At 43.3% G+C, this 115343-nt stretch carries 90 protein-coding genes, 1 tRNA gene and 1 other RNA gene (1 of these 92 running past the window's edge); 33 read left to right on the top strand and 59 right to left on the bottom strand.

Annotation, left to right across the window (positions count from 1 at the left end; all coding sequences use genetic code 11):
- From topA to Q3W13_RS13775, 3 genes are all read left to right on the top strand, one after another.
- Positions 1 to 343, top strand: partial view of a type I DNA topoisomerase gene (topA, locus tag Q3W13_RS13785; protein WP_302864717.1) — the 3' end only. Its footprint begins 2057 nt before the window's first position; only the last 343 of its 2400 coding nucleotides appear in the window; its start codon lies beyond the left edge, outside the window; the stop codon is at positions 341 to 343.
- 97 nt (positions 344 to 440) lie between these two features.
- The gene (locus tag Q3W13_RS13780; protein ID WP_302864715.1) at positions 441 to 845 is read left to right on the top strand and encodes a hypothetical protein; all 405 of its coding nucleotides are present in this window, start codon (positions 441 to 443) and stop codon (positions 843 to 845) included.
- A gap of 121 nt (positions 846 to 966) precedes the next feature.
- Positions 967 to 6570 (top strand): alpha-2-macroglobulin, encoded by a 5604-nt coding sequence (locus Q3W13_RS13775; RefSeq protein ID WP_302864713.1) that lies wholly within the window; start codon positions 967 to 969, stop codon positions 6568 to 6570.
- A 52-nt stretch (positions 6571 to 6622) separates the two neighbouring features.
- Here the strand turns inward: Q3W13_RS13775 and Q3W13_RS13770 are convergent, their stop codons facing one another.
- The 8 genes from Q3W13_RS13770 to Q3W13_RS13735 form a co-directional block, all read right to left on the bottom strand.
- Positions 6623 to 7240, bottom strand: coding sequence for a hypothetical protein (locus Q3W13_RS13770; protein ID WP_302864711.1), 618 nt, complete (start codon positions 7238 to 7240; stop codon positions 6623 to 6625).
- A gap of 45 nt (positions 7241 to 7285) precedes the next feature.
- The gene (locus Q3W13_RS13765; RefSeq protein ID WP_302864709.1) at positions 7286 to 9319 is read right to left on the bottom strand and encodes an HRDC domain-containing protein; all 2034 of its coding nucleotides are present in this window, start codon (positions 9317 to 9319) and stop codon (positions 7286 to 7288) included.
- 89 nt (positions 9320 to 9408) lie between these two features.
- Positions 9409 to 9774: a glyoxalase gene (locus Q3W13_RS13760; protein ID WP_302864707.1), complete on the bottom strand. Its 366-nt coding sequence runs from the start codon at positions 9772 to 9774 to the stop codon at positions 9409 to 9411.
- A 200-nt stretch (positions 9775 to 9974) separates the two neighbouring features.
- Positions 9975 to 11066 carry an alginate lyase family protein gene (locus Q3W13_RS13755; protein ID WP_302864705.1) on the bottom strand — a complete coding sequence of 364 codons (1092 nt, stop codon included), beginning with the start codon at positions 11064 to 11066 and terminating at the stop codon, positions 9975 to 9977.
- Positions 11063 to 12250: a mannonate dehydratase gene (uxuA, locus tag Q3W13_RS13750; protein ID WP_302864704.1), complete on the bottom strand. Its 1188-nt coding sequence runs from the start codon at positions 12248 to 12250 to the stop codon at positions 11063 to 11065. The genes Q3W13_RS13755 and uxuA overlap by 4 nt, the downstream gene beginning before the upstream one ends.
- A gap of 350 nt (positions 12251 to 12600) precedes the next feature.
- Positions 12601 to 12954 carry a cupin domain-containing protein gene (locus Q3W13_RS13745; protein WP_302864702.1) on the bottom strand — a complete coding sequence of 118 codons (354 nt, stop codon included), beginning with the start codon at positions 12952 to 12954 and terminating at the stop codon, positions 12601 to 12603.
- Between the two features lie 6 nt (positions 12955 to 12960).
- Complete coding sequence (locus tag Q3W13_RS13740; protein ID WP_302864700.1) at positions 12961 to 14190, bottom strand: glycoside hydrolase family 88 protein; 1230 nt, start codon at positions 14188 to 14190, stop codon at positions 12961 to 12963.
- A gap of 6 nt (positions 14191 to 14196) precedes the next feature.
- Complete coding sequence (locus Q3W13_RS13735) at positions 14197 to 14826, bottom strand: YhcH/YjgK/YiaL family protein (protein WP_302864697.1); 630 nt, start codon at positions 14824 to 14826, stop codon at positions 14197 to 14199.
- 258 nt (positions 14827 to 15084) lie between these two features.
- Between Q3W13_RS13735 and kduI the strand changes: the two genes are divergently transcribed.
- The 9 genes from kduI (at position 15085) to Q3W13_RS13690 (ending at position 28270) form a co-directional block, all read left to right on the top strand.
- Positions 15085 to 15915, top strand: coding sequence for a 5-dehydro-4-deoxy-D-glucuronate isomerase (kduI, locus tag Q3W13_RS13730; protein WP_302864695.1), 831 nt, complete (start codon positions 15085 to 15087; stop codon positions 15913 to 15915).
- A 63-nt stretch (positions 15916 to 15978) separates the two neighbouring features.
- Complete coding sequence (locus Q3W13_RS13725; RefSeq protein WP_302864692.1) at positions 15979 to 16794, top strand: SDR family oxidoreductase; 816 nt, start codon at positions 15979 to 15981, stop codon at positions 16792 to 16794.
- Between the two features lie 27 nt (positions 16795 to 16821).
- A complete protein-coding gene (locus Q3W13_RS13720) occupies positions 16822 to 18123 on the top strand; it encodes an MFS transporter (protein ID WP_302864690.1) in 1302 nt (433 codons plus the stop codon).
- 82 nt (positions 18124 to 18205) lie between these two features.
- Positions 18206 to 19249 (top strand): LacI family DNA-binding transcriptional regulator, encoded by a 1044-nt coding sequence (locus tag Q3W13_RS13715; protein ID WP_302864688.1) that lies wholly within the window; start codon positions 18206 to 18208, stop codon positions 19247 to 19249.
- Positions 19250 to 19461: 212 nt separating this feature from the next.
- Positions 19462 to 20253, top strand: a complete 792-nt coding sequence (locus tag Q3W13_RS13710) for a DUF4350 domain-containing protein (protein ID WP_302864687.1) — start codon at positions 19462 to 19464, stop codon at positions 20251 to 20253.
- 183 nt (positions 20254 to 20436) lie between these two features.
- Positions 20437 to 23670, top strand: coding sequence for a SusC/RagA family TonB-linked outer membrane protein (locus Q3W13_RS13705; RefSeq protein ID WP_302864685.1), 3234 nt, complete (start codon positions 20437 to 20439; stop codon positions 23668 to 23670).
- Between the two features lie 19 nt (positions 23671 to 23689).
- A complete protein-coding gene (locus Q3W13_RS13700) occupies positions 23690 to 25558 on the top strand; it encodes a RagB/SusD family nutrient uptake outer membrane protein (RefSeq protein WP_302864682.1) in 1869 nt (622 codons plus the stop codon).
- A 132-nt stretch (positions 25559 to 25690) separates the two neighbouring features.
- Positions 25691 to 26866 carry an alginate lyase family protein gene (locus tag Q3W13_RS13695; protein WP_302864680.1) on the top strand — a complete coding sequence of 392 codons (1176 nt, stop codon included), beginning with the start codon at positions 25691 to 25693 and terminating at the stop codon, positions 26864 to 26866.
- Positions 26867 to 27250: 384 nt separating this feature from the next.
- The gene (locus Q3W13_RS13690) at positions 27251 to 28270 is read left to right on the top strand and encodes an alginate lyase family protein (protein WP_302864676.1); all 1020 of its coding nucleotides are present in this window, start codon (positions 27251 to 27253) and stop codon (positions 28268 to 28270) included.
- 76 nt (positions 28271 to 28346) lie between these two features.
- Here Q3W13_RS13690 and Q3W13_RS13685 read toward each other — a convergent pair.
- The 26 genes from Q3W13_RS13685 to Q3W13_RS13560 form a co-directional block, all read right to left on the bottom strand.
- Positions 28347 to 28433, bottom strand: a tRNA-Ser gene (locus tag Q3W13_RS13685).
- 67 nt (positions 28434 to 28500) lie between these two features.
- Positions 28501 to 29655 carry an XrtY-associated glycosyltransferase XYAG1 gene (locus Q3W13_RS13680; RefSeq protein ID WP_302864674.1) on the bottom strand — a complete coding sequence of 385 codons (1155 nt, stop codon included), beginning with the start codon at positions 29653 to 29655 and terminating at the stop codon, positions 28501 to 28503.
- Positions 29652 to 31055 (bottom strand): exosortase Y-associated Wzy-like protein, encoded by a 1404-nt coding sequence (locus tag Q3W13_RS13675; RefSeq protein WP_302864672.1) that lies wholly within the window; start codon positions 31053 to 31055, stop codon positions 29652 to 29654. Before Q3W13_RS13675 ends, Q3W13_RS13680 begins: the two co-directional genes overlap by 4 nt.
- 3 nt (positions 31056 to 31058) lie before the next feature.
- On the bottom strand, positions 31059 to 31904 hold the full coding sequence (locus Q3W13_RS13670; protein ID WP_302864671.1) for an FkbM family methyltransferase: 846 nt from the start codon (positions 31902 to 31904) through the stop codon (positions 31059 to 31061).
- Complete coding sequence (locus tag Q3W13_RS13665) at positions 31891 to 33048, bottom strand: glycosyltransferase family 4 protein (protein WP_302864668.1); 1158 nt, start codon at positions 33046 to 33048, stop codon at positions 31891 to 31893. Before Q3W13_RS13665 ends, Q3W13_RS13670 begins: the two co-directional genes overlap by 14 nt.
- Entirely contained in the window at positions 33045 to 34397 is a 1353-nt protein-coding gene (locus tag Q3W13_RS13660; RefSeq protein ID WP_302864667.1) for a glycosyltransferase, read from the bottom strand. Before Q3W13_RS13660 ends, Q3W13_RS13665 begins: the two co-directional genes overlap by 4 nt.
- The gene (locus tag Q3W13_RS13655; protein ID WP_302864666.1) at positions 34348 to 35577 is read right to left on the bottom strand and encodes a hypothetical protein; all 1230 of its coding nucleotides are present in this window, start codon (positions 35575 to 35577) and stop codon (positions 34348 to 34350) included. The genes Q3W13_RS13660 and Q3W13_RS13655 overlap by 50 nt, the downstream gene beginning before the upstream one ends.
- Before the next feature lie 74 nt (positions 35578 to 35651).
- On the bottom strand, positions 35652 to 36668 hold the full coding sequence (locus tag Q3W13_RS13650) for a glycosyltransferase (RefSeq protein ID WP_302864664.1): 1017 nt from the start codon (positions 36666 to 36668) through the stop codon (positions 35652 to 35654).
- Positions 36665 to 37660: a hypothetical protein gene (locus Q3W13_RS13645; protein ID WP_302864663.1), complete on the bottom strand. Its 996-nt coding sequence runs from the start codon at positions 37658 to 37660 to the stop codon at positions 36665 to 36667. The genes Q3W13_RS13650 and Q3W13_RS13645 overlap by 4 nt, the downstream gene beginning before the upstream one ends.
- On the bottom strand, positions 37657 to 38592 hold the full coding sequence (locus Q3W13_RS13640) for a glycosyltransferase family 2 protein (RefSeq protein ID WP_302864662.1): 936 nt from the start codon (positions 38590 to 38592) through the stop codon (positions 37657 to 37659). Before Q3W13_RS13640 ends, Q3W13_RS13645 begins: the two co-directional genes overlap by 4 nt.
- 674 nt (positions 38593 to 39266) lie before the next feature.
- Complete coding sequence (locus tag Q3W13_RS13635) at positions 39267 to 40238, bottom strand: hypothetical protein (protein ID WP_302864661.1); 972 nt, start codon at positions 40236 to 40238, stop codon at positions 39267 to 39269.
- 285 nt (positions 40239 to 40523) lie between these two features.
- Positions 40524 to 41501: a glycosyltransferase family A protein gene (locus Q3W13_RS13630; RefSeq protein ID WP_302864660.1), complete on the bottom strand. Its 978-nt coding sequence runs from the start codon at positions 41499 to 41501 to the stop codon at positions 40524 to 40526.
- Positions 41501 to 42511, bottom strand: a complete 1011-nt coding sequence (locus Q3W13_RS13625) for a glycosyltransferase family 10 (RefSeq protein WP_302864659.1) — start codon at positions 42509 to 42511, stop codon at positions 41501 to 41503. Before Q3W13_RS13625 ends, Q3W13_RS13630 begins: the two co-directional genes overlap by 1 nt.
- The gene (locus Q3W13_RS13620) at positions 42501 to 43409 is read right to left on the bottom strand and encodes a hypothetical protein (protein ID WP_302864658.1); all 909 of its coding nucleotides are present in this window, start codon (positions 43407 to 43409) and stop codon (positions 42501 to 42503) included. Before Q3W13_RS13620 ends, Q3W13_RS13625 begins: the two co-directional genes overlap by 11 nt.
- 21 nt (positions 43410 to 43430) lie before the next feature.
- The gene (locus Q3W13_RS13615; protein WP_302864657.1) at positions 43431 to 44180 is read right to left on the bottom strand and encodes a glycosyltransferase family 2 protein; all 750 of its coding nucleotides are present in this window, start codon (positions 44178 to 44180) and stop codon (positions 43431 to 43433) included.
- Between the two features lie 64 nt (positions 44181 to 44244).
- On the bottom strand, positions 44245 to 45117 hold the full coding sequence (locus Q3W13_RS13610; RefSeq protein WP_302864655.1) for a glycosyltransferase: 873 nt from the start codon (positions 45115 to 45117) through the stop codon (positions 44245 to 44247).
- Positions 45114 to 45938: a glycosyltransferase family 2 protein gene (locus Q3W13_RS13605; protein ID WP_302864654.1), complete on the bottom strand. Its 825-nt coding sequence runs from the start codon at positions 45936 to 45938 to the stop codon at positions 45114 to 45116. Before Q3W13_RS13605 ends, Q3W13_RS13610 begins: the two co-directional genes overlap by 4 nt.
- 3 nt (positions 45939 to 45941) lie before the next feature.
- Positions 45942 to 47093, bottom strand: a complete 1152-nt coding sequence (locus Q3W13_RS13600; RefSeq protein ID WP_302864652.1) for a glycosyltransferase family 9 protein — start codon at positions 47091 to 47093, stop codon at positions 45942 to 45944.
- Positions 47094 to 47216: 123 nt separating this feature from the next.
- Positions 47217 to 48056, bottom strand: coding sequence for a DUF5672 family protein (locus Q3W13_RS13595; protein ID WP_302864651.1), 840 nt, complete (start codon positions 48054 to 48056; stop codon positions 47217 to 47219).
- On the bottom strand, positions 48049 to 49302 hold the full coding sequence (locus Q3W13_RS13590) for an ABC transporter ATP-binding protein (RefSeq protein WP_302864649.1): 1254 nt from the start codon (positions 49300 to 49302) through the stop codon (positions 48049 to 48051). Before Q3W13_RS13590 ends, Q3W13_RS13595 begins: the two co-directional genes overlap by 8 nt.
- A 2-nt stretch (positions 49303 to 49304) precedes the next feature.
- Entirely contained in the window at positions 49305 to 50168 is an 864-nt protein-coding gene (locus tag Q3W13_RS13585) for an ABC transporter permease (protein WP_302864647.1), read from the bottom strand.
- Positions 50161 to 51282 (bottom strand): glycosyltransferase family 4 protein, encoded by a 1122-nt coding sequence (locus Q3W13_RS13580; protein WP_302864645.1) that lies wholly within the window; start codon positions 51280 to 51282, stop codon positions 50161 to 50163. Before Q3W13_RS13580 ends, Q3W13_RS13585 begins: the two co-directional genes overlap by 8 nt.
- Positions 51275 to 53065 carry an asparagine synthase (glutamine-hydrolyzing) gene (asnB, locus tag Q3W13_RS13575; protein ID WP_302864643.1) on the bottom strand — a complete coding sequence of 597 codons (1791 nt, stop codon included), beginning with the start codon at positions 53063 to 53065 and terminating at the stop codon, positions 51275 to 51277. Before asnB ends, Q3W13_RS13580 begins: the two co-directional genes overlap by 8 nt.
- Positions 53066 to 53188: 123 nt before the next feature.
- Positions 53189 to 53704, bottom strand: a complete 516-nt coding sequence (locus tag Q3W13_RS13570; RefSeq protein ID WP_302864641.1) for a UpxY family transcription antiterminator — start codon at positions 53702 to 53704, stop codon at positions 53189 to 53191.
- A gap of 10 nt (positions 53705 to 53714) precedes the next feature.
- Complete coding sequence (locus Q3W13_RS13565; protein ID WP_302864639.1) at positions 53715 to 56150, bottom strand: tyrosine-protein kinase family protein; 2436 nt, start codon at positions 56148 to 56150, stop codon at positions 53715 to 53717.
- Positions 56151 to 56152: 2 nt separating this feature from the next.
- Positions 56153 to 56968, bottom strand: a complete 816-nt coding sequence (locus Q3W13_RS13560) for a polysaccharide biosynthesis/export family protein (protein WP_302864637.1) — start codon at positions 56966 to 56968, stop codon at positions 56153 to 56155.
- 292 nt (positions 56969 to 57260) lie between these two features.
- Here Q3W13_RS13560 and Q3W13_RS13555 point away from each other — a divergent pair, with 292 nt between their 5' ends.
- A complete protein-coding gene (locus Q3W13_RS13555; protein WP_302864636.1) occupies positions 57261 to 58007 on the top strand; it encodes a glycosyltransferase family 2 protein in 747 nt (248 codons plus the stop codon).
- A gap of 131 nt (positions 58008 to 58138) precedes the next feature.
- Complete coding sequence (locus Q3W13_RS13550) at positions 58139 to 60355, top strand: alpha-galactosidase (RefSeq protein ID WP_302864635.1); 2217 nt, start codon at positions 58139 to 58141, stop codon at positions 60353 to 60355.
- 253 nt (positions 60356 to 60608) lie between these two features.
- Here the strand turns inward: Q3W13_RS13550 and Q3W13_RS13545 are convergent, their stop codons facing one another.
- The 6 genes from Q3W13_RS13545 to Q3W13_RS13520 form a co-directional block, all read right to left on the bottom strand.
- Entirely contained in the window at positions 60609 to 61226 is a 618-nt protein-coding gene (locus tag Q3W13_RS13545; protein ID WP_302864633.1) for a TetR/AcrR family transcriptional regulator, read from the bottom strand.
- A gap of 197 nt (positions 61227 to 61423) precedes the next feature.
- The gene (locus tag Q3W13_RS13540) at positions 61424 to 61882 is read right to left on the bottom strand and encodes a hypothetical protein (RefSeq protein WP_302864632.1); all 459 of its coding nucleotides are present in this window, start codon (positions 61880 to 61882) and stop codon (positions 61424 to 61426) included.
- A 470-nt stretch (positions 61883 to 62352) separates the two neighbouring features.
- Positions 62353 to 65769, bottom strand: a complete 3417-nt coding sequence (locus Q3W13_RS13535) for an efflux RND transporter permease subunit (protein WP_302864631.1) — start codon at positions 65767 to 65769, stop codon at positions 62353 to 62355.
- A 27-nt stretch (positions 65770 to 65796) separates the two neighbouring features.
- Positions 65797 to 66903 carry an efflux RND transporter periplasmic adaptor subunit gene (locus Q3W13_RS13530; RefSeq protein ID WP_302864629.1) on the bottom strand — a complete coding sequence of 369 codons (1107 nt, stop codon included), beginning with the start codon at positions 66901 to 66903 and terminating at the stop codon, positions 65797 to 65799.
- Between the two features lie 26 nt (positions 66904 to 66929).
- Positions 66930 to 68279, bottom strand: a complete 1350-nt coding sequence (locus Q3W13_RS13525; protein WP_302864628.1) for a TolC family protein — start codon at positions 68277 to 68279, stop codon at positions 66930 to 66932.
- An 89-nt stretch (positions 68280 to 68368) separates the two neighbouring features.
- Positions 68369 to 68980 (bottom strand): TetR/AcrR family transcriptional regulator, encoded by a 612-nt coding sequence (locus Q3W13_RS13520; RefSeq protein ID WP_302864627.1) that lies wholly within the window; start codon positions 68978 to 68980, stop codon positions 68369 to 68371.
- A gap of 236 nt (positions 68981 to 69216) precedes the next feature.
- Between Q3W13_RS13520 and purB the strand changes: the two genes are divergently transcribed.
- Together purB and Q3W13_RS13510 are read left to right on the top strand one after the other, a co-directional pair.
- Complete coding sequence (gene purB / locus Q3W13_RS13515) at positions 69217 to 70560, top strand: adenylosuccinate lyase (protein WP_302864625.1); 1344 nt, start codon at positions 69217 to 69219, stop codon at positions 70558 to 70560.
- A gap of 171 nt (positions 70561 to 70731) precedes the next feature.
- Positions 70732 to 71283, top strand: a complete 552-nt coding sequence (locus tag Q3W13_RS13510; RefSeq protein WP_302864623.1) for a NifU family protein — start codon at positions 70732 to 70734, stop codon at positions 71281 to 71283.
- Between the two features lie 78 nt (positions 71284 to 71361).
- Here Q3W13_RS13510 and Q3W13_RS13505 read toward each other — a convergent pair whose 3' ends face one another.
- The 7 genes from Q3W13_RS13505 to ppk1 all read right to left on the bottom strand — a co-directional run bounded on the left by Q3W13_RS13505 (position 71362) and on the right by ppk1 (position 79054).
- Positions 71362 to 72171 carry an inositol monophosphatase family protein gene (locus Q3W13_RS13505; RefSeq protein WP_302864622.1) on the bottom strand — a complete coding sequence of 270 codons (810 nt, stop codon included), beginning with the start codon at positions 72169 to 72171 and terminating at the stop codon, positions 71362 to 71364.
- A gap of 65 nt (positions 72172 to 72236) precedes the next feature.
- A complete protein-coding gene (locus Q3W13_RS13500) occupies positions 72237 to 72695 on the bottom strand; it encodes a GtrA family protein (protein ID WP_302864620.1) in 459 nt (152 codons plus the stop codon).
- A complete protein-coding gene (locus Q3W13_RS13495) occupies positions 72688 to 73857 on the bottom strand; it encodes a prolipoprotein diacylglyceryl transferase (RefSeq protein ID WP_302864618.1) in 1170 nt (389 codons plus the stop codon). Before Q3W13_RS13495 ends, Q3W13_RS13500 begins: the two co-directional genes overlap by 8 nt.
- Positions 73858 to 73885: 28 nt before the next feature.
- Positions 73886 to 75205 (bottom strand): tRNA (N(6)-L-threonylcarbamoyladenosine(37)-C(2))-methylthiotransferase MtaB, encoded by a 1320-nt coding sequence (gene mtaB / locus Q3W13_RS13490; protein WP_302864616.1) that lies wholly within the window; start codon positions 75203 to 75205, stop codon positions 73886 to 73888.
- Positions 75206 to 75396: 191 nt separating this feature from the next.
- On the bottom strand, positions 75397 to 75963 hold the full coding sequence (locus Q3W13_RS13485) for a UbiX family flavin prenyltransferase (RefSeq protein ID WP_302864614.1): 567 nt from the start codon (positions 75961 to 75963) through the stop codon (positions 75397 to 75399).
- Between the two features lie 150 nt (positions 75964 to 76113).
- Entirely contained in the window at positions 76114 to 77001 is an 888-nt protein-coding gene (locus Q3W13_RS13480) for an ethanolamine ammonia-lyase reactivating factor EutA (RefSeq protein ID WP_302864613.1), read from the bottom strand.
- A gap of 4 nt (positions 77002 to 77005) precedes the next feature.
- Complete coding sequence (gene ppk1 / locus Q3W13_RS13475) at positions 77006 to 79054, bottom strand: polyphosphate kinase 1 (RefSeq protein WP_302864612.1); 2049 nt, start codon at positions 79052 to 79054, stop codon at positions 77006 to 77008.
- Between the two features lie 234 nt (positions 79055 to 79288).
- On the opposite strand from ppk1, the gene Q3W13_RS13470 reads away from it, so the two are divergent.
- Complete coding sequence (locus Q3W13_RS13470) at positions 79289 to 79783, top strand: YajQ family cyclic di-GMP-binding protein (protein WP_302864611.1); 495 nt, start codon at positions 79289 to 79291, stop codon at positions 79781 to 79783.
- Between the two features lie 238 nt (positions 79784 to 80021).
- Here Q3W13_RS13470 and Q3W13_RS13465 read toward each other — a convergent pair whose 3' ends face one another.
- Positions 80022 to 80462, bottom strand: coding sequence for an Hsp20/alpha crystallin family protein (locus Q3W13_RS13465; protein ID WP_302864609.1), 441 nt, complete (start codon positions 80460 to 80462; stop codon positions 80022 to 80024).
- Between the two features lie 133 nt (positions 80463 to 80595).
- Here Q3W13_RS13465 and Q3W13_RS13460 point away from each other — a divergent pair, with 133 nt between their 5' ends.
- Positions 80596 to 81042 carry a thioesterase family protein gene (locus Q3W13_RS13460; RefSeq protein ID WP_302864607.1) on the top strand — a complete coding sequence of 149 codons (447 nt, stop codon included), beginning with the start codon at positions 80596 to 80598 and terminating at the stop codon, positions 81040 to 81042.
- 58 nt (positions 81043 to 81100) lie between these two features.
- Here the strand turns inward: Q3W13_RS13460 and Q3W13_RS13455 are convergent, their stop codons facing one another.
- Genes Q3W13_RS13455 through folB form a run of 3 tightly spaced genes read right to left on the bottom strand, consistent with a single transcriptional unit; the run spans position 81101 to position 83501 of the window.
- Positions 81101 to 81733, bottom strand: a complete 633-nt coding sequence (locus Q3W13_RS13455; RefSeq protein ID WP_302864604.1) for an MgtC/SapB family protein — start codon at positions 81731 to 81733, stop codon at positions 81101 to 81103.
- A 23-nt stretch (positions 81734 to 81756) separates the two neighbouring features.
- Complete coding sequence (locus tag Q3W13_RS13450; protein ID WP_302864602.1) at positions 81757 to 83154, bottom strand: FAD-binding oxidoreductase; 1398 nt, start codon at positions 83152 to 83154, stop codon at positions 81757 to 81759.
- The gene (folB, locus tag Q3W13_RS13445; protein ID WP_302864600.1) at positions 83151 to 83501 is read right to left on the bottom strand and encodes a dihydroneopterin aldolase; all 351 of its coding nucleotides are present in this window, start codon (positions 83499 to 83501) and stop codon (positions 83151 to 83153) included. The genes Q3W13_RS13450 and folB overlap by 4 nt, the downstream gene beginning before the upstream one ends.
- 190 nt (positions 83502 to 83691) lie before the next feature.
- On the opposite strand from folB, the gene Q3W13_RS13440 reads away from it, so the two are divergent.
- From Q3W13_RS13440 to Q3W13_RS13430, 3 genes are all read left to right on the top strand, one after another.
- Positions 83692 to 84873: an acyl-CoA dehydrogenase family protein gene (locus tag Q3W13_RS13440; protein WP_302864804.1), complete on the top strand. Its 1182-nt coding sequence runs from the start codon at positions 83692 to 83694 to the stop codon at positions 84871 to 84873.
- Positions 84874 to 84968: 95 nt separating this feature from the next.
- Positions 84969 to 87107, top strand: a complete 2139-nt coding sequence (locus Q3W13_RS13435; protein WP_302864598.1) for a HAMP domain-containing sensor histidine kinase — start codon at positions 84969 to 84971, stop codon at positions 87105 to 87107.
- Positions 87108 to 87178: 71 nt separating this feature from the next.
- Complete coding sequence (locus Q3W13_RS13430) at positions 87179 to 89260, top strand: HAMP domain-containing sensor histidine kinase (RefSeq protein ID WP_302864597.1); 2082 nt, start codon at positions 87179 to 87181, stop codon at positions 89258 to 89260.
- Here the strand turns inward: Q3W13_RS13430 and Q3W13_RS13425 are convergent.
- Positions 89257 to 90615 carry a GH1 family beta-glucosidase gene (locus Q3W13_RS13425; RefSeq protein WP_302864596.1) on the bottom strand — a complete coding sequence of 453 codons (1359 nt, stop codon included), beginning with the start codon at positions 90613 to 90615 and terminating at the stop codon, positions 89257 to 89259. The genes Q3W13_RS13430 and Q3W13_RS13425 overlap by 4 nt on opposite strands.
- Positions 90616 to 90911: 296 nt before the next feature.
- Between Q3W13_RS13425 and Q3W13_RS13420 the strand changes: the two genes are divergently transcribed.
- The 7 genes from Q3W13_RS13420 (at position 90912) to Q3W13_RS13390 (ending at position 96235) form a co-directional block, all read left to right on the top strand.
- Positions 90912 to 91379 (top strand): DinB family protein, encoded by a 468-nt coding sequence (locus Q3W13_RS13420; protein ID WP_302864594.1) that lies wholly within the window; start codon positions 90912 to 90914, stop codon positions 91377 to 91379.
- 44 nt (positions 91380 to 91423) lie between these two features.
- A complete protein-coding gene (locus tag Q3W13_RS13415; RefSeq protein WP_302864592.1) occupies positions 91424 to 91825 on the top strand; it encodes a hypothetical protein in 402 nt (133 codons plus the stop codon).
- Positions 91826 to 92458: an SCO family protein gene (locus tag Q3W13_RS13410; RefSeq protein WP_302864591.1), complete on the top strand. Its 633-nt coding sequence runs from the start codon at positions 91826 to 91828 to the stop codon at positions 92456 to 92458.
- Positions 92455 to 92880 carry a cytochrome c gene (locus tag Q3W13_RS13405; RefSeq protein WP_302864590.1) on the top strand — a complete coding sequence of 142 codons (426 nt, stop codon included), beginning with the start codon at positions 92455 to 92457 and terminating at the stop codon, positions 92878 to 92880. The genes Q3W13_RS13410 and Q3W13_RS13405 overlap by 4 nt, the downstream gene beginning before the upstream one ends.
- 42 nt (positions 92881 to 92922) lie before the next feature.
- Positions 92923 to 93319, top strand: an RNA gene (gene rnpB / locus Q3W13_RS13400) — RNase P RNA component class A.
- A gap of 220 nt (positions 93320 to 93539) precedes the next feature.
- Positions 93540 to 94916, top strand: coding sequence for a sigma-54 dependent transcriptional regulator (locus Q3W13_RS13395; protein ID WP_302864589.1), 1377 nt, complete (start codon positions 93540 to 93542; stop codon positions 94914 to 94916).
- 149 nt (positions 94917 to 95065) lie between these two features.
- Entirely contained in the window at positions 95066 to 96235 is a 1170-nt protein-coding gene (locus tag Q3W13_RS13390; protein ID WP_302864588.1) for an acyltransferase family protein, read from the top strand.
- A gap of 59 nt (positions 96236 to 96294) precedes the next feature.
- Here the strand turns inward: Q3W13_RS13390 and Q3W13_RS13385 are convergent, their stop codons facing one another.
- Entirely contained in the window at positions 96295 to 96771 is a 477-nt protein-coding gene (locus Q3W13_RS13385; protein ID WP_302864587.1) for a nucleoside triphosphate pyrophosphohydrolase family protein, read from the bottom strand.
- A gap of 207 nt (positions 96772 to 96978) precedes the next feature.
- On the opposite strand from Q3W13_RS13385, the gene Q3W13_RS13380 reads away from it, so the two are divergent.
- The gene (locus tag Q3W13_RS13380; protein ID WP_302864586.1) at positions 96979 to 98106 is read left to right on the top strand and encodes a DUF6515 family protein; all 1128 of its coding nucleotides are present in this window, start codon (positions 96979 to 96981) and stop codon (positions 98104 to 98106) included.
- A 180-nt stretch (positions 98107 to 98286) separates the two neighbouring features.
- Positions 98287 to 99633 carry a zinc dependent phospholipase C family protein gene (locus Q3W13_RS13375; RefSeq protein ID WP_302864585.1) on the top strand — a complete coding sequence of 449 codons (1347 nt, stop codon included), beginning with the start codon at positions 98287 to 98289 and terminating at the stop codon, positions 99631 to 99633.
- 27 nt (positions 99634 to 99660) lie between these two features.
- On the opposite strand, the gene Q3W13_RS13370 is transcribed toward Q3W13_RS13375, so the two are convergent.
- From Q3W13_RS13370 to Q3W13_RS13360, 3 genes are all read right to left on the bottom strand, one after another.
- The gene (locus Q3W13_RS13370) at positions 99661 to 101640 is read right to left on the bottom strand and encodes a S9 family peptidase (RefSeq protein WP_302864584.1); all 1980 of its coding nucleotides are present in this window, start codon (positions 101638 to 101640) and stop codon (positions 99661 to 99663) included.
- Positions 101641 to 101730: 90 nt separating this feature from the next.
- Complete coding sequence (locus tag Q3W13_RS13365) at positions 101731 to 103131, bottom strand: RagB/SusD family nutrient uptake outer membrane protein (protein ID WP_302864583.1); 1401 nt, start codon at positions 103129 to 103131, stop codon at positions 101731 to 101733.
- A 13-nt stretch (positions 103132 to 103144) separates the two neighbouring features.
- Positions 103145 to 106234 carry a TonB-dependent receptor gene (locus Q3W13_RS13360; protein ID WP_302864582.1) on the bottom strand — a complete coding sequence of 1030 codons (3090 nt, stop codon included), beginning with the start codon at positions 106232 to 106234 and terminating at the stop codon, positions 103145 to 103147.
- Between the two features lie 477 nt (positions 106235 to 106711).
- Between Q3W13_RS13360 and Q3W13_RS13355 the strand changes: the two genes are divergently transcribed.
- Entirely contained in the window at positions 106712 to 107443 is a 732-nt protein-coding gene (locus Q3W13_RS13355; protein ID WP_302864581.1) for a sulfite exporter TauE/SafE family protein, read from the top strand.
- Positions 107444 to 107465: 22 nt separating this feature from the next.
- On the opposite strand, the gene Q3W13_RS13350 is transcribed toward Q3W13_RS13355, so the two are convergent.
- The 3 genes from Q3W13_RS13350 to Q3W13_RS13340 form a co-directional block, all read right to left on the bottom strand.
- Positions 107466 to 110852 (bottom strand): DEAD/DEAH box helicase, encoded by a 3387-nt coding sequence (locus Q3W13_RS13350; protein ID WP_302864580.1) that lies wholly within the window; start codon positions 110850 to 110852, stop codon positions 107466 to 107468.
- 75 nt (positions 110853 to 110927) lie between these two features.
- The gene (locus Q3W13_RS13345) at positions 110928 to 111236 is read right to left on the bottom strand and encodes an RNA-binding protein (protein WP_302864579.1); all 309 of its coding nucleotides are present in this window, start codon (positions 111234 to 111236) and stop codon (positions 110928 to 110930) included.
- A gap of 121 nt (positions 111237 to 111357) precedes the next feature.
- Positions 111358 to 112812, bottom strand: coding sequence for a hypothetical protein (locus tag Q3W13_RS13340; protein WP_302864578.1), 1455 nt, complete (start codon positions 112810 to 112812; stop codon positions 111358 to 111360).
- A gap of 339 nt (positions 112813 to 113151) precedes the next feature.
- On the opposite strand from Q3W13_RS13340, the gene Q3W13_RS13335 reads away from it, so the two are divergent.
- Together Q3W13_RS13335 and murA are read left to right on the top strand one after the other, a co-directional pair.
- A complete protein-coding gene (locus Q3W13_RS13335) occupies positions 113152 to 113847 on the top strand; it encodes a DUF4290 domain-containing protein (protein WP_302864577.1) in 696 nt (231 codons plus the stop codon).
- Between the two features lie 89 nt (positions 113848 to 113936).
- A complete protein-coding gene (gene murA, locus Q3W13_RS13330; RefSeq protein WP_302864576.1) occupies positions 113937 to 115244 on the top strand; it encodes a UDP-N-acetylglucosamine 1-carboxyvinyltransferase in 1308 nt (435 codons plus the stop codon).
- Positions 115245 to 115343: the final 99 nt, after the last annotated feature.

The raw sequence follows: 115343 nt of genomic DNA, 5'->3' as shown, positions 1-115343 counted from the left end.
AGAAATAGAGCCGCTTGATGTTACTGAAGAACAGGCTATAGAGTTGATATTGGCCAAACGCAAAAAAGATGCGGAGCGACTGATAAAAACATTTGACGAAGACCCGGAAGTAAAAGTATTGAATGGTCGCTGGGGCCCTTATATTGAATTTGGCAAACTAAACGTTAAGATACCAAAAGATAAAGACCCGAACACATTAACCTACGAAGAATGCAAAGCGTTGGCAGATGCAACGCCGCAGGATGGCAAAAAAGGGCGATTCGGCAAAGCAGCAAAGCCGGCAGCTAAGCCCGCAGCGAAAAAAACGCCGGCTAAGAAGAAAACTGCACCGAAGAAAAAGTAGTATTAGTTGACGAGGTTGATTAAATGAGTGTTTGATTAAGTTATCATTTTAGACTCAGTCAGCCTGATCAACCCGATCCAACTTAATCAATCAGCAAATGATAAAAGACCTGCCCGATAATACTGTTAAAGATATAGCTATTGCAGTGGCGCTGGAAAAAGAAAGTGTTGAAAGTAAGATATGGTACGTTTATTTAATTAATTTGAAGAACGAGGCTATTGAAAATGTACTGATAACTTCGAAAGGCTATGGCGACAAAGACGGTGTACAGGTTAAAACCTCCACCCTTCGGCATATGATACCGCTTGTTGAGCCAAACTCGTATAAGCTTATTGAACCCATCGACGAACAAACTTTCGGCCTCAACAACGAATACTGGCTGAGCTATTACATAGGCAAAGATATCTATGATAAAAAATTCATCTTCCTGCCTGAAAGCATAGTTGAAATGAATTTTATGAGACTGCCAGTAGTGAATAAGGTTGGGGTAATGATCCGGTAAACGCTGCGAGGGGTTAACTTTCGCGCCCGTTGAACCGGAAGTCAAAGCTCTGAAATTCGAAATAAAAAATATTTATCTGCAATATATTTTATAATTTACATGGAATAAAACGGCCTATTCCATGGATAAACTTCAAAGCCTTTTCCGTACCAGGAAAGGATTAACCGGCGCTGGTATTTTTCTGATACTGTTGCTTTCAACCATTTTTATTATTGCCCGCAGCCACAAAAAAACTGCCATTGACCCGGGGTTCAGTAAATATATTGAGTCTTACACCACGGGCATTATCTCTAAAGGCAGCACCATAAAAATAAGGCTGGCGAGCGAAGTGCAGGTGAGCCATGAGCAAAATACGGAATTGAGCGATAAAGTTTTCAGTTTCTCGCCATCTATAAAAGGGAAAGCTTATTGGACAGACGCCCGTACTATTGAGTTTAGGCCGGAGGGCAAGCTTGACCCGGACAAAAGCTATAATGCAGAATTTAAGCTCGGAAGAATAATCAGTGTAGACAGCAAATTTGAGGATTTTAAATTCAGCTTTCAGACCATCAAACCTGACTATACTATATCTTTCACCGGGTTGCAAACTGCCACCGCCACATCTCTCGATAAAATGAAGCTGGGCGGCATCATACAAACCGCTGACAACGAAGAATCGGACCAGGTGGAAAAATTGTTAACTGCAAGCTTTGTAAATCCCATAACGATTGCCTGGGAACATAATCCCTTGGCTAAAACGCACAAATTTGCTGTAACCCAGCTGACCCGTGGAAATGGCGTCATCAATAAGCTAACGCTCAATTGGGACGGTAGCAGCCTCAATATCGATAAAAAAGGAACACAAAATTTTGACATTCCTGCCGTAGGAGATTTCCGGGTGCTTGACGTGCGGGCCGTACAGGACAACGACCAATACGTGCTGGTACAGTTTTCGGATAATATTATGATCGGTCAGGATCTGAATGGCCTCATCAGTGTTAGCAACGTAAGTGCGCCGGCTTACACTATTGAAGGAAGCCAGGTTAAGGTTTATGCTCCTGAGCAACTGGAAGGAAGCTATAGTGTCGCTATAAACGAAGGCGTTGAAAATATCTCGCATAAAAAGATCACGAAATCATACTCTGCCAATGTGTTTTTTGAGAATCGCCTGCCAAGCGTAAGTATTCCGGGCAAGGGGGTAATTCTGCCTGATTCCGGCAAATTGATGATGCCATTTGAGGCTACTAACCTTAATGCCGTAGATGTGAGCATTATTAAAATATACGAAAACAATGTTCCCCAGTATTTTCAGAATAACGGTTTTGACGGTGACGAGGAAATACGTCATGTGGGTAAACCGGTGGTGCGGAAGACTATCCGGCTCGATGAGGATAAAAGCCTTAACCTGAATAAAAAAAATCGCTTTATGCTGGATATCGACCAACTCTTACGTACAGAGCCTGGTGCTATTTATCGCGTGATCATCGGTTATCGTAAGGATTACTCGATATTCAACTGCAAAGCTGGCTCGCCGCCAAAAAAGCAAAACGAGGACGACTATTATGGTGAGGGCAATGGGAGTGCTTTCGGGGCAAATACCGGCAGCATCAGCGATGAGGATGACGATTTCTGGGCGAGATATGACAGCTATTATCCCGAAAATTTTAACTGGCAGGAACGCAATGACCCATGTACGGAGTCTTACTTTACACGCGACAGGTGGGCGGTACGTAATATTATTGCATCGAACATCGGCCTTATTGCCAAACGCGGCAATGATAATACCATGACGGTGGCAGTAACCAACATTCTTACCGCACAGCCTATGAAAGGAGTTGAACTTGAGTTTTTAGACTATCAAAAGCAAACCTTATTCAAAACAATATCAGACGGCGATGGTATGGCTAAGTTCGATCTTAAGCGCAAACCGTATTTACTGGTAGCTAAAAATGGCAAAGAGCGCGGCTACCTGAAGCTCGATGACGGAAGTTCCCTCCCACTTTCACGCTTTAATGTTGGCGGCGAGCAAATACAAAGCGGATTGAAAGGCTTTATTTATGGCGAACGCGGGGTTTGGAGACCGGGAGATTCTATATTTATGTCGTTTATACTGGAAGACAAATTGCACACCCTTCCTGCTGATCTTCCGGTTCAGTTTGAATTGTACGATGTACATGGCAAGTTGTACCGCCGCATTACGCAGAACAAATCTACCGATGGCTTTTACAGTTTTCACACTGCGACAGAGACCTCTTCGCCGACAGGTAACTGGTCGGCAAAAGTTAAAGTGGGTGGCGCCATTTTCGAGAAAAATGTAAAGATTGAGACGATCATGCCTAACAGGCTGAAAATCAATCTTGATTTTAACGGGGCCAGAGAGCTTACCAAAGGCAGCAATATTACAGGTGATCTTACCGCCCAATGGTTATTTGGAGGAACCGCGCAGCATCTTAAGGCTAAGGTCGACGCATTTGTTTCGCCAAAAACAACCACTTTTAAAGGATTTGAGGACTATGTTTTTGACGATCCTACGCTCGCCTTTACTACCCAGACCCAAACCATATTTGACGGGCGACTTGATGAAAACGGCAGGGCGAAAGTAAACACCGACATCAACCTTGAAAAGCAGGCGCCGGGACAGCTTACTGCAAATTTTCTGTTGAAAGTATTTGAGCCGGGCGGCAATTTTAGCATTCAGACGCAGAGCATGCCTTACAACGTTTATCCAGGATATGTGGGCATTAAGACAGAGAAAGGGAGCGATCTCTCCGGCATGCTTGTAACTGATAAAAATCATTCCATCGAAATTGCTGATGTAGATGTTAATGGGCGGCTATTTAGCGGAACGCGTGAGGTAGAGTTAGAACTATATAAAATACAATGGCGCTGGTGGTGGGACGAGACCGGCAACGAAATGAGCAACTTTACCCAGGATAAATATAACAAGCTAATTAAGACCGCATCAGTAAGGCTTGTGAATGGCAGGGGCAACTGGAACATGAATATTAAGCAAGCCGACTGGGGCCGCTACCTCATCCGTGTAAAAGATGCTGAAACGGGTCATTCAACCGGGAGGATCATTTATGTAGATTGGCCAAACTGGTCTGAAAGGTTACAGCAAACCAACCCTACCGAAGCAGCAATGCTGTCGTTTACCTCAGACAAAAACAGCTATAAAGTCGGCGAAGAGGCTACACTCACTATACCCACTATGAGTGATGGCCACGCACTGATCAGCCTTGAAAATGGCAGCAAAGTTTTAAAAACTACGTGGATCGATACAAAAAAAGGTCAAACGCGATATAGTTTCCGGATTGAGCCTCAAATGGCGCCGAACATCTTCGTGAACATTACACTGCTGCAGCGGCACTCGCAAACGATTAATGACCTGCCTATCCGCATGTATGGAGCCATACCATTGTCAGTTGATGACCCGGAAACGATTCTTAAGCCGGTAATCAGTATGCCCGATAAAATACGCCCGGAGACAAAGTCAGCCGTAACAGTTTCGGAGGCATCCGGCAAGGAAATGACTTACACTGTGGCCATTGTGGATGAAGGATTATTGGATATTACCAATTACAAAACGCCTGACCCGCATGAAACATTTTATGCACGCGAGGCATTGGGCGTTAAAACGTGGGATTTATTTGACTACGTGATCGGCGCTTTTGGCGGTGGGTTGGAACGGATCCTGAGCATTGGCGGCGACGGCACAAATGGAACCAACCGAAATGTGTCTGTCAACAGGTTTAAGCCGGTTGTCAAGTTCATGGGGCCATTTCACCTCGGCGCCGGCGACAAGCAGACGCATACATTTACACTACCGCAATATATAGGGTCGGTTAAAGTGATGGTAATAGCCGGTCATAGCGGCGCCTATGGCCACGCCGAAAAAGCTGTTGCGGTTAAAAAGCCATTGATGATACTGGCCACTTTACCGCGTGTGCTCGGGCCGTCAGAGAAGATACAATTACCGGTTACCGTGTTTGCAATGGAGAATAACATCAAAACGGTGAGCGTGCAAGTGCAGTCAAACGCCTTCAGTAACCTTTCCGGCAATAATCAGAAAACTATCACATTTACAAAAACCGGTGATCAACTGGTGACTTTCGACTTAAGTGTTAAGGACTTTGTTGGCGTGGGTAAGGTAAAAATTATTGCCCGCAGCGGCAGCGAAACAGCGGCTTACGATGTTGAATTGAATGTGAGAAACCCCAATCCGCCTGTAACCAGGATACAGGAGAAAGAACTTCGGCCGGGTGAAAGCTGGGCCGCGGCCTATTTGGCAATTGGAATTAATGGCACCAATAAGGCTACGCTCGAAGTTGCCTCTATGCCGCCACTTAATCTCGCTAAGCGTTTAAATTACTTAATTGAATATCCATACGGCTGCGTGGAGCAAACCACCTCGTCGGCATTTCCGCAGCTATATCTTAACCAGGTAATGGACCTGAGCGATCGCCAGCAAGCAGAAATCGAAAGGAACATTAAAGCTACAATACACCGGCTGAATGGTTTTCAACTAACAGATGGCGGTCTTAGCTATTGGCCGGGTGTGGGCCAGGCTGATGAATGGGGCACCAATTATGCCGGACATTTTATGCTGGCAGCGCAGGCCAAAGGCTATAGTTTGCCACTGGGCTTTCTTGACCAATGGAAAAAATTCCAAAAAATGAAAGCAGTGACGTGGTCGCCCGATCCGCGCAGCTTCTATGGCGCTGACCTGGTTCAAGCTTACCGGCTGTATCTGCTGGCGCTGGCACGTTCACCTGAACTCGGCGCAATGAACCGCCTGCGGGAGTTCAAATATCTCACCATTGAAGCTAAATGGCGCTTGGCGGCCGCATACAAATTATCCGGGCAACCCGAAATTGCTTTGGGTCTAATCCGTGGCCTTCCGGTATTTATTAAACCCTATCGCTCACTATTTGGCACCTACGGTTCGGATATCCGCGATGAAGCCATGATATTGGAAACCCTTACCCTGCTCGGACAAACACAGAAAGCCTCTTCGCTACTGCGTACAGTTGCCAGCCACCTTGCTACTGATGAATGGTACAGCACACAAACTACAGCTTATGCCTTATTAGCTATAGCTGAATATTGCGGCGAGAACAAATCAGGCGGCAAATTGAATTTCAGTTACCAGGCCGCAGCTGCCAAAGGAAATATCGATTCTAAGTCATACCTGTCGCAATTGCCTGTGGATGCACGCGGAGGTAAGTTGGCGATAAGAAATAATGGCAGCAATAAACTATATATCAGATTGATACAACAAGGGCAGCCGTCTTCCGGGCAGGATGTACAGACCCGAATAGACCCGGACGTTTTAGGATTGCGCGTAGGCTACTTCACGCTCGGGGGCAAACCAATCGATCCTTCCAGCCTGAAGCAGGGAACAGATTTTATGGCGATTGTGAATGTTAAAAATCCGGGCAAGCGCGGCTATTATGCCAACCTCGCGCTGACCCAGATATTTCCTTCAGGCTGGGAAATATTAAACACCCGCCTGATGAACGATGCTGAAGCAACTGTGTCCTCACCTTCAGACTACAGGGATGTCCGGGACGACCGGGTAAATACTTATTTCAGTTTGCAGGAAGGTAAGGATGCTAACTACGTCGTAATGCTTAACGCAGCGTATGCCGGTAAATATTACCTGCCGGCAACCTATTGTCAGGCCATGTATGATAACTCCATAACTGCGTTGGTAAAGGGACAGTGGGTTGAAGTGGTGAAGTGATGGGTGTCAGTTAGATTGATTAAGCTGCAAATGGTCCGTTCTTTGATCCAGCTTAATTTTCTATGCTTATTTGCACCTTATACCCTGCCCTGAAGGCATTGACAATCGATCGCGGTGTGAGAACAATGATCTCGTTTAATGCATCAACAGATTTTGAATTATCATAGCCAAAAGGTGTCCAATGGTGTATTTGGTTTTTATAGGCGAGCCATGGCTCATTAGTTAATTGAATAAAAGTACCGTCGGGTAGGTGATTGACATCATCTGTATATGTCACCTTCCGCCCTTGGCTAATGCGTTCGGTTTGGAGGATTTCATCTATTCGGTTGATAGGGGTCTTATCATCAAAGCCATACTCCGGGTTGCCCTTTAGCCATGCCTCTTTAAAACGGCGATGGTCTGCATAGCGGCATTGGAAGCATGGCCGGTGACCTGCAGAAAAAGCGGTCGCTTCATCAAGAAAAAATAATTCCGTCCATCTGTCCGGCGTCATTACGTTGCGATGGCGGCCGCGAAATTCCAGCATGCAGATGATCCAGGCCTTTATTTTAAATGGGCGAACAATTTGCTTTTGTTCATTGTGTATAACACCGCGATTACCAAGCCATGTGCCGCGCGCGGTTGTGCTGATAATGTTTCCCGCCGGATCTACCCTGTTTTGTAATGCCATTGTGAATGTCCGTTAATAATAAAAATGTTGGCCCGGCTTTTTATATTACCAGAACAAATCATTTTCTCCTAAATAATTGCGAACCAATTTTAATATCTGCTCACCAAAATCAGTCGCCTTGCCTTCACCAAAGCTTTTTAACTGCGCAAGTTGATCTAACGAGCGCGGCAGCTTTGCGGCGATGTCTCTTAGTGCATTCTCTGTCATCAAAAGATATTCGGGTGTGCTGCGGTCTTCACTGATTTGCTTTCTCAAGCCTAGGAGTTGCTGATATAATGCAGGATTGACTATTTCCTTTTCTTTCGGCAAAGCTTTCGCATTCCAATTTTTAAATATAGGTTGAAATGTAAGCGCGGCTTCCTGCGCAGATGACGTTATATCCTTTGATGACGTTGCGAATGCCATGCGTGAGAAACTAGCCATTTTTGCCTTTAAATGAACAAGTAAATGATTTAAGTTTTCATAAAAGTCATCCGGAACGTCAGCAGTCGCTCTAGCTGCATAAAAGGCATTAAGATTATTGGAAAACATATTGAGCTTTGGCGTAAACCAGCTAACCGCTTTTTTTAGCCGGCCCAAAAAGTCGCTGTTCTTCCAGGCAGGCACATCACCATCCAGCGTCAAAATTTCTTTCTTTATAAATCGGTCGCCTATTGTTTTGAGCTCCGCCGCGCTGTTATCCGCAGGATTGAGCTTTATCCATGCCGAAGCCACTATCGAAAAATCAAAAACATCGCTAAGCACTTCGATATCGTAGTCATGAACAGATTTGTTGAGCAGCTCAATATTGGGGGCATGCACCCCTGCATATTGCATAAACGAAATAATCTGCGGGTCGGTACGTATGTTTTCTGCCCGTACAGGCTCTTTCAGTACCATCCCCTCCAGCGACCGGCACCGGCTTAGGGCAACATAAGTTTGCCCAAACGCAAAAGCGGCATCAACATCAATAATCGCCTTTTCAAACGTTAAGCCCTGGCTTTTATGGATGGTAATTGCCCAGGCTAGCTTTAAAGGATATTGGCTGAAAGAGCCGTTATTTGATTCGTTTATCTTTTGTTCGCTTTCCGAGAGCGAATATTTGACATTCTGCCAGGTTTCCTGCAAAACTTCAAAAGACGTGCCGTCGTCCAAAAATTCCAACGTAATATTTGTAGGCGACAAGGCCGTTATCCGGCCGGTTCGGCCATTATAATATTGCTTTTTACCGGAGCTGTCGTTCTTAATAAACATAACCTGCGCCCCAACTTTAAGCACTAGTTCTTCTTCTGCCGGATATGCCTCTTTCGGAAACTCCCCCTGCACAGCGGCTTTAAATGTCAGGGGTTCTCCTTCCAGTTCATGCAATCGTAGTTGATTTATATTGTTAACCAGCTGGTTGTGTGTGCTTAGCGTTACGTAATCTCTACGCCAGTTTTCATTAAGCCCGGGATCGTAACGTTGGTTCAGCTTCTCCAGTAATCCAGTATTGGCAACGCCGTCCCTTATGCTGTTTAAGATATCGATAAAAACAGGATCACGTTGCCGGTAAACTTTTGTGAGCTCAAATGTCAGCAAAAGAGACCTTTTAAATACCAGGCTATTGAAAAAATATGGCCCCTCATAAAAATTCCGCAATACGTGCCAGTCTTTTTCGTAAACCGGCGGCAACTGAAAAAGGTCGCCTATCATTAAAAGCTGGACACCACCGAAAGGCCTCACTGATCCTTTTATCTGCCGAAGTAGCGAATCAATATAATCCAGCGTATCAGCCCTTACCATACTGATCTCGTCGATGATAAGCAGGTCCAGGCATTTCAGCAATTTTGATTTTTCGAAGCTTACCGGCTTTAGTTCCGAATCATTTCCCGGAACCAAAGGCCCGAACGGCACCTGGAAAAATGAATGAATAGTAACTCCGCCCGCATTAATAGCGGCAACTGCCGTAGGTGCAACTATTGCCAGGTTTTTGTTGATGGTAGATTTAACAGAACGGAGAAACGTGGTTTTGCCGGTACCTGCCTTGCCGGTAAGAAAAACTGGTCGGTTAGTCTCAGTAAGAAAGCTGGTAATAAGTTCCTGCAAGTTATCCCCCGCCATCTATTAAGTCGTGTTGAATACGAAACAAATATGACGATTATTTAGGCAAAATGCTAATAAATTTAGTTAAAGTTATTTAACAGGTACTCTTATTTATTGAACTGCCCAAAATGCCACAATATGCCGGATGGGTCGTGCAAAAAACACTCCCGGCCCCAATCATAAACACGAATCCCGGTTAGCCTGACACCTTCGTATTTGGTCTGAAGGTTCAATGCGGATAGCTCTTTCCAATAACGCTCCACATCGTCCACCTCCATAAACACCATGGTATTGTCTATCCAGTCTTTCACATAACCATTTTGAAGATAAAAAGCAAGATTCCCTGTTTTAAATACAGACATTTGCGGACCCAGTTCAGTTTCTTCAAAGCCGAGGTCACGATAAAATTGCCGCGAAATATCAAAGTCTTTTGACCCGATAAATGGCCTTAACGATATGCCCTTGTGTTCCATAAGTGTTTGAATATAATGAGTGGCAGTAAATATCAGTAAAAAACATTTTACCCGCTCAGATTGCAGCGATTAAATGTATTTTATTGATTAGGATCAAGATTACGTGCCGGTAAGCCTATAAACTCCGCAGGCTTCAATTGTCGCTGGGCAGATATGGAGCTGCGGCGGCAAAGGATCATAGCTTGATAAGTATCGGCTTTTTATTGTGCGCTTCGCGTAAAATCATTAAGCGCCATGCGCCAGTTAAAATAATCTGCATTTAGCATCGCTTGTTTGATTATCTTATTATACCCACTATCAAAGTAAGCGGCAAGCGCCAGCGTATTTATCCCATTTTTAGGCTCGAATAATGTTCCAGCGGCATATCCCTTTTCATTATTTTGAGCACGTTTCAGATCGAATGGTACCGTACTTTTCACAAATTCGGCATGTGTTTTCTCGCCTGTCATGAACGGCACCATATAATCCACGCAGTTTTTAATGGATGAACCGTTGGCGGTTTTCCAGGTAAAATAGTTCTTTCCCGCAGCGCGATAAATAGCTATGCATGCTGATATTAAAGGTTCAAGATCGTAGGTTTGGTAATGAAAAGCATCGCGCTCTATAAAATCATGTGTAGTACCATCGGGGTTCAGGTTAATGTTGAGTTGTTTTTCAAGCTCACGGAAGATAGCGTTATTATAGCTGGTATCATGCAGCGTGTAAGCTATCAGGGTTACCATTTTAATGCGGTGTGAGTTCCAGTTATTGATGGCAGTGCCTTTGCTGCCCTTTGCATATTTGCTTTCAAGTTGCGCATCGGCTTTACCGTGCATCCAGGTATCGATAACTACCCTGTCTGCTGATCTGATGTTGTTCCTTATCAGGTCATAAGCAGTAACCATATCTTCAATTTTGGTTTCATTGATGGGATCGTCGGTAGCCCTATTGACTTTAGCCCATGCCAAAAGAAATTCAGTTGCTTTGTCCAGGAATTTGCGATCATCCAAAACTTTGTAAGTTAAGGCTAGCGCATATGTTTTATCCGCATCTTCAACGGCTTTTAAACTGGCAGTTTTCCTCGGATCCCCGGCCAGCAGGCCCTGCGAAAGTATTTCAGTTATGGGTTTTGGTGTTTCGTCAAGCGCCTCGTATGCTAATTTTTTATAGGTCTCGAAGGCCTTCTGATAACGTTTTTCACTTTTGATCGCCTTACGCATTGTGGCGATCTCTTTCGAATTAAGGCTGGCAATCTGCGCACTGGCAGTAACTGCAAAGGCAACTAAAAGCAGACAGCAAATAAGTTTTTTCATTTGTCAAGAGATCTTTCAATACCCAACTGCAGCCCCCGCAACTCGGCCAGGCCCCTTAAGCGTCCGATAGCTGAGTAGCCCGGGTTAGTTTTTTTATGGAGATCATCCAGCATCTTATGCCCATGATCAGGCCGGAAGGGCATGTTTATATCTTGACGGCCGGCGGCGATACGTTTTTGCTGCTCTTCGAGTAAAACTTTCATTACGGCATACATATCCACATCGCCGGCAAGGTGGTCCGCTTCGTGAAAATTGCCCTCGTCATCGCGTTTGGTGCTTCGTAAATGTATAAAATGAATGCGATCGCCTAACCGTTTTATGATACCGGTCAAGTCATTATCTGCCCTTACACCTAAGGAACCTGTGCAAAACGTCAACCCGTTGTTCGGGCTATTAACCGAGTTATAGATGTCTGCTATATCCTGCTCCGTACTTACTACCCTCGGCAAGCCAAGAATAGGGAATGGCGGGTCATCTGGGTGGATGCAAAGCAGCACTCCGGCCTGCTCGGCCGCACCGGTGATCTGTTTGAGAAAATAAAAAAGATTCGATTTAAGTGTTGCAGCGTCGATATGGTTGTATGACGCCAGCACCTTTAAAAACTCATCGGTAGTATAACCTTCTTCAGCACCAGGCAAGCCGGCAATAATTTTTTGTGTAAGCTGTTGACGTTCGTCGGCGCTAATTCCCTCAAAATAAGCTTTTGCTTTTGACAATATATTCGGCGGATAGCTATCTGCTGCACCCGGTCTTTTTAAAATAAAGACCTCGAATGCGGCAAAGGCAGCCACGTCAAATCTTAAGGCTGTAGAACCATCGGGTAGCGGATAATCCAGATCGGTACGCGTCCAGTCAAGCACCGGCATAAAGTTGTAGCAGACGATATTGATACCACACTTGCCGGCATTTAAGAGGCTCTCACGATAGTTAGCGATATATCTCTCATAATCGCCAGTTCGCTTTTTTATGTCCTCATGTACAGGTATGCTTTCAATTACCGACCATTTTAGCCCGGCATTTTCAATCATCTGCTTTCTTTGCATTATTTCGTTAACCGGCCACACTTCACCATTAGCAATATGATGAAGAGCGGTTACAATTCCTGTAGCTCCCGCCTGCTTTACGTCAGACAGGCTAACCGGATCACCCGGCCCAAACCATCGCCATGTTTGTTCTAAACCCATTTAAAATAAAGAATATAAATTTTGATTTTCTATATTTAACTAATCACGCAACAATTCATTTGAGTGTTCCGTTTTTTTTTGCGGAACACCTTGAGAAACCATGAAACATTCTAATATTCAGTTACTTACATTTCATACTAATTTCTAAACACTGATAATCAGATACTTAATGAGGGGTTTACACCTGTTACCCCCGGCGAAACGTTCTATCAGCAGCCCGCCCACATAGATTCAAAATAACCAAATTCACTAAAGAGTTACAATCAAAAGTCTGATAAGTCAAACCGGCTCATCGCTTAAGAGACATTAATCAGCAGCGTTTAGTAAACTTTACTATGGCTTCATAAGCATCATCCGTTATCATTATCTTTTAAGAATTCTGTCCTTGCAGGGCTAAACGCGTCCACTAACATACCATCTTCCAGGCAAACACAGCCATGCACCGCATACGGCGGTATATAATAACCGTCGCCTTTACGGAGTATCTTTACATCAATGCCAATCGTCATTTCAAATATACCGCTTTCTACGAAGCTTGCCTGCACGTGCCGGTGACTATGCAGCACGCCCCTGGCGCCCTTTGCAAACTTCACCTTTACCAGCATCAAATTATCGCCAAAACCCAATACCTGCCTGCTCATCCCCTCGCCTGCCGGTTCCCACATGTTTTCATCTCCGGATTGAAATAAACTACTTTGTGACATAGCGCTCTAGTTTTTTAACAGCCCTCCGGTATTAATCACAGGTTCTCTGTTGGCAATGCGTCTTTGCCGGAGCAATGCTTCCAGGTAGTAATAATCGGCATAAATTATAGGCACATCAATCTCGCTATGAGCAGGCTTATGGCCGGTGCTGTGCAGCAACAAAAACCCGCGTGCACTGTCGGCCTGAGCCTGGTAATTATTATAGAGACTTGTCAGAATTTTATCAGCTTCCTTCCTGTAGCTTTTGGCATTCTTGCTATAGGTACTAAGCTCGTAAAGCGCCGAAGCTGCAATTGCTGCCGCTGAAGCATCACGCGGCTGACCCGACAACTTAGCAGCATCATAATCCCAGTACGGCACTAGATCCGCAGGCATTTGTGGATTACTGAAAATATATTTCGCTATCTTTTCTGCTTGCTGAAGGTAAATCTTATTATGTGTTTCGCGGTAGCACATGGTATAGCCATATAACCCCCATGCCTGCCCCCGTGCCCATGCCGAACTGTCGGCAAAGCCCTGGTGGGTTTGTTTGTGCAGCACCTTTCCCGTTTCCGGATCATAATCAATCACATGATAAGAACTATTGTCGGGGCGAAAATGATTTTTCAGGGTGGTGTTAGCGTGGGTAACTGCTACTTTGTAAAAACTTGAATCTCCGCTTAGGCGGGTAGCTTCAAAAAGCAGTTCCAGGTTCATCATATTATCGATAATAACCGGGAACTTCCATTCTTTTCGGCTATCCCATGATTTAATGCAACCTACCACCGGGTTAAAGCGGGTTATCAGCGTTTTAGCGGCCTGGACAATGTCATCCTTATATTTTAGCTGATGTGTAAGGCGATAAGCATTACCCACGCTGTTGTATAACTTAAACCCCATATCGTGGGTGCCGCCATCGGTTTTCTCGCCTTCCATACCGGCAACAAAGGGCTCCGATTGCTCCAGCCAGAATTTATCGCCGGTGTATTCGTATAAAAACAATAGGTTTCCTGCAAAAAAGCCGCTGCACCAATCTTTTGACGACACCAGCACCAGCTTACCGTTTTTGTCCAGTGTGCGTGGCGATAGCAACTTTGGTTTGTTTAATTCCTTTTTTGCAGCTGCAGTTTCGGTCAGCAATAGCTTGGTTTGATGTTCTGCAAACTGAAATGCCCTGGAATTTATATCCTGGGACTGAACACTTGTGGTAAGGCAGCCGGCAAGCAGAAACGGTAATAGTTGTTGTTTAATACGCATGGTTTATTATTCGGCGAATCTTATTTTTATCACTAATTTTTTAACGGTATCGTAACCAGGCACTTTAATGTTAGGGCGGTGTGCGTCTTGTGGGAAAAACAAAAAGAATACACCCGGTTCCGCGGTATATGAAGTTCCTGTTGACGTATAGTTCGCAACATCCTTCGCAGCGTCATAGGGTTTTATTACCGTCGCCGTACCGGCATTAGCAACATCTATACGTTCCTTACCCTTAATCACGTATTGCAGATCAATATATTTCTTATGCGATTCCCAGCTTGCTTTATCAAGTCCTTTTGAAGGAGCTTCAGTAACGCTGGCATAGGCATTATCGCCATCCACAGGGTGTTTACCCGCACGCAGGGTATCCAGGTTTGTTGTTTTTAGGAACAAGAACACCTTATCCCAGATTTTCTTATTGCTATGGTATTGCCTGTAAAATTCATCAGGGTTAATAGAAACATGCGGATGTAGCTTCAGCCAATTTCTCCAGTTCCCGCTTTCAACCCATTTTATTGCGGCGGCATGGTTGCCATTTTCTGTTGCCCGCTGCTGGGCGATTGCCATGTTCCCCATCGTAATAAAACTAAAAGCGGAGATGGCGAACCGGTAAATAAGCTTGTTTTTTGTTTTCATTATAACTGGTTTAAAATAGGTAACACTCCGGACAGGACGGCTTGTGATTATTACAAGCCAATATTACGAGGTAAATGTTTATTTCCTGAGCAATCAGGGCACTATTTCTACGCAAACGTTATAGTGTATGCATGTTATAATCATAGTCCTGTTTTCGATAACGTTTGCGTAGAAATATTAGTCCGGTTATTTTAAATTAAAGTACCATAATTGTACACTTGCCAACAATTACAATCTAAAACTCCAAATTTTTCTGTTTTGAAAGTACTACACAGCGTTCATTTTGATGATTTCAAGAATTATCAAACGGATCAGATTCGCGACCGTTTTTTGGTTGCCGACCTTCTAAAAATTAATCAGTTCAACTGTGCATATACTCATTACGACCGTATGATTGCAGGCGTTGCAAATCCGGTTACTGAAAGCATTACCCTTGGTAATTATGATAATCTTAAATCTGATTTCTTTTTGGAGCGACGTGAGGCAGGTATCATCAATGTAGCAGGCCCGGGGGAGATTATCGCTGATGACAAAACCTATACGCTGCAAAAGCTGGATTGCCTTTACTTAGGCAAAGGCATACAAAATATAGTTTTCAAAGCGAAAGACGCCGGTAATCCCCCGGTCTTTTACCTATTATCTGCACCGGCTCACAAAACCTATCCAGCCGTCTTAATGCCGATGGACGATGCCGAGAAGGTGTACGCCGGTGATGCCGCATTGTCAAACAAGCGGATAATAAATAAGTATATTCATACAAAAGGAATAAAAAGTTGCCAGTTAGTAATGGGATTAACGATATTGCATACGGGCAGCGTATGGAATACTATGCCTCCGCATGTGCATGACCGGCGTATGGAAGCTTATTTTTATTTTGACATTCCGGAGGGCCAGCGTGTTTTTCATCTCATGGGTGAACAGTCGGAATCAAGGCATATAGTGGTTGACAATTATGGTGTGGTAATATCGCCGCCATGGAGCATACATTCCGGCGCCGGCACCAGCAATTACAGCTTTATCTGGGGTATGGGGGGCGAGAACCTGGACTACACGGATATGGACATGATTTCGATCGGGGATTTACGATGAAGACTGAAAAGTCAGTTAAGTCGGAAGAAGCTGCGGAAAAATTGGTTCACTAATTCATTAAATATGTCAGATAAATTCTCTTTAAGCGGAAAAGTAATAGTGGTAACCGGTGGTACCGGCATTTTGGGCAATTCGTTTGTAAACGGTATTGTGGAAGCCGGCGGCACAGTGGGTATTCTTGGGCGCAATGAAGCTGTTGCCGAAGAGCGTGCAGCTGCCATTAATTCGAATCGAGGCAAAGCCATTGCCCTGGTTGCCGATGTAATGAACGTTGATGAATTGGTTGCCGCCAAAAACAAAATACTGGATGCATTTGGCAGGATTGACGGGCTGGTAAATGGCGCGGGAGGTAATATGCCGCAGGGTGTTTTGCAGCCGGAAGACGATATCTTCAGTATGAATTTGCAGGGAATGAAAGAGGTGATGGATCTTAACCTTTGGGGTACGCTATATCCTACACAGGTTTTCGGGGAGGCGATCGCAAAAACCGGCAGGGGAAGCATCGTTAATATATCATCCATGAACTCCAAGCGGGCAATAACTAAAGTACTGGGCTACAACATGGGTAAAGCTGCTGTAGATTGCTATAACCAATGGTTCGCCGTAGAGCTGGCTAATCGCTATGGTGATGCGATCCGTATGAACGCCCTTGCCCCGGGTTTCTTCCTGACCGAACAGAACCGCAACCTGTTAACCACTCCTGATGGCGGTTATACCGACCGCGGCGGTAAGGTGATCCGCAATACACCATTTAAGCGCTTCGGGCACCCGGATGAATTGATCGGCGCAATCGTATGGCTATTGAGCGATGCCTCTGCTTTCGTTACCGGATCGATGATTTGCGTCGATGGCGGCTTTTCCATATTCGGGGGGGTCTGATGTGAGTTTATACGAATCTATTAAAAAATGAACCCAGCTAACAAAACCAATAAAACCAACTACCGGTGGGTGGTGGTTACCCTGCTGTTTTTTGCTACTACTATTAATTATCTCGACCGCCAGGTTATCGGTCTTTTAAAACCCACGCTGGAAAAGCAGTTTGCCTGGACCGAGGAGGATTACGGCTATATCGTTATGGCATTCCAGGCGGCTTATGCTATTGGTTTACTGGCGTTTGGGGGATTTATTGATAAGCTGGGTACACGCATAGGATATACCCTGTCTTTAGTAGTTTGGAGCCTGGCAGCTATGCTGCATGCTATCGTCAAATCCACGTTTGGATTTGGATTGGTAAGGGCAGCTTTAGGTCTTGGCGAATCAGGGAATTTTCCGGCTGCCATTAAAGTGGTGGCAGAGTGGTTTCCGAAAAAGGAACGGGCGTTAGCCACCGGTTTGTTTAATTGTGGCGCGAATATTGGCGCCGTTGCGGCCCCGATAATGGTACCATGGATATTAGGCGTTTACGGTTGGCAAATGGCCTTTATAATTACGGGCGCTTTGGGCTTTGTGTGGCTGGTATTTTGGTGGATTTTTTATGAAGTACCGGGTCGTCATAAAAAAATAAATGAAGCTGAATACAAACACATACACAGCGATATTGGCGAGGCGGAGGTTGAGAACGAAACTCAGCAAAAAGTAAAATGGGCAAGACTTTTCAGCATCAGGCAAACCTGGGTATTTGTAGTCGGCAAGTTCTTTACCGATCCAATATGGTATTTCTTCCTGTTTTGGCTGCCCTCCTATTTTTCGAGCACATTTCACCTTGATCTTTCAAAACCAAGCTTACCGCTCGCATTGGTGTATACCGCTACTACCATCGGCAGCATTGGCGGCGGGCAACTGTCTTCATGGCTGATAAGAAAAGGTATGCCTGTATTTCGCGCCCGGAAAATGACCATGCTGATCTGTGCGTTATGTGTTGTTCCGATATTTGCCGCCCGCTACGCCACTAATATATGGGAGGCTGTCGCGTTAATAAGCTTAGCAGCCGCTGCACACCAGGCCTGGAGCGCCAACATTTTTACGACCACATCTGACATGTTCCCCAAAATTGCAGTAAGCTCGGTTGTTGGCATCGGGGGGATGGCGGGCTCTGTCGGAGGTATTATCTTTCCCTCATTCATCGGCTGGATATTGGCCACATATAAGCAGGCAGGTAATATTACAGCGGGTTATAACATCATTTTTACAGCATGCGCCTGTGCCTATCTATTTGCCTGGTTAATAATGCATTTACTTGCTCCGCGGATGAAAATTGTCAAATTATAATTTAATTAATTAGCAATAAGATAGTATTTTAGTTACATTGGCTTGAACGTTAGGGCAGCCCCGGCCGTTAGTTTAAGCTGATATGAACTTTAGTACCATCACAATAAAAGATATTGCAACAGCGCTTAATCTATCTGTATCAACAGTATCAAAAGCGCTGAGAGATAGCTATGAAATAAGCGAAGCGACCAAAAAGCTGATAAACGACTATGCCCGCGAACATAACTATCGCCCTAATCCCATCGCTCAAAGCCTAAAGCAAGGGCAAAGCAAATCCATTGGCATTGTAGTGCCAAGCGTGGCCAATCAGTTTTTTTCGCAGGTTATTAATGGTATCGAGTCGGTGGCTTATGAGGCGGGGTTTAACGTAATTATCACGCAGACACATGAGTCGCTTGAGCGTGAGATTGCCAACGTGGGGCACCTCACCCATCGTTCTATCGATGGCCTGCTCATATCGTTATCTACCGAAACGGAAGACATCGGTCATCTGAAAAGACTTCACCAGCAGGGCTTGCCCATTGTGTTTTTCGACCGCGTATCAGAAGAAATTGAAACACATAAAGTAATAGCAGATAACTTCAAAGGGGCTTATGATGCCACCCGGCACCTGATAGAATCAGGCTACACCCGTATTGCCCATATCACCAGTCCGCCGAGCATCTCCATCACTGTAGAACGGTTGGCTGGCTACACGCAAGCGCTGGCTGAAGCAGGCATAGAGCCCCCGAATGAATACGTTAAGTACTGCGCACATGGCGGACGAGATATTAATGAAATAGAACATGCCGTTAACGACTTGCTTTCGCTTAAAGCTAAGCCCGATGCCATCCTGACAACTTCAGACAGGATTACAACTACCACACTTCACCTGCTTAACAAACTTGGTGTAGCTATTCCGGAAGAAATAGCACTTGTCGGCTACACTAATACCACGCTTGCTGATGCTCTGAATCCATCCCTCAGTTCAGTTTATCAGCCCGGTTTCGAGATGGGGCAAAAAGCTACGGAATTGCTGCTGAGTCTTATTTTAAGCAAAAGACCAGTTTACGAATTTGAGAAATTGGTTTTACCTACCCAACTTGTGATACGCAAGTCGACATCTCCAAAAAACGACGGGCAATAAGCTACACCTATACTTAGTGTTTCCAACTACTTACCGGCTTAATTGATAAATCAGGCAGCGTTTGGATATCAGCTACCCTTTAGCGAAAACGATGTCGTAAATAAATATGCTCTAAAACTGCGAAACCAAAGGCAATCAAGATACTTTTGGTTTATGTAGTTGCAGAAACACCAATTATAAGCCCTGCACGCCATTTAATTTTTTTTTAAATAATGAAACGCACGCTGTTCATCTGTGTACTCTTCGTGTATCCATTTGCCATTTCCAGGGCGAACGCCCAAACCGTTGCTCTTGATTATTATTTTAATCATGAAACGCATACCGACAAAAATGGAGAGACGCAACGTTATCATTACACGTGGGAAGATACGGCCAATTCGGGTTTTTCTGTTTGGGGGAGTATTTTCAAATCACAGGGTGCATCACTTATTAATATCCCGGGTGCGCCTACCCGCGAAAGCTTAAAGGGAGTCTCGGTTTACATCATTGTGGACCCCGACACGAAGAAGGAGAACCCCAATCCGAACTACATACAACAAGCCGATGCCGACAACATTGCGCAGTGGGTTAAAGCCGGTGGCGTACTCGTTATCATGGCGAATGACAGTGCCAATGTTGAACTGGAACATTTTAACATCCTTGCAGGCGAATTCGGCCTTCATTTTAACAGTGATATGCAAAATCACGTTATTGACGATGCCCATTTTGAAGACGGTGCGGTCATTATTAATAATAACCCCATATTTAAGACTGCGCACCATGCATTTATGAAAGATGTTTGCGGCATAACCATTTCAGGCAAAGGAAAACAGGTGCTTCAATCGCAAAGTGGCGCTGCTATTGCCGCAGTTGTCAACTATGGTAAAGGTATAGTGTTCGCTGTTTCGGATCCATGGTTTTATAACGAATACGTAAATGGGCGGCTGCCCGCCGGGTTTGACAATGACAAAGCTGCCGCCGACCTAACCAGGTATCTTATTTCAAAAGCTCATTCAATCAATTAACCAATCTATAATCAACCAAACTGAACTGACATGAAAAATAAAACCGACTTATAGCGATGTAATTTCCGCTAATGCCAACTTCTGGCAGTAATAAAATCTGATTCTTTATTTAAAAACAAAAAAAAGACGGAGAAAGGCCGTCAGGGAATCTTATTGTCAAAAAATTAATTCTTAAACGAGAATATGAAGAATAGACCTTTACAAAAATCCATTAAAACATGTGCTATTTTATCTGCCGCATCGATTTTTGCTGCGATGGGTAATACATATGCACATACAACCGACGTGCGTACTCCATTGGTAACGCATAAGGTTACCACTGCATTCAATACACCACTTGTTAAATTCGCTAAAATTACGGGTGTGATTACCGATGAAACTAATCTGCCGCTGCCGGGTGCCACTGTAACAATTAAAGGCACCACCACAACAGCGATAACCGATGTGAACGGACGTTATAATATTGAGGCGGATGCTAATGCGACACTGATATTCTCATATATCGGCCGCGAACCGCAGGAGATCGCGCTAAATGGCCGGACAACTTTAAATGTCAAGCTTTTACCGTCAGCCAAGGACCTTAACGAGGTAGTGGTCATCGGTTATGGTACCCGCCAGGTAAAAGACGTTACAGGCGCTATTACCAGTGTCAAGGCGGATAAATTTCAAAATGACCATCCGCAAAGCGTTACTGACGTATTAAGGGGCTCCGTACCAGGTATTTCAGTAGGTTTAAATACTTCTCCAAAAGGCGGCGGCGTAGGCGACCTGCAGATAAGAGGCCGCAATTCATTGTCAGGGAGTACAAATCCACTGCTGGTTTTGGACGGTGTAATTTATCCCGGCGACCTGGCAGACATCAACCCGGACGATATCGACAGAATCGACGTACTGCGCGATCCAAGCGCGCTGGCTGTTTATGGCGCACAATCTGCAGGTGGCGTTGTAGCCATTACAACAAAAAAAGGCAGAAAAGGCAAGCCGGTAATCACGTTAAATGGCAACGTTGGCATCGCCCAATTACTCGAAAATCAGGAATATTACCAGGGAGAGGACTTCCTTAAATGGCGTGCCGATGTACAGCGCAGCGCTAATACATCCAACCCATACTATTACTACAGCGACCCGCGTGCACTGCCCAGCGGTGTCACAATCGATCAATTTTTAAATGGCTCCACAGGTGACCCTGTTACCGTTTACCTGCAGCGTTTAGGGTTGGTTCAAAATGAGATCGACAATTATAAAAATGGAAAAGTTACTGACTGGTCGAAACTCATCTTCAGAAACGGCGTGCGCCAGGATTATACTGCAAGTTTATCAGGCCGAAACGATAATATCAGCTACTACCTGTCGGGGAACTTCACGAAAAACCAAAATCTGATTCAGGGTGGCCAATATAACAATAACCGCTTTCGTGTTAACCTGGAAGGCCGGGCGACTAAGTTCCTGACTGTCGGCGTTAACGCGCAATTTGCAAACCGTAATGAAGGAGCCTCCGCAGGTTCATTAAGCGGCCAGAGCATTGACCGTACAGAAGCCGACTGGACCCAGATCATTAACTCTTCACCTTATGGCGATATGTATAACCCTGACGGTTCGTTACGCCGTATTGACACTGACGATAGCGGTCTGAACCAGCGAAATCCTTTCTTAGGTAACAAATACAACTCTAACGTTGCCGTGCAGAATGTTTTGTTTTCTACCTTATTTGCAAAAGTAGATTTGCCATTCGGCATCAAATACACCCTTAACTTTTCGCCGCAGATAGAGTCATACAGAAATTTTTTCTTCCGTCCGGTGGCTAACCCAAATGAACTTTCAGGCGGTACCGGTATCCGTACTATGGAAGACAGGTACAGGTATAACCTGGATAATATCCTGAGCTGGAATAAAACTATCGGCATCCATAGTTTTGATGCAACTTTTCTTTTGAATAAGGAGAAATACCAAACCTGGTACACCCGCGCATCAAATACGCAATTCAGTCCGAGCGATGTACTGGGGTATCACAATATAGGTGCAGGCACGCTGCCGGTTGAAAGCAGCGATGACCGTGTATACAATGCCGATGCGCTGATGGGTCGTATTAATTACGCATTACTGGGCAGGTACAACGTTACGCTTACCGTACGGCGCGACGGCTTTTCGCCTTTCGGTTTAAAACAGCCAAGGCAAAGTTATGCCAATGGCGCTGTGGCGTGGACCTTCAGTGATGAGAAGTTTTTCCAAACGGATTTCTTTAAATGGCTCGATTACGGTAAACTGCGCGCCGGTTATGGATCCAACGGTAACCGCCTGCAAAGTGGCACTGCGGATCCGAGCCTCGCACTTGCTGTAATTTCTACCGGTAAATATCCTGTGGTTAGCCCGTCGGGTGTAGTAACTAATAACAATACCGTTTATGTAAGCACACTTCAGAACGATGCGTTAACCTGGGAGCGAACCACAGGCCCCAATCTTGGTTTGGACTTCGCCATATTGCATAACCGCTTGAGCGGCTCTATTGATGTTTATAACCGGAAAACAACCAACCTGATTGTCGACCGATCATTATTAATGGTTGAAGGCCTTGCTAATCCTAATGTGCTTACGAATATCGGCGAGGTTAATAACCGCGGTATCGAGGTACTGTTACAGGGCAAAATTATGAGCAGCAGGAATTTTAGCTGGAACGCTACCGGAACATTTTATCTGAACCGCAACAAGATAGTGCATCTGTACGGCGAATACCAAACGAAAGATGCAAACGGCAACACCATCACCAGGGAAAATAACGATATAGGCAATGGCTGGTTTATAGGCCACGATGTAAATGCGGTATGGGATTATAACATCCTCGGGGTATGGCAAATTAATGAGGCTGACGAAGCTAAAAAATACAAAGCAGTTCCCGGTGATTTTAAACTGGAAGACAGGAACGGCGACTTTAAATTCACCAATGATGATAAGGTATTCCTGGGATCAACAAATCCAAACTTTACCTGGTCGCTGCGCAACGACTTCAACTTTTTGAAGAACTTCGATTTTTCTTTCATGGTAGTATCCAATATCGGACAGCTAAGGCAGTTTAACCAGGCCATAAACAACCCAGGCGGCGTAGGTATAAACCGAACAAATTCATACGTACTGCCTTACTGGACACCCGACAAGGCGATCAACGATTATGCACGTTTGAATTCAGGCTCCTCAGGTACTACAATAAACGTATGGCGCAAGGCTTCATTCCTGCGGTTCCAGACCGCATCATTGGGCTATACCTTCGCTCCTGCCCTTATCAAACGTTTAGGTATGTCGAGTGCGAAGGTATTTATTAATGCCACTGATGCTGCAGTAGTTACAGGCTGGGCCTTATGGGATCCGCAAAACGGCGGGCCTACGCCAAGGTACCTGTCAGCAGGTTTCAATGTTACTTTTTAATGGATAAACTGATTAAGACATGAAAAATTTAAAAAACAATATAATCGCCGGTCTTGCAATTACTGCGGTGTTTGCCGCCGCCGGATGTACAAAGCGAAGCGACCTGTTCCCCGAGGCGCCTTCGAAATTTACACCTGATAATACGCTCAACACACCGGCAGCTTTCAGGAATGCATTACTTAACCTTAATTTAGGAATAAGGTCTGAATATTTTGGTGACTCAGCGCCGTTATTAACAGAATCTATCTTCACCGATGCCGCCGTTGAGGGCACAACAGACAAAACTACTCCTGCCCAGGATCTGAACGTGAGGATAACCCCCACTGCGAACCTTAATAGCAACGACTATAACAAAATTGGGTGGTATTGGCAAAACTGGTACCAGGGCATACATGACGCAAACGTTATCATCTCAAGGATAGACAACACAAAATGGCCAAGCCAAACCGACCGCGACCAGGCCTTAGCGACCGCATACTTCCACCGCGCATATCGCTACTACCGCCTGGTACACGAGTTTGGGGACGTTCCTTTAGTTTTAAAGGAAGAAACCAAGGTGAATACCGGCTATTTCACTACAAAGCGCATGGTGATTTTAAAACAAATGAAAACCGACCTTGAGTTTGCCATCACAAAATTGGTTGATAACGGCAATAAAGGAGAGCCTTCAAAAGGCGCCGCAGCTCATTTGTTAACTAAAATCAACCTGGCGATGGGTTTATTTGATGATGCCATTGCGTCTGCCAATGTAGCTATCAATGGTCCCTACGCTTTAATGACCGGTCGTTTCGGCATTGTTGCAAATGATGCCACCAAGAACGTTGTATGGGATTTACATCGCCCAGAAAACAAATCCATTCCGACAAATACAGAAGCATTATATGTAGTTATTGACCGCGAAGACCTTGACGGCGCTACGCAGTTCGGCTCGCAGGTTATGCGTAATTGCGTACCAATGTGGCACAACGGCACTATTTTAACACCCGGCGCCCTGAAACCTGGTATATCTGACAAAGTAACCGAAGATATTCCGCTCACCTTATTATATGGGCGTGGAATCGGCCGTTTACGCGGCACCCCGTATGCAACCAAATATATATGGACAGATACCACAGATCTTCGCCATAAAAAAGGAATGTGGATAGACATGACAGATCTGGTTTATAACAACCCGGCTATTAAAAAAACTGATCCCACCTGGTACGGCAAGCACCTGGAACAGTACACAGCAGAGAATGTTAACCAGCGTTTCTTAAACGGCGCAAAGGATACCATTCGCGCCTGGTTCGGCTGGCCACATTACAAGGTATTTATCGGTTCCGGACTGTATGCAACCGATAAATGGTGGAGCCCGCCACGCGGCACCAACACCGATTGGTATGTATTCCGCCTGGCAGAAACTTACTTACTACGAGCTGAAGCTTATTACTGGAAAGGCCAAAATGCACTTGCAATGGATGACATCAACCGTGTAAGGACACGTGCGCAGGCCAAATTGTTAACTGATCCAAGCGCAATAAACATCGGAACGATACTCGACGAGCGGCAGAGGGAGCTGTATTGGGAAGAACCGCGCAAAACTGAACTTACCAGGATTGCCTATATTTTTGCAGAAACCGGCAAAGCGGCCTACAATGGCAAAACTTACAACCTGGCAAATTTCTCGACAGATAATTTCTTTTACGACAGGATAATGGAGAAAAATGATTTCTATAAAAACCCGGCAGTAATAACAAATTCCGGCAACCATTTCACTATTTCACCTTATCATGTATTGTGGCCAATACCACAAAGCGAGATAGATTTAAACATTAACGGACATATCAATCAAAACAAAGGCTATTCAGGTTCCGAGACCAATATACCACCGTTAGATAAAATTCCTTAATGCCACCTGCCTGTGCATAACAAGCTTAATTTAAATTTGAGTAAGTTGTTGGTTAATTTAAGATCGCCAGGCCCGTAAAAGGGCCTGGTTTGTTATTTAGCCAACTATTTTGATATCAAAACAGCCCTAAATATGATCAAGTTAAACTACCTGAAAATTTTAGCCTGCTTATTATTGACGGCATGGCACGCGCCTGCGGCGAAATCCGATTTTAAAAGGCAGGTTGAGAGCACCCTTCGCCCTTATATTCTGCACGAAGCCGCATGGGCGCTGACTCAACAGCCCTTAACCATTACTTCCGAAAAATGCGCACGAAGCATGGGCAGTAAAAACGATTTTTATTCAGAAGGGGATTATTGGTGGCCTGATCCGGCTAATCCGGACGGACCTTATCTACAAAAAGACGGGCTGACCAATCCGGCTAACTTTACCGCGCACAGGCTGTTAATGATCCGTTTTAGTCGCATTGTAGGAGCGCTGGCATCTGCCTATAAACTGACACATGATGTTAAATATATAAAGCAAGCCGAAAAGCATATTAAAGCTTGGTTTGCAGACAGTGACACCCGCATGAATCCTAACCTTTTGTATGCTCAGGCGATAAAAGGCGTGGCAACTGGCCGTGGTATAGGGATAATAGATACCATACAATTAATGGAAGTAGCGCAGGGAATGTTAGTAATGGGAGAGTCACCAGGTTTTGATAAGGATATTTTAGCAGGGGCAAAAGCGTGGTTTAAACAATACCTGGATTGGCTGACCACACATAAATACGGTAAAGATGAAATGAACGCCAAAAATAATCACGGTACATGCTGGGTAATGCAGGTGGCTTGTTTTGCGCGCTTTGTCGGCGATAAAAAATTATTGAAATTTTGCAGTAACCGGTACAAAAATGTGTTGCTGCCTGCGCAAATGGCAGCAGACGGGAGCTTCCCGTTGGAGTTAAAGCGGACTAAACCCTATGGCTATAGCATTTTTAACCTGGACGCAATGGCAACTATTTGCAATGTACTAAGTGGAAAGCAGGACAATTTGTGGCTTTATGAAACACCGGACGGGCGGTCGATAAAAGAAGGCATCAAGTTCCTCTATCCTTTTTTGACCGACAAAAACAAATGGCCCTACCCTAAGGATGTGATGTATTGGGACAACTGGCCTGTTGCCGGCCCGGCATTGTTGTTTGGGGCAATGAGCTATCACAACCCGCTTTGGCTAAAAACCTGGCTGTCTCTTAACCACGATCCGCGGGAACCGGAGATCATCAGAAATATGCCGGTGAGACATCCGCTAATCTGGCTAAACTAAAAGTAATTTTGGTTTCCCATTATTTAAACAATCTACTTCATAGCGAAAACGATTTCGTAGAAATTATAGTCAACACATTAGGAAATCGAACATAACATACTGTATATTAGTATATAAGCCAATTACAACCGCATTAATAATGCAGAATGCAAAAAAAATTCGTCAGCGGCCGTAGACAACGATTTTGCAGGTAACTAAATTTTAATCATTAATCTTTAACGCTATGAAAATTAAAAATCATACTGGGCTTCCTATTGCCCTTGTTTTAATGCTTGCCTTGTTCTTTTACAGCTGTAAAAAGACGATTCACCGGTTAAAAGCAAACCTGATTTGCCAAAAACGTTTGCAAGTGTCCCCACTTCAGGATTTGTACACCCAGGTATAGTGAATACAAAAGAAACCCTGGATTATATAGCGCAGCAGGCAAACTCCGGCGATGCGAACCGCCTGGCAGCTTACCAGTACGTACTCAACTATTGTAACAACCATAGCCCGAGCGGTCAATACAAAGCTACCGTAAATGTCGCCGGTGGCGTAAGCACTCCTGACGAAGCTGCATTTAAGGGCGATGCTTTATTGAGTTACGCGCTTGCACTGCGCTGGGCTAAAACCGGGACCGGCTCTTATGCTACAACGGTAAAACAAATATTGGATGGCTGGGCAAACGCCTTCCGCGGCTTTAGTGTTTCCGGAAGCAACCCATACCAGGCTTACCTGGAAGCGTCGTGGGCGGCGCCGACATTTGTAGCCGCTGCCGAAATCATTAAATATTATGTACCCGCCAACGGCCAGGGGGCCGGATGGACAAGTGCCGAAAATACTCAGTTTTGCACTTTTTTAAACAGGATGAAAGACAATTACATCAATCACGCCACAGACCCCGAGTACAACAATAACTGGAATGTGTCAGAGGGCTGGGCAAAAATTGCCATAGGCATTTTTGAGGATAGCCAGACCGTGTACCAAAACGGAATTACGGTGATTAAAAATGTTTTGCCTATAGTAATTGCCTCAGATGGCTCCATGGACGGCGAGATTTGCGGGTATCATAACGACTATGTGCATTTCCAATACACGCTTACCGGCTTGAGCTACGCGGCTAACACGTGTGGCATACAAGGTGATTTATCCATCTATTCGGCCAGCAACAGCCGGCTGCTTACCGGTTATAACTATCACTATAAGCTGATGCATGGCACGGTATCGCCTCCCTGCTCGCCAAGAGGGAACCCTTCGAACCCGATATGGCCAGGCATTAATGTAGCAGACAGGCATTATAATACTGCTGAAACCAATTACATAGCCAATCATTATGTACCCGATACCAATGGATTACCCGGCGGAGATGTGGGCTTTTTATGCTGGACAAATTATACACACCATAATGTTCCAACTAATTTTTAGGACCATCACAAAATAAAGAAAATAAGCAAAAAACAAAAGGCTCCTCTTCGAGTCGGGGAGCCTTTTGTTTTTGAAGCGGAGAGGGAGGGATTCAAACCCCCGGTACCGGTAAAGGTACACCTGATTTCGAATCAGGCACATTCGATCACTCTGACACCTCTCCGGGTTGGGGCGCAAATATAGCTATTTCAGATTCTTTATGATGGATTTATAAAACAAATTTTATTGACCTATAACGATTCCTGGTGACCGCCGGTAGTTATAATCGAGCTGTACATGCTGATATATCTGCTTACCAGTTGCTGTCCATCAAAGTCGGAGCGGATTGCAACCGGAGCGGTGTCTCTAATTCGCATAAGCTCATCCTGCTGACTATAAATAAAATTGATCCTGTCGGCTATGTTAGTAGCATCCAGCGAACATTCCCATCCAAAATTATGTTCGGCAACATATCGCTGCAAACCCACAAAGGGACTCAGCAAAACCGCTGTTCCCTGGCTGAGGCTTTCTATCACTACGTTACCGAAATTTTCATCATACGAAGGCAATACCAATAAATCATGGTTGTACAATAAATTAAATTTATCCTCACCCATAAATCCCGTCCAGGTTATATGCTCTGCAACATTGTGCTTATTCGCTATACTTTTTAATGAGTTTATGTAGTCTGTTTCGCCGTCGCCGGCTATAGTTAAATGGTATGGTATCGTCAATTGCGGCAATGCTTCCATAAGCAAATCAAGTCCTTTCTTCTTTTCTATTCTCGATAAAAAAATCAATCTTAATAACGAGCCTGATTTGCGGCCGGTAAATTCTTTAAAAGGTAGCTTTACGAAGTTTGGTATAGTGGTAAAACTATAGGGATTGATGATATTTACTAAGCCCTCCTCTTCCCTATTTGAGGTAACGTGTATATAACAGCGGTTTAGCAAAGGCCTTCCGATTAATCTATGTATAAGCCCCTTTATACCGCTGTTTTTGTTTTGAAACGAGTAAGAACTTAACGTACCCCTTGACGATACGAAGACGGGAACCCCCCGTATCAAAGCGATTAAACACGATAGCACCGATACCGTGTTCCACCAGGCATTTATATGAACAACATCAAACTGACGGCAACTCTTCCACAACTTGGCCAGTAATCCGGGCGAGAAATGAGTATGATCTTTGGTAAACCGCCTGAAATAAGTCACTGACACGCCATCTATATTTTGCGGCTTGCCGGGGGCTACTTGTAACTCTTCTTTTCCGTTGGCTGTGGTTGCATATACTTCGGTATAAATACTTGCTTTTACTAATTGCTCGGCAAGCATCGATATCGACATGGTTGGCCCTCCGTAAATATACGCCGGCTTATAGGCGGCGCAAATTTGTAAGATCCTCAAACTTCCTTCAAGATATTTTTAGAACGCATCAATTTAAAAATTACCCACATGGTAACATACGACCAAAAAACAGAGTTGACGATGAATTCGAAGCTTAGTCCCCGCCAAAAAATTTGAAACAGACCACTGAAGATTAACGCCGTACCTAAAATATAACCGCCAAATAGCTCTTCGGCCTTACATGCAATTGACTGTGCTACTGCGCCATATAAAAACAGGAAAATGAAAATACCTGCCGCCCCGAACGACAAATAAGCATCTACTATAAATGCAGGCTTTGCCGATACGTTGGAGTTTCTGTTAACTACCCCTGCATCGTAAACGCGCTCCATAATTAAATCTTCAGTAACTGGCTTCGATGGCCAAAACACTCTGGGCACTACGGCCATTGCCGACTGCTTCAGCAATTGGAAATGATAAAAGTCTATCCTTTCCGGGGTGGATCTCACATACCTCGTAAACATCTCGATCTCGCTGAGCCTGTATACCAGGAAACCCCAGTTAGTTTCGTCCCGGTTATCATTATTTAAGGCTGCGTTAAGGGCGGTTTGGCTCGCATCATCCGCATTCTCTTCGCCACTCCATGCAGTTTGCCTGAAACTGCCCACATACGCTGGTAAAAATATAAAAAGTGCGATTATAGCCGGAACGAACACTATCGTTACCGTTTTTTTATAATTTGGATATAAAAATATTCCAAGCACTAATACACTAATGATAATAGGCTCTTTAAAGCCGGATGTTAATGCATTATAAAAGTTGAAAATATACAGAGCAATACATATTAATGTATTAGGCACTTTTTGTAGTGGTAAAGCAAACGCCAGGGCCAGGGTGCCTGATATAAAACTAAGAGAGCTCAATTGAAAATAAAACTGGGCTAGTCCTGGGATACGCAAAAAAACCAAAGACACCGGGAATGAAATTAATGCCATAAGCAACAACAGGTTTGCGAGTTTTTCCTTTTCTACATGATATCTTTTTCGGACGGGATATTTCATAAACATTAATAACCCCGATGCAAATGCTGCATGCCCGAGGCAATAATAACGCTGACATTGTGCAGCCAAAGCCAATGCGTCCTGATCGATGGCCAAGACAGAATTAGTTTTGCTCAGATATTCGTATCCCAAAAGGCTTAGGAAATAAAATATAGATGTACAGCACATATAACCGGCAAAAATGATCTGGACGATAAAAATGGGCCGCATAAGCTGTGCGGATAAGTCGCGGTCTTGGGGCAAGGGCTTTACTTTGCCGGTAAGTGTTACAAAGAATATGAAGAAAGATCCAAGCCAGGCAATAAAATAAGAGGTGACGGGCGAGGGCTGAAAGAGCATCGCAAGTCCCCAGGGCAAATAAAGTATCAAATATTTTTCGATGCCATTGTTTTTTTTCATCGGTTATGACGGGATGCAGAACAGGTTGCCGCCTTCTATTTGCTGTACAGACGTAATTAATTCGCAACCAACTGATGTTACCTGGTAGAATGTATAACCAAGCGATTGCAGGAATTGATAGCAATCACCTATGTTTTGACCATTATTTATCCAATAGTTTTCGTCGTATTCAAAAATAACATGGGGCTTATGCCGCTCTATCGTATGCTTTAAACCGAGAAGTACTTTATATTCAAAGCCCTCAACGTCGATCTTAATCAAAGCGATTGATTTGAAACTCCGTATCTCAGAAATATTATCACCAGCTTTAATAATCACGTGCTGTTTTTCAGTACCGGTAGCGGCGCTACCCAAGCTGAACGTGCCCTGGTTCCAGTTGTTGGTGCTGATAGGAAACTCATCTTCGCTATCAATATCTGATAAGGCAAATGGCAGTAAAGTAACATTATTCGCTCTATTAAGTATAATATTTCGCCTGAATTTTTCCTGCAGATAATATAATGGCTCGAAAGCGATTACATTACCTGATTGGCCAACGCATTGTGACATCCGGAGACTTTGTAACCCGATATTAGCCCCTATATCCAATGCGTTATCGCCATCTTTAAGGGAAATCCTGATCAGCTTATTTATCTCTTCCTCGTATGTGCCTAAGCTTAAAATAGTCCATTCGATATAGCTATCGGCGTTGGCATAAATAGCTATGTTCTCCCCTGTTAGCCATGCAATACCGTTCTTTATACCCGATTTAAGTTTATCCGACGGCCTCAATAGGTTGGATAAACGCTCCTTACCCGGCAGTTTCCAGTTGCGCGTAAAATCCAGTTTGATTCGGTCAATTCGTTTCATTTTGTAATTTATGTTCGATTGCCTCTGCAATGTGTAAAAAACTGTATCGCTTGATAATGTGCTGCGATTGCTTCCCCATTTGAGTCAGGGAATATTTATCTATAGTCAGCGCCTGTAACTTTTCAACTAAGTCCTGAACGTCACCACTCCTGAAAATGCTGCCATTAATGCCTTCTTTTACCAGGTCAGCGGCGCAGCCTACTTTGTCAGAAACCAATACGGCTTTCCCGCAAGCCATAGCTTCATTTACGGCAAGTCCCCAGGTTTCTCCCGGGCCTGCAGAGGGTAAGCAAAATAAATCACATGACTGATAAACAACCGGCATAGCCGATTGATTTTGAAACTCGATGAAGCTGACCTGAGTATTTCCGCCGGCAGCTGCCTTTAACGTATTCGCCAGTGCGCCATCTCCCACAAATAACAACCGGGTAAGAGGAATATTAGCCGTCATGAAAGCATTCAATAATAATCCCGGCGATTTTTTGTTCTCAAATTTACCTGCAAAAAGTATTGTAATATCGGTGTCGCAGATGCCAAGCTCTTGTTTAAATTTTCGTACTTCGTCGTCTCTGGAAAGGCTGAACCTGTCGTTGTCAACAGCATGAGGCGCAAAACTCAATTTATTTTCTGATAAGCCATATCTTTTGAAATAAAGTTTATTGTTTGCACCAACGTAAAAGGCGTGATCGATATGGTTGTAAAGCCATTTTAAAAAGAAAATTTTCGCTAAGCGTCTAGCCCCTTTCACATCATCCAATAATGTTGAATCGCCGCGGAAATATACCGGCATTTTGTTTTTAAAGTAACGAATAACCTTAAGATGACTCTTATATGCCCATCCGAATACTAAAATAGCATCTGGTCCCCATGTTTCAACATCTCTAATTAAGGCAGGGTTTATAATCCCTTTAAAATGATGCGTACCGGGTTGTCCCGAAATATTTTCTGTCCATTGGTAAGGGTAACCTTCCAATGTTGGTATGTCCCAGCTGACATCCTTACCAAAACCTGGGTCATATTTGATATCAGCATCACCCAGGGTATAAAATACTTTTAAATCGATATTTCCGCGCTGGTAAAGCAACTTGAAAACCGGGGCGTAATATTGTATTGGATGAGTGGTTATAATGGCCAATTTTTTCACTTCTTACTACCGAAACTAAAGCTCTCCTTACGTTGCAACACCGCGTTAAACACATTCACCTGTTCTCGTGTTAAGTTTCGTGCGCTATATTTTTCAAAGGCCGGTGTAATGGTAACCGGTGTCAACTGCCCATTGGCCCAATTTCGTAACACCATGTATATTTCATGTACCGGTGGCCCTTCATTGTTACTGAATGTTACGACATGCGCATCTTCGGCACACTCTTTCAGCACGGAAACTGCACTACTGTTTTTGTTAAAAACAGCTAGCAATGGCTTTGGATTAAGTAAGTATGGGTAAATTTTTGAGGCCGTATATTTCTCATCGTCCGAACCGGGTATTAGAATAGCATCAGCTTGTTTAAGCGTGAGCAGGGTATGGTAATAGCTAATTCTTTTAGGCATTTCTATTACATTTTTATCTACGCCTATTTTTTGCGCGAGCGGCAAAATTGTACACCCGCCAGACCTTGCGTAACTCGTACCGATAAAGTTCAACCTCAGTTTTCTAAAACATTCCGGCTCATTATCTAACCCATTTTTTAACGCAACAAAAACAGAGGTTAAAGCCTTATGCATGTCCATCCCACCCCGGCCGATATATACGATATTAATAAATCCACCGGCGAGCAGTGTTTCAAATTGAGTTTCATGCCTTAATGATGTTTCCAAATCCGGCGGAAATGCCCCGAAAGTAATCGTAGACGCAGGCACATCTTTCAAATTTTCGTAACGTTTTTTCAAATCAGCGATATAACCGCCCGACACGCTAATCAATCCGTCAGCCTGCCGCATAGCTTTTGGCTCCAGGTATTTGTGCATGCGGTGTGACAACCAGTATTTAGGCGGGCGCTGATCTTTAGGCTTATCGCGGTAATAGTCAGAATGCCATGGGTCCTGCATGTCAATTATATATGGTATGCCAAATTTCCTTTTCCAATAGGCGCCCAATATGCATACAGGAAACTGAGTAGTTGAAAAATAAATCAACTGGTATGTGCCGGCAGTTAGCAATTTATTTACGGCCTTCAAATAATACGGTAATGAACGTAACGCAAGGCTTCCTAATCCCAGTTTCGATGTCCATTTGCTATTGAGGGCTCTGACGGTAACTACAGTTATATTTTCAGGGATATTTTCAAGAAGAAGATCATCTTTTGCCATTTCAGAATATGCAGGATCAACCGTCACAACGGTGACCTCCCATCCGAATTCTGTAAAATATGGCAGGCTCATCCGTACCCGATGCATATCCGCAGCATTCGATGGCGGGAAATAGGGAGATATAATAAGTAGTTTGTTATTTACCCTTTCCAAGCTGATCTTTAATAACGGCGAGAAACTTTTCACTTTCTGTGTTCCAGTTTAACTCTGTTTGCCCCAAAATAAAAGCGCTCTTTCTGGCCTGCAAAAGCTCGTGTCTGTTTTCATGGAAAAAAATTAGTTGAGCAGCCAGTTCATCCGCATTGTTGTATAAATTACCGGTCTGCGGATATTTCTTTAAAAACTCTGCCTGCGCTGGTGTATTGCTGGCAAGCAGTGCCAAACCACTTAAAATATAAGTAAAAATCTTATTGCTCAGCGCATATCTATTGTTTAAGCTGAAGCCTGTTTCAGATGCAACCCCTATGTCAAATTGAGCAGCCAGGGAAAATATTTCATCCGGGGGCACCGGTTCATATATATATACGCGGCCGGAATCTGTGTTCCTGCTCTCCGTATCCTTTATGAGTTGCTTTTTATATCCGGCTGCCATACTGCCTAAGATGTGAAATTCAATATTAAGCCCGGTTATTTTAATTGCTTCTATTACCGTTTCAAGACCACGATTCGGGCCTATGGTTTGTGAAAACCAGAATAATTTAATGTTACCGGTCCCAATTTTCGCCGGCTCCATAACACCTTTATGCACAGGAAAAACATTGAGTATGGTCACAGGCGATAAAAAAGGATAAGTCTTTTTATAAGCAGCTGCAATTAACGGACTGGAAGTCGTTAGGTAGTTTATTTGAGACAGGTACTTATCCTCCACTGCTTTTTTTGATTTGAAATCGAAGTTATTTTCGTCGTCGCTTGCTTCGCAGCGATGAAAGTCCTCGGCATCGAAGCCGCAGAGTTTGTTGAAACGTTTAGCTGCCTTTACGGCGGCAGGCAATGCTCCCAAATTATGGGCTATGTATAAATCGGCTTTATACTGCTTAGCTGCACGCGTTAAAAAGTACCCGGCGCGAGCACTGACATAATCAATTAATAAACTGCTATCGATTTTTATCGAAAAACGATGCACCAGGCGACTTATAAAATACAATGCCGGCTTATCGTCCGGGTCTCCCCCAACCCTCACAGCTTTCCATTTTTTCAAGGAAAGTAACTTAGCATCATTCTTCGTGCCCCAATCGTTCCAATAGGCATACAGCACCGTCACTTCATATCCGGAGTCGGCAAGGGCATCTGCTTCCTTTACCAGCCGGGGGTTCAATGAAGGCTGTCCGGAGCTTATTAAGACTATCTTTGCGTGTTTTAAATGCATTTTGGGTGCCTCTTCAACTTCAATATTGAAGTTACCATTCTTGAAAACCGTAACAAATAACCTTTAGCAGGGCTTTACCTTGACTTTATAAGATTCAAATATTCGCAGGCAATTGTACTTGCATCGAAACGAGCCTGCGCAATTTCCCTGCATTTTTTACGATTGATGCCATTTATCTGCTCTACAGCAACCAGCATTTCTTCGTAGGTGTTTATTCTTATCCCGGTTTCATTTGTGACCACTTCAGGCACCGCCCCCCGCTTAAAACCTATAACCGGCGTGCCGCAAGCCATCGCCTCGATCATTACTATTCCAAAAGGCTCATCCCATTCGATAGGAAACAGCAGCGCCTTCGATTGCCGTAAAAAAACATTTTTTTCAGCATCATTCACAGCACCAACATATTTGATCTGAATATTATCCACAAAAGGTTTGATTTCGGTTTCAAAATAGTCATGCGCGTCCGGTGGTATGTTTCCGGCAATAATGAGCTTGTTGCCCGTTTTTATGGCGACCTTAACGGCGGTATGAGCCCCTTTAATCCGTTCAATCCGCCCCAAAAAAATCAGCGGGGCATTGTTATCTACATGCTCATTAAGTTGATATTTCAAAAAGTCGATAGCATTGTAAACGGTTTTCCACGTTCCCGCCACGTTCCCTGTGGATACGCAATAATTACTACAGGCTGTAAATATTAAATTCCGCGCTGAGAGGGCCGATATTATTTTTATTCCCTCTGCTGATATATCCCGCTGATATGACATCACTTTACACACGCGGCTTTTAACGACTGGAAGGAGATAAATTAAGCGGCCAAAGTTATGTATCACGTCGAACGCCTGATGGTTGCGGTAAAGATATTTCCATACAAATAATATTTCCTTATTTCTCGCTGCTTTCGACCTGTTAAGATCGTTTACACCAAAGATTATTGTTTGCCCGCTGCAATCTGAATCCGGCCCTGCCAGTAATGTAACGTCATGACCAAGCTTTATATATTCCTCCGCTAACAGGTAAACCACCCGTTCAATCCCTCCATACAGCGTAGGCGGAACTGGTATCCCCGGATCCATTATCAACAATATCTTCATGTCAATTCCTTTTCAACTTGTTGATGTATATCGATGTATTTCCGCGCACAAATCTCAAGGGTAAGATTCTCTAATATATAGTCTCTGGGTCTGAACGAACCAAGCTTTTCCAAAAAGGATTGCAAGTTTTCCTCAAAATCATCTATGGATTTAAATTTCGCACCGCAACGTTCGTCCCAATACGGGACTGAAGACACAGGCCCAAACTGAACTTTATGCGGATAATAATAAGGGTCTTGCCAATAACCTCCACGATCCCAGGCCAGAATAGGGGTATTGGTAGATAAAATTTGCTGATAAGCCAGGCCTTGTGTTTCGTGCTCGCACAGGAAAATTGCTGCGCGGGATTGACTAAGTTTATCCATCAGTTCGTTGTGTGTATAACTGCCATACCTAATCATCTGATGAGATAAATTATGTTGTTTCAGCACGCTTTCTATCGGACCGATCAAAGCCTTTTGGTAATTTTCATGCTCCCATCGAACTTTGTCGTATATTAGAAAATCATACCTTTTGTTCCCCCGATCAAAGGGTTGCCAGTACCCGGTATCCACTCCCGTGGGCCATGCAACTACTTTATCGCCGTAATAGGCCTCAAACATGGTTTGCATCCATCGGCCGGGAACTAATATTTTTTTTATTAAAGGATGCTTGATCAACAAATCAGGTGCTTCAATGGGATGAGAAAATACTCCGGCGCCAAAAATTATCGGATTTCGCCATTTTTGTTCAGTAAGCAAATGCGGCTTTCCGATCACGCAGGCAATTTCATCGGTGTGTTTTCTTATGTATGTATAATCGTTAAAGCGATACGGCACACCTATCTTTTTTAGCCCCTCTATTAAATTAAGAGCCACCATCATAACGCCGCCAGGTTTTGGTTTTCCCCTCACAATACGACGAATTAAATGGCGGGGGTAACGATCAAATTTCACCCAACGGTCGGGATCTGGTTCCTGGTAAAATAAATTAAGGGGCTTCATGTATTTCATCGCAAAAGTAAAGCCCGCCTTAACCGTAATAATTTTTCAGTCGATTTAAAGCCTATGCGCCTGTATAAAAAGCCCAACGCGCCTTTTTGCGGAATTTCAAAGTCCGGATCAAGTTCAGCTATCCAGTCTACAACCTCATTTGCCGCCTTAATATCATTAATCGCAATCCAGTGGGCCAGAGGCCACAATACGGTGCAGGCTGCTTTTTTATAAGCGGTGGTCAAGCATTCTCGTTGCCGCAGTTTATCCAATATTTTCCGGTATATCTGCAGGTGCTGCCAGTTTACGGCTTGCAGTTTTAATCCTGAATAATTCCCTTGCATTTGTTGTTTGTGCTGCACCCAATAACCGGCATTACCTTCCACTATAGCCATTTTCGGTTTCAATAAGGCAACTTCCAGTAGAAACATTCTGTCTTCTCTGAAAGCAAAATCAGGCCGACGGGGAACCTGTTCAACTAAATCTCTCTGAAAAAGCATACCTAGGAAATGGCTGCCGTAACCATTCCCTAATTGTACTTCCATAAAATCCGCCCAATCGTTAATATCAGGGTTAACTGTTATAGCCCCCGACTCATAGTCAAAAATATCGACGCGAGAGCAAATAAGGTCCGCTCCCGTTGCCACAGCTTTTTCAAATTGCTTGTCTATAATCCCCTCGCTCAAAAAATCGTCGCTATCAAGAAAACGGATATATCTCCCGCATGCTGTTGCAAAGCCCTTATTAACTGCATATGTCTGTCCCTGGTTCTCCTGCCTGATACTGATTATATCCGGTTGTTGTTGCAACCATTCCCAGGTTCCGTCGTCACTACCGTCATCAACAACTATAATTTCGGTTGCACACTTCGTATTCCGGCAGCTTTCCACGGCTTTTGGTATACACCATAAGCGATTAAAAGTTGGAATAATAACTGAAACGCTGATATCCATCGTCACATCAAATTAAGCCGACCGGCTCCGTAATGATTTTTCTGGTTGTTGTGTATTCAAAATGTTTCTTCAGCTTTAAAAAGCCGGACTCAATAATCTTGTAGGACAGTACGGAGATTATGAATAGCAACAAAACGTGTATTAAGTACGCAGTTGGCGGTACTGTTATAATCTTTAGTACGCTCGGCCCTATTTGTATTTTTTTTTTGTAAAAATCCTACAAATTGATAATAATAATGGGGCAATTTAAGGTGATATAAATAGATTCCGTAGCTGATCTTTCCAACGTTAACCAGTATCCTATTATTGAAAATTCTATAAGTAAACAGATTATAGTTTTGGATGGTCACATACATGATAGTCGCCACAGAAATTAAGGAATTGACTACCCTGATCCAGCTCAAATTAAAAACAATTTGATGTATTAACAACAATAGTATACATATCGGCAATAGTACTTTGACGTTAATTATTATCAGTTTGTGATATCGTTGATAACTTTCTGTATAAGCATATAAAGCACCAATGCCAAATGCCGTAACGCAAGGCATTAACAGGTAATAAGAGTATTTGCCGTAATAAAGTTGTAAAATAAACGTACTGGCAATTCCCGGCAGAATTGCCAAGGCCCGTAATACATCCAGCCCTTTAATATACCTCATTTTACAACACAATCAGACACGTTCAGACTGGTGAACTTTCCGGACTCCAAAAACACTTCTAAAAATTGGTCGCAAGGCATTTTTTAAGAATACTTTAATTCGTTCCGGATATTCAATAAACAGGCGGCCCTGCAAATTGGTCAACCAGTTTAACTGATGGTTTAAAGCTTTTTTTAAACGATAGACTTCCCTTCGGTAAGGGTAGTGCTGGGTATAATAACCCAGAAAGTGAACAATTACCGGGCTCACCTTTTCAAATGGGTACCAGGACTGGTGCAACAGGCTTGGCGCAGGCGGATTGATCAGCAACCTTTTGCCTTTAATAATATCCAATCGATAACGACCGGGACAAGCCTGAGGATCGCTCATAAAAGTGCTATCGTCAATAACGGGCGTCATGCCTTCAATCTGCATAGCTAAAGCCATTAAAACCTCGTCATTGGGCCGGTTGCGTAACCGCACAAAACCTATCTCGTCATACTCACCTTCCAGCGTTCGAGCCAGCTCATAAACTTTTTTAGCTTCAGGGCCGTTTTCCAAATAATAAATACCTCCGTTGAATTTGGGGATATGCGGCAAGTTAAACCGCCGGCATATTTTATCAATATCGCCAAACCATTCACCGCCGGCTATATAGTTACCTGATACGGAAACCTTATGTCCATTGAATGCTTCGAATATCTTGTCGAGTTTGCTGAATATAAGACAATCACTGTCTACAAACAAAGTTTGACCCTCCGGAGCCAGCTTGTCTAAATAAAGTTTAGGTGTAAAACCAACGCCTAATTCGCCGGGTCTAATAGTCACTACGTCAATTTTACCTGCAATATCTGCAGGTACTTTGCGTGGCATATCAGTCACTAGTCTAAACTTGATATCTGTTTCCGGATGCCACCATATAAACGAGCGCGCCAGGTTTGCGGCCAGCTCCATATACATCTGTTTTCCTGTGGCAATGGTTAAAATCCAACGCCTGTTACTCATCTCTCGTCATTGTTTTTACTGACGAAATTATCCGAAAACAGAACTCGTAAGCCAGAAAAGAAAGGCGTTTTAATATGCACCGTCGCGGTCAATATGCTGTGAACGTATCCTTTCCAAAGTATCAAATCAGGATTAATATAACTGAATGAAGCCTTGTTAAATACCCCGTCAACGGCCGGAATAACCTGGCTAAATTGATAATTGCAGGCTTTAAAGAAGGATATGACAGTATTTTGCAATAGCAATTCGCGCCTTTCACAAGTAAACATTACGAACGTGATTCCGTTATTTTCCATGCCTGTAATAGTCTAAACGGCGCATCAGCCGCCAGCCGAATATTTTTGACAAAAAAGTACTCAGCGGCCCTGCCTGGTATTGCGACGGCACTTTGCCAAGTTTGTCGGACATTTTACCTGCATAAGCTGATAATTCTTTAAATTGCGGATAGGTATCTATTTCAGCGCATTTATACAGGCGGGCAAAAACCCGGTTCAAAACCACCATATTGGCATCCGAATTTCTCAGATGATCAAATTTTAAATCGATAGCTTTAACCTTGGATCGATATGCCCTTTCATTACGCCAAGACGACAAACTTTTTGAATCAGCGTATTTACGATAATAGCAAATACCACGGTCGGCATGTATAATTCCTTTCGACGCCAATATAACACGGCAAAAATACTCACCATCATCATCCACGCTTACCTTTTCGTTCCATTTTCCAGCCCTGTCTAAAACAATACGCGGGCACAACCATGAATGAATCGGGACCATACCACCATATTGCGGCCCGATTAAGGCGCCTCCGTATAGTTTAATAAGGAAATCGACCGGATCTTCCGAGCCTTCAGCGATCCAATGTGGTGAGGGCTGCAGTTCTGAAAAATCTTCGTTATCGATAAAATAGACGGTGGAGCAAGTGCATACGTAACCAGGTTTTTGTTGCAGCAGCTTTAGTTGCAGCTCGATTTTTTCTGGCCCTATAAGGTCGTCCGCATCCAAAAACTGGATGTATTCGCCCCTGGCTTCATCAAGTCCCTTATTTCTGGCAACTGAAGCACCACAATTTGGCTGATGAAATACTTTTACATTTTCTGCCGCCAAACTTTGAGCTATAACTGGTGAATCATCCGTAGAACCATCGTCAACTAATATAAGCTCAATGTTTTTATAGGTTTGCTGCAGAACTGACTCAACGGCAGACCTCAGGTATTTTTCAGAATTATAAACAGGAATAATAACCGAAACGAGAGGATCCATTAACTATTAAAGATTTGCCTCCATCGTTCCGCAGTCGATCCGTTAACTGGCTGTTGATTATTTTTAAACCAAGGCTCGCGCAGATATTGTAAATACAATTGGGGATCTGAATCCACTTCAATAATATGCTCTGTCAACTTACTGAAATCGAGCTCATTGAACTGCAACCAGGTTTTTGCGCCGCGCAAATATGCTTTTAGTTTCCGCTTCACACGTTGCCGCGGGTTTTTCAGGAATGCCGGGCGCATATCCTCAAAATCCATCTGTCCCTTTTTGGTTAACCATGTAATCATCCCTGCATATTGCTCAGGCAGGTACTCCCACGCATTAATAAAACTTTTAGTATTGAATATCTCACCTATGAAAGGATCCCCGCAGTAAATGGGGATGCTGTTAGCCTGCATTGCATCATAAAGCTTTTCGGTTTGGTAGCCCGGAAAAATATCATTCTCAAATGCAATAGTGAATTTATAGGGTGATAAAAACTGCTTTTTTATTTCCCATTTATTTCCCTGGTATTGGCTGTCAATACCGGGCATGTTATTCATAGACTTTCCGGGTGCATCAACTTTTTTATAACCGGATAACTGTTGGAAAAATGCTTCGCGGTAGGGCACCCGGTTGGAATACAAAAAATTACAAAACCTTATTTTCGAAGACATTATGGCTTTTGGATCGTAATCTTTAGGTTTTATCAGCACACGTGCATCAAGCCCGTGCCACTGGATACGTTTATACCGTCTATGGCCTATATGCTCTTCGCGCGGCACACCAAACGCCCAATCGCAAATAGTCATATCAGGCACAATGTTTTCGCAGTAGTAGCCAACGCGAGTATATTTTCCTTTAGCGGGAATGTCATTGCCATAAGGCCCAAAAACAATAAAGTCGGGGTTGTCGCTGTTTACGAATTCGAAGTCATCAAGAAGTTCGGCAAGTATTTCCGGAACCGCACTTTCAAACAGCAACCCGTTCTGAAATTTAATTTTTATCCTTTTTCTATCGGGCACGTTTACGAAGCAAGCGTCTGGTTAACATATAGGTCGGCCATATTATAGCCGAAACAAAAAAATCGCTCAGCCAAACCGGCGATTTATATTGATAATGCAACTTCAATCTTAGCGCATCGAACAGCCACGGGTTTCTGTTATAATTTCCGCTACCAACGTGCAATATAAGAGGACTGTAAGAGCCGTCAGGTAACCACGGTTTATGTTTTTCTTTACCGGAAACGTTACAAAATACAGGCGGACGTTTAAAAACATTCAACCGTTCATGATAAGGGAACTGGACCAGGTCGCTCCATATATTCCCGTCGTCAGCCAAGGGCTCAGTCTTATATTTCGATAATGCTACTGACAATAGCGGCTCTTCATTAATTGTCTGGCCAAGCGCCTGGAACTTTCGTGGCAAATTGAACAGATCCAATGCATAATTAAATATGGCCCTGCCTTTATCGTTTTTTACGATGTAATATAATGCTCCGCAGTAACGTATCAAATATGGAACGGCATATTCTCTGCAAACCGAAGCTATGTCTTCATCAACCCATTCTCCGTCATTTAATTTAAGACCTACAACGGATGGCCCAGTTTTATCGAAGGTTTCAAACAGCGATTCGATATTTCCATAGATCAGAGAATCGGCGTCAATGAAAATACTGTAGGTTGTCGGGGCAATATCTATTAAGTGAAGCTTAAATTCCAAACCTTTACCTGTAAACCAGCTTGCCGGAATAATTTTTTTAACCCAGGGTAAATCTGAAGGAAGATGGAAATCACTGGGCGATGCAATGGCGAATGGGATCTTCTCTCCATTATGAAATTTATAGGAGCGAGCCAGAGCAAATGCCAGCTTTAGGTATTTCGCGCCTGCGGCGTATGTAAAAAAGCAATTTTCCTCAATCATCCTAACTCTTCGTCCTTACCATTAGCTCCTACGGATTTTATCGATGACTCTACTCCAGATTGGAACACTATCGTTGCCCCATTTTTCTTCATACACCGCCTTTTGGTCTTCTGTGAAGGCGGTAAACTTTCCCGGTTCAATAGCATTATGGGACTGATTACCTAAATGGTCAACCCGCGATGTTGTTACCAGTCCGTGCTTAATTTTATGTTTTAGCAAAGTCCTGCCGAAGTCGCGGTCGGCATACCAAAAGCTGAACCGCTCATCGAGCGGGCCTATCTTTTCTATCAGCGCGCGCTTAATAAAAATACACCAGCCCGTTAAAATGCCATTGAATATATTGGCCTTTGTGGCGGTTACCACTGCTTGTTTAGGCGGTATTTTTAGACGAGGATGAAAAAACTTACAATAAGGATTTGCGGATAATAATTGCGGATTTTCATGCATTGCTTTCAATATTTCGGTAGCCCAACGCTTATGAAAAATCAGGTCGTTATTGCATAGGCATACATAAGGCGATTTGGTTAAACCGATACCGATGTTAAGGTATTTATTAAACCCGAATTCCTCCTTCGGGTAAACCGTTTGCGTATGCTCAAACTGGTAAGTGCTTAAACTCTTGTTCGATTCTATAACAACTATTTTAAAAGCAATCTCCTCTTGGTCTTCGGATGCTAAGAGCGAACTAACGGCCTGCTGCGTTAAAGCTTTTAGAGCTTCATTTTTCGCGTAGCTTAGTATTACGATGTCGATGTTAACCTTTTGGTGCACGCTGTTTTCAAAAACCGATTAAGTAACTCAAACATACCCAATGTATTTATCCTTGGTCATCATTTCAAGGATATTTAACTAACCACTTATACAGGTATTTGGCTAAGTATAAAGGAGATTTATAGTGAAAAATCTTTTTGAAACCCAATAACTTTGAAATTGCAAGACGATAAACTGCCCTATGAGGGTAATTGTTATAGATCAGATTATATGCAAACTCTTTAAGTGTCTTCAATTCTGCATTACGTTGTTCGTTACGGTTTAATTGTATAACCGAAGCAGGTAATACATTTTTCCATTTATTGTTGAAAACCAATGCGTTTTCACACCAGCTTTTGTCCATTCGACCTATTGTAAAATGCCTTAGAAGAATATCAAAAACACTATACAGCTTATAATTAAGCTGGTTTATCTGCATACAGGTATCAACATCATAAAAATGAAAGCCTGCATAGTTGACCGTATCAAAACTTATCTTTTCAAACAAGGACCGCCTGATGCACATCCATACACCATCGAGCAACAACACTTCATTTTTGTTGTTGACAAGCTCACTTACCTGGATTACACCAGGCTGGTCACTATCACTGGGCAATATGAACTGGTTAACAAGCCCGGTTCCCCACCATGAACCAGGCATGTATGCTGCATAAGGCGTACCAGCAATGCCAATAGCCCCGGTTTGTTCATCGGCAAAATGCGTTGTCACATTGTGGCCCCAGTTGAGTGTATGGTATTCAATATCATCATGCATAAAACATAAAAGCGGGTATTTACTTTGTTCCACTCCGATATTATACGCCTCTGAAATGCTGTATTTATTTCCTGAATTATCAATGGTGATAATCTCATAAGTCGTACCTATGGTAGTAGAAATGTTAGCCTTTAGACTATCGGAAATTTCGGGCGTACGTGAACAAATGATGATCGATATCATGCAAAAAGAGATTGCATCTTTAGCTTGCCATACACCAGCAAAAGGTATAACCTTTTTCCCCAATTAATATGCACCTGTCCTGATAAAGCGGCCTGTTTTACATAAAGCCTCAAATCCACAAATGCGTTGGTATGCATCTTATCAAAAAAGTAAATAACGATATTATCCAGCTTTTCTTTTTCAAATAATACGTCTTTTTGCTGTGTACTTGCACCGCCCAATGCAAAATTTGCGACAATGGTGTCAATGTAATGGAACTGATAAACGGCAGCACAACGCAGGTTAAAATCATAATCAGCAAACACCGGATATTTTAGGTTAAAATTGCCGATCTGCTTAAATACGCTTTTATGGTAAAAAATAGACTGGTGACAAATGTTATCACTAAATAATCTGCGCAGGTCAAACTCCCCTGCATGAAACAGGCCTTCATCATCGCTTTCACCCGCTTTGCGCATGATCACATTCCCGTATAGAACTTTGGCATCTGTTTTTAAGATTTCCCCCGCAACAGCGTTAAGTACATTTTTGTTATACAGCGTATCATCGCTGCCCAGAAAGTATAAATAATCGCCTTCAGCTATCGCGATACCCTTGTTCATGGCATCGTAAATACCTTTATCCGGTTCCGAGAATATTTTTATCCTCAGCCTGTCTTTATAATTTTTGGCAAGGTTTGCCGTATCATCAGCAGAAGTGCCATCCATGATCAGCACCTCAAAATTTTTAAATTCCTGCGCAGCTATGCTATCTAAACAACCGGTAATATTTTCAGCTGAGTTGTAAGTTGGGATAACAACTGAAAATAAAATATTGTCCATTAGCTATGCTGGCACTTTTAGCAGTGGCGCTACAGCCTGCCAAACCTTATCTACCTTTACCACAGCTATGCATGGGTACGTTCCCAACTCATCTACCTGGTAAATACAACTCCAATTGCAGTAATAACAGTCCAACTTTTCATATACGCAAACCAGCTTATCTGTCATTCCATCCGGATAAGGTGCAAAGCGGTCAAAATGCCCGCCGCCAACAATGCAAACTGCATTAGTATCAGTGGCCACTGCAATATGCACGGCGCTGGTTTCATTGGTAATTACTAACCGGGCAGCACCTATCTTTCCAATCAAACCAGAAAGTGATAATTTATTGGTAAGATTAACCACGCGTGCAGGATCAGTATTTACGACCAGATAATCAGCAATTTCCTTTTCGGCACCTGCCCCCATCAAGTAAACTGTTTCCTTAGTATTTTGAAGGATCAGGTTAATCAGTGATAAAAACTTTTCACCTTCCCAACGACGCCTGAATACCCCGGCTCCGGGAAAGATAAGGATACCCTCTCTTTTTGCTTTATTTACTGGCAGTAATGGCCGGTCTCTTAGTATCCGTTTATTTAATACCTTTTCAAAAAAAAACAGGTTCCGGTTAAATTCAAAATGGCATTCCGATGGCAGAGTCAACTTTTGTGTGTAAAACTTATCAAATTTAGCTTTATGGCGGGCAATTATACCTTCGGTATCTCCTTCGAATCCAATATTTTGCCTACCTGCTGCTAGTGCCATAAGGGCATCGCCCAAAAATGTCCGAGTGGAACTTGGCTGCAAAACAATGGCATAATTTTGTCTGAATAAAACCCAACCTGCTTTTAATAATTGCATTGGTGATGAAAGTAAGAGTTTAGCGTTGATATCATATTGATTATTCAAATATTGACTATCATTTGCAAAAACTAAGTCTTTCAAAATGTGATTGAAAACCAGATCAACCTGATACCCTTTGAAGGCTTCGCTTTGTTTTACTTCTTCAATAAAGTTTCTAAATAATATATAGTCTCCTATAGCGTCGACTCTAATAATTAACAAACGCTTTTGGTAAGGACGGAAACCGGAAAGAAATCTAAAAAGATAAGGAAACTTAAAGCCAACAAAATGAATCGCAGAGTTTAAAAGTTTCCCATTCGATTTAAAAAACATTTAATAACTCTAAAAAATAAAAACTACAAATCGAACTGACATATTAGAAGCAATAATTTAGATCAGCTTAATAGGAACTTTTTGTTATTAAAAGATATTCTCATTAACCATAAGCCTTCTAACCTAACTGTAAATCTTAATAAATGAACTCCAAAATTCAGGTTCATATTTTTCCCATGCATGACAACCGAATGGTAATTGTTTATTGATATTATAAATCATTTCTGAATTTATCTCCGTCGAAAATCTTGCTGCGGTTAGAGTATCTGGAGCTTTAAACCACCTGTAATTTTTTTTTATAATCTCTCCCCAAAATATATCCTCATATAAATTTAATTTTCCGAGTAAATAATGGGAATTATTATCAAAGGTTAAATTTAAAACAAGCCTTTTAAAAGAATGTCTCCCTATTTTTTTAAAAAAAATAGCTATAATAGTCTTAACAGGCATTATATATGAAAAACGGTATAAAACTTTTATGTGACTTTTAACTTTCCTTAAGGAAAACCCTCCATTGCCAATACCTAAACAAAATGGTAATGAGTCGCCATTATTTTCTTGGGCAAACCAAGGTGCACCTATATAATCATAATTTTGGTCACACCAAAACTTCAATTCGTCTTTAAAAACCCAAGCGTCCAATTGATATATCAATAAATACTTATAATTTTCAAATCTTTTATAAAACACCGGACGACATAGCAGATTATTATATCCAGCTATATTTTTAAAATAATAACTATCAAAAAAAGTTATTTGATACTTATGCTTACCTGCAATTTTCCTGTACTCCGAAATATCGAGATCTTTAAAAGTAAAAAAGCAGATCGGATATCTTGAAAGAACTGAAAACACTTGCATTAAGGAGGCTTTTTCAGAAGCGGTTAAAGACGGTTTATAAATAGGGATAGTTATAATCACGCTATCATCATAATCATTGTCGATTATTATTGTATTACTCATGCGTCCATTTGCAATTTACAAATACACACCCAATGTCTGCATTGATATACTGATAAAAGCTACTCCCAGTTTCTTTAATTTTAAATGTAAGTATGTCTTTTAGTAATTCTATAAACTGTACGTTAGGAATATGAATAGCGGCTGTAATTGTATATTTACCAGGTACAAGAATACTGTTAGGTATACAAATATTAATTGCCCCTTTTTTATCCAGACCAAGAAATGGATTTAGGTTATTTTCAGTAACAAATATAACCCGTCCAAAATGATCGATTATCGTAAAACTTATTTTAGCTGATGCGTATTTTAGGGTTGTCAAAAATTTGGCAGAAATATTTATATCATCCGAGATTTCAAACTCATTAGCTTCCTCGCTCTCATTATTTTTTAAAATAATACTGCTAAAGCCATCAGTTATTAAATTACTGTTGTAATACCTGCCTGAATTTTCTTGTGCATTTGTACTAAAATATGCTTTTATGCTTTCATTTACGTGCCCTTCAAAATAAACCGACCCTTTATCCAGCACAATAGCCCTTTTGCACAAATTATTGATGGCGCCCATGTTGTGGCTTACAAACAAAACCGTACGACCTTCACCCCGGCTCACATCACCCATTTTTCCCAAACATTTTTTCTGAAATTCAGCGTCGCCGACAGCCAGCACCTCATCTACGATCATAATCTCGCTTTCAAGGTGGGCAGCTACTGCAAACGCCAGACGCACGTACATCCCCGATGAATAACGCTTTACCGGGGTATCCACATAGCGCTCCACCCCCGAGAAGTCAACGATTTCATCAAACTTTCTTCTAATCTCAGCCTTGCGCATACCCAGTATGGCGCCGTTCAAGTAAATATTTTCGCGTCCTGTTAAGTCGGGATGAAAACCGGTGCCTACCTCAAGCAAACTGGCCACCCGGCCCTTCAGCTTAACCGATCCGGCGGTCGGCGCCGTAACACGGCCCAATATTTTAAGCAGCGTGCTTTTGCCCGCACCATTACGGCCAATTATGCCTACGGCATCACCCTGTTCTATTTCAAAGTTGATGTCCCTCAAGCTCCAAACCACGTCGCTGGTGCCTTTTACTGAGCGGTCGTTGGTTTCCCCTATCTTTAAAAACGGGTCTTCCTTTCCGCGAAGCTTAGCCCAAAAGCGTTCCAGATCACGCGACAGGGTGCCAGTGCCAATTTCGCCCAGTTGATATGCTTTTGAAAGGTTTTCAGCTCTGATTACTTTCGCCACAGCTATACGGTATCTACAAAGTTGCGCTCAACGCGGTTAAAAATAATGATGCCCAGCAGCAGGATCAGGACGGTTATGATGGCCGATATGCCAAGCGATGCCACTGTAAATGTTCCCCGGCCTAAAAAACCGTACCTGAAAGCCTCAATGATAGATGTCATTGGGTTATACTCAACCAGCCATTCGTATTTAGGGAATTTCGCCTTCACGGTTGATAACGGATAGATCACTGTAGTGAGGTACATCATCAACTGTATACCGAAGGTGATCAAAAATGATAAGTCGCGGTATTTGGTGGTTAGTGCCGATATGATCATGCCAAGCCCCAATCCAAGCATTGCCATCAGCAATAATAAAAACGGGAATAAAATAAGCCCGGCATTCATGTGTAGCGTAACCCCCTTTGCCATGTATGCGCCCATAACAATAAAAAACAAAAGCATCTGTACACAAAACCTTACCAGGTTTGACACCACAATGCTCATGGGCACAATTAATCTTGGAAAATATACCTTCCCAAAAAGGGCGGCATTTGCAGTAAAGACAGTAGATGTTTTTGTAAGACAATCAGCAAAATAATTCCAGGCTGTTATGCCTGCCATATAGAAAAGCGGCTGTGGCAAACCATCGGTAGATATACCGGCCAACGTACCAAACACAAACGTGTAAATTACCGTAGTAAATAATGGCAGTATAAAAAACCAGAGCGGCCCCAGGATAGTTTGCTTGTAAAAGGATACAAAATCCCGCCGCACGAGTAAAAAAAGCAGATCGCGGTAACGCCAAATGTCCCTCAATTTTAAATCGAATAAATTGCCATGTGGAGCAATCTCAATGTCCCAGTGCTGTTCGTCTGCGTTAGTCATCGGCTAACATTTTTTCCAGTGTGTCGATATAATCGTTATCATTGAACTCGGCCAGGCAAGCCTGCCGCAGGTCTTGACGTCGTTCAACAGTGAGGGGGATATCAAGGTAATTACATATCGCATTTTCGAGTTCCGCAGGGTTATCTGCGTTAACTGCCGTTCCCAGCTTACCGTTACGAATCGCATCGATACTACCGTCAGCATTTCCGCATACCACAGGCAAGCCGCAAGCTAACGCCTCGATAAAAACTATACCAAATCCTTCTTTTTTACTCGGCAAAACAAACAGGTCGGCCAGCAGGAAATGTGCGGTTATTTCTTCTTCGCTGATAAAGCCGGTTAGTATAACGTCGTTGTCAACTTTTGCTTCAGATATAAGCCGATGTATCCTGAGTTCTTCCTGATGATCATACTGACCTGCAAGAATATATCGTATGCCAGGATAGCGCTGCTTCAGATTACATAAAACCTTTATAACCTGGTCATGTCCTTTATATTGTTCGGTCGAAGCCAAGCGGGTTAACGTAAATATAACGGGCGTTTCAGCGGTTAACCTGTACCTTTCCAACAATTGTGCCGGTTTCGCAAAATTTTCCGGCAGCCTCATAAAGGGGTCAATCGCATTGTTCAGCACCTGGCATGCCTGCTCACATAACTTATGCCTGCTCATCATTTGTCCTTTGGTAAAATTGCTTACGCAAACTACCTTGTCGCAACGTTTTAAAAACATTTTTTTGGTTGCAGATAACGGGCGCCATACTTCTATGCCGTGTGCTATAAGCCATACTTTACTCCTGGGTTTAATAAGTTTAATTAATAATCCAATAATCGCAAGATTAACGTGGCTGATGATAACTATATCCGGACGCTTACGCAACAGTATGGTTTTTAAAACAAATGATGTACGGCTTCCGCCAAATCCGACAAAATTTTCAGCGGGAAGGTATTGCAGCATCAGGTCTTCATTAGAGTCATAAGCCGACCAAAGCTGAAAATCCCACCCGCAACGCTGTGACAGCACATTTAACGAATGAGCCATGGTTCGGGTCATCTTTTGAATGCCGCCTGTGGTGCTAAAAGTTTGTAAGGTGTATAAAATAACCTTTTTAGTCATTTAACTGAATCTGGTAAAGCGCAAAAATCTTTGACCAGTGTAATCGCCCCTCTTTGAAAGATTTTACAAGATTCTGCGCAAATTCGCCCTTATAAAGATTTTTATCGCTTATTTCGGAATGCGTTCTCATCCATTCTTGCAACGGAAACGTAAAACCCATTTTGGGTCTTTTCCAAATGGCTTCAGGCAAAAGCTGACTAAAGCTGTCAAGTAATATTTTTTTGGGTTGATAGGCATTAAACCGGATGTCTGGCGATATATTTTGCACTAACTGCCTGAAGTCCTCATCCAGGAAAGGAACTCTCACCTCCAAACCATGTGCCATGCTTAGTACGTCCGTATCACGAAGCAGCTGATTCTGCAGGTATAGATTAGTTTCAAACCACGCTGCATGTTCTTTATTGTAAGAATTTAAAACCTCTATTACTTGATCGCCGAATAAAATCCGGTTAACTTGCTCTTCATCAGTGTCTAATATGCGGGCAATATCTTCTGGCACAAAAAGGCCGCGTAATAAAAGATAGTCGGCCAGGGGGTTATTGTGCGTCAGGAACGAAACTTTTCTATACTTGTCTGTTTTGAAATACCTGGCTCCTTTTAAAACGAATTTAGGAAGCCTGCGCAGGTATTTCAGATATTCAATGCGGTTAAACGACGGATATCCGCCAAAGAGCTCGTCGGCGCCCAAGCCGGACAATACCGCTTTCAATCCGTCGTCATGGGCATATTTACTGATAAACCAGGTATTTATACCATCGGTGGTAGGTAAATCCATACCGCTGAGAAAGTGTGGAAAAAACGATTCAAAATCCTGCTGTTGTACCAGGTGTGTAAAACATTTGCCGCTTAAGCGGCTCTGTACTTTTTTTTGATACAAACGTTCGTCATACTGTTTCTCATTAAAATAGATCGAAACAGTTTGCAGATACGGATGCAGTTCACTTGCCACAAGCGACAGCAAACTCGAATCGATACCACCGCTCAAAAAAACCCCTATGGAAGCATCGGAGATAAGCTGCCGGCTTACCGCAATTTTAAAAGCATTATTTATTCGGTTCTTCGCAATATTCGCGTCTTCGATATAATCATTCGCAGTTGCAGAGGCGATGCCATAAGGCGCTAAGTTATAGGTGCTGCTTTTGTGGCACCACGATAACGTATGGCCCTTTGCAAGGCTGACAACGTTAGCTAATGTAGTGTATGGCTCCGGAATATTGCCGAAAGCCAAAAATTTAACCCGCCATGATGAATCTGACCTGGTTGCAATCCCTGCAGCTTTAAATGCTTTTAATTCAGACGCAAAAACGATGCCGTCAGCAGTTGCATAATAATACAATGGCTTTATGCCGGCAGAATCTCTTACTAAATAAGTAACTGATCTGTCAGCGTCATATAAAGCAAAAGCAAACATGCCCCGTAGCCTGGAAAAAGCCCTTGTTCCCCATTGCAAATACGCCGCCAGAATAACTTCGGTGTCGGTATCGGAAAAGAAAACTGCGCCGGTTTTAATCAATTCCTCCTTTAGCTCACGATAATTGTAGATTTCTCCATTAAAACTTATCCATACCCGTTTGCCGACATCAGGCATCGGCTGATGCCCTTTATCACTCAAATCTATTATTGAAAGCCTTCGGTGCCCTAGTACAATGCCAGCCTGTTCGTCCGCGTAAATACCATTATCGTCCGGCCCCCCATGCTTCATGGCATTACACATAACAGCAACATTTTCCCTGATCTCGTCTGGAGATAATTTTTCGGAAATTATTCCGGCAATCCTGCACATAATTTGTGTTTACTCACAGCTTCGCCACGTAAGTCACATTAACCGGTCGCAACTTATTAATTATCAATATTTTATATAAACCTTGTTTAGGTATACACCTAACAAGATTAGTACCCTCATTCTTTAAAACCGGTCTATCACCGACGTTGCCATGTAAACAACTATTGAATACCCCAGGTTGTCCAAACGCAAAATCAGTTGTTTATTTGAACGATATGATATCATTTCGCCAACAAGCCCTTTAAGCGGACCTGCTTTTATTTTGATTTTTTCGCCTGGCTGCAAATCCTCCACGGTAACCTCCAACTCATACGGACTAGCCATCAGCAATTTTAAATCATCTATCTGCCTTTCGGGCATGGTGGCAATTTTTCCTGAAAAATATAAAAACCGCGAAATACCCCTGGTCATCAGCACCTCCGCCTGTTCCTGCTCCTTTATACGAACAAAAAGATACGAGGAGATAAAAGGCTCATCCGTCCATTTCTTCCGGTCACTCCATTGCTTAAGGCGGCGCTGCAAAGGCAGGTAGGTTTCAATCCCTTTATCTATTAGTGCCTGGCAGGCCTTTTTTTCAGCGCGGGGATGAGTATATACAGGGTACCACTTCGTAGTATCTTTGGTTATCGTTGAAGCCATAAATCAACCATCAGCGTTTAAACCACCGCCTTATATCCCACCACTTATCTTCGTTTTTATCAACATAATATCCGGAACTCTCATAGCCAGTATAATCCGAATAATAATAGTATTTGCCACCCCCATAATTTTCACCGGTAAATTTGGTAGTGTAGTACCTGGAGTGCAGTAAGTCCTGCGCGAAAGCATTTAATACGATTACTGTGTTATCCAAATGGTACTCCTGAGCAATACGCTGCGGCACGGTGGCAGCATAAAATTTCGATTTGCCGGACCGTATCACGAAGAGATTAATATCACTCGACCGTATTAATGGCACTGCATCTGACACCAGGCCAATTGGCGCCGTATCAATCATCACCACATCATACCGGGAGTTAAGGTCGGCAATAAGCTCCGACATCCTTTTTGAATGCAGCAATTCCGACGGATTAGGCGGTACAGGGCCTGAAACGATAAAATCAAGGTTTGGCTGGCCGGAATGTGAAATAATATCGTCTGCAGTGCACTGGTTTGCCAGATAATTGCTCAACCCGATGTCATTAGGTACACGGAACGTTTTATGCAACTTGGAGCGTCGCAAATCGGCGCCCACCAATATCACTTTTTTATCTATCAGAGACAGCGTACTTGACAAGTTAACCGCCACGAACGACTTTCCCTCTCCTGCCACTTCCGACGTGATACATATAACCTTGCTTTTCTTCTCAGACGCCAAAAAGCTTAAATTGGTACGTACCGACCTGACCGACTCGGCAAAAATGGACTTGGGCTTGCTAATAGCCAGTATCTGGCTGCTATATTCGTCTATAGGTTCGGGAAATTTCCTGATCACGCCAATGATTGGAATCGCAGTTAAGCTCTCTATAGTCTCCTTATCATAAATATAGGGATTTATTACTCTTATCAATATGATAAGCCCCAGGCCGATGGCCAGTCCGAGGATTTCGGAGGAGCGCTGTACTTGTTGATCGTTTGGCGACACGGGGCTATAGTTAGGCTTTGCCTCATCAATAATCGTGGCGCCGGGAAGTATCCCTGCGGTGTTTATCTGAGCATCCAGTTTTTTTTCTGAAAGGAATGAGTAAACTTTATCATTTATTTCGAAGTCGCGCTTCAGCGCCACCATATCCCGTTCAGCGGAGGGCAATTCTGCAATTTGCTGATTGATAGGTCCGATCTGGTTCTGAATATAACTCAATTTATTCACAATCAAATCGTGCATAGCGTTAATACTGCCCAGAATACTGTTCTTTGCTTGTAAAATCTGTTGATTGATATCCTGTATGGTTTGCGAATTGGCGGTATAAGTTTTTAGCGCTACCTTCTTGTTCCTGATAAGAAGGTTGAGTGCTGATATGGCGTCATTTAACTGCTGATGTTCCGTTCCTCCGGTATTAAAGTTAGGTAATTCATTATCGTCCGACTTCAACACTTCCTTTTTCAGCTGGTCTACCGAAAGAAGGTCTATCTTTAGAATAGAACTCTGCGACTCCAATTCCGTTACCTTGTTTAACGCCCTGCTGGATGTTGACGAAACATCCATTATCTTTTTCTTGTTCTGATATTGAGAGATAGACGATTCCGACCCCTTAACCTCATTCGACAGAAAATCTAATTGGTTGTCAATAAATTTAATCATCTGCGATGCCGACTGGGTACGCTGGTTTCGGTCATACACCAGATATTCTTTCATAATAGCATTAAGAACATCAGCAGCAAACTGCGGATTAGAATCGGTTTCCTGTAATGATATGATGTTGGAATTTCTTGCTGTTTCTGCAACATGCAACCCGTTCCTGACGCGACCAACCAGGTCTTCCGCTGCATTTATTTTAAACAGAAAAAGTGCCGTCTTGGGCATTACCCCGGGATAGCTGATGCTGAATGCCGTCGGGCCTATAGTAAAAGGCTTATCGTAATAACAGGTGTTCTTAATTTGTTTGCCACCTGAATTATAAGTGATACTAAATCTACTCCTATCTAGGGGCCTATACGTTATAAGGTCGTGATAGAAGTTAAGGCTATCAAATTTTACTAACTCAACATCCAGCGGTTTCTGCGGATACAGTTCACTGGTTCGGTTCAGCACACGGCCAACTATATAAAAGCTAAAACGGTAGTCGAACCGTTTGATTGCATTCAGTAATAAGGCCGAACTCTGCAATACAATGGTTTCGCTCTGGATTTTTGAAATGTTGGTCCGGTCATTGTTCCCCGGCAGGCTTATCAGATCAGATATTTCAGACTTCTTTTCCTCAAATTTCAGCGTTGCTGATGTAGCATATATTTTGGGTGTGTACCATAGGTAAATATTAGCCGCAACCATGCAAATAACCACCGAACCAACCACCCAGTACCACCGGCTTAACAATATTTTAGCCAGCTTGATATAGTCTATCTCCTGGCTGGGCAGTTTAGGTTTTGTCTTTTCGGTTTCTTCCATACCTATTTCCGGAAAAGAGTCAAAATAATTAATGCCGCATTAATTAATAGCAAAGATGGCTGAACAATGGTAGAAACGCTCTGAAGATTGTCTGTGCGGTTAGCTCTCTTATTCTGGCCGACATAAATAATATCGCCATTTTGTAAGATAGTGCGCGGGTCATTTACAGACTTTATATCTCCGAGGTCCACCTGGATCACCTTGGGTTCCTTTTCAGTCCCGCGTATAATCTTAATGTTACTCTCGTCGGCCCGTTCAGTTATGCCTCCCGCCGCCCCTATCATCTCCACAAGTGTTATGTGCTCTTTAGTCAAAGGGAAATTGCCGGAGTTCTTCACTTCGCCAAGCATCGTTACCTTTAAATTGATTATTTTAAGTTCGATAATTGGATTTACCAGTACATTTTTACGATAAGCATCTTCTATAGTCTTTTCTGCAACCGCCCGTGTTAGCCCGGCTACGCGTATATGTCCCAGCGCTGGTAAAATGACGGTTCCATCGTCAGCCACCTGGAAATTTTGTTCGCCGGTTTCCTGGCTGGTTCCATCGGCCAATAAATTGGTATTAACCGCATTGCTTTGAACCGGATTAATAAGATACTTTTTAGCATCCTGTAAATTTCTGACTTGTAAGATATCTTGCGGCCTTATGCGATACTCCCCAACACTGTCTTTCACGCTATATCCGCTGTCAGTTAACGACTGCTTTTTTTGGAAAAGAGTCTGGTATTGCTTCGAAGAACAAGAACTTAACAAAACCACCAGCAAGCAAAACGACCACCCATAATTTAATTTACTCAAACTTACACCTGCCGTCATTCTATATTATTAATCAATAATTCAAATTTACACAAATGATTAAATACTTTTCGCAACAATTTATCTTACCGAATATCTATGGTATTTTTGAGCTTTGCGCGTAAAATTCTATTTGCACCGCTCGAATATAGCCTAAATAGCCCGTCAACAATTGGACAAATTATAAACAACAGACAAATTATAAACATCGCGCTCCTTATTAAGTAGCAATTACAATTAAAGGTCCTCCCGATCATTCATAATAACACCTATTTGTATAATTTTACATTATTCAATACTATACTATTCCGACGTGCAGGACATAAAAATTTCGCTGATTACCGTTTGCTATAATGCTGAAAGCACTATCCTCGGCTGCATAAAATCGGTATTTGAGCAAGACTATAAAAATATCGAGTACATTATTATAGATGGTGGCTCAACAGACAGGACTGTAGAATACGTATTAGGATACAGCGGGCAGCTTACTCATTTTGTTTCCGAGCCGGACAATGGCATTTATGATGCGATCAATAAGGGCATTAAAATGGCCAGCGGCGACATCGTAGGGCTACTGAACGCTGACGATTATTTTCCGGAAACAAATGTCTTAAGCACAATAGCCGGCGCTTTTAAACAAAGTGGTGCCGATGTTGTATACGGCGATCTTGATTACGTAAATGCCCACGGCAGAATTCTCCGCAAATGGCGGTCAGGAAATTTTAAACGAAATAAGTTCCGGTTGGGCTGGATGCCGCCCCATCCTACCTTTTACTGCAAACACGATTTGTTTAAGCAATACGGATATTACAGCCTTGACTTCGGCACGGCAGGCGATTATGAACTTATGCTTCGTTTTTTATATGTCAATGATCTGAAAGTGAGTTATATTAACCGGGTATTGGTTAAAATGAGGGTTGGCGGTCAAAGCAACCAAAACCTCGTAAATCGGAAAAAAGCCCTGGCTAACGACTTAAAAGCTATGAGAGTCCACGGCATTTCCATACCGTTCCTTTCTTTATTTTTAAAACCGGCCCGAAAACTCACTCAATATTTTTAAAGTTTTATCAAGCCGGCGGGTATGGGAAAAAAGAAGTTTACAAGGTTACCTATCTTGAATGTTAAAACAGGGCTACCGGGACACCGATAACCTGCTTTTATTCAGACAGTAAATACATATAACAACTTACAATGACGCGTTCTAAATTTCATTTCTTCTTTTCAAGAGCATTCTTGTCGTTCATTATCGGATGTATATTCTATTCAGCATTGGCACAGCAACTACCAGTTTGGAATCCACAAATAGGCAGAAATGCTACAAATGATTGGCTTATAAACCCAATATGCCAAAAGGCGGAAGTTTACAAGACCGCTGATGGAAAAAATATTATATTGTCCAATGGCCTTTTAAGGCGGAGTTTCCGTATTTCACCTAATGTAACCTGTTATGACTTTACGAATCAGAGCAACGGAAAACAGCTATTGCGTTCTGTAAAACCAGAGGCCCAGGTTGCTATAAACGGTCGAACATTAAACGTTGGAGGGTTATACGGACAAAAGGAGAATGCCTATATATTGCCCGAATGGCTGGACAGCTTTACATCAAACCCCAACGATTTCCAATTTGAAAAGTATGAGGTAACCCCAATTATCCCGGTCATTGAATGGAAAAGTAATTCATGGTGGGCGGGAAATAAAAAGCAACCTACAGGCAAAACGATCTGCTTCTTCTACAAGTCATTACTCAAAGAGCTGCAAGGAATTACCGTTTCCATTCATTACAGTATTTTCGATGGCATCCCATTGATGAGCAAATGGATTACTATTGAAAATCATACCCCATCGGCCATTCAAGTTGGCCGGACTGTAAATGAAATATTGGGAACAGTTGAAGAAGAAAGCGCCGTGGTTGGCAGTGTTCATGACATGCGAACGCCTCAGGGTTTATACATCGAAACCAATTATGCATTTAACAATGCAATGCGGCATGATTTAAGCGACCAGACTACTCATTGGGAAGCTGATTCTACTTATACATCGCAGGTAAATTATAATTACCAAACACCCTGCCTTCTCAAGGTTTACCCGGAAAGGGTTACCGGTGTTGAACTGAAGCCGGGGGAAACCTTCACCTCGGTGCGTACCTACGAATTAATGATGGATAGCTACGACCGGGAACGGCGCGGGCTCGCTATCCGCAAAATGTACCGCACCATTGCCCCCTGGGTAACAGCAAACCCTATTTTTATGCATCTGGTAAGTAAAAATGACGATGAGGTTCGCAATGCAATTAATCAATGCGCGGCAACAGGGTATGAAGCCTTGATACTCAGCTTTGGCAGCCATTTGAATATGGAAGATACCAGCGCGACGAATCTAAAAAAATGGAAAGAACTGGCTGACTACGCTCATGATAAAAATATAAGAATAGGCGGTTACTCTTTATTCAGCTCTCGCAAAATAAGTGACAGCGACGATGTTATTGATCCTAAAACCGGTAAACCCGGCGGTGCTTTTTTTGGCAACGCAGCCTGCTATGGCAGTAAATGGGGCTTAGCCTATCGTGATAAAATCAAGGCCTTTTTTAAAACAACCGGGTTTGATATTTGGGAGAACGATGGCCCATATCCTGGCGACGTCTGCGCCTCAACAACACATCCCGGCCATAAAGGGCTAGAGGACAGCCAGTGGCGGCAAATGGAAATTCAAAAGGACCTTTATCACTGGCTTAATAATCGCGGTATCTACGTTAACGCGCCTGATTGGTATTTTCTGGACGGTACGAATAAAATCGGCATGGGCTACCGCGAAGTAAATTTCTCTCTTTCGAGAGAACAGCAGATCATCCTTAACCGCCAAAATATCTACGACGCGCTCTGGAACGAAATACCATCAATGGTATGGGGGTTTGTACCTCTTACAAAATATCAAGGCGGCGGGCCTGAAGCCGTACTTGAGCCATTAACTCAACATTTGGATGCCTATCGCTCTTTAATGACTGAATATTATGGATCAGGGGTACAGGCCTGCTACCGTGGCCCGCGTTTGTATGATACCGAAAAAACCAGGCAAACTGTTACCGACGTTATAAACTGGTATAAAGCACATCGTGATATTCTTAACTCAGACATCATTCACTTACAGCGAGCCAGCGGGAGCGATTGGGATGGCATAATGCATGTTAACCCGGAACTGAAGGAAAAAGCCTTGCTGATGCTGTACAATCCGCTTAAAGAGAAAATAACGCGCACCATTAAAGTACCGCTTTATTACACAGGTCTTGATGCCATCGCTTCGTTTTCGGAGCAGGGCAAAGAAAAACGGGTTATAAAATTAAACCGTGACTATACCGCTACCCTGACGTTCAATATTGAGCCCGAAAGTTATACCTGGTTCTTGGTAGAATAGGAATGGTCAAGACAAAAAAACCAGGCCCGGAATCGTCCGGGCCTGGTTCAATCACTCTAAAACAATCACCTCTAATTAGAAGTATTTCAAATATTTGCATAAGTCATATCTGACCAATTCAAATATTTAGTCAAATGTAAGTTTAATCTTTAGCTATTTCCAATACTTTCAGGTCTTTTGACTAAAAAGTGACAGTCTGTATGCACTGTATCTTAAGGCGTTATGACATAAACAGCCAATCATTACAGGCCGTTTAATACATCAGCCCTTTTATAAATATATCGGCCAGCAACAGGCGCTTGGCCCTGATTTCGGCAAGATGCTCTTTATTAGGGAACATTGTCTTTTTGTGAGATACAGATTTGGCCCGTACGCCATGTAAGGCGTCGAGCAGCAAGGCTACTATCTCCTCGGGATTAGCTACCGGTTTAATTTTGCCCCTTGCAACTTCTGTTTTAATTGCGCTTACCAACAGCTGGGCCTCTGAGTTGTGCACCTCATCCACTATCTCCCATATCACGTCGGGCAGGTTTTGCTCGTTAAGCCTGAAAAAGTCGAAAAAATTGTAATTGGTTACAATAAAATCGTGCTGGGTATCGATCTGGAATATGAAAGCTTCTTTTAAATCAGCGAACGTATTTATCTTATCGCTTAATGATTTGAGATACTCGGCAGCCACTTTTTTCATCACAGCTACATACAACTGGCTTTTGTCGGGGAAATAATAATACAGCAATGCCTTCGACATCGACAAATCCCCGGCAATCTCGTTCATCGTTGTTTTTGAATAACCATAATGTAAAAACCTGTGATGAGCGGCCTCTAAAATCCTTTCCTTTTTTACATCCTGTTGGTCTATCGCTGAAATCATTATCGATGCTTAGTAATTAAAATACCTGTGCAAGGTTTAAATTGACGAACTATTTCCTGACTTTTTTAACAAAATTATCAATTTTTCTAAATATGGTTACGTTACCGGATGTGTCAAAGTGACACAGCTTTATAAAAATTACGCTGCAATGATTAACATCATTCCCGCAGTAGCAACAATTGCGTCCTCTATCGCTCCTATAACCGGATCGGCAACACCTGTTTTATTCCCCGAAAATCTCCGCAGGTAAAAGCTCCCAAACGAAGATGCGAGTGCAGCACATGACCCGGCCAATGCGCCGGCAAGGCCGTTATTGCCGGATGCTTGTACAAACCAGCTCCGGCCAATGCTCCGGACAAGCACCTTCCAATCAAACCTGGCGCAGATGTCCGGTTGGGGATGTCGGGTAGCTTATCACCGACCAACTCTAAAGCCGCAAGAACCCGGAACGCGGAGCCAACTCTTCCGGACTGCAAAAAGTTCAGCGGCGATTCAGCCAATTGTTTTGAAGGATGGTTTTGCAAAATAGCGTTGACTGTAACCGGCGCCGAAAAAGTCCGCATACCAGCTAGTACGCCCACTTCTATTACCTGCCAAAACGGAGCAACTGCCCGGGTCGAGGCTACATGGTTTTTCCTGGTACCAAATGTTTTCATAGGATTGGTGTAAAACAACAATCGTTCCTAAATTATTTTTTATAGCCCCCTAAACCAGGACCGACCATTTAAAGCGTACCCTTTTTTCAGGACGACACATGCAATGTAACTGTTCCGTTTCTGAGCGGAACACCTGGAATACGATGGTACTCACTGATAATCAACAGAATACGTATTTACATGCAACAAGACATTGATAATCAGCGCTTTACTCGGGGGTTTACACCCTGTATGGTTATTTTTTTTAAGGTGTTGACTATTAGGTATTTATAAAAAATCAAGGGGTTACACTTGTAAACCCCTGCGTCCTACGGCGTTCCGTTTGATGCGGGCGCCCTTTTAATGCGCTCACGCAGAGCAAATTCGATAAAATGATGAAAAAGCTCAAAAATTTGCAAAATAATATTTTATAAAAGAAAAGAGCTGCCTGGGTATTCCCCCGGCAGCTCTTCGAAATCGTTGAGCTTAAATTAAGCTTCGGTCAATTCAGCCCTGGCTATTTCCTTCTTTTCTTTTCTGCCAAAAAAGTAGTTTTTGATATTAACCCTGATAATATACATACACGGTACCAATATCAATGTAATAATAGTGGCAAAACCGAGGCCAAATATCATGGTCCATGCCAACGGTCCCCAGAAGGCTACGTTATCGCCACCAAAGAAAATGTGGGGCTCAAAGTGCGTAAACAAGCCTGCGAAGTCGATATTAAAACCAACCGCCAGCGGTATTAGACCCAATATGGCTGCGGTAGCAGTTAATAATACCGGCGTCATACGGGTATGGCCGGCCTCAACGACCGCATCGTGCAAATTGGCGCCCTGGGCTATCAGCATATCTGTAAACTCAACCAGCAGGATACCATTTCGGACAACCACGCCAGCGAGAGCTATGATACCCACACCAGTCATTACAATTGACATGGTCATACCGGTAAGGGTAACCCCCAGCAGTACACCTATAATACTCAGGAATATCTCGCTGATAATGATGACCGTTTTACCAACCGAGTTGAACTGCAGGGTAAGTATGATAAATATCAGGCCAAAGGAGGCAAGTAATGCTCCCCCCAAAAATGTCGCCGCTTCCAACTGATCTTCCTGGCCACCGCCCTGGCGAATAATTACATTGTCGGGCTTTTTGAAGTTTGATATAGCTCTTAAAATGTTGGCATTTACGTCGTTAGGATTATAGGGCTTTATAACGTTTGAGCTTAGCGTAAGCACTCTATGTTGTTGCTTCCGTTTAATATTGCTATATGTGCTGCTGTAACGAACGTCGGTAAAAGCCGATATCGGTACCTGGCGTATTGCTCCGCCGGTAGCTAAATCACGATACGTTATTTTCATGTTACGCAGCGCGTCGATACTACTTCGTTGACTTTCAAGAGCACGAACCATTATTTTATAATCGTCCTCCTTGGTATTGCGGAAATCGGCAGCCTTGGCGCCATAAATTGCTGCACCCAAGGCCTGTGTAATCTGGCCAGAAGTGATGCCTTCACGATTCGCGCGTTCACGATCGATATCAAACACAATTTCCGGTTTATCACTCTGCACATCCGCAGTCAGGTTTTCAATACCTTCTATATTTTGTTTAGCAAGGAAGTTTTTTAACCGGTTACCTGTATTCACCAGTGTGTCCAGGTTATCTCCGGCTATTTCAATACTGATGTCTTTTTGAACCGGAGGACCGCTGGCTTCCTGTGCCACAGAAATTTTAACACCCGGAAGACCTTGTATAGCTTTACGGATATTTGCAAGTATTACTCTGGTGTCTTTGCCGTTTCGTTTAGAAAACTCAGCAAAGGCTACGGTTACCTTACCTTTGTTTTCATAATCATTTTGATCTTCGTCTTGCGGATCTGTAACACCTTTTGTAACGTTTGATATAATTGACGTAACTATGTCTTTATCAGGTTCAACCACTTTTGCTACACGCTGTTCAATCTTTTTTGTCACTTCATTGGTTGTCGCCTGGTCCGTGCCGATGGGCAAGCTTATGTAAACATATGCAAAGTTGGGTGCACCGGAAGGGAAGAATACCGGTGTTTTACCGATGGTTGCCGTTAAAATAATCGCAAGAAAAAATAAGCCGATAGTTCCAACCAACATTAAAACGGGTCGTTTTACAGCTTTTTCAAGTATCCGGGCATACCAGTTTTTAAATTTAGGCCATGAATTTTTCTGGAACCGGTCAATAAGCTTAACCAGCACAAAGTGGTTTAACAGGTAAAGTAAAATAATCAATACCATAAAATTGCCGAAGCCCACATTGATCAGGTAGCCCAGGATTGTAAATATGCCTAGTATAACCAAAGCGCGTTTTACCGTGCGATCGAATTTTGGATGATCATGTTCGCCCTCGATATGTGGTTTCATAAAGTCGACGGCAAACACCGGGTTCATTATATAAGCCACTACCAACGAGGCAAGTAAGGTCGTGATAAGTGTTATCGGTAAAAATCGCATAAACTCACCGATGATACTATTCCAAAACAATAACGGAACAAATGGAGCTAATGTGGTCATGGTACCTGAAAACACCGGAAGGAACACCTCACCTGCCGCATGCTTGGCTGCTTCTTTAATAGGGACAGCGCCGTTATTAAATATACGGTGCGTGTTCTCAATCACAACAATAGCATCATCTACTACTATGCCTAAAGCAAGCAGGAAGGAGAATAGCACGATCATATTAAGAGTGAGCCCTAAAACCGGCATTACCAAAAATGCGATGAAACATGATAATGGAACGGATAACGCCACAAAGAGCGCGTTGGTTGTACCCATAAAAAACATCAGGATAACAGTTACCAGCACAAATCCAATGACGATGGTATTGATCAGATCATTCAGCGTGGAACGCGTCTTGTCAGATTGATCTCCGGTTACTGTTATATTTAAGCCTTTAGGGAATACCGTGCGCTGTTTTTCCTTTATCATCTTATTGATCTTATCCGAAGATTCAATCAGGTTTTCGCCGGCGCGCTTACTCACATTTAAGGTAATAACATTTTTAAAATCAGGGTTATCAGGTGTTTTTAAACGCGCGTAACTTTCTTGTTCAAGGAATGAATCTTTAATCTCTGCGATATCCCGTAAGTACACGGAACGCCCGGTTGGGTTCCTGATTACCATTGCGGCAACCTGATCCGCATTTTTAAAATCCTGCTTGATATCAATACTTCTGCGTACTCCATCGGTTTTTATAGTACCGGCAGAAGACAGGATATTTTCATTGCCAATTGCTTGTATGATATCATTAAAGGTAATTTGTGCGGCCGCCATTTTATTGAGATCGACGTTAACCTGTATCTCTGGTGTAAGCGCTCCTATTTCATCTACCTTTGATATTTCTTTATAACCTTCTATTTCATCTTTCAGGATATCGGCATACTCTTTGAGTTTTTTAAGGTCATAGTCGCCTGAAATATTAATATAAAGTATCGGCAAATCCGATACGTTTATGTCAATAATGTTAGGCTGCTTAAAGTTATTATCATTTTGGGGTAAGTCTTGCTGTGCTTTATCAACAGCGTCTTTTACTTCCTGCTTTGCATCTTTAATCTTTACGTTCTGATTAAATTCGGCTGTAATTACCGAAATATTCTGCATGGAGTTGGAAGTGACCTTTTTAAGGCCTTTAAGCGATTTCAATTGCTTTTCCAACTGGCGCGTAACCAGGTTTTCGATATTTTGGGGTGATTGCCCCTGGAATACCGTATTTATATATATTTTAGGTATGGCGATATCCGGGAAGTTCTCTTTCGGCAGGCTCTGATAGCTCAGATAACCCATCACCGTTATTAAGAACATCAGCACGTAGATCGCTGTTTTATTGTTTATGGCCCAACTTGACGGGCCAAACTCTTTTATCACGTCTTTCATAATGAACTCAAATCAGTTTGTGAATAATTAGTTCGATGACGATGGCGTACTTTTTATTTTATCTCCGTCTTCAATATCCGTTGCACCATCAGTAATCAGTTCATCGCCGGCTTTCAGGCCCGACTTTATTTCCGATTGACCTGCGTAAGTCGCACCAACGGTAACTACAACACGCCTGGCAATTCCATTCTGATTAATGAACACGAAGTCGCCGGTTTCTGAATGCTGAACTGCCTTAACTGGTACTACGATCACGTTCTGCTTTGAATAATCGGCAATTTTAAGTACCGCTGTCATATTAGGACGAAGGTCTTTACGCTGGGGAAGTGCTACTTCGGCCGCAAAACTTCTTGATGCCGGATCGATCACCTTGGCAGCAAAACTAACCTTGGTGGTCAGTGAATCGTTTGCGTCTGGAAATATAACTTTCACTGTGTTTCCGGTCGATACGCTCCCTGTGTACGATTCAGGTATATCAGCCTTAACCTTAAGCTTATCCGCGTTTACTATACGGATACCTGTAACACCTGGCTGCGCTACCTGGCCTAATTTCAAGTCCATTTGGTCTACTGTTCCGCTAATTGGCGATGTAATCCGGTATAGATCGGCTTGCCTACGCAACGATGCTACCTGTTTTTGAGAGCTTTCCAGGGCAGTTTTTGCCTGCAGAAATTGCACCTCGGTCCCTATTTTCTGATCCCACAGGTTCTTTTGCCTTTCATATAGCGTCTTATTCAAATCAACCTGTGTTTCTGCCTGCGCAATGTTCTGATTTAACACACTGGCATCAAGCTGCGCCAGTACTTGCCCTTTATTTACGTGCTGACCAACCTTTACATAAATAGCGGTTATCGAACCGGCCGCCTGCGGATATGCCATAACGTTGTCCTGTGCGTCAATTTTGCCTTGTATCTGAACATAGTTGGTAAAGCTGCCCGCCTTTAAAACAAGGGTGCTCACATCTGCAACTTTCGACGAATCTGTGGTACCAACCTCGGCCTGTAGCTTTGCAATCTTTGAGTTCAGATCAGCCTGTTGCTTTTTCAATTCGGCAAGCTCCGCTTTTTTGTCCTTGGGTTTGCTTGAGCAAGCAGCAAGCAATATCAGGGCTGGTATGTATATTAATTTTTTCATTGTGCTGTATAGTGTGTTGTGATTGATTATTTTATTCTTCCGTATGCCTGGTCAAGATCAACTTTGCTTACTAAAGCATCGTACAGACCTTGTATATATGAGTTGTCTGCATCCTGCAGTGCAGTTTGTGCCTGTGTTACTTCGAGGCTGGATCCTACCCCTTGCTGATATTTAATTTTGGAGACTCTAAGCACCTCTTCAGCAAGTGCCCTGTTCCTTTTCTGATCGTTCAACGTTTGCAGACCATTCAGATATGTAATCCGGGCTTTCTTTAGTTCAAGGTTAAAAGCATTCCTGGCGGCAAACATGTCGTTTTGCGATTTAAGCAATGTAATCTCGGATTGCCTCAACTGGTTTATATGCTGAAAGCCTGTAAATATTGGGACGTTTAGTGTAAGGCCAACATAAGCCGAAGGAAAGTTGTTGCGATATAGCTGTCCAAAGTTATTGTCCTGGTAGGATGCTGAATATCCAACATTAGCAGTTAGCTTCGGTAGAAATTGACCTTTCTTGCGTTTCACATCATATTGGTACAGTTTTGATTGAGTTTCTAAAAGGCTATACTCAACCCGATTACGATAAACAGCCGTGTCGGCAACCGGGTCGCTCAGGCTGGCTTCAAGCTTTATGTCTTCAAGCCTGTCTTTTAATAAAAGTACGTTATCGATAGGCATTCCTATTTGAAACTTCAGTAATTGATAACCCAAACCCAATAGCCTTACAACATTCTCCTTCCTGGTTACCAACGAGTTATATTGAACAGTTATACGGTCGACATCTATTTTCTCGACAAAGCCCTGTTTATTTCGCGCAATAGTTTCATCCATCTGTTGCTTTAACTGATCGATATCTGCCTGTAAAACTTTTAGTTGTTCTACCGAAACTAAAACCTGGTAATAGGCCTTGGTAACGTTTACAGCAGTTGAAATCTTTGAACGGGTAAGGCTGCGATCATATAGTTCTTTGTAAGTGTTTCGTGCTTGTAAGCCAACCAGGTAGTCAGGATCAAAAAGTATCTGGCTTGCCGTTAAAGACAAATTCGACTGATATTTCACTCCAAACTTAATCGGAATAAAAGTACCAGGCTGGCCAAAAAACTCACCAGGCAACAACGTTGTTGGAATTTTAAGATAATCCTGGAATGATGCTACACCGTGGATCTGTGGAAAACCCTGGCCTATCGTTTCTTTAACCCTGTATCCTGCGCTTTTTACATCCAGGTTAGCATTAACTACCGAATCCTGGTGCTCATAGGCATAATTTATACAGTCTTGTATCGTAAAATTGTATCTCTGGCTATCGGGCGCCGCCGTTTGCGAAAAGCCGTTCAGGGCAATTCCGCTTAGCAGGCACATTACTATGAGTATATGTTTCATTTTATATTTAGTTGTGTTTTGCGTGATGTTGCTTATTGCTGGCGTAAATGTCTGCCCCGTATTGACAGCCCTATGTCAGCAGTATATCTTTATTCTTCGTTTATGTTTTTATACTGATTTAGCAGTTTGTAGCCTTTAAGTGTACAAATGCCATAATTAAAATGTTCTAAAAACTGAACCTGCACTTTCCATGGACTAAACTCCGCCATGGGGAATACCGATGTGTTAAAACCAAGCTCTACCTGGCTAACACGCATGCGTGCAATTATCTTTACGTCGATGTCGGGCCGAATGTAACCTTGCTTCTTACCTTTTGTTAAGAGTTCTTCCAGTGTCCGCACGATGACATCGGCTTTAAAATTCTGAAACTCCGCCCACGCCTCGGGATGATACTTTTGCATATCGTGGATAACTATCGGGTTTATCCTTGAAAAAATCTCTTCCGAGCATTTCATCATATTGATCATCTCTTCCATCACATTGCTTGATTTGGCAATAATGGCTTCCATATTGTCCTCGTCCTCTTTCAGCTTTTTCTTTACCAGCGCTATTACCAATTCGTTCTTATCCTTAAAAAACTGGTATATCGTTTTTTTCGACATGCCCAGGTGCCGGGCTATGTCATCCATTGTTACACTTTTGATCCCCGCCGTTAAAAACAGCTCTTCTCCGCCCTGGATTATTCTTTCTATTTGACTCATTGACTTTACGAGTCAAAACTAAGGAAACATTTTTAGATTACAAAGTTTCCTAAGAATAACATGCTGAGGGCTTATTTTTTGATGCGCGGATGACAATTTATGGTTCGGATTTCCGCTGTGGGAATGGCGGGCGAAAATATCAGAATAGATTTGCCGGCCAATTCAAGCATTGGCACATCCGTATATTCGCACATCCGCACATCAATCCCTATCTTTGCAAAAAATTTAAAGAACACATGACCCTTACTCCTCTTTCTGCAATTTCACCTATCGATGGCCGTTATCGTAATGCTACCGCCGACCTTGCTGCTTACTTTTCTGAGTATGCGCTAATCAAATACCGGGTGTTTGTTGAAATTGAATACTTTATAGCTTTGTGTGAACACCCGTTGCCTCAGCTTCAGAATTTGGATAGAAATGTAGCAGAAAAGTTACGCGGCATTTATAAAAATTTCAATGAGCAGGATGCAGAGGCCATCAAGCAGATTGAGAAAATTACCAACCATGATGTTAAAGCGGTTGAATATTTCATTAAAAAAGAGTTCGATAAGCTTGGCTTACAGGAGTATAAGGAATTTATCCATTTCGGATTAACCTCGCAGGATATTAACAACACGGCTGTACCCTATTCATTTAAGGAAGCTTTGGCCAATACCTACTATCCTGCAATTGAAGAACTGGTTGATATTTTAAAAAAATACGTTACCGAATGGAATGACGTTCCGATGCTGGCCCATACACATGGCCAGCCCGCATCGCCAAGTCGCCTGGGAAAAGAAATTATGGTTTTTGTAGAGCGAATTGAAAACCAGCTCAGTTTGCTAAAAGCGGTTCCTCATGCTGCTAAATTCGGCGGCGCTACAGGTAATTTTAACGCGCATAATGTGGGCTACCCGGAAATTGACTGGAAGGCATTTGGCAATCATTTTGTTAATGAAGTCTTGGGGTTGAGCCGTTCACAGTTTACCACACAGATTGAACACTACGATAATTTTGCCGCGCAGTGCGATGCCTTGAAACGCATCAATAATATTCTTATAGACCTAGACCGGGATATCTGGACATATATTTCCATGAGCTATTTCAAGCAAAAAATAAAGGAAGGCGAGATCGGCTCATCGGCTATGCCACATAAAGTAAACCCGATTGACTTTGAAAATTCTGAAGGTAACCTGGGGATTGCCAACGCGCTGTTCGAGCATTTTGCGGCAAAGCTGCCCATATCAAGGCTCCAGCGTGACTTGACTGACTCAACCGTATTAAGAAATATCGGCGTCCCGGTAGGCCATACCATCATTGCTATAAAATCAACCATACGTGGTCTGAATAAATTGCTGCTGAATGCAGATGCGCTGAATGCTCACCTCGAAGCCAATTGGGCGGTCGTTGCCGAGGCTATCCAAACAATTCTGCGTCGTGAGGGGTATCCTAATCCTTATGAGGCATTAAAGGATCTGACCCGTACTAATACACAAGTTAATGCACAAACCATCGCAGAATTTGTGGAAGGCCTGCAAGTTAATGAGAAGATTAAAGAAGAGATAAAGAAAATAACACCGCAAAATTATACAGGTATTTAAATAAGATGCCAATCGGTCTGCCAAATCTCCGAAACTTCGGGGCTTTATGATATTTAGCGTTCTGTCTGCGCATCAGGTTTCACCGTCACCTCCCGGTCATAACAATATTATGCTTGTGTTAAAATCAAAAACCTGCTTAAATTTGTTTTATCAAGACTAATTGAAAATAAGATGAATATCAACGTATATACCGAAGCCACTCCTAACCCGGCCACAATGAAGTTCATTGTGAACAAACTGCTCATTAATGGCAGTGTGGATTACCCGACAAAAGAAAGTGCTGAAAACTCGCCTTTTGCAAAAGAGCTTTTTAAATTCTCATTTGTAAATGGTGTCTTCTTCGCCAGCAACTTTGTTACTGTTACTAAGTTTGAGGGTGATAGCTGGGATGACATTATGCCCATATTAAAGGAATTTGTTAAAGGCGCGGTTGAGGCCGAACTAAAGGTTAAAGAAGAAGAACACACAGAAACTACGGATTTCGAAGGCTCTGAAACCGAGGTGAAAATACAGCAGATATTACATGATTATGTTCGCCCGGCTGTGGAGCAGGATGGCGGCGCTATTACTTATAAGTCTTTCGATGAAGGGGTCGTAACTGTTGAGCTTCGCGGATCATGCAGCGGCTGCCCGTCATCTACGGTTACTTTAAAGGCAGGCATCGAGAACCTGTTAAAACGTATGGTACCCGAAGTAACCGAGGTTGTATCGGAAGCGATGTAATTATTTTTGAGATCATCACACTCAAGACGGTTTCGCCGATATAGTGAAAGCTGGATTTAGGTCCGGCTTTTATTTTTCCTATCTAAAATAGTTTTGGATAGTCCCCAGCATTTCCTGCGTGATCTTTCCGTTCGTGGCAAGCAGTTCGCGGGTGTTCAGCACTTCATGCCCACCTTTAAAGTTAACTACTTGTCCGCCTGCCTGCCGCACTATCACTATGCCGGCCGCAACGTCCCAGGGATTCAGATTATACTCATAAAATGCATCAAACCTGCCGCAGGCCGTGTAAGCTAAGTCAACGGCAGCCGAACCCAGCCTGCGAAGGCCATGACAGCTCTTCATAAGCTCCGTAAACAAATTGATATAAGCTGGCTGTTTGCTGAAATCGTGGTATGGGAAACCGGTCGCCAGGAGGCTTTTACTTATTGATGGTGAACTGCTGGTGTTAATGATATCGCCATTAAGATAAGCCGGCGAGTCTTTCCAGGCATAAAAACACTCATCCATATTTACTTCATATACTACTCCAAGCACCAGTTCGTCATTTTGCTGCAAAGCGATACTAACAGAATAGACCGGCAAGCCATGAATAAAATTAGTCGTGCCATCCAGCGGGTCAATGATCCAGTTATAGGTCTCCCCCGTTTTATTAATGGTTTTTTCCTCGGTGATAAAGCCAGCTTCCGGCACTACACTGGTCAACGCCTTTACTATAAATTGCTCAGCAGTTTTGTCGACATAGGAAACGAGGTCATTAAGGCCTTTAATTTCTATTTTATCATGGGAAAAAACACGGCGTTCTTCCCTGATAAAACTACCCGCATCTTTTGCTATTTCAATTACTTTGTTAGTTATTTCGTTAAGTTCCATATCAGTTACGAATGTCATGAATTAGATAAGCTTTCACAAATTGAATCAGCCTGATTTAATCAACAAAAACCACATCATTTCGCTTACTTCTGGCTACGAAGCGACAGGCTGAACGAAAATGCTTTATGGATAAAGTAGCTTGCAAAGAACAAACTCAAAGCCGCAAGCGGACGTGCAACCGGCGGGTACATCTGTAAATCCTGTATAAACACCTTTAAAATAGCCAGGTTAGCAAAAAAACCGATGAAAGCTACTGATACGAACCTAAAAAACTGCTTATATGGAGATAACCGCGATTCGGCGAATACAAAATATTTAGTGATTAAAAAATTTACCACTACGCCCATAAAAAATGATAACGCCAGTGATAATGAAGAATTACGAACCGTGAAAGAAAATAAATTATAGGTTTTTTGTACCAGTAAGTTATGATAGAACAGGTAGAATGCGGTTACATCGACTAAAAACCCGAATCCCGCGGAAACCACAAACCTGATTATCTGGTTATCGAGCAAATTATTACCGGTTTTTATCTCAGGCATGCTTCAGAACGGGCTGTTTTCTATTCCGGGCCACAAAAATCAACGCGATACCGCCGATAACCATAAATGTAGAGATCATTTCGGCTTGGGTAAAGCTAATGCCTGCCACATGATACAAAGTATTTACACGTATTAATTCTATAAAAAACCGCTCAACGCCGGCCAGTATCATGTAAATGCCAAACATCACACCTGGCGCCTTTATCTTGTCGCGTATACTCCATAAAAACAGGAATAGCAGTATACAAACTACGCATTCGTAAAAAGACGTGGGATAAACCGGCGCCGGAAGCTCATGGTTATATTTTCCTGCATATCCGGGTATTATTTGTCCTTCATTGTTTACATTGTGCGGAAACTTAAAACCCCACATCCAGTTAGGTAACCAGCTTAGCCAATGCGGCTTCGGATGAAGGTTAAATATGCCCCAGTCACCATCTCCGGCCATCTGGCAGCCGATACGGCCGACACCATAAGCAAGCATCATACCGGGCGCGCCAATATCCAGCATTGTAAACGGCTTAATACCATGTTTATGAGCAATATAAAGCACAGCCGCGCCGCCGCAAATCAGGCCGCCGTAAAAAGTTAAGCCCTCAAAACCGATAAGCATGCCAACGGGGTCCTGCATAAACTGGCCCCAGTTTTCAAGCGCATTAAAAATCTTCGCCCCTGCAAAGCCGCAAATAGCCGACCAAAGCAATATACTGCCCATCAATTCGGAAGGATGAACCGTAACTTCCTCTGTTTTGGGATGCGGAAGCCGTTGTTTCTTGTTTTCGTAATAAGCCCAATATGCAAACAAAACAGCGCCAATGATACCACCCAGCCAATTTCCGCGCGCCGATAAAAGAAAGCTTTGGGTATCCTCTACAAGTTTGCTAAAGTTCAGGGCAGCATCAACCAGCTTGTAGCCAAGTATAAAACCGAAGATACCGTTTCCGATTAACTCGACATTAGTTATTGGTTTGCCAATAGTGACGGTTTTGCGAAAAGAATGTATATAACCCAGCTTCTCCTTACGGTCAAACTCCTTTACAAAAGCCCAATAGGCCGCCATAAAAGCTATCGCTACAAAGAAACCAAAAGTTTGTATGATTTGAAGAAATGGTAATTCGAGCCCGGTAAGATACTTAAGCAGGTAGTATAAATTTGGAAACATTAGTTTAAATTTTGAGCCAAGATAGGGTTTAATGAATTAATATTTCATTCGCCTCGGTAATTTCCACATCACCATCAGGTGATATTTTTGTTAAGTACACCGTTTTCAGCTCATTGATCAGCAAGGGGTCGTATGGGGTTTTCACCTTTACATAGTTAGTGGTAAACCCATGCATAAAGCCGTCTTTTACGTCGCCTTCGAACAATACATTCCCGGTTTTCCCCAGTTGGCTTTCGTAAAATGCGCGGCGCTTTTTGTCGGATAAAATATGCAGCATTTTGCTCCGCTCGGCCCTTGTTGAACCGGGTACTACCCCTCCCATTTCACTCGCCGGCGTATTTTCCCGCTCAGAATAAGTGAACACATGGAGATACGATATATCCAGGCCGTTCAAAAAGTTGTAGGTGTCTATAAAATCCTCACGCGTCTCGCCCGGAAAACCGACGATCACATCAACGCCGATACAACAATCAGGCATTAATTGCTTTATTTTAGCCACGCGGCTGGCATATAGCTCACGCTTATAACGGCGCCGCATCAAACCCAGTATTTTATCAGAGCCAGACTGGAGCGGGATATGGAAATGAGGCACAAATCGCTTGGACTGCGCTACAAATTCAATGATCTCGTCGCTCAGCAAGTTCGGTTCAATTGACGAAATACGAAAGCGACTGATACCTTCAACTTCATCCAGTGCTTTAACCAGGTCGAAAAACCTGTCCTGGCGTTTTCCATCCCGGATGCCGAAATCGCCGAGATTAACGCCGGTCAGCACAATTTCCTTCACGCCCGATGCGGCAATCTCATTGGCTTGCTCCATTACATGTTCAATGGTATCGCTGCGGCTGTTGCCACGCGCTAACGGAATGGTACAAAAAGTACATGAATAGTCGCAGCCGTCCTGTACCTTTAAAAAAGTACGGGTGCGGTCGCCAATAGAAAAACCCGCAATAAAATCCTTAGCTTCAGATACTGGCTGGTTATAAACCACTGCTTTGGGTTGCTTGGTAAGATCGGTGATATAATCTACTATCCGGAATTTTTCGGCAGCGCCTAACACCATGTCTACGCCGGGTATCTCCGCAATTTCTTTTGGTTTAAGCTGTGCATAACAGCCTACAATGGTAACATAGGCATCAGGTGATATTTTCAATGCCTCCTTAACTACTTTTTTGCATTTTTTGTCGGCATTATCGGTAACCGAACAGGTGTTAATAACAAAAACGTCAGGCGTATCGGTAAACTCAACCGTAGAGAAACCGGCGTTGTTAAAAAGCCGGCCAATAGATGAAGTTTCCGAATAGTTAAGCTTGCAGCCTAAGGTATAAAATGCTACTTTTTTATTCATTTAAAAACGCGCAAAGATACTGATTTTAACGCTAATCCGGGCATTCTATTCCCGGGAAATATACAACCACCGCCACGAACAGGCTCAAAAACAACATTTTAAATACTGGCGCCTGTGTACCTGAACAGCTAAGACTAAGTTTGCCAGGGGAATGAAGTAATCAAAAGCGTCAGGATTGCGTTTAAGGATGATTAACCGCCCCAGCGGTAGCTCTGGTTTTCAAGGCCGATAAGATCTATTATGCGGTCAACCACGGTCATGGCTAACTCTTCCACAGTTTTCGGCCTGCTGTAGTACGACGGTATCGCCGGACAAATAATCCCGCCCGCTTCTGTTACCGTTTCCATATTGCGGATATGGATAAGATTAAACGGCATATCTCTGGCGACCAGGATTAACTTACGGCGTTCCTTCAAAATCACATCAGCTGCGCGGATAACCAGGTCATCAGATGTGCCTGAGGCTATCCGGCCTAACGTCCCCATCGAGCAGGGAACAATAACCATCGTGTCAAACTTTGCCGACCCTGAAGCAAATGGGGCCATAAAGTCGGTTTTTGCGTAAATCTTAAATGGCAGCTTTTTGTAATCGTCGTTGCCCAGCTCAAACTCCCATACATCTTTTGCGTTGTCTGACATGACGACAGCGACCTCCTCTATCTGGTTGCTTAATCGCTGCAACTTATTTAACAGCAAACTGGCATAAATGGAGCCGCTGGCTCCTGTTACGGCAATAACTATCTTCTTTTTTATTTGCATAAAACCCGTCCCTGCGTAAAATAAGGCGCAAAAAAAGGGTCGAATACAAGTACTCGACCCTACATCTACCTATGAAAAACATGCCCTTTGAGAGGGCACTACAAAAGTAATAACAATTTTTTTAATTTTTAATTATTTTTTAAAATAAATTTAACCTGCTTTCGGAAAGTTTTTTTCTATAAGCGTCTGAATAATTCCATCAACCAATCCGACAGTGGGCACGTATATGTTTTTGATATTGGCCCACTTCATCACGGCGATATAGATTTCGCAGGCTGGAATTATCACATCTGCGCGGTCCTGGTTCAGGCCGAGCACATTTATCCTGTCTTTAAGGGAAAACGAAGTCAGGTAACTATAAAGGGACTTTAATTTACCAAAGGTTAAGGGATTTTTGTCTTTTTCTTCGGATAAGCGGTACAATTTGTTGATATTTCCGCCGGTTCCTATGCCCGAAATAACTTTAAACTGCCTGGTGTTGTCGCGGATAAAATCTTTCATATCGCTCCAGGTCTCTTCGTCATCCTGATTGTCCAGCATACGAATCGTCCCGATGTTAAACGATTTAGAAGCCCACACCTCCCCTGCTGAAAAAAAAGATAACTCCGTACTACCTCCGCCCACATCTATGTACAAATAATTTTTGCTTTTATCAATGGTTTGGTCGGCGTGGCTGGCATAAATCATACCTGCTTCTTTTTGTCCGGGGATAATCTCGACGTCAATTCCGGCATTTGTCTTTATTAGCTTTGCTATTTCTGCACCGTTTTTTGCTTCGCGCATGGCAGATGTCGCAAGCGCTGTATAATCCGCTACTTTATAAACATCCATTAATCTGCTGAATGCTTCCATGGTTTTTATAAGGTCAGCAGATTTCTTTTCAGACAATTCATGGTCGAGGAAGGCGTCATCACCCAGGCGCAACGGAACCCTTATCAGCGTATTTTTTTTAAACGAGACTGAACCATTGTTCTCAATAATATCAGCAATTAGGAGCCTTACGGCGTTTGAACCTATATCTATAGCAGCGTATCTCAATTTTTTATTTTACTTTATGTTTCAGATAATCGTATATATCAAGTTGTGCCCGGTGCGGAAGTTCCGAGCGTGTTTTATGGTATTTATTAGTGTTATTGGCGTTAATTTCACGAGATTTGGTATTATCTGCCAGCTGCAGATCAATAATATCCCGGATTTCTTTTTTCAAGTCCTCGTCATAAATAGGGAAGCCTACCTCCACCCGGGTATCGATATTACGCGTCATAAAATCTGCTGAAGTAAGGTAAACCAATTCATTTCCGCCGTTACAATAAACATGCACGCGGGCGTGTTCAAGGTATTTATCAACAATGCTGAGCACCTCAATATTTTCGCTATAGCCTTTCACCCCGGCAATCAGGCAACACATACCACGAATAATCATTTTGATCTTTACACCGGCATTGCTGGCCTGGTAAAGCTTGTTTATCAGCAGTTCGTCGGCAAGGCTATTCATTTTTAAGATCATGTAGGCTTGCTTACCGGCTTTTGCGTTCTTTATTTCGTTGTCGATGAGTTTATAAATAGCCGGACGTGCATCAATAGGCGAAACAATTAAATTCTTTAACCCTTTAGGCAAAGTATTTTTTGCCAGCGCCTTAAACACGTTAACCAGGTCTCCTGTTATCTTTTTATTTGCGGTAAGCAGGGTATGGTCGGCATATAAACGGGCTGTCTTCTCATTAAAGTTGCCTGTTGACAAACATCCGTAGTAGGCCGGCTTATCTTTCTCTATGCGCATAACAAGGCAGATTTTTGAGTGTACTTTATACCCATCAATACCATAAAGCACATTCACCCCCTCCTCTTCCAGCCTGCGGCTCCACGCAATATTATTCTGTTCGTCAAAGCGCGCCCTTAACTCCACTAAGCAGGTTACTTTTTTGCCATTCTTAGCCGCGCTCATCAGCGCATGCATAATGCGGGAGTTTTCGGCGAGACGGTACACCGCTATGCTGATTTCCTTAACTTTCGGATCTATAGCAGCCTCGCGTAAAAAGTGTATAACATAATCGTACGATTGATAGGGCGTACTTATTAAATAATCTTTTTTTGCAATCATTCCCATCAGGCTTTTACCAAATGAAAGGCCATCTACCGGCAGCGGTACAGTGCGTTCATATTCCAGCTCCGGCCGGCCAACATTCGGGAATGAAATAAAATTCTTAAAATTATGGTAACGCGCGCCGGGTATAAGGCTTTCGCCATGCAGACCCATCTTGTTAACCAGGTACTTTAGCATATCCAGCGGCATTTCCGAATCATACAGCAAACGCATCGGCTTGCCTTTTTTGCGTTTTTGCAGGCTCTTTGCTAAGGCATCAATAAATTTCTCACTTACTTCTTTATCCAAATCCAGTTCGGCATCGCGGGTTAGCTGTATGGAATATGCTTCTACCGAATCATGCTCGAAAATAAAGAAGATATCTTCCAGGCTATACCGGATGATATCGTCGAGAAGAATGATAAATTTCAGATTATTCGTCTCCGGTAGAACTACAAAACGCGGCAGGGTGTCCGGAAACTCGATAAGCGCCAGTCTTGATTTTTTATTTTTAGTAAGCTTTACAAAAAAGTAGATGGCCCGATCGCGTAATTCCGGGAGCGGCAATGCCTCATCCAGCATTATAGGCACAAGTGTCGCCAGCAGACTCTCCCTAAAATATCGTTTTACGAACTCGCCACGGCTTACGTTAAGCTGTTTATCATTCAGGATGAATATCTTTTCTTCAGCAAGCTGCTTTACGATAATATTTTCATATAAATTATTGAACTTACGCTCCTGCCTGACGACAATGTTCTTTATCTGGTTTAAAATCTTTTTAGGATTATAGCCCAGCACCTCCTTAGCTTTCTCATTCAGGTTTGCCAGGCGGCTCATAGTAGCAACTCTTACGCGATAAAACTCATCAAGGTTCGATGAAAATATCGCCAAAAACTTAATCCTGTCGATTAATGGAACAGATGAATCAGCAGCCTCCTGTAATACACGGTCATTAAAGTAAAGCCAGCTGATTTCACGATTAATCAAGGGTGCATGTTTCGGATCCATATATAAAGCCTGCGGCTGCTACAAATCTGCCTATTTAAATGTTAATTTAATATTAACTCGGTGGTATATTAATGTGTTTTTATTATTTACTCGACACTGGCTGCCTTATTGTTTATAACGCGTTGCTGACTTGTGACGATTTAATTACACCCATTTATTTTCTCCGCCTTAACGCCCCCTATGAAGCATTAACCAAAAACGCTAACTTTGTACTACACCAATTTACCCGGAAACATGCCAAGTTTTGATATTGTAAGTAAGATTGACGGCCAGACGCTTGATAATGCAGTAAACACTGCAAAAAAGGAAATATTGAACCGCTATGATTTCCATGACTCCAAAAGCACTGTAGACCTGGACAAAAAAACGAACGTAATAACAATAGTGACCGAGAACGATATGCGGCTGAAGGCCATTAGCGACTCCATCATTAGTCGTATGGTAAAACAACATCTGGACCCGAAAGCACTTGATTTGGAAGGCGCCGTACAGACGGTATCGGGGAACATGATTCGCAAAGATTTAAAAATAAAAGAAGGCATTGGCCAGGAGGCTGCTAAAAAGATAGTTAAGAAGATAAAAGACAGCGGTCTTAAAGTACAAGCAAGTATAATGGATGACCAGGTACGCGTTCAGGCTAAAAAAATAGACGATTTACAGTCAGTTATTGCCTTGTGCCGCCAGAATGATTTTGGCCAGCCTCTTCAGTATATTAATATGCGGAACTAAAGGTGTGTTGGCGCCGGCAACCAGGATAGCACACAACAAATACAAAAGGCCGACCCATCGCGGGCGGCCTTTTATCAAACTAAACCAACTATTATGAAAACACTCTTATTATTTCAGAATCCGGAAGTCCAGTCCGGATTTATTAAACCCGGTTTTAAAACTTCCGTCTCTTTCCGGGGAGCGGAAAGCCAGGCTTTACACAAATCAATCGCACTCCTGACTTCCGAACCGGATTAAATTATTTTACAGCAATTTCGCGGGACTGAATTTTAGCTTCTTCTTTTTTAGCAACGTTCAATTTCAATACGCCGTCTACATATTCTGCGTCTATTTTATTATAATCAGCAGTTTCAGGCAAAGTGAACGAGCGGGTGAATGAGTTATAGCTATACTCGCGCTTGCTGAATTTTTTACCTTCCTCAACGGCTTCAGCTTTCTTATCAGCAGATATGCTTAGAATATTTTTGTCGAGGTTGATTTTGAAATCCTCTTTCTTTAAGCCGGGGGCAGCCAACTCTATTTGATATTCACTTTCGGTTTCTGCAATGTTAACAGCAGGAACGCGGCTAGACAATTTATCGCTTAAAAACGAGTCGCTTAATATCGAATCGAATACATCGTTAAAAAATGGGTTAACACCGCGATTTCTTTGTCCGTTTGCAAATTTTACTAATGTCATGATTATAATCTCCTAAGTTTTTCTTTTAATATATTTGCTGAAGGTTAATCAACTGTTATACCAACGGGTTAAAATCGCCTAAAACAGACAATATGTCTGTTAAAAAGCTACCGCCACGACAAATTGACATCTTATGAGTGAAAATATCGCCGATTATAAATACAAAACTCCTATAGCCCTACGATTCGCAGATATCGATGCCGCAGGACATGTAAACAATGCTGTGTATCTTACATACTTCGAGGTGGCCCGTTTCGCTTATTGGAAGGATGTTACAGAGTGGAATCTTCGCCGGGACGGTATAATTGTGGGGCGTTGCGAGGTGAGCTATTTAAAACCTATAACCCTTGAGGATAAGATATACTGCTATGTGCGCACTACCCGTATAGGCAATAGCAGCTTTGATATGATGCAGTTGCTGGTAAGAGAGACACCGGATGGCGAGGAAATTTGCACTGTGGGTAAAACAGTTTGTATCAGTTATGACTACCGGCTAAACAAATCAGTCCCGATACCGGACGTCGAACGCAAAAAGATGATAGCATACGATGAGCCGAGGCTGATAACTAATACCAATTAAATATTGGGTTGTTGGAGTAAGAAAACGAGTCAAAACCTTTAAGATATACGCCTGGATATCAGAAAGATTTCACCACCGGCATCGCCAGTAGTTTTTTATCGAGCAGTGTAATGTCTGCCCGATGACCGGTTACCAGTAATGCTACTTTTAAACAGCCTTCGAATTTAGCAACCTGTAAGCGGCGGGAAGTTAAATCCAGTGCATTAACGATATTCTCCACCTCTTCTATATTGGCATAATCTGCATCAGTAAAAACAATCACGAATAACTTATCACGGTGAACTTTATCGATGTACCTTTCCACCAAGTTGAAAAGCAACAGTACTGCCAGGGTAAGTCCCGTGCAAATAAGCGCCAGTGTATGATTACCGGAACCGGCAGCCATGCCGATTGCAGCGGATATCCAGATCACCGCCGCAGTAGTTAAACCATTTACTGTTATACTATCCTTAAATATAACACCGGCGCCGATAAAACCGATACCGGTTACTATATTAATATTTACGCCCGCTCCGGCCCACTGGGCTACCATTGTGTAAATGGTTGACCCCATGCAAATCAATATAATTGTACGAAAGCCGGCGATCTTGTTTTTGTACTGGCGCTCAGCCCCAAGTAAACCGCCACATATAACGGCAGTAGCCACCTTAATGAGGTCTTGCGTGGTAATATCAAATTCCAGTGCTGTCAATTAGTGATCAGTTAAATCTCAACTTAAAATATTTTTCCCGGGTTTAATATACCATTTTTATCAAATACCTGTTTTATACCCCGCCAAAGTGCAAAATGCACATCGTTGTATTTTAAGGGCATAAACTCTTTTTGCACCAGGCCTATGCCATGCTCGCCGGAGAGCGTGCCGCCCAGTGATATCGTCAGTTCGAATATTTCGCGAATACCTTCTTTTAATTTGGCATTCCAGTCCTCGTCGCTCATTTGGCCTTTTAGGATATTTACGTGCAAATTACCGTCGCCGGCGTGCCCGTAACAAATTGACTCAAAACCGTATTTATTTCCCGCTTCTTTTATCCCGGTAATTAATTGCGGCAACGCAGCACGCGGCACAACGGTGTCTTCTTCCTTATATATCGAATTTGATTTCACCGAAACCGCCATCGTGCGCCGAATACGCCAAAGCTCTTCTTTTTGAGCGGCAGTGTCAGCAAACAAAACATCGTGACAGCCAAATTCTTCAAGCACCATGTTTATCTTTTCGCAATCGGTAAATATTACGTCCTGGCTGGTACCGTCAACCTCGATCAGCAGGAATGCTTCAGCGCCATCTTTTAAATCGAAAGCAAGACCGTCCTTTTCAATCACCCATTCTATTCCTTTGCGCTCCATAAACTCAAGCGCCGACGGCACAATACCAGCTCTGAAAATTGCCGATACAGCAGCACACCCCTTTTCGTTAGAATCGAACGAAGCCAATAGCAAAGCGTTATGGGTTGGCCCTGGAATTAGCTTAACTACTATTTTGGTGATTATTCCTAAAGTACCTTCAGAACCAATCAGCAATTGTGTTAAGTTATAACCGGACGCATATTTTAAGGTATTCGCCCCGGTCCAGATAATCTCGCCTGAAGGCAATACTACCTCCAGGTTAAGAATATATTCACGTATGGTTCCATATTTTACCACCCGTGGCCCGCCGGAACCGTGCGATACGTTACCTCCGATAAAACAGCTGCCTTTACTGGCAGGGTCAACAGGATACAGCAAGCCTTTGGCGGCAACTTCGTCCATAAAAACCTCAGTAACCACACCGGGTTCAACCGTTGCCTGCAAATTCTGCTCGTCTATCTCCAGCACCTTATCAAAGCGCTCCATACTGATCAACAGGCCACCGAGTGCGGGTAAGGCGCCACCGCTTAAGCCCGTGCCCGCGCCGCGTGGTGTAACGGGAATCAGGTTATCATTACACAGCTTCATCAATCCGGCAATTTCCTGCGGGGTGCGCGGCTTTACCACAACTTCCGGAAAATAACGCAGATCTTCCGTCTCGTCGTGACTGTATTTCTCCAGCTCGCCATAGCTTGTTATCACTGCATCGTCGCCGGCGATTCGTTTAACGGCATCAAGAATATCGGGAGTGATCTTATTGAATTTCATATGGTAATAACAATATTCGAATAGTCGACTTTTCCTTTCAGAGGGGGATCCAACTTTTTAACGCTAACGCGGATGGTTCGGGCAAATGAAAAACGCGCTTTAATTTCATCCGCTATCGCCTGGGCGACAGTTTCTATCAGCTTTGAAGTCTTTTTCATTTCGGCCTCCATGATATGATAAACCTGTTCATAATCTACCGTATTGCTCAGCTTATCATCCTTAAGATCGTTCAAAGGCTCAAAGCTTACATCAACATCTACAATAAACCTGCAGCCAAGTTTTTGCTCTTCCGGATAATAGCCATGAAAGCCAAAAAACTCGGCGCCATGGAGGGATATGGTTATCATTTCTCAAAAGTAGTTTTTAATATTTGATTTAATCGATTTGAGGATAATTTCACTGGTGGCCAATAACCGGATTTTGATTCTGATTGTATTATTAACACACTTGCGATCTTCTATAAAATCCATGAAATCATTTCTACAATCGGTGAAATCCAAAAATCAACCTATCTTTGACGACCAATTATACACTAAGATGCCGAGAAAAGACACCTACGAATCTCCTGATTATTACTTGCTGGATGAACTGCTCAGCGAAGAGCATAAATTGATACGGCAAAGCGTACGCGACTGGGTAAAAAAAGAAGTAAGCCCCATAATTGAGGACTATGCACAACGGGCTGAATTTCCAAAACATCTGCTAAAAGGGCTCGCCGAAATAGGAGCCTTTGGCCCTACTATCCCTGTGAAATATGGTGGCGCAGGATTGGATTACATGTCTTACGGAATAATAATGCAGGAAATTGAGCGCGGTGATTCTGGCATCAGGTCGACAGCTTCCGTGCAGGGTTCGCTGGTAATGTATCCTATCTACGCATACGGCTCGGAAGAGCAGAAACATAAATATTTACCGAAGCTAGCCACCGGCGAGTTGATGGGCTGTTTTGGACTAACCGAACCAGACCAGGGCTCTGACCCAGGTGGCATGACCACCAATTTTAAAGATGCAGGCGACCATTACGTGCTTAACGGCGCTAAAATGTGGATATCCAATTCTCCATTTGCTGACATTGCAATTGTTTGGGCGAAGGACGAAAGTGGGAAAATTCGCGGTTTGATAGTAGAGCGCGGCATGGAAGGCTTCACTACCCCGGAAACACACAATAAATGGTCATTAAGGGCATCGGCCACCGGGGAACTGGTTTTCGATAACGTAAAGGTACCTAAGGAAAACCTGCTGCCAAATGTTACAGGCTTGAAAGGCCCGCTTGGCTGTTTAAACCAGGCGCGTTACGGCATTGCCTGGGGAGCGCTCGGCGCTGCCATGGACTGCTACGATACTGCTTTAAAGTATTCAAAGGAACGTAAGCAATTTGGGAAGGCGATAGGCGCATTTCAGTTACAACAAAAAAAGCTGGCCGAAATGATCACCGAAATAACTAAAGGGCAGTTGCTGGTATGGCGTCTCGGCGTATTGAAGAACGAAAACCGCGCAACCCCCGCGCAAATATCCATGAGCAAACGCAATAGCGTGGAAACCGCATTAAACATAGCACGCGAGGCACGGCAGATGCTCGGCGGAATGGGTATCACAGGCGAATACCCGATTATGCGCCATATGATGAACCTGGAGTCAGTAGTTACGTATGAGGGTACTCATGATATTCACCTTTTAATAACCGGTTTGGACATTACAGGGCTGGAAGCTTTTAAATAAAAAAGGTAACCTTAACTACCAAATTACGTATTAACCGCAAGTGAAATACAGTCGGAACGATTGAATTTCGTATTTTTGTTTTTACATTGGTTAAGGTGCCCTATTCCACAAAACGTCAAACTATTAATTTTCACAGGCTATCTCTGCTTGTTTTGGCGATTTTTTGTCTCCTATTTTCGTGCAACAAAAAAGACGAAGGCGACAATGGTGATTATTCGGAACAGTTTAAGCAATTTACCGCTGAACTGAATAAACCCCGGCACCATATTACGCTGGAACAGGAACAGGCCTTTATCGACTCCGGCTTCCATGCTATAAAAAATCCTTATATCAACGACATCTTCAGATACTATGGCTTAAAATTCCTGTACTACAAAAAGGGTATTGATAAGCCGAGGATAGCCCTCAGATACGCGGACAGCATGTTAATGATGGCAAAAAAGAGCGTAACACGAAAACAATACGTGAGCAATTACGCTGAAGCCAATTTTGCGATGGGCGATGCATATTTCAGTTTATCGCAGTTCAGCACCGCTTATCAATGCTATTACCAGGGTTATTTTATGGGAAAAAATAATCTTAAAAACGAAATACTCGCAGAATATACCTACCGCATGGGTATGGTGATGTTTAAACAGGCGCACTACCCCGAGGCAGCTAATTATTTTAAGTTAAGTTTTAGAGAAAGTCTATCATACAAGGAGAGTTTTCAGGCCTTTTACCAACGGCAGGAGTTGCTGGACAATGTTGGCGAAAGTTTTAAAAACAACGGCAACCTTGACAGCGCAGCCGCCTATTTTACCAAAACGCTGAATTTTATTGACTCCGCAGGTGCGCCCTATACTGGCCCCGGCCAAACCAGACTTAAGGACGTTGCCAGGGCAGTTGTATATGGCAACCAGGGAGAAATAGCCATGCAGAAAAAGCAAAATACGCTGGCCACCCAACTTCTTAAAAAAAGCATTGCCATTAATTTAAAAAAGGGGAATGACTATGGAAACGCCGAACTGGTAGAAATAAACCTGGGCAGGTTATATTTCAGTACACACCAGTACCAGCCATTCCTGTCATTATTTAAAGATCTGCGGAACCAACTGGATACAGTAAAAAATGAGGAGGCAGAAACAACCTGGAATTTGCTGATGAGCAAGTACTACCAGCAAACCGGCGATATGAACAAGGCCTTTGCCCATCTTGAGCAATACAGCGCACTAAAAGACTCGGTAAATAAACGATCCAGTTCACTAAAAGAGACGGATGTTAATCAGCAGCAAGCAAACTACGATAAACAATACCAGATTGAAAATCTGAAAGATAACAACAAGCTTCAGCTGATTTATATCTACCTGGCTGTAACCTGCGCGGCAATGGCTGTGGTAATTGTGTTACTGGTTTATCGCAACTGGCGAAAATCGAAAAAGGATGTAAAGACGGTAAGCGAACTAAACAGACGAATTAACCTGCAAAAAAGTGACCTCGAAATTACACTGGCCGAGCTGGAATCAAACAACCAGGAGAAAGACCGTATTCTGCGTACGGTAGCACACGATTTACGGAACCCTATCGGGGGCATAGCATCCTTAACTTCAGTGTTGTTACTTGATGATTTAAACGACGAGCAAAAAGAATTGCTCGGGCTTATCAAAGAGACTTCTAACAATTCGCTTGAACTTATCAATGAGATTCTGGAAGTTACCAATAACGGTACAAGTCAGCTTAGCAAGGAGCCGGTCGATATTAATTCGCTGCTTACGCGCAGCGTTGAGCTTTTACGCTTTAAAGCAGCAGAAAAAGATCAGCAAATAAAGCTCACTGTGCTCGACGAGCCGGAAGATTTATTGATCAGCCGCGAGAAAATATGGAGGGTAATCAGTAACCTTATCACTAACGCGATTAAATTCAGTCCGGTTGGCGGTATTATTTATGTGAGCGCATCGATAAAAAAGGATGAACTCAGAATAGCCGTCAAAGACGCAGGTATAGGCATCCCAGCGGATGTGAAGGACAAGGTTTTCAATATGTTTACGGAAGCTAAAAGGCCCGGTACCGCCGGCGAAAAATCGTTTGGTCTTGGGCTGTCAATCAGCAAGCAGATAGTTGAGAATCACGACGGCAAAATATGGTTCGAAAGCAATGCTAAAACCGGAACTACTTTTTATATAAGCCTGCCAAGGCAAAAACAGAATAAGCCTGCAGGCAAGAACGCTGAAAAAGAAGCACCTGTTTTAATTTAAATATATTTGAAAAGCTGAATTAGTTAATTAATTTAACGCTTTATAAATCAACCGCTTATTACGCTAAAGTAATGCCTTTTTACAGAAATACCTGTATTAAGCACAACTATAAGCTTGTGCCTGTTTTGCTTTGTCTGGCAATATCAGCGCTAATAAGCTCTTGCCGGCATGAAGCGGAGCCGTCGGAAAAAACGGAATTTCAGCACGTACTCGACTCTGCCTCGGCAATGTATGATGCTGGCGACAAAAAGAAAGCCATTACACTTATCGACTCAGTTTTTCAACGCTATAACAGCCTGACCCTGATCGAAAAATTCGGCTACTATAACCTGAAATATAATTATACCTATCACATCCTGCATGACCGCGACCGCGCAATGCTGTACGCTGATAACATGCTTAATTTATTTGACGATGCGAAAAAGAAGCTAAAGCATCCTACCGAGTATGGGCAGGCCCATTTTTATAAAGGAGACTTATTGTTTGATGATAACCGGTATAACGAAGCATACAAATACTTTTATCAGGGTAAAATAATAGCAAATAACAGTGTGGACGTTTGCATTATCAGCGATTATAGCTACCGTATTGGCATGGTGTTGTACAAGCAGGGGCATTACCGGGAGGCTGCCGCAAACTTTAAAAACAGCTACGCGGAACACAGCACCTGCGCACCTACCTTTAAGACATTTTACCGCAAACAGGAACTACTGGACAATGCCGGTATTTGTTACAGTAAAATTAATGAAGCTGATAGCGCCTTGTATTTCTTTAATAAAGCGCTTGTTTATATTGATGAACAAAAAGAAAAATACAAGAATGTTCCCAACCTTCTTGATATGGCCCGGGGAGTTATATTTGGCAACCAGGCAAATGTGTATATAAAGCAAGGCAAATATTTACTTGCCAAGCAATTGCTTCAAAAAAGTGCGGCCATTAACCTGCGCAAAGGAAATGATAATGCTGACGCCCAGTTATCGGAACTGAAGCTTGCCCATATCTATCTCAGCACCAACACGACCGATTCGCTCTATGCACTTTTGCAGACGGTGTTAAAGCAAAGCGACACCATTAAAAACCAGGATGTGCAGGCCGACTGGAATTACCTGATGGCCCAATATTTTATTAAAAAGAACGACGCAAAAACAGCCTTAAATTATTTAACCAGATATGATACGCTTAAAGAAGTTATTGCAGCAAAACAGAAAAAGCTGCAGGAAGCAGATGTAAGCGAACAGATAAAACGGCTGGAAAAGAACGCGGAGTTCGATATACTGCAAAAGAATAACCAGCTGCAGAATGTGCTGCTAAGGGTCGCAATAATATTTGCCATCCTGCTTTTCGTTATTGTATTCCTGGTTTACCGCAACTGGCAACGCTCAAGAGCAAATATCAGCAATCTTGATAACCTGAATAAACAGATAAACGACCAAAACGAAACATTAAGCCTTGCGCTTGAAGAATTAGATGTGAGCGGCCAGGAAAAAGACCGGATACTGCGTACGGTTGCACATGACCTGCGCAACCCAATGGGTGGTATTTCCTCGTTAACGGGCATAATGGCAGAAGAGGCTGAGAGTGAGGAGTTGCGGGATGGGATTCAACTTATAAAACAAACCTCGGATAATTCAATTGAGCTTATCAATGAGATATTGGAAGCCACAAGCAATAAAAAAGTATTTTTAAGCAAAGAGTTGGTTAACATCAATACAGTGATCGCCAACAGCGCCGGATTGCTGCGGTTTAAAGCTATTGAAAAAGGACAAGAGATTACGGTTGATCTATTGAATGATGAAGCAGAGCTATATATAAACCGTGAAAAAATCTGGCGGGTTATCAGTAATCTGATCAGTAATGCCATCAAGTTCAGCCCTGCCAACGGCATTATCAGTATTACAGCTAATAATATGGAAGGTGAAGTCAGGATAAGCGTAAAAGATAATGGTATCGGCGTGCCCGACGCCCTTAAGGAGAAAGTTTTCAATATGTTTACAGAAGCCAAGCGGCCCGGCACTGCTGGCGAAAAATCATTTGGCCTTGGATTGTCCATCTGCCGCCAAATAATTGAAGCTCATGGAGGCAAGATCTGGGTAGAAGATAACCCGGAAGGCGGTGCCATATTCATATTTAGTCTGAAAAAAGAAACGGTTTAACCGCCCTTTAAAAACTCGCTGTACCATCTGGCTGAAGATTTAACAATCCGCTGCTGCGTTTCAAAATCGATATATACCAGGCCGAAGCGTGGATGATAACCTTCGGCCCATTCAAAATTATCGGTCAATGTCCATATAAAATACCCCTGGACGTTTACGCCCTCATTCTTAGCCCTTAAAACTTGTTGAAGATAACCTTTTAGATAAGCGATACGTTTGGGATCGTCTACTTTTGCATCCTCAACCGTATCTGGAAAAGCAGCACCGTTTTCTGTAATATAGATTTTTTTTACCTGTGGATAGCTGTCAAATTGCCTAAGCATATGATAAATAGACGGCGGGTAAACTTCCCACTTCATATCTGTAAGTTCCACATTACGCTTTTCGGCCTTTACCAGCGATGCGCCCACATAGGGTGTAAAAAATGAACTCCTGACAATCTCCCTGGTATAATTCTGAACGCCTATAAAGTCAAAGTCAAACTTCATCGCCTCTTCGTCGCCGTGCTGGAAATATTTACTGATCCCTTTTAGGGCTTTAACATCGCCGGGGTACCCCAGCCCGAGAACAGGTTCGATGAACAGACGGTTGAGTAAAGCGTCTACCCGTTTAGCGGCGGCTACATCCTTCGGTTTGCCGGTATGCGGTTCAACGTGCGAACAGGAAAAGGTTGTTCCTATTTCGGCATCAGGTATTAGTCTGCGTAATATCCGCCCTCCTTCTGCCATACACAATACCGCGTGGTGAATAGCCGGCAGAAAGTTTTTAAGGCCGGTACGGCCTGGCGCATGAATTCCAAGAAAATAACCGGCCCCTGTAAAAACACCAGGTTCATTCATCACCATCCAATGTTTAACCCGATCGCCGAAGTTTTGGGCGCAAATAGTAACAAAATTTTCAAACCAACTCACTATCTCCCGGTTTGTCCAGCCTCCCTTTTCTTCCAGAGCCTGCGGCAGATCCCAGTGATAAATTGTCAGCCAGGGCTCTACACCCTTACTGATACAATAATCAATAACGCGGTTATAAAAATCTAAGCCGGCCTGGTTTACATCGCCAACACCAAAGGGCAGTACGCGGGTCCACGAAATAGAAAACCGGAAGCATGGTATATGAAGCTGCGCAATAATATCTATGTCCTGTTTGTACTGGTTATAGAAGTCGCAGGCGTCGCGGGGATGGTCGCCATTTAATATTTTACCCTTTTTGGATGAAAATATGTCCCAGATGGATTCTCCTTTACCATCAGCATCGCAGGCGCCTTCAATCTGAAGGGCAGCGACAGATACGCCCCATTTAAAATTATCGCCAAAAAGTTTTCTGTTAAGATTCGTGTCCGTCGGGGTGTTTTCCATTAAGAGCTATTGTAATGCCAAATTGTGCATTACAACTAAATAAAAGAAATATAAAGGTAAATAGTTTTCAGTGAATAAAGGAAGACTTCATGCTTCTTAAAATCATCCATTCACGAAAATTAACAAACAGTCTCGAAATTTTCACAAGGAATTTCATAATATGTTGTTTTTGTTCATGTTAAAGGTATCACCATAATATAACCCGGCTGTGTCGCTATTATTATTTTATTGTTAAGTGATGAAGGGTGGCAATAAGCGATTTGTTTTAATGTTAACGATATTTTTAATTTTACCGGATGAAAAATCTTTTTATCCGTTTATTCAATTATGACGGATTTGCCAACGAAGCTATTCTCGAAGCTCTTTTAAAATCAAGCCAGAGCGATGAAGCTGTCAGATTAATGGCACACCTGCTGGCAGCACAGCAAATCTGGTATAGCCGCTGCTCTGGCTCAACTATGTTCGCAGGGCCCTTATGGCAGGATGATGGAAACATTAACGAATTTGCTTCGACTATTAAAAAAAATAACGCCGACTGGCTAAGCTACCTGGATACCCTCACCGATGCTGAATTTGATAAAATAGTTAGATATAATAACCTCAAAGGCGACCCATTTGAAAATAAATTAAGCGATATCCTGCTACATGTAATTAACCATGGCACCCATCACCGTGCGCAAATAGGGCAGCAACTTAAATTTGCCGGCGCCGAAACTTTGCCGGTAACAGATTATATTGCTTTTTGCAGACAAATAAACAGCTAACCCGTTTTTTTGTTGCTTATTTTTGACGCACATAAACCGAAGAGATGAAAAAATTTACATCTGTAATATTGCTTGCCGCTACCCTATTTGGCTGTGCCGGTAAAAATGAGGAAAAAGGGGCGCTTCGCGACTCGTTGATGCAGATACACGAAAAAGTAATGGCGGTAGACGAGCAGGCTACCAACAACCATATGAAACTGGATACTTTGCTTAAACAAAGGAACCTGCCAGATAAAGATTCAGCTGAAATGCTCAGCAAAAACTTAAGCACTGCCGAAGACGCCATGAGCTCGTGGATGAATCATTTTGAGGAGAAAAAAGAATGGACAGATGAAGAAACCATAAAATACCTCCGTTCGCAGAAGAGACTGATGCTGTCCATCGACTCGCAGCTTAACAAGGCCGTTAATGAATCGGACCGGTATCTAAAAAAAATAAAAAAATAAATGAAGAGACTGTTTTTTTTACTTGTGATAGCAGCGGCGTTCGTCGCTTGCAAATTTAACGGCAACAGTACCAGGACCTTGCCAATCCTGGGCAATCGTGAACCGGTAACCAAAAACGTAAATGGAAAGCAGGTAACCGACACCGTTTATCAAACTATTCCGGCATTTAAATTTGTGAATCAGTACGGCGATACGATTACCAACAAAAGTCTCGACGGAAAAATATATGTGGCAGATTTTTTCTTTACTTCGTGCCCCGACATTTGCCCGGTTATGCACCGCAATATGCTGCCGGTTTACAACGAATTTCGAAGCAATCCTGATTTCAGGATCTTGTCCCACTCTATCGACCCAAAATACGATACCGTCCCTGTATTAAAACGCTATGCAGATAAAATGGGGGTTACCGGGAATACCTGGTGGTTTTTGCACGGCAGCAAAGATGAAGTGTACTCAATCGCTAAAAATTACCTCGTTTCGGTACAGGAAACCAGGCATGTTCACGATGGTTATTTTATCCTGGTGGACAAACAAAAACGCGTTCGTGGTATGTACCTGGGGACTGACGAGCAAAAAGTTAAGGAAATGATGGACGACATTAAATTGTTGATGGAAGAACCTGATCAGAAATGAGTAAGCTGAAAACCGTGATTGCCGGAATATTATCAGTTACGCTGCTTGTGATGGTTGCATCATGCGTAAATAATTCGCAGATGGAATTTAACCGCTACTACTCAAACGGAAGCGCTGTTTACCAGACGCATTGTCAAAACTGCCACGGAACAAACGGGGAAGGATTACAAGGACTTATACCACCACTAACAGATTCAACATATCTCAAAACCAATAAAAACATTCTTGCCTGCATTATTAAAAATGGTGTGAAAGGAAAAATCACCGTCGGCAATAAACAATTTGAAGGTGAAATGCCGGCCTCTGGCCTTGCCCCGGTAGAAATAGCACAGGTGCTCACCTATATCAACAATTCATTTGGCAACAAATCAGGCACATTTACCACCGAGGACGTAAATGCTGACCTCGGTAAATGCAATTGAATTAACACCCGGCGCGGTGTGCGTTAAAAACATTAACTTTGTGCTGCAAAACGTTCTATCGCTGTCCCGGCTACCGGGACGGAGGAAAGTCCGGGCAACACAGAGCATCCTGCTTCCTAACGGGAAGGCGCCGGCAGCCGGCGACAGCAAGTGCCACAGAAAATATACCGCCGCGATGTAAATTGGGGTAAGGGTGAAAACGTGAGGTAAGAGCTCACGGCTTTTCCGGGCGACCGGGATTGCGGTAAACCTCAGGAGTTGAAAAACCAAATAGGTCCTGAACGCGGGGCGGCTCGTCCCCTAATATGCTTCGCACGAAGCAGTTTGTCAGGATGGGTAGGTTGATTGAACCCGTTAGCAATGGCGGGGGCCAGATTAATGATAGAAACCGGTGGTTTAACTATCGGGACAGAACCCGGCTTACAGATTTGCTGCTGATATGCCCCTTTCGGTAACACGGAAGGGGTTATTTTTTGGCTGCAGGAGTTTTATAGCCGACTATACCACACTCCAGCTTTTGCAACCGTTACAAAGATTTAGCTGTCTGTAACTATTTTCAATCACACAAAAACCTTTCAGGCATAAATGTGTTTGGTTTTCTATACATTTACATATATTCGCAATATCATCACCAATAGAAAATCACTTTAAAACAAAAAATGGCTAAAATATTAATAATTGACGACGAGCGCTCCATCAGGAGCACACTACGCGAGATATTGGAATATGAGGATTATGTTGTAGAAGACGTTGATAATGGCATTGACGGCCTCGACATGATACGCCGAAACGATTATGACCTGGTGCTTTGCGATATCAAAATGAACCGCATGGACGGCATGGAGGTGCTGACGGAAGGTCTGGCTATTAAACCTGACCTGCCTTTTATTATGATATCGGGCCACGGCACAGTTGAAACCGCCGTGGAAGCCAGCAAAAAAGGAGCGTTTGATTTTATCTCAAAACCACCTGATCTTAACCGCCTGCTGATAACCGTTCGCAACGCACTCGATAGGGGAAGTTTGGTTACTGAAGCGAAAGTATTAAAACGTAAGGCTTCTAAAGTACGCCCGATTTTAGGTGAGTCGCAGGCTATACAAAAGATCAAAGAAACTATTGAACGTGTAGCCCCGACCGACGCGCGCGTGTTGGTAACAGGGGCGAATGGCGCAGGCAAAGAGCTGGTAGCGCGGTGGCTGCACGAAAAATCAAACCGGTCAAATGCGCCACTCATTGAGGTTAACTGTGCCGCTATACCTGCAGAACTGATCGAAAGCGAATTATTCGGGCACGAAAAAGGTTCATTTACCTCGGCTATTAAACAGCGAATAGGAAAATTTGAATCAGCTAATGGCGGCACCCTGTTTCTGGACGAGATTGGCGACATGAGCGCTTCCACCCAGGCAAAAGTATTGCGCGCACTACAGGAAAATAAAATAACCCGGGTTGGTGGTGAAAAGGAAATTGAGGTAGATGTGCGCGTAGTAGCAGCAACCAATAAAGACCTTTTAAAGGAAATAGAGGCCGGTAACTTCCGCATGGACCTTTATCATCGCTTAAGCGTGATTCTAATTCACGTGCCACCACTTACCGACAGGCGCGACGACATACCGTTATTAACGCAAAACTTCCTCGAAGAAATTTGCAACGATTATGGCATGCCGGTTAAAAAAATATCGGATGGGGCGCTTGAGGCTCTAAAGGCTTTGCCCTGGACAGGCAATATCCGCGAGCTACGCAATATGATTGAGCGCCTGATCATTTTGAGCGACAAAACCATAACCGAAGGAGATGTAAAGGCCTTTGCTAATCCTTCAGCACCGGTGGCGGCAGGTCCGGCCGACGCATCCCCTCAAACAGATTTCGATCAATTCGCCAATTTCCAGGAATATAAAGACTATGCCGAGCGCGAATACATCAAGTTCAAACTTGAGAAGAACAACTGGAACGTATCAAAGACTGCTGACGATATCGATATCCAACGCAGCCACTTGTATAGCAAAATAGAGAAATTCGGCTTGAAGCGCGGGGAATAGTGGTAAACATTGTGGTGGTTGTATTGGTTATCAGTGAGTTATCACTGATACTCTTACAACTGCTACAACTACCTTAACCAAACTTTGATAAATAATTTAAAAAGTATATCTTTCCTGTAACTAATTAAACCAATTAATTAAACCAGGAAATGGCTTCAACAGCAACCGCACAACAACCGGCAGACGACTTCGACGCTGCCCCTACCCGCCTGTTCTCTTTGGATGCCCTCAGGGGCTTTGACATGTTTTGGATTATGGGCGCCGAAGAAATCTTTCACACTATGGCCGAAGCTACCCATAAGCAGTCTGGCTTTTGGAATGCACTATCTGCCCAGTTTACGCACCCGGCCTGGAATGGCTTTCATGCCTACGACCTTATTTTCCCGCTGTTCCTGTTTATGGCCGGCGTTTCAACACCATTTTCGGTTGGGCGCGAGCTCGAGAAAGGAAAAAGCCGCGGACAGCTTTTGCTACGTGTTATCAAAAGGGCTGTAATACTGGTATTACTAGGCTTTTTGGTAAACAACGGACTTCAACTGCGTCCGATATCTGAATTCCGTTTTCCAAGCGTGCTTGGGCGTATCGGCATCGCTTACATGTTTGCAAACATTATTTACCTTTATGCAAAGGAATGGGCATTATTTGTGTGGTTTTGGATATTTATTATTGGCTACTACCTATTGCTTAAATTTACTTCGGCCCCGGGCTTTCATCCGGGCGATCTAACGCCTGAAGGGAATTTTGCTTCCTATATGGACCGTACCATACTTCCCGGGCACTTATACGTCCCATTCCCTGACGGGCGGCCAAATATGCATGATCCGGAGGGCTTGTTCTCAACCATACCAGCCATCAGCACCGGCCTGCTTGGCATTATGACCGGACTATTGTTAAAAAGTAAAAAACTTTCTCAAAATGCCAAAACGCTGCGATTGGCGCTCGCAGGCATTATATCGCTGGCTCTCGCCCAACTGTGGAACCTCGATTTTCCTATCAACAAAAACCTGTGGTCAAGCTCATTCGTCTTACATGTAGGCGGGTTCAGCCTATTGCTGATGGCCCTGTTTTATTATGTAATAGATGTATTAGGCTATAAAAAATGGGCGTTCTTTTTTAAAGTGATCGGTATGAATTCCATCCTGATTTACATATCAGGACACTTTATCAAGTGGGGATATACTAACGAAGGTTTCTTTAAATGGCTCGGCCAGCTTGCTGGTGAACCTTACGGAGCGGTGCTGATGGCTATAACTTTCGTGCTGGTAAAATGGGCGTTTTTGTATTACCTGTATAATAAGAAAACATTCCTGAGGGTGTGACACCAACTATCAGATTTGTCAACTTCCTTAAAGTTGACAAATCTGATATTCTTAAAATTTTACCTCTCCAATATTTCCCTTAAAGCCGCAGGTGAGTAGTTTATCGATTTAAGCGTTTTATTGTCTGCCGTACGGTATACCAGGAACAGCCCGTCAATCTCTTTATGATGTGAGTCAGTATCAGCGGTATTCTTATAGTGGGCGATAGTTTGTTCTGCTTCCTCTATAGTTTTACAGGCTTTGCTCATGTTGGAACGATGAACTTCATCAAACAATTCCTTAAACTTTTCGGCAAGCCCGAATTCCAATATGGCGCCCGATAACACGTATTGCAAATCGCATAAAGCATCGGCGACCTCGACCAAATCGTCATTATCTACAGCCTCCTGCAACTCTTTTAATTCTTCCGCTAAAAGGGAAATACGCAGGGCTGCACGCTCTTTAGATGGCATTGCCGGCTTTTTTATTATCGGATGTTTAAAAGTCGAATGAAATTCAGCAACCTGGTTAAGTGAATTGGTGTCTCTAATAGTCATTTTTAATTAAGTTTAGCTGGTTCCTTCTACAGAACCCCAATTGCGAAGATATAAATACATTGATCGATTTGTGTAAGCCCTGGCAAAATAAACCAACACCAAATGAAGGTACAGTTGTTGGATAAAATAATTAAACAACAATTAAACCGTTCGGAGTATTATTAGTCTATTACTAAGACAGCTGCAAAAACTGTTAATCAAAACAACATGAAAAAGGCGTTAAAATATTTATTATTTACAAGCTTCAGCGGACTTATTTGTCTGTTTTTAGCTTTACCTGCTGATGCCCAGCACAGAGGCGGCGGTGGCGGCGGTCATTTTGGCGGCGGTGGCGGCGGTCATTTTGGCGGCGGCGGGGGAAGTCATTTCGGTGGCGCTGCCCGCGGAGGGTTCTCCGGCGGCAGCCATGTAAACAGCGGCAGTTTTTCACGCGGCGGTTTTTCCGGCGGTCGGCCGTCAGTATCTTCCCGTTCATTCGGTTCACGTTCTTTCGGTTCACGTCCCGGCATTTCGCCGCGAGGCAACACAGCTTTCGGCAGGCCACAGGTTAATCGTTCTTACAGTAACCGCGTAGGCGCTGCGCGTCCGGCTACAGGTTATCGTGGCTATCCAGGTTCACGCGGTTATGTTGGCGCCCGCGGTTACAGGGGCTCTTATGGCTACCGTGGCGGTTATTATCGTGGTGGTTACAGGGGCGGTTATTATCGTCCGGGCTACTATGGCAGGTACCGTTATTATGGGCCATCTTATTGGGGTGGCCGTTATTACTGGGGTTACCGCGGCGGCTTTTACTTCAATAGCGGATTTTACGCCAGCCTGTACTACCCTCGTATAGGTTTTCAGTTAGGCGTTCTGCCTTACGGTTATTATCCTTTCTGGTGGGATGGCCTTCAGTATTATTACAGTGATGGCTATTTTTATAACTATGACAATAACCAGTACACAGTGGTCGAACCGCCTCTTGGCGCTGAAATAAAAGAATTGCCGTCAAACGCACAAGCAATTAACATTAATGGAGAGCAGTATTACGAGTTGAACGGTGTTTACTACCAACCTGTTACTAAAGATGACGGCTCACAGGTATATGTAGTTGCGGGTAAAGATGGCCACCTGGAAACAAGCAATGGCGGGCAGGTTGATAACGGTCAGGCCGATCAATTACCGCAAACCGGCGATATTTATGACGAATTACCTCAAGGTACCCGGACAATTCATATCAACGGACAAACATTATATGTTTCGCCTGATGATGTGTACTACCAGGAGACGACAGACACCTCCGGGAAACGTGTTTATAAAGTGGTAAGTACACCCGGCGATGAACCCGTAAATTAAGATAATTTGAGTTTACAATCTCAGAAGCTCCGGTCAACAAATGTTTGCCGGGGCTTTTTATTGTGATGTGCTAAAAAGCCGGGATTAACCAGCCGCAGCATCCTGCTGCATGAAATTTTTTCTGTCTTAAAACTTTTCTACGTGTTTTGCATTTATAAAATAATTTCGAGCCGATTGTAAATGATAAAGCCGTTCGTCTTACGGGTAGCCTGTGTGCTGGCAGTTACTTTTATGCTTAGCCCTATTTCTGCGGGGGCATATTCCGTATTAACCCATGAAGCGTTAATCGACGCCAGCTGGGCAAATAATATTAAACCACTTCTAAAACTAAAATTTCCGAAAGCTACAGAAGAAGATCTTAAAAAGGCCCATGCTTATGCCTACGGAGGCTGCTTACTGCCGGATATGGGCTATTTCCCTTTTGGCAGTTTATATTTTACTAACCTGGCGCATTATGTACGCAGCGGCGACTTTGTGGAGAATCTTCTGAACGAGTCGCAAAATATAAACGAATATGCATTTGCACTTGGTGCGCTTTGCCATTATATGGCCGACAAATACGGGCATTCGATAGGAACCAACCATGTCGTGCCTATAGTTTATCCAAAAATGAAGGCGAAATTTGGCAATATTGTCACTTATGGCGAGAACCACATCTCGCATTCAAGAGTTGAATTATCATTTGATGTTTTGGAGGTTGCCAAAGGTAATTACGCTGCCGAGGCCTATCATGATTTTATTGGATTTGAGGTCGCCCGCCCGGTACTTGAAAGGGCATTTTTAAAAACATACGGGGAAGACATTAACAACGTTTTCGGCGATCTCGACCTCGCTATTTCTACTTACCGGTGGTCAGTTAAAAGCCTGATGCCTACGGTAACCCGCGCAGCATGGCGAATGCGAAAAGATGAAATATTAAAAGCTAACCCTGCGGCAAACGCGCATTCTTTCCATTACAAAATGAAACGTAAGGCCTATATCAAAGAGTTCGGTTCATCGCATACTACCGGTACCCTTGGCCAAAAGCTTGTTGCTTTTCTTATAAGGATATTGCCTAAAGTGGGGCCTCTGAAAGCACTTACTTTCAAGGACCCCGGCCCAAAAGGCGAGGAGACATTTATTAAAAGCTTTGATACTGTATTGGTGCATTACCATGGGGCGCTCAGCCACCTGCATAAAAAGCCACTCGAGCTTCCTGATGTTGACTATGATACCGGCAAACCAACCCATATTGGAGAATATGAACTGGCTGATATGTCGTATGCAAAACTTATAGAGAATCTGGAAGAGTCAAAATTCACTAACCTGACGGCCAATCTTAAACGGAATATTGTTAACTTTTACGACAAGGCCGACACAGCTGCCATGAGCAAAAAATATCCGAAGGATTGGAAAAAAACTTACAGTTGCTTACAGGCCCTGCGCTCAGCAAGCGTAATAGTACCGGATAGCCTTAAAACCGCAAAGGGATTGAATTATAAACTAATTCCGCCGACTGCGGCAGACAAGCAAACCGGCGGGCAATAGCGCAGCCTAATCGCTTACCTCTGATTACTAATTGACGCCCTTCAAATACTTATCAAACCATTTTATATACCTGTTTAAGCGATCTGCCTGGTAGCTTGGAACGGTTAGGCCGTGATACTGGTTGGGATATAGAATTAACTCGGTTGGAATATTTTGCGATTTCAGCGCCATATACATTTGTTCGCTGCCTGCCGTAGGTACATTAAAATCCTTTAAGCCCGACATAAACAACACCGGCGTTTTAATTCTGTCGGCGTGGAAGAAGGGATAAGATAATTTGATCCATTTGTCCTGGCTTTTCCATGGCTGGCCAAGCTCATGCTCATATTGCAACACATACTGGTCACTACCGTACATGGTTGTCTGCAGGGCGCTTCCGGCGCCGCTCGCCGCAGCTTTAAAACGCGTATCGGATGCTATTGTATAGTCGGTTAATATGCCGCCGTAGCTCCACCCGCCAATGCCTAAATGGTCAGGATCGGCAACGCCTTCTTTTACCAACTCGTCAACCGCCCCTAAAAGGTCTTTCACTTCCTTGTTGCCCCAGTCTGCATTAATCGCATTGATATATTTAAGGCCTCTCCCATAGCTGCCGCGGTAATTAACTGCTGCTACCGCATAACCGGCACACGCCAATATTTGCCGTGTAGCATCAAAGGTATAATCGTCCTGATCAACCGGACCGCCATGAATAAACAGGATAAATGGCAATTTACCCTTGCGCACGCTATCAGGCGTATAAACCAGCCCTGAAACCTGCGTACCATCCTTGCTTTTAGACCTGAAGCCCTGCACATGGGCTAACTTTACGTCATTAAGCCAATCCTGGTGATGAGTTAACCTGCGCAGTCCGCCGTTTTCTGCAGCGTATAGTTCAACCGGCACATAGGGCGTGCTGAATTCAACCACCCAGTTGTTATCACCAAAAGGTACAATGTTGCTGATACCGTAATTCCCGGTATTTACGGTAACTATGTTATTAGCGGAAACATCGTATCGGGCAAGGTAATTCCGCCGGTCATCGCTTAGTAAAAACGCCAGGCTTTTGCCGTCTTTACTCCACGTGGGTGTCGATACCGGCCTGTCCATCTGCAAAGTAAGCGGCACGCTATTTTTTCCGTCGGCATTCATCAGGCAGAGTATTTCCTGGTCATAAATAGTATACTCCTCTCCCGCTGTTGAGCGCAAATAAGCAATGTACTTTCCATCAGGACTCCACTTCGGTGTATTATCATGTCCCTTCCAGGTAGTAAGCTGGGTAAGTTGCCCATTTGGCTTTGCTTCAACGGTAAAAATATCAGAGTTGTCATCACGCTCGGGGTCTTGCGTACGATTGCTTACAAAGGCTATCTTGGTACCGTCAGGCGACCACTCCGCCTGCTGTTCATCCGTTTCTCCTTTGGTAAGAGTATCTGTTTTTTTGCTTCCGATATCAAAAAGATACAGGTGTGTATGGCGGTGCTTTAAATACCCTTCCATGTCCTGTTTAAAATGATAACGGTCTATTTTTATTGGCAACGGATTTTTGGGTTCCTCTTTGGCTTTACTTTCAGGGTCTTCTATTGACAGCAGTAATTTCTTCGAGTCAGGGGACCATGAGTAGTCTCCTAAATCGCCTTTGATATCGGTAAGTTTTTTTGCCTCGCCACCCCTCCTGTCCATCAGCCAAACCTGGGATCCGCTTTTAGATTCACGAGAAGATAAAAAAGCCAGGTAACGGCCGTCCGGACTCCAGCGCGGGGTTGATGCCGGTTCGGGGCCATGGGTAAGCTCTATCGATTCATTGCCTGTCAGGCTTTGCATCCAGAGGTGTGAAACGCGTGCATCTTTTGCAGTATCCACCTCAGACAGGCTATAGGCAACCCATTTATCGTCAGGCGAAACCCGCGGATCGCTTAAGTGCTTAATTTTCAGAAAATCTGCGGGCTTAAAAACCGGCTTTGAGTTTTGGGCGAAAACAGCAGCGGAAATAAAGGACGCGAATACCAACAGTAAGGCTTTTCTCATTGTGATGTTAATAGATGCAAGTAATTTACAAATGTTTAAGCAATAAAAAAACCGGGGCACAATGGCCCCGGTGTAAAATAGCAGGTTTTGTTAGCTTCCGTAGCCAGGGTTTTGTACCAGCTTTGGATTAGCATTTAATTCCTGTTTTGGTATCGGAAAGACCAACTTTGGCGAAGTAGCCGGCAATGCGCCGATAGTTACAGGATTTGACGGGCTATTTAACCGCTTGGCATCATGCAAAAAGAAGCCGCCCTCAAAAAATAATTCGTGCACACGCTCATTCAAAATCTGGTCAAGCGTAACAGTGGCTAAATCATCCAGCTTTGCACGCTCACGGATAACGTTAATGTCGTTAACCGGGGTATTGCCAATTGCTGAACCAAGACGAAAATTACATTCGGCCCTAATCAAATACATTTCAGCTAAACGTACAATGTGCACATTACCCACTGCGTTGTCAAATTTATGGCAGCGCAGTGTTGTGGTGTTATCTGCAGGGTCATCATACTGGATTATGTTTGCGCGGTCATCGCCTGCTTCAAATGAGGCCAGGAAACTGTCGTCGACGTGGATATCGCCACGGCCGCCATCTGTTTTTGATGCATAATAGGTATTTAAAGAGTTAACTCCCTGCTGATCCGTTACCTGTATTGCGAATATGTCCTCGTCCGTATTATCAACATGGACGGCGTTTTGGTTCGGATAAGGAAACTCGTCAGCATAATTCACATTTAGCTGAAACTTGCCAGACTCAATCACGCCCGAAGCTTCATTAAGCGCTTTCGCATAATCCCCCTGTTGTAAGTAAAGACGCGCCAAAATAGCGGCTGCAGAATACTTATTGGCTAAATAGGAATTTGATTCGGGCAGCTTAGCTTCGGCTGTAGTAAGATCGGTTATCGCCTGCTGGTAAACCTGTGCAACTGTTGAACGCGTAACATACGATGAAGCACTGATCACTGTAGTTGGCGTAAGCACAATAGGCACAGCGAGGTTTGTATTAGGGTCGCCGTCATTCCACGCACGGCCGAACAATCTCGCCATGTCGAAATAGGTCATCCCGCGCAAAAATCTTGCCTCGCCCTCTATTTCATCCTTATTACCAGCAGAAACCTTATCAAGGTTTGCCAAAACATTATTAGCCTGGTTAATTACCTCATAAGCATCCAGCCAGGTGGCGTTAATAAAGCTGTTATCAATAGGAATAGCCTGGTTTGACATTTGGGTTAGCTGCTGATAGGTACCATGCCAGCTGATCACCGTTTGGGTGGCCAATAAATCCGGGTACAGGTATGCACCGCCGCCATAGAGGTCCGAGAGGCCTGCACGATTGTAAGCTCCTGTAAGCGTGATACGCACATCCTGTTCGGTAAGGATGGCTACGCTTTGCTCGATAGACTGGTGCGGCTTCAGATCGAGTTGCTTATTACAAGCACCTAACAGTAATGTGGTACTTAAAGCCGTTATGTATATGTTTTTAAATCTTTTCATGGTCGTTTACTAATTAAAATCCAACATTTACACCAACAGTTACGGTACGCGGCTGAGGCGCGGCATAAAAGTCGTTGCCTATATTTATGTTGCTTGCCAGCCAGTCGGTATTAACTTCCGGATCCCACCCGGTATATTTAGTAATTATAAACAGGTTGTAAGCGTTCATAAATATTCTAAGCCTCTCAACCTTTATTTTTTTGAGCATAGCAGATGGGAAAGTATAGCCCAGCGTTACAGTTTTAAGTCTTACGTACGAACCGCTGGATAAATACCTGCTTGAAGGGTCGGTACCATTGGCATAAAATTCGCGTGGCTCCGGCACATTGGTAATATCGCCTGGTTTATCCCAATACTTCAGCTGGTCGATGGTTTGGTTGTCCAAGCCATTGCTGGCTGACGAACTCATGTACTGACCGCCTCCGTTGTAAATTTTATTACCAAACGATCCCTGGAAAGTAAACGACAAATCGAAGTTTTTATAGTTGAAAGTATTGGTAAGGCCTGCATTGTATTTTGGGGTAGGATTACCTAGTGGCACAGGCGAAGCTTCGTTGATATTATTGGTTACCGTTTTATCCAGCGTTCCGTCGGGCTTTTTTGTATTTTTATAATAGATCGCATCACCGTTGGCGGGGTCGACACCTGCATATTGCGGACCATAAAAGACACCTACCGGTTGTCCTTCTATTACGCGGTTCAGGTCTGCGCCGTCATCAATAACCTGACCATTGGTATAAGTAACCTTATTAATATTATAAGAAGCATTCAGACTGGCATTCCATTTAAACGCACCTACAAAAATATCGCCAGATAAGGTTAGCTCCAGCCCCTGGTTATACAGCCTGCCCAGGTTCTGCGTCTGGAAGGCAATACCTAAAGTTTGCGGCACATTTACATTCAGCAATAAATCGCGGGTATTTTTCCGGTAATAATCAAACCCTCCTGAAAATCGGTTATTGAAGAAACCGAAGTCAAAACCAAGGTCGTATTGCAGTGTTTTTTCCCATTTCAGGTTAGGATTGGCCAATTGGCTGAAACGTTGACCGGGTGTACCATTGTAACCAGCATCGCCAGAGAACAAGCCCAGTGAAGAATAGTCGCCAATTTCAGCATTGCCGGTTAAACCAACGCTGGCCCTTAGCTTTAATTCGCTTAACGCCTGCCAGTTGTTCAGAAATTTTTCCTGGCTTAGCACCCAACCGATAGAAGCTGACGGGAAAGTACCATAACGGTTATTAGCACCGAACCTTGAAGAAGCGTCCTCACGTACGCTGGCTGATAACAAGTACTTGCTTTTGTAAGCGTAGTTGGCACGAGCAAAGTAAGATACAAAGCTAAACTCAGACTGGGTAGACGAACCGCCGGATTTTACAGCAGCTGATGCAATTTGTTTATAAGAGTCGGATGGGAACTGCTTGCCCTGGATGTCGTTACCATACAGGTGGCTGTATTCGTAGCTGGTACCGGCAGTTACGTCGAGGGTGTGATCGGTAGCAAATGTATTTTTATACGTAAGAAAGTTGTTTACCGTGAAGTGCACGATGCTGGTATTGGTATTTTGGCCAAAACCGTTAGGCGTACCTGTATCGGCCGCCGTCAGGCTGTTAAAATAGCTGTCTTCGTTCTGGTTGGTTTGGTCAACACCGAACTCCGAGCGAAAAGTGAGGTGCTTAACTATTTCCCAGTTGGCAAATACGTTGCCCAGTGTGCGATAAACGCTCGTGTGATAGTATGCGTTTTTCACACTAATCAAAGCGTTGTAATACAGCGGGTAATCACCATTATGATCACCGGGCGGAGTGCCGCTGATCAGGCCGGTCCGCGGGTCAATCACCGGCGTTATGGGCGACAAGGCCACCAGCTGCAACGGTGTCGAAAACTGATCGTCATTACTCAAACGTTCATTATAAGTGTGGGTAAAGTTGAGGTTCATGCCTACCGTAAATACCGGTGACAGCTTGGTTTCAACATTTACCCTGCCGCTGTAACGTTGCAGCGCATTGGCTTTCAGTATACCTTTTTGGTCCAGTGCCTGCAAGCCCATGTAGTAGGTTGTTTTGTCATTACCGCCTGAAACATTCAAATCATATTGTTGTTGCGGCGCGGTCTGATACGCTTGTTTTTCCCAATCGGTGTTAGTGCTCGCCCAATTGGTATTTCCGGCTGCAAGAGCTGTAAAAGTATTATCAAGGTTTTCATAATCGAGCGCCTCTTCCATAGTATCAAAATACCCGTTCAATACGTCTTGTTTGGCTGCGCCGATTACCGATCGTTTCTCAATTTGCAGCCATTGTTCGCTGTTTAGAAATTTGCGGTGACGGGATGGTTCGCTGTAGCCAAACTGAGCGTTAAAATTAATCTTAGCCGTGCCGGCCTTACCTTTTTTTGTGGTGATGAGAATTACACCGTTGGAGGCACGGGCACCATAGATTGCAGAGGCTGAAGCATCTTTCAAAATCTGGTAGGAATCTATATCGTTAAAGTTGATGTCAGCCAGCGGGTTTGAAGTTGCTCCGTTGTTGGAAAGGTCGGTTTGGTTAACAATGATACCGTCTATCACTACCAGCGGCTGTGTACCTGCCGAAATAGACGACTGACCCCGAATACTGATTTTGATGCCTTGCCCCAGTTTACCATTGCCGGCCTGGATGTTAACGCCGGCAGCCCGGCCCTGAATCGCCTGCTCAAATGAAGTCACAGGTGTTTCAGCTACATCTTTACCGGAGACGGAGGAAATAGCACCCGTCAGGCTGCCGCGCTTCTGTGTGCCATAACCAACCACCACAACTTCTGATAATTGTTTTGAGTCGGTCTGGAGCTGCGCATCCAGTGTTGCGCCTTTTACCGTCAGAATTGCGTCTTTATAACCGATATACCTGAAAATAACGGTTGTGACCCCGTCGGGTAAGGTTAAGGTATAAAGCCCGTTAATGTCCGTTTGCGTTCCGGCGCCTTCCGCGCCCTTTGCGACCACCGTTACCCCGGGTAAGGGCGATCCGTCTTTTTGATCGGTTACTTTTCCCTTAATCACTTTGCTTTGAGCAAGAGCAAGTGAAAAACCGGAAAATAACAGAAAAAAAGTAAGTAGATTTTTTTTCATATGTGTTAGTAGTTAATTGTACTCAAGGCTATATGTGGTAAATTATTAAAAAAGATGCAGATCAACAACAAATTCCATAAATAATTTAAATACTTTTTATAAAAATAACATAATGAATATATCACCTATATATTTTATAGCATAAAACGGCAAACATCGCCTGTGTTTTTAGTTATTGACGCATTTAATTAGAAACTGTGACGAACTGGTGATAAATTTACGTCAATGCCTTATCTGTTTATCCAGGGACACGCAGTTGCCGGCTAAATCCTCAATAGAGACTTCAAAGTATTGACGCCATGCAGCAATGACAATTTTGTTCATAGGCGAGCCATATAAATACAGCAGCTTATGAACGAATATCTGAAAAAAAAGACGGCATCAATGTGCAGCAATCCTCTTTATATCCTAACGCGTGCGCTTATTTAAATTCGGCACTTCAATAGTAACATGTATATTGTGCCCTGCCGTGACATTATGACTATACCCTTATTTATTTTATCAATAAGCTTTATCGCCACTTTAATACGCTCTACATTCGGTTTTGGCGAGTCTTTGGTGGCGGTGCCTCTTTTTAGTTTATTTCTGCCAGTTAGTGTCGCGGTACCGCTCTCGGTGCTTATTTCAATATTGGTGGCGTTGACAGTTGTCGTACAGGACCATCACAAAATACATTTCAATAGTGCCAAATGGCTGATAATTTTTGCGATTCCAGGAATTCCAGCCGGCATTTTGGTCCTGATATACGGGAGCGAACACCTGGTAAAGATCGGCCTGGGAGTTTTGATCGTTCTTTATTCCGTTTATGCCCTTAGCGGCAAAACCACCATTAAACTTCATCGGGATAATACGCTTTGGCTTTTTTTATGCGGATTTTTTTCCGGGATATTGGGTGGAGCTTATGGCCTGAATGGGCCACCCCTGGTGGTTTATGGTAATATGCGCAAGTGGAATGCGCAACATTTCAGGGCGACGTTACAGGCGTATTTTTTGGTTGCAAGCACCATCGGCATCATTGGATATGCCGCTAAAGGACTATTGAGCGTAATCGTTTTAAAATATTTCGCAATAGCCCTGCCTGCCGCCGTTCCGGCTATCTACCTCGGCCGGCATTTAAACGTTAAATTAAAAGGAGACGCTTTTTTCAAATATGTATACGTCCTGTTGATACTAATTGGAGGTTTCCTGGTTGTCAACACTATTATTTGAACAACAGCTCCATAGCAAGATGCTATACAGCACCCAATAGGCCCAGCAAGTCATTTTTTGACAGGCTGCCGAAGAATGCGCCATCAGTTTTTATTAAGTCGTTCGCAAGGTCGCGCTTAGTCTCCTGCATCAGCATAATTTTTTCCTCAACCGTAGCAGGGCAAATCAATCGTACAGCGACGATGTTTTTGTCCTGGCCAATACGATGACAGCGGTCTATCGCCTGGTTTTCTACCGCCGGATTCCACCATGGGTCCACCAGGTAAACATAATCTGCCTCGGTCAGGTTTAGTCCAGTTCCACCGGCTTTAAGGCTCACCAGGAAAACACGGATATCCGGGTTATTTTGAAATTCCTCAACAACCGCCTGCCGGTTACGTGTTTGACCGGTTAAATAGGTAAATCCAATCTGCCTTAGTTCCAGTTCCGCCCGGATCAAATCAAGCATTGTTACAAACTGCGAGAACACCAGTATCTTATGCCCATGTTTTTTACTTTCTATTTCTTCCAGCAGGGTATCGATTTTTGATGAGGTATCTCCCGGCATCTTCTCCCCTTTTATTAAGAGCGGCGAGTCACAAATCTGGCGCAAGCGTGTTATCCCCTTAAGCACATCCATCGATTTTTTATCCAGTTGCTCACCAGTCGTTGCAGAAATATAATCCCTGAACTGTTTTTCGTAAGCGTCATAAATCGCCCGTTGTTCGGGTTTCATCTCACAGTACAGCACCATTTCAGTCTTTTCCGGCAAATCGGCAGCTACTTCCTGCTTGGTACGGCGCAGCACAAACGGTTTTATCTTAGCCTGCAGTTCTCTTGCCCTTTTGCTGCTTTTAAACATATCTATGGGCGACGAATAAATCTGCTTAAAATAAAGCCTGCTCCCTAATAAACCCGGGCAAGCAAAGGACAGTTGTCCATAAATATCAAATGTATTATTCTCAACCGGTGTGCCGCTAAGCACAATTTTATTACGCGATTTGAGCAAACGTACAGCCTTATATCGCTGTGATTCAGGGTTTTTAATCTGTTGGGATTCGTCGAGAAAGATATAGTTAAATGTGTAATCTTTCAGGAAAACTATATCTGCCAATAGTGTACCGTACGAGGTTAATACAACCTCATGGCTGTCAAAATCACCGGTGTTTTTAATCCGCTCTGCTCCATAAATGGTCCGGACTTTTATTGACGGCGCAAATCTTTCAATTTCCTGCTGCCAGTTGTAAATCAGCGATGTGGGCACCACCACCAGGTTGGTATTGTTCGCGATCTTCTCTCTTTGCGAAAGGATAAAGGCTATTACCTGTATGGTCTTCCCAAGCCCCATATCATCCGCCAGGCAGCCGCCGAAATTAAAATCATCCAAAAAATTAAGCCACGCAAGTCCTTGCTGCTGGTAGGGTCTTAGGGTTCCGTTAAACGCCGCCGGGATGCTAACCGGCCGGATATTAGTAAAGTCAGTGAGTTTTTTTTGATAGATATTTATTTCATTCCGCACTTCCTCATCCAGCATAGCTTCATCAAACAGCTGTTCTATAACCCTAAAATTGCTTTTAGCTATCTGCAGGCGGTCATCACCGTCAATTTCCCCGGAATTGAAATAATTACGGAATTTTTCTATCCATTCATCGGGCAAAATGCCAAGGGTGCCATCGTCTAACTGTACATACCTGGTTTTATTTCTAACTGCGCGATAGATCTGCTTTAATGACGATCTCCTGTTTCCGTATTTCGCATTAATGATAACGTTAAACCAATTGATACCGCTTAATACCTTTATAGTTATTCTGACCTTATTTGCGTTTAGTTTATTGCCTTCCAGTTCGTTAAAACCCAGTATGGTTATCTTGTTATTGCGCCATTCATCAAAAACATTCATAAACCAATCTTCATCCAAGAAATGCCTCTTATGGAGGTAGAAATAATGAAGGTCGTTTTCCAGCTGCTCCTTAAAGTAATCATGCTGCTTTGTCAGCAGGGCGGTGAAAGCTATTTCGGCTTCGTCATTGCGCCAAACCATAAATTCTTTACCGCTGTTATCGACTGAATATATCTGTTTTTTTGTGCGAACAGATATTTCCACTTCGCCATAGCGCATTACGGGGATGATCATTACATGCTGTCCGAAATCAGACAGGTAAATTATCCGTTCAGTTTCGTTGGTAAAACCCTGTTGCTTTAGCTGTGACGGAGTTGCCGCCGGGATATATTTATAATCAACATTTACCCTTTCCTCCAGCTTAACCAGTAATTGCTTTTTAAAATCCTCAAATTTGGAGGCATGAACCAATATGTTCTCCTGCTTTTTGGATAAAAGGTTAATTATATTCAGCTGCTGTAAGTTTTTGACCAAATACAATCCGTCGCCCGCCGAGATAAAATAACTGTATTTTATAGATAAGTCTTTAACGTCGTAAGTTTCCGGTCCTATTGAAAGCGTTCCTGAAAGTTCGAAAAATTGCTCCCTCGGCGTTACAGCTAATTTTACGTCATTTAATGCCAGGCCTACGTTTACCGGGAAGACCGAAGCCGCAGTGACCTTATCTGAGATGTCGTTATTATGGTAGTAAAAACTATAACCCAGCGGATTTTTTACGATAGCCTTAAGTGCATTGATATCAGCTTCTGTTGCCGTTTTATTGATGTGATTCTGAAACTTATGGATACCCGTAAAAAACTTCAATTGCCCGGCGTCATCCGTTTCCCAGATAAAATCAAGCGGGCCGATTTGTATCAGCGGGTTCTTAATCTTTCCTTCCTGTGTCGTACCTGCTTTATATAGTTCGATAAACAGGTATTTATAGTACTTATGCTGTTTCAGGACAATGCAAACCGTGCTGTCAACTTCTGCACCGGCGGGGATAGGATCAGCTGCAATAACAGCATTCAATAAATTCAGGCTTTCTTTATTTACGGGCAGAAGCGATGACAACTTTGGCGAGATAGCAAGCTGTCCGTTCGTGTATTCGATTTTAAAAAAAGTGTCAAGGCCGGGCTCGTTTTCCAGGCCATAGTCTGCCGCAAATTGCTTTAATTTTTTGTGCCGCAGATGTGGATCAAAGAATACTTTTAACTCATCGCGGGCAATGATGGCAGATAATATCAGTGCCTGGTGTTCACACAGTTTATCTTTTTCGGTTTGGCACGCGCAGGTACAGGTAACAAAGTCTTTATCCTGGGTTATAGCAACTTCCGGGAAAACAGCTTTTGTACGCTTATTAATAAAAACACCGCAATCCGTTTCCAGCAAAAGCGGAAAGATATGCCGGGCGTCAGCCACATCCGGATAGATGCCGCTGTGGCTGTGCGCAGCTATAGCCGGTGTTGTAAGGTTGCTGATTGTGACACCCTTTAAAACAACGGAATAGCTTTCAGTATAATTTGTTTTGTCGATATCGGGCTTGCTCAATAGAATGGGTTATACCTGTTTGGCGGTAAATATCCAAACAAATATCAAAAACAGCGAGCGGTACAGGCGGAATGTTTAAAACTGTCTTCTTGGTCGTCTTGGCCGGTCGAAACCAAATTTGGGGCGTGGCGGCGGAACGGGCTTATCTTCGCGGATCTTTACATTTATCGGGCGACCCTGTACTTTGGTACCATCCAGCGCCTCGACAGCGCGTTCAGCTCCCTCCTGGCTCATCATTTCAATAAAGGCATAGCCCTTGCACACCCTCGTTTTTTTATCCCTAATGATTTTGATGGTGCTGATGTCACCATGAAACCCAACAAGCATTGCGATGTCAAGTTCTGTAAAGTCCAGCGGAAAACCACCGAAAAAAAGTTTGACCATAAAATTCTCAACAGTAATGGCCCAAATATAATAACTTGGGCCATATATACTGCATTATTTATTTTTACCGTTAGCCTGTTCTTTTACCGGGTTACCTGGCCAAATCAGTAGTCACTTGTTATTACTTTTTCGCTTTAGGCTTTATCAATGGTGTAGATGGCGTTTGCGCATACACAGGGAATATAAAGCTTAAATCCGTGCGTATTTTAGTATTATTAAAACTAACAGCCGCATTGCTATGGCAACCTATACATGAGGCATCCTTCTGTATAAAGGTCTCTAAAGTAGTATTAGCAAGGAAATTGGGGGCGGTGGGTGACGGAAACACTTCAGATAACCGCCACTGGGTACCTATCAGCCTGTAATTAGCCCAAACCGAACCCTTTAGCTTTTCCTGCCAAAGCTGGTTAACTATGTCGGTATACTTATAAACAGGATATTTACGTACTGCCTGTGTGCCAAAAGTTTGTGTTAAGCTTTGACCCGGCGCCTTAACGGTATATTTTATAGCATACGGAGGAGTTACCTCCCAAATATACTGGCCATTGTCGCCGGCCAGCGTATCGGGTGCCTGGTTGGGAGTACAGTTCAAACAAAGCGGATTATAAAACGACCATTTCCTGTTGCTTTGCTGAGCCGCTGTAAGGTCATCCGGGGTATTATCTATATGCTCGAAGGTACTCCAGGTGGCATTGGTGCTTAATTTTTTGGTATCGCGGATAATGTGCATTCCTACCAGGCCAACCGTAACATTTTTAATCAGCAACGGCTGATGATTACGCGTATGCAGACTGTCGATATAAATAGTGGCTTTACGGCAATAAAAACGGGTAGTGTCATCGCCCTGAGCAGGCAAAAGAATACGCCACGTAGCTTTGATTTCCATACTACCCACATTTTTACTCGCCGAATCACTTACAGGCAGATTTATAGCGTTATTGTTTTTTTTACCGAGGTTATAAATACCTTGTGTAGTGGTCAGGCTGCTGTCAACGATAAATTTTGTTTCGACAGGGTTCATCTTTATCTCGTACAGTGCAAAGTTCAGGTTTCTGTCTATCAGCGGATGACCGTCAGCCTCCTGGAACCCATTCAAATGCGCTGCATCAACCGTTTGACCGGTATGCAGTAAGCGCGGCGATTTCGAGTCCATATACAAAAACTTTTGACCTGTCTTTTTATTTTGGCCAAGCCGTAGTGTTAATCCGGCATCAGTACTACCAAACACTTCGGTCGGATCTTTGTAATGTTCCCAAACACGCGGAGCGTTTGGCGAATCAGTTATCGAACTCCCGATTGGCTTTCCGGTAGAGTCAGACGGCCAGTTCAGGGCGATAAAGGTCTGCCAGGAAAATACGTCGAATGGTATTTGATGGAGCGAATCTAGGAAACTGTCATAGCCAACACCGAATGTTTCATTAACATCTATAGGAATTACAGAACAGGGATTGCCGGCAACGGTCGAGTCGCAAAATTTGTTATTGATATTGCCGTTAGCCGATGTGCCGCCCTTATGGGCTTCTGTACAGGCATACAATATGCCTGCAATTGCAAAAATTACGAGGATTTTTTTCATGATTACGGGTTTAGATATTACCAAGACGATACGTATGCCTTGACGCGAATAAATTTAGAAAGATTATCAGATAATTCCTAAGGAATGAATTTTTTCAATCACTTCAAATGGATTACAAAGCGTTCCGTTTCTGCATCGGTTTAGATACGCTATCTGATCTCTGGCCTTTGATTAACTGACTCTGCCAACAAATTTGTAAATCCACTTAATTCCTCTATCTTTGTATATTGCTTCACGCAAAACTCAACTTTAGCCTCATTTTTCCAACCTCCGGGGAAAATGTCTGCGCTGATTTTAAAAAATCTTCATTAAAAACTTCTATTTAACCGGCTTAAAATTATGCCCGAACAATTTGATTATAACTCCACCAGGAGTAAACTTATTTTATCTGAATATGGCCGCAACGTGCAAAATATGGTAAAATATATAGTTGCGCTGCCCACAAAAGAAGAAAGAAACCGTTATGCACAGGTCGTGATTGACCTGATGGGATTTTTGAACCCCCACCTGCGCGATGTCGCCGATTTTAAGCATAAGCTATGGGACCACCTTCATATCATTTCTGATTTTCAGATCGATGTGGATTCCCCCTATCCAAAACCATCGCCCGACGCGATACATATTAAGCCGGAACCGCTGCGGTATCCGCATCAGCGCATCAGGTATAAGCACTATGGAAAAACTATTGAGCTGATGATTGAAAAAGCAAAAAGCATTGACGATCATGAACGCAAGCGCCATATGGTGCAGGCTATAGCCAACTTCATGAAGATGGCTTATGTGCAATGGAACAAAGATTCGGTAGCCGACGAGATTATTCTGAGCGACCTTTATAATATGTCGGGTGGTCAGTTAAAGGTTGAGGAAAATGTAAACCTGAACAAAATTGAGTATCGCTCCAACACCGGCAGTAATAATCAGAACAGCCGTGGCCGGGGTAGTAATAACAATCAGAACCGCAACCGCAATAACAACAGTAACCAAAACCGCAACAATCAAAACCGTAACCGTAACGCCGGGCAAAAGAAATATTGATTTTTAGTTATGGCGCAAGCTTTGTAGCAAATAAATTTTACAAAGCCAGCAACCATGAACTTTGAACCATCAACTATGAACTGACATATATGACTAATGCATTTGAAATAATTGGCGGCACGCCGTTAAAGGGAGAGATTGTACCCCAGGGCGCCAAGAACGAGGCGCTGCAGATCCTGTCGGCAGTATTGCTAACGGAAGAAAAGATTACCATCAGCAATATTCCCGATATAAAAGACGTCAATAAACTGATTGAATTATTGGGCGACATGGGTGTGACCGTCGAGAAGCTCGGACCGGATACCTATAGTTTTGAAGCCAAAAATATCGACTTGAATTTCTTTTTATCGGACACGTTTAAGGAGAAGGGCGGCGGATTACGAGGCTCCATTATGATAGTTGGCCCCTTGCTGGCACGTTTCGGTAAGGCTTCCATACCCAAACCAGGTGGAGATAAAATAGGCCGGCGGCGATTGGACACCCATTTTCTGGGTTTTGAAAAGCTGGGTGCACGCTTTGATTACGACCCTGCAACCGGATTTTTCAACGTCGACGCATCCAACTTACAGGGGACTTATATCCTGCTGGACGAGGCTTCTGTTACCGGTACCGCTAACATCGTAATGGCAGCCGTACTGGCAAAGGGAACTACTACTATTTACAATGCCGCTTGTGAGCCATACCTGCAGCAGCTCTGCAAAATGCTTAACCGCATGGGCGCTAAAATAAGCGGAATCGGCTCCAACTTGCTCACCATTGAGGGCGTTGCCAGGCTTGGCGGAACTGAACACCGCATGTTGCCGGACATGATTGAAATAGGTTCCTTTATTGGCCTTGCCGCTATGACCGAGTCGGAGATCACCATTAAAAACGTGCATTACAACGAATTGGGGATGATTCCGGACGTTTTCCGTCGTCTTGGTATACAAATGGAACTGCGGGGAGACGATATCTACATTCCTTCGCAAAAGCACTACGAGATTGAAACCTTTATCGATGGCTCTATCATGACCATTGCCGATGCTCCGTGGCCAGGCTTCACGCCAGACTTGCTCAGTATCTGTTTAGTGGTAGCTATTCAAGCCAAAGGCTCGGTGCTTATTCACCAAAAAATGTTCGAAAGCCGCCTGTTCTTTGTAGATAAGCTATTGGATATGGGCGCACAGATAATATTATGCGACCCGCACCGCGCCACAGTTATCGGATTGGACAAACAGGTACAGCTGCGCGGCATATCCATGACCTCGCCAGATATACGTGCCGGTGTTTCCCTTTTAATAGCGGCACTATCGGCCAAAGGCAAATCAACAATTTACAACATCGAACAGATAGAGCGTGGCTATCAGCACATCGATAAACGACTGATTGCGCTCGGGGCAAATATCAAGCGCATTTAAACAGGGACGAAAGAAAAAAGTGAAGAGGCCGTCTCATAACTAGTTTATGAGGCGGTTTTTATATTAATGGTTTTTTATTTTAGGTGTTTGAATTTTGCG

Origin of the sequence: Mucilaginibacter sp. L3T2-6, from assembly GCF_030519355.1 — a bacterium.
Classification (GTDB): Bacteria; Bacteroidota; Bacteroidia; order Sphingobacteriales; family Sphingobacteriaceae; genus Mucilaginibacter.
Note: the sequence above shows the minus strand (reverse complement) of the source record. Positions and strands in the feature narration are given on the sequence as shown.

Bases quoted from the DNA above. Each gene is read 5' to 3' on its own strand.
- Q3W13_RS13700 (WP_302864682.1), top strand. From the start codon at position 23,690: ATGAAAAATTTAAAAAACAATATAATCGCCGGTCTTGCAATTACTGCG.
- Q3W13_RS13525 (WP_302864628.1), bottom strand. From the start codon at position 68,279: ATGAAACATATACTCATAGTAATGTGCCTGCTAAGCGGAATTGCCCTG.
- Q3W13_RS13705 (WP_302864685.1), top strand. From the start codon at position 20,437: ATGAAGAATAGACCTTTACAAAAATCCATTAAAACATGTGCTATTTTA.
- murA (WP_302864576.1), top strand. From the start codon at position 113,937: ATGACTAATGCATTTGAAATAATTGGCGGCACGCCGTTAAAGGGAGAG.
- Q3W13_RS13620 (WP_302864658.1), bottom strand. From the start codon at position 43,409: ATGATTGAGGAAAATTGCTTTTTTACATACGCCGCAGGCGCGAAATAC.
- Q3W13_RS13530 (WP_302864629.1), bottom strand. From the start codon at position 66,903: ATGAAAAAATTAATATACATACCAGCCCTGATATTGCTTGCTGCTTGC.
- uxuA (WP_302864704.1), bottom strand. From the start codon at position 12,250: ATGGGTTTAGAACAAACATGGCGATGGTTTGGGCCGGGTGATCCGGTT.
- ppk1 (WP_302864612.1), bottom strand. From the start codon at position 79,054: ATGGATCCGAAACATGCACCCTTGATTAATCGTGAAATCAGCTGGCTT.
- Q3W13_RS13770 (WP_302864711.1), bottom strand. From the start codon at position 7,240: ATGGCATTACAAAACAGGGTAGATCCGGCGGGAAACATTATCAGCACA.
- Q3W13_RS13670 (WP_302864671.1), bottom strand. From the start codon at position 31,904: ATGAAACGAATTGACCGAATCAAACTGGATTTTACGCGCAACTGGAAA.
- Q3W13_RS13340 (WP_302864578.1), bottom strand. From the start codon at position 112,812: ATGAAAAAAATCCTCGTAATTTTTGCAATTGCAGGCATATTGTATGCC.
- Q3W13_RS13500 (WP_302864620.1), bottom strand. From the start codon at position 72,695: ATGCCTGAGATAAAAACCGGTAATAATTTGCTCGATAACCAGATAATC.
- Q3W13_RS13495 (WP_302864618.1), bottom strand. From the start codon at position 73,857: ATGTTTCCAAATTTATACTACCTGCTTAAGTATCTTACCGGGCTCGAA.
- Q3W13_RS13520 (WP_302864627.1), bottom strand. From the start codon at position 68,980: ATGAGTCAAATAGAAAGAATAATCCAGGGCGGAGAAGAGCTGTTTTTA.
- Q3W13_RS13355 (WP_302864581.1), top strand. From the start codon at position 106,712: ATGACTATACCCTTATTTATTTTATCAATAAGCTTTATCGCCACTTTA.
- Q3W13_RS13345 (WP_302864579.1), bottom strand. From the start codon at position 111,236: ATGGTCAAACTTTTTTTCGGTGGTTTTCCGCTGGACTTTACAGAACTT.
- folB (WP_302864600.1), bottom strand. From the start codon at position 83,501: ATGATAACCATATCCCTCCATGGCGCCGAGTTTTTTGGCTTTCATGGC.
- Q3W13_RS13720 (WP_302864690.1), top strand. From the start codon at position 16,822: ATGAACCCAGCTAACAAAACCAATAAAACCAACTACCGGTGGGTGGTG.
- Q3W13_RS13655 (WP_302864666.1), bottom strand. From the start codon at position 35,577: ATGCATTTAAAACACGCAAAGATAGTCTTAATAAGCTCCGGACAGCCT.
- Q3W13_RS13755 (WP_302864705.1), bottom strand. From the start codon at position 11,066: ATGAAAAAACTTATTTGCTGTCTGCTTTTAGTTGCCTTTGCAGTTACT.
- Q3W13_RS13535 (WP_302864631.1), bottom strand. From the start codon at position 65,769: ATGAAAGACGTGATAAAAGAGTTTGGCCCGTCAAGTTGGGCCATAAAC.
- purB (WP_302864625.1), top strand. From the start codon at position 69,217: ATGACCCTTACTCCTCTTTCTGCAATTTCACCTATCGATGGCCGTTAT.
- Q3W13_RS13460 (WP_302864607.1), top strand. From the start codon at position 80,596: ATGAGTGAAAATATCGCCGATTATAAATACAAAACTCCTATAGCCCTA.
- Q3W13_RS13650 (WP_302864664.1), bottom strand. From the start codon at position 36,668: ATGAAGATATTGTTGATAATGGATCCGGGGATACCAGTTCCGCCTACG.
- Q3W13_RS13640 (WP_302864662.1), bottom strand. From the start codon at position 38,592: ATGGATATCAGCGTTTCAGTTATTATTCCAACTTTTAATCGCTTATGG.
- Q3W13_RS13415 (WP_302864592.1), top strand. From the start codon at position 91,424: ATGAAAAAATTTACATCTGTAATATTGCTTGCCGCTACCCTATTTGGC.
- Q3W13_RS13450 (WP_302864602.1), bottom strand. From the start codon at position 83,154: ATGAAATTCAATAAGATCACTCCCGATATTCTTGATGCCGTTAAACGA.
- mtaB (WP_302864616.1), bottom strand. From the start codon at position 75,205: ATGAATAAAAAAGTAGCATTTTATACCTTAGGCTGCAAGCTTAACTAT.
- Q3W13_RS13695 (WP_302864680.1), top strand. From the start codon at position 25,691: ATGATCAAGTTAAACTACCTGAAAATTTTAGCCTGCTTATTATTGACG.
- Q3W13_RS13470 (WP_302864611.1), top strand. From the start codon at position 79,289: ATGCCAAGTTTTGATATTGTAAGTAAGATTGACGGCCAGACGCTTGAT.
- Q3W13_RS13780 (WP_302864715.1), top strand. From the start codon at position 441: ATGATAAAAGACCTGCCCGATAATACTGTTAAAGATATAGCTATTGCA.
- Q3W13_RS13425 (WP_302864596.1), bottom strand. From the start codon at position 90,615: ATGGAAAACACCCCGACGGACACGAATCTTAACAGAAAACTTTTTGGC.
- Q3W13_RS13485 (WP_302864614.1), bottom strand. From the start codon at position 75,963: ATGCAAATAAAAAAGAAGATAGTTATTGCCGTAACAGGAGCCAGCGGC.
- Q3W13_RS13585 (WP_302864647.1), bottom strand. From the start codon at position 50,168: ATGACTAACGCAGACGAACAGCACTGGGACATTGAGATTGCTCCACAT.
- Q3W13_RS13735 (WP_302864697.1), bottom strand. From the start codon at position 14,826: ATGAAAACAAAAAACAAGCTTATTTACCGGTTCGCCATCTCCGCTTTT.
- Q3W13_RS13580 (WP_302864645.1), bottom strand. From the start codon at position 51,282: ATGACTAAAAAGGTTATTTTATACACCTTACAAACTTTTAGCACCACA.
- Q3W13_RS13510 (WP_302864623.1), top strand. From the start codon at position 70,732: ATGAATATCAACGTATATACCGAAGCCACTCCTAACCCGGCCACAATG.
- Q3W13_RS13540 (WP_302864632.1), bottom strand. From the start codon at position 61,882: ATGAAAACATTTGGTACCAGGAAAAACCATGTAGCCTCGACCCGGGCA.
- Q3W13_RS13550 (WP_302864635.1), top strand. From the start codon at position 58,139: ATGACGCGTTCTAAATTTCATTTCTTCTTTTCAAGAGCATTCTTGTCG.
- Q3W13_RS13405 (WP_302864590.1), top strand. From the start codon at position 92,455: ATGAGTAAGCTGAAAACCGTGATTGCCGGAATATTATCAGTTACGCTG.
- Q3W13_RS13395 (WP_302864589.1), top strand. From the start codon at position 93,540: ATGGCTAAAATATTAATAATTGACGACGAGCGCTCCATCAGGAGCACA.
- asnB (WP_302864643.1), bottom strand. From the start codon at position 53,065: ATGTGCAGGATTGCCGGAATAATTTCCGAAAAATTATCTCCAGACGAG.
- Q3W13_RS13465 (WP_302864609.1), bottom strand. From the start codon at position 80,462: ATGACATTAGTAAAATTTGCAAACGGACAAAGAAATCGCGGTGTTAAC.
- Q3W13_RS13545 (WP_302864633.1), bottom strand. From the start codon at position 61,226: ATGATTTCAGCGATAGACCAACAGGATGTAAAAAAGGAAAGGATTTTA.
- Q3W13_RS13775 (WP_302864713.1), top strand. From the start codon at position 967: ATGGATAAACTTCAAAGCCTTTTCCGTACCAGGAAAGGATTAACCGGC.
- Q3W13_RS13760 (WP_302864707.1), bottom strand. From the start codon at position 9,774: ATGGAACACAAGGGCATATCGTTAAGGCCATTTATCGGGTCAAAAGAC.
- Q3W13_RS13765 (WP_302864709.1), bottom strand. From the start codon at position 9,319: ATGGCGGGGGATAACTTGCAGGAACTTATTACCAGCTTTCTTACTGAG.
- Q3W13_RS13420 (WP_302864594.1), top strand. From the start codon at position 90,912: ATGAAAAATCTTTTTATCCGTTTATTCAATTATGACGGATTTGCCAAC.
- Q3W13_RS13745 (WP_302864702.1), bottom strand. From the start codon at position 12,954: ATGTCACAAAGTAGTTTATTTCAATCCGGAGATGAAAACATGTGGGAA.
- Q3W13_RS13605 (WP_302864654.1), bottom strand. From the start codon at position 45,938: ATGGACAATATTTTATTTTCAGTTGTTATCCCAACTTACAACTCAGCT.
- Q3W13_RS13365 (WP_302864583.1), bottom strand. From the start codon at position 103,131: ATGAAAAGATTTAAAAACATATACATAACGGCTTTAAGTACCACATTA.
- Q3W13_RS13595 (WP_302864651.1), bottom strand. From the start codon at position 48,056: ATGAGTAATACAATAATAATCGACAATGATTATGATGATAGCGTGATT.
- Q3W13_RS13715 (WP_302864688.1), top strand. From the start codon at position 18,206: ATGAACTTTAGTACCATCACAATAAAAGATATTGCAACAGCGCTTAAT.
- Q3W13_RS13380 (WP_302864586.1), top strand. From the start codon at position 96,979: ATGAAAAAGGCGTTAAAATATTTATTATTTACAAGCTTCAGCGGACTT.
- Q3W13_RS13390 (WP_302864588.1), top strand. From the start codon at position 95,066: ATGGCTTCAACAGCAACCGCACAACAACCGGCAGACGACTTCGACGCT.
- Q3W13_RS13360 (WP_302864582.1), bottom strand. From the start codon at position 106,234: ATGAAAAAAAATCTACTTACTTTTTTTCTGTTATTTTCCGGTTTTTCA.
- Q3W13_RS13560 (WP_302864637.1), bottom strand. From the start codon at position 56,968: ATGACGGCAGGTGTAAGTTTGAGTAAATTAAATTATGGGTGGTCGTTT.
- Q3W13_RS13675 (WP_302864672.1), bottom strand. From the start codon at position 31,055: ATGAAAAAAAACAATGGCATCGAAAAATATTTGATACTTTATTTGCCC.
- Q3W13_RS13600 (WP_302864652.1), bottom strand. From the start codon at position 47,093: ATGTTTTTTAAATCGAATGGGAAACTTTTAAACTCTGCGATTCATTTT.
- Q3W13_RS13335 (WP_302864577.1), top strand. From the start codon at position 113,152: ATGCCCGAACAATTTGATTATAACTCCACCAGGAGTAAACTTATTTTA.
- Q3W13_RS13370 (WP_302864584.1), bottom strand. From the start codon at position 101,640: ATGAGAAAAGCCTTACTGTTGGTATTCGCGTCCTTTATTTCCGCTGCT.
- Q3W13_RS13610 (WP_302864655.1), bottom strand. From the start codon at position 45,117: ATGATATCGATCATCATTTGTTCACGTACGCCCGAAATTTCCGATAGT.
- Q3W13_RS13385 (WP_302864587.1), bottom strand. From the start codon at position 96,771: ATGACTATTAGAGACACCAATTCACTTAACCAGGTTGCTGAATTTCAT.
- Q3W13_RS13645 (WP_302864663.1), bottom strand. From the start codon at position 37,660: ATGAAATACATGAAGCCCCTTAATTTATTTTACCAGGAACCAGATCCC.
- Q3W13_RS13570 (WP_302864641.1), bottom strand. From the start codon at position 53,704: ATGGCTTCAACGATAACCAAAGATACTACGAAGTGGTACCCTGTATAT.
- Q3W13_RS13410 (WP_302864591.1), top strand. From the start codon at position 91,826: ATGAAGAGACTGTTTTTTTTACTTGTGATAGCAGCGGCGTTCGTCGCT.
- Q3W13_RS13725 (WP_302864692.1), top strand. From the start codon at position 15,979: ATGTCAGATAAATTCTCTTTAAGCGGAAAAGTAATAGTGGTAACCGGT.
- Q3W13_RS13565 (WP_302864639.1), bottom strand. From the start codon at position 56,150: ATGGAAGAAACCGAAAAGACAAAACCTAAACTGCCCAGCCAGGAGATA.
- Q3W13_RS13740 (WP_302864700.1), bottom strand. From the start codon at position 14,190: ATGCGTATTAAACAACAACTATTACCGTTTCTGCTTGCCGGCTGCCTT.
- Q3W13_RS13440 (WP_302864804.1), top strand. From the start codon at position 83,692: ATGCCGAGAAAAGACACCTACGAATCTCCTGATTATTACTTGCTGGAT.
- Q3W13_RS13630 (WP_302864660.1), bottom strand. From the start codon at position 41,501: ATGGATCCTCTCGTTTCGGTTATTATTCCTGTTTATAATTCTGAAAAA.
- Q3W13_RS13505 (WP_302864622.1), bottom strand. From the start codon at position 72,171: ATGACATTCGTAACTGATATGGAACTTAACGAAATAACTAACAAAGTA.
- Q3W13_RS13710 (WP_302864687.1), top strand. From the start codon at position 19,462: ATGAAACGCACGCTGTTCATCTGTGTACTCTTCGTGTATCCATTTGCC.
- Q3W13_RS13430 (WP_302864597.1), top strand. From the start codon at position 87,179: ATGCCTTTTTACAGAAATACCTGTATTAAGCACAACTATAAGCTTGTG.
- Q3W13_RS13635 (WP_302864661.1), bottom strand. From the start codon at position 40,238: ATGAGTAACAGGCGTTGGATTTTAACCATTGCCACAGGAAAACAGATG.
- Q3W13_RS13375 (WP_302864585.1), top strand. From the start codon at position 98,287: ATGATAAAGCCGTTCGTCTTACGGGTAGCCTGTGTGCTGGCAGTTACT.